Origin of the sequence: Frigoribacterium sp. VKM Ac-1396, assembly GCF_015350895.1 — a bacterium.
Taxonomy (GTDB): Bacteria; Actinomycetota; Actinomycetes; order Actinomycetales; family Microbacteriaceae; genus Frigoribacterium.
Genome location: NZ_JADKSD010000001.1, coordinates 599,816 through 686,173, shown reverse-complemented (window position 1 = coordinate 686,173; position 86,358 = coordinate 599,816). Strand labels below are relative to the sequence as shown.

At 71.7% G+C, this 86,358-nt stretch carries 74 protein-coding genes and 1 pseudogene (1 of these 75 running past the window's edge); 52 read left to right on the top strand and 23 right to left on the bottom strand.

The window, feature by feature from the left end:
- The 7 genes and pseudogenes from ITJ55_RS03190 to ITJ55_RS03160 all read left to right on the top strand — a co-directional run.
- A pseudogene (locus tag ITJ55_RS03190) lies at positions 1-547 on the top strand (serine/threonine protein kinase); the annotation flags it as partial.
- Positions 547-6,366, top strand: a complete 5,820-nt coding sequence (locus tag ITJ55_RS03185; RefSeq protein WP_194594044.1) for a fibronectin type III domain-containing protein — start codon at positions 547-549, stop codon at positions 6,364-6,366. The pseudogene ITJ55_RS03190 and the gene ITJ55_RS03185, both read left to right, overlap by 1 nt.
- Before the next feature lie 36 nt (positions 6,367-6,402).
- Positions 6,403-7,374 (top strand): MoxR family ATPase, encoded by a 972-nt coding sequence (locus tag ITJ55_RS03180; protein ID WP_194594043.1) that lies wholly within the window; start codon positions 6,403-6,405, stop codon positions 7,372-7,374.
- The gene (locus ITJ55_RS03175) at positions 7,371-8,834 is read left to right on the top strand and encodes a DUF58 domain-containing protein (protein ID WP_370543991.1); all 1,464 of its coding nucleotides are present in this window, start codon (positions 7,371-7,373) and stop codon (positions 8,832-8,834) included. The genes ITJ55_RS03180 and ITJ55_RS03175 overlap by 4 nt, the downstream gene beginning before the upstream one ends.
- Complete coding sequence (locus tag ITJ55_RS03170) at positions 8,831-11,221, top strand: transglutaminase domain-containing protein (RefSeq protein ID WP_194594042.1); 2,391 nt, start codon at positions 8,831-8,833, stop codon at positions 11,219-11,221. Before ITJ55_RS03175 ends, ITJ55_RS03170 begins: the two co-directional genes overlap by 4 nt.
- A 248-nt stretch (positions 11,222-11,469) precedes the next feature.
- Complete coding sequence (locus ITJ55_RS03165) at positions 11,470-13,299, top strand: zinc-ribbon domain-containing protein (protein ID WP_194594041.1); 1,830 nt, start codon at positions 11,470-11,472, stop codon at positions 13,297-13,299.
- A gap of 95 nt (positions 13,300-13,394) precedes the next feature.
- The gene (locus ITJ55_RS03160) at positions 13,395-14,240 is read left to right on the top strand and encodes a hypothetical protein (protein WP_228497552.1); all 846 of its coding nucleotides are present in this window, start codon (positions 13,395-13,397) and stop codon (positions 14,238-14,240) included.
- 11 nt (positions 14,241-14,251) lie between these two features.
- Here ITJ55_RS03160 and ITJ55_RS03155 read toward each other — a convergent pair whose 3' ends face one another.
- Positions 14,252-15,268 (bottom strand): asparaginase, encoded by a 1,017-nt coding sequence (locus tag ITJ55_RS03155; RefSeq protein WP_194594039.1) that lies wholly within the window; start codon positions 15,266-15,268, stop codon positions 14,252-14,254.
- A 68-nt stretch (positions 15,269-15,336) separates the two neighbouring features.
- On the opposite strand from ITJ55_RS03155, the gene ITJ55_RS03150 reads away from it, so the two are divergent.
- The 20 genes from ITJ55_RS03150 to rbfA all read left to right on the top strand — a co-directional run bounded on the left by ITJ55_RS03150 (position 15,337) and on the right by rbfA (position 36,552).
- Positions 15,337-15,828, top strand: coding sequence for an OsmC family protein (locus ITJ55_RS03150; RefSeq protein ID WP_194594038.1), 492 nt, complete (start codon positions 15,337-15,339; stop codon positions 15,826-15,828).
- Positions 15,829-15,902: 74 nt separating this feature from the next.
- Complete coding sequence (locus tag ITJ55_RS03145; protein ID WP_056256981.1) at positions 15,903-16,463, top strand: FKBP-type peptidyl-prolyl cis-trans isomerase; 561 nt, start codon at positions 15,903-15,905, stop codon at positions 16,461-16,463.
- A 34-nt stretch (positions 16,464-16,497) separates the two neighbouring features.
- A complete protein-coding gene (locus ITJ55_RS03140) occupies positions 16,498-17,520 on the top strand; it encodes an FKBP-type peptidyl-prolyl cis-trans isomerase (protein ID WP_194594037.1) in 1,023 nt (340 codons plus the stop codon).
- A gap of 44 nt (positions 17,521-17,564) precedes the next feature.
- Positions 17,565-18,641: a 1-deoxy-D-xylulose-5-phosphate reductoisomerase gene (gene dxr, locus ITJ55_RS03135; protein WP_194594036.1), complete on the top strand. Its 1,077-nt coding sequence runs from the start codon at positions 17,565-17,567 to the stop codon at positions 18,639-18,641.
- A gap of 134 nt (positions 18,642-18,775) precedes the next feature.
- Positions 18,776-20,107, top strand: a complete 1,332-nt coding sequence (locus tag ITJ55_RS03130; protein ID WP_370543990.1) for an RIP metalloprotease — start codon at positions 18,776-18,778, stop codon at positions 20,105-20,107.
- Between the two features lie 65 nt (positions 20,108-20,172).
- Positions 20,173-21,321 (top strand): flavodoxin-dependent (E)-4-hydroxy-3-methylbut-2-enyl-diphosphate synthase, encoded by a 1,149-nt coding sequence (gene ispG / locus ITJ55_RS03125; protein WP_171007237.1) that lies wholly within the window; start codon positions 20,173-20,175, stop codon positions 21,319-21,321.
- A gap of 231 nt (positions 21,322-21,552) precedes the next feature.
- Complete coding sequence (locus tag ITJ55_RS03120; protein WP_194594035.1) at positions 21,553-22,476, top strand: MetQ/NlpA family ABC transporter substrate-binding protein; 924 nt, start codon at positions 21,553-21,555, stop codon at positions 22,474-22,476.
- Between the two features lie 83 nt (positions 22,477-22,559).
- Complete coding sequence (locus ITJ55_RS03115) at positions 22,560-23,636, top strand: methionine ABC transporter ATP-binding protein (RefSeq protein WP_194594034.1); 1,077 nt, start codon at positions 22,560-22,562, stop codon at positions 23,634-23,636.
- 1 nt (position 23,637) lies between these two features.
- Positions 23,638-24,297, top strand: coding sequence for a methionine ABC transporter permease (locus tag ITJ55_RS03110; protein ID WP_194594033.1), 660 nt, complete (start codon positions 23,638-23,640; stop codon positions 24,295-24,297).
- A gap of 56 nt (positions 24,298-24,353) precedes the next feature.
- The gene (locus ITJ55_RS03105) at positions 24,354-25,385 is read left to right on the top strand and encodes a MoxR family ATPase (RefSeq protein ID WP_194594032.1); all 1,032 of its coding nucleotides are present in this window, start codon (positions 24,354-24,356) and stop codon (positions 25,383-25,385) included.
- A gap of 5 nt (positions 25,386-25,390) precedes the next feature.
- Entirely contained in the window at positions 25,391-26,278 is an 888-nt protein-coding gene (locus tag ITJ55_RS03100) for a DUF58 domain-containing protein (RefSeq protein WP_194594031.1), read from the top strand.
- The gene (locus tag ITJ55_RS03095; RefSeq protein WP_194594030.1) at positions 26,265-26,747 is read left to right on the top strand and encodes a hypothetical protein; all 483 of its coding nucleotides are present in this window, start codon (positions 26,265-26,267) and stop codon (positions 26,745-26,747) included. Before ITJ55_RS03100 ends, ITJ55_RS03095 begins: the two co-directional genes overlap by 14 nt.
- Positions 26,738-27,736 (top strand): VWA domain-containing protein, encoded by a 999-nt coding sequence (locus ITJ55_RS03090; RefSeq protein WP_194594029.1) that lies wholly within the window; start codon positions 26,738-26,740, stop codon positions 27,734-27,736. The genes ITJ55_RS03095 and ITJ55_RS03090 overlap by 10 nt, the downstream gene beginning before the upstream one ends.
- 29 nt (positions 27,737-27,765) lie before the next feature.
- On the top strand, positions 27,766-28,821 hold the full coding sequence (locus ITJ55_RS03085) for a vWA domain-containing protein (RefSeq protein ID WP_194594028.1): 1,056 nt from the start codon (positions 27,766-27,768) through the stop codon (positions 28,819-28,821).
- Entirely contained in the window at positions 28,818-29,651 is an 834-nt protein-coding gene (locus ITJ55_RS03080) for a hypothetical protein (RefSeq protein WP_194594027.1), read from the top strand. The genes ITJ55_RS03085 and ITJ55_RS03080 overlap by 4 nt, the downstream gene beginning before the upstream one ends.
- A 26-nt stretch (positions 29,652-29,677) precedes the next feature.
- Positions 29,678-31,438: a proline--tRNA ligase gene (locus ITJ55_RS03075; RefSeq protein WP_194594026.1), complete on the top strand. Its 1,761-nt coding sequence runs from the start codon at positions 29,678-29,680 to the stop codon at positions 31,436-31,438.
- Positions 31,439-31,602: 164 nt separating this feature from the next.
- Complete coding sequence (gene nusA / locus ITJ55_RS03070; RefSeq protein WP_194594025.1) at positions 31,603-32,592, top strand: transcription termination factor NusA; 990 nt, start codon at positions 31,603-31,605, stop codon at positions 32,590-32,592.
- Positions 32,593-32,596: 4 nt separating this feature from the next.
- Positions 32,597-33,001, top strand: coding sequence for a YlxR family protein (locus ITJ55_RS03065; protein ID WP_194594024.1), 405 nt, complete (start codon positions 32,597-32,599; stop codon positions 32,999-33,001).
- Between the two features lie 89 nt (positions 33,002-33,090).
- Positions 33,091-35,886: a translation initiation factor IF-2 gene (gene infB, locus ITJ55_RS03060; protein WP_194594023.1), complete on the top strand. Its 2,796-nt coding sequence runs from the start codon at positions 33,091-33,093 to the stop codon at positions 35,884-35,886.
- Between the two features lie 102 nt (positions 35,887-35,988).
- Positions 35,989-36,552, top strand: coding sequence for a 30S ribosome-binding factor RbfA (rbfA, locus tag ITJ55_RS03055; protein WP_194594022.1), 564 nt, complete (start codon positions 35,989-35,991; stop codon positions 36,550-36,552).
- A 49-nt stretch (positions 36,553-36,601) separates the two neighbouring features.
- Here rbfA and ITJ55_RS03050 read toward each other — a convergent pair whose 3' ends face one another.
- The gene (locus ITJ55_RS03050; RefSeq protein WP_370543988.1) at positions 36,602-37,471 is read right to left on the bottom strand and encodes an A/G-specific adenine glycosylase; all 870 of its coding nucleotides are present in this window, start codon (positions 37,469-37,471) and stop codon (positions 36,602-36,604) included.
- Between the two features lie 90 nt (positions 37,472-37,561).
- Between ITJ55_RS03050 and ITJ55_RS03045 the strand changes: the two genes are divergently transcribed.
- Genes ITJ55_RS03045 through ITJ55_RS03025 form a run of 5 tightly spaced genes read left to right on the top strand, consistent with a single transcriptional unit; the run spans position 37,562 to position 40,885 of the window.
- Positions 37,562-38,116: a hypothetical protein gene (locus tag ITJ55_RS03045; protein WP_056256943.1), complete on the top strand. Its 555-nt coding sequence runs from the start codon at positions 37,562-37,564 to the stop codon at positions 38,114-38,116.
- 46 nt (positions 38,117-38,162) lie between these two features.
- Positions 38,163-39,062 (top strand): tRNA pseudouridine(55) synthase TruB, encoded by a 900-nt coding sequence (gene truB / locus ITJ55_RS03040; RefSeq protein ID WP_194594021.1) that lies wholly within the window; start codon positions 38,163-38,165, stop codon positions 39,060-39,062.
- Positions 39,059-39,427 (top strand): hypothetical protein, encoded by a 369-nt coding sequence (locus tag ITJ55_RS03035; protein ID WP_194594020.1) that lies wholly within the window; start codon positions 39,059-39,061, stop codon positions 39,425-39,427. Before truB ends, ITJ55_RS03035 begins: the two co-directional genes overlap by 4 nt.
- 46 nt (positions 39,428-39,473) lie before the next feature.
- Entirely contained in the window at positions 39,474-39,938 is a 465-nt protein-coding gene (locus tag ITJ55_RS03030) for a hypothetical protein (RefSeq protein ID WP_228497551.1), read from the top strand.
- Positions 39,939-39,943: 5 nt separating this feature from the next.
- On the top strand, positions 39,944-40,885 hold the full coding sequence (locus tag ITJ55_RS03025; RefSeq protein WP_194594019.1) for a bifunctional riboflavin kinase/FAD synthetase: 942 nt from the start codon (positions 39,944-39,946) through the stop codon (positions 40,883-40,885).
- A 106-nt stretch (positions 40,886-40,991) separates the two neighbouring features.
- Here ITJ55_RS03025 and deoC read toward each other — a convergent pair whose 3' ends face one another.
- Entirely contained in the window at positions 40,992-41,720 is a 729-nt protein-coding gene (gene deoC / locus ITJ55_RS03020) for a deoxyribose-phosphate aldolase (RefSeq protein WP_194594018.1), read from the bottom strand.
- Between the two features lie 26 nt (positions 41,721-41,746).
- Here deoC and ITJ55_RS03015 point away from each other — a divergent pair, with 26 nt between their 5' ends.
- From ITJ55_RS03015 to ITJ55_RS02995, 5 genes are all read left to right on the top strand, one after another.
- The gene (locus ITJ55_RS03015) at positions 41,747-43,381 is read left to right on the top strand and encodes an SDR family oxidoreductase (protein ID WP_194594017.1); all 1,635 of its coding nucleotides are present in this window, start codon (positions 41,747-41,749) and stop codon (positions 43,379-43,381) included.
- A complete protein-coding gene (locus ITJ55_RS03010; RefSeq protein ID WP_194594016.1) occupies positions 43,378-43,584 on the top strand; it encodes a hypothetical protein in 207 nt (68 codons plus the stop codon). Before ITJ55_RS03015 ends, ITJ55_RS03010 begins: the two co-directional genes overlap by 4 nt.
- Positions 43,585-43,663: 79 nt before the next feature.
- Positions 43,664-44,248, top strand: a complete 585-nt coding sequence (locus tag ITJ55_RS03005) for a GDSL-type esterase/lipase family protein (protein ID WP_194594015.1) — start codon at positions 43,664-43,666, stop codon at positions 44,246-44,248.
- Positions 44,249-44,251: 3 nt separating this feature from the next.
- The gene (locus tag ITJ55_RS03000) at positions 44,252-44,623 is read left to right on the top strand and encodes a DUF6804 family protein (RefSeq protein ID WP_194594014.1); all 372 of its coding nucleotides are present in this window, start codon (positions 44,252-44,254) and stop codon (positions 44,621-44,623) included.
- 128 nt (positions 44,624-44,751) lie between these two features.
- On the top strand, positions 44,752-46,413 hold the full coding sequence (locus ITJ55_RS02995) for a stealth conserved region 3 domain-containing protein (RefSeq protein WP_228497710.1): 1,662 nt from the start codon (positions 44,752-44,754) through the stop codon (positions 46,411-46,413).
- 9 nt (positions 46,414-46,422) lie between these two features.
- Here the strand turns inward: ITJ55_RS02995 and ITJ55_RS02990 are convergent, their stop codons facing one another.
- Positions 46,423-46,899, bottom strand: a complete 477-nt coding sequence (locus tag ITJ55_RS02990; protein WP_194594012.1) for an NUDIX domain-containing protein — start codon at positions 46,897-46,899, stop codon at positions 46,423-46,425.
- A gap of 71 nt (positions 46,900-46,970) precedes the next feature.
- Here ITJ55_RS02990 and ITJ55_RS02985 point away from each other — a divergent pair, with 71 nt between their 5' ends.
- Positions 46,971-47,771 (top strand): oxygenase MpaB family protein, encoded by an 801-nt coding sequence (locus ITJ55_RS02985; protein ID WP_370543987.1) that lies wholly within the window; start codon positions 46,971-46,973, stop codon positions 47,769-47,771.
- A 305-nt stretch (positions 47,772-48,076) separates the two neighbouring features.
- Here ITJ55_RS02985 and ITJ55_RS02980 read toward each other — a convergent pair whose 3' ends face one another.
- The 4 genes from ITJ55_RS02980 to rplU all read right to left on the bottom strand — a co-directional run bounded on the left by ITJ55_RS02980 (position 48,077) and on the right by rplU (position 51,173).
- Positions 48,077-49,045 carry a phosphodiesterase gene (locus ITJ55_RS02980; RefSeq protein ID WP_194594010.1) on the bottom strand — a complete coding sequence of 323 codons (969 nt, stop codon included), beginning with the start codon at positions 49,043-49,045 and terminating at the stop codon, positions 48,077-48,079.
- A gap of 231 nt (positions 49,046-49,276) precedes the next feature.
- Positions 49,277-50,452 carry an alcohol dehydrogenase catalytic domain-containing protein gene (locus ITJ55_RS02975; protein ID WP_194594009.1) on the bottom strand — a complete coding sequence of 392 codons (1,176 nt, stop codon included), beginning with the start codon at positions 50,450-50,452 and terminating at the stop codon, positions 49,277-49,279.
- A 128-nt stretch (positions 50,453-50,580) separates the two neighbouring features.
- The gene (gene rpmA / locus ITJ55_RS02970; RefSeq protein ID WP_194594008.1) at positions 50,581-50,847 is read right to left on the bottom strand and encodes a 50S ribosomal protein L27; all 267 of its coding nucleotides are present in this window, start codon (positions 50,845-50,847) and stop codon (positions 50,581-50,583) included.
- Positions 50,848-50,861: 14 nt separating this feature from the next.
- Complete coding sequence (gene rplU, locus ITJ55_RS02965) at positions 50,862-51,173, bottom strand: 50S ribosomal protein L21 (RefSeq protein WP_194594007.1); 312 nt, start codon at positions 51,171-51,173, stop codon at positions 50,862-50,864.
- An 88-nt stretch (positions 51,174-51,261) separates the two neighbouring features.
- Between rplU and ITJ55_RS02960 the strand changes: the two genes are divergently transcribed.
- Complete coding sequence (locus ITJ55_RS02960) at positions 51,262-51,903, top strand: hypothetical protein (RefSeq protein WP_194594006.1); 642 nt, start codon at positions 51,262-51,264, stop codon at positions 51,901-51,903.
- A gap of 22 nt (positions 51,904-51,925) precedes the next feature.
- On the opposite strand, the gene ITJ55_RS02955 is transcribed toward ITJ55_RS02960, so the two are convergent.
- From ITJ55_RS02955 to ITJ55_RS02925, 7 genes are all read right to left on the bottom strand, one after another.
- The gene (locus ITJ55_RS02955; protein WP_194594005.1) at positions 51,926-52,336 is read right to left on the bottom strand and encodes a DUF779 domain-containing protein; all 411 of its coding nucleotides are present in this window, start codon (positions 52,334-52,336) and stop codon (positions 51,926-51,928) included.
- Positions 52,336-53,877 carry an aldehyde dehydrogenase family protein gene (locus tag ITJ55_RS02950; protein WP_194594004.1) on the bottom strand — a complete coding sequence of 514 codons (1,542 nt, stop codon included), beginning with the start codon at positions 53,875-53,877 and terminating at the stop codon, positions 52,336-52,338. The genes ITJ55_RS02955 and ITJ55_RS02950 overlap by 1 nt, the downstream gene beginning before the upstream one ends.
- Before the next feature lie 209 nt (positions 53,878-54,086).
- Positions 54,087-55,373, bottom strand: coding sequence for a GAF domain-containing protein (locus ITJ55_RS02945; protein WP_194594003.1), 1,287 nt, complete (start codon positions 55,371-55,373; stop codon positions 54,087-54,089).
- 159 nt (positions 55,374-55,532) lie between these two features.
- Positions 55,533-56,894, bottom strand: coding sequence for a hypothetical protein (locus tag ITJ55_RS02940; RefSeq protein WP_194594002.1), 1,362 nt, complete (start codon positions 56,892-56,894; stop codon positions 55,533-55,535).
- Between the two features lie 81 nt (positions 56,895-56,975).
- Positions 56,976-57,311, bottom strand: a complete 336-nt coding sequence (locus ITJ55_RS02935) for a TraR/DksA C4-type zinc finger protein (protein ID WP_056256891.1) — start codon at positions 57,309-57,311, stop codon at positions 56,976-56,978.
- Positions 57,312-57,330: 19 nt separating this feature from the next.
- Positions 57,331-58,353, bottom strand: a complete 1,023-nt coding sequence (locus ITJ55_RS02930; RefSeq protein WP_194594001.1) for a glutathione S-transferase family protein — start codon at positions 58,351-58,353, stop codon at positions 57,331-57,333.
- 93 nt (positions 58,354-58,446) lie between these two features.
- Positions 58,447-61,983 (bottom strand): DNA polymerase III subunit alpha, encoded by a 3,537-nt coding sequence (locus ITJ55_RS02925; protein ID WP_194594000.1) that lies wholly within the window; start codon positions 61,981-61,983, stop codon positions 58,447-58,449.
- 142 nt (positions 61,984-62,125) lie between these two features.
- Here ITJ55_RS02925 and ITJ55_RS02920 point away from each other — a divergent pair, with 142 nt between their 5' ends.
- Both ITJ55_RS02920 and ITJ55_RS02915 read left to right on the top strand, forming a co-directional pair.
- Positions 62,126-63,418 (top strand): aromatic acid exporter family protein, encoded by a 1,293-nt coding sequence (locus ITJ55_RS02920; protein ID WP_194593999.1) that lies wholly within the window; start codon positions 62,126-62,128, stop codon positions 63,416-63,418.
- 202 nt (positions 63,419-63,620) lie between these two features.
- Positions 63,621-64,985, top strand: coding sequence for a glucose-6-phosphate dehydrogenase (locus ITJ55_RS02915; protein WP_194593998.1), 1,365 nt, complete (start codon positions 63,621-63,623; stop codon positions 64,983-64,985).
- Positions 64,986-65,080: 95 nt separating this feature from the next.
- On the opposite strand, the gene ITJ55_RS02910 is transcribed toward ITJ55_RS02915, so the two are convergent.
- From ITJ55_RS02910 to ITJ55_RS02880, 7 genes are all read right to left on the bottom strand, one after another.
- Entirely contained in the window at positions 65,081-66,880 is a 1,800-nt protein-coding gene (locus tag ITJ55_RS02910; protein WP_370543986.1) for a glycoside hydrolase family 15 protein, read from the bottom strand.
- A gap of 12 nt (positions 66,881-66,892) precedes the next feature.
- Positions 66,893-67,576, bottom strand: coding sequence for a nicotinamide riboside transporter PnuC (gene pnuC, locus ITJ55_RS02905; protein WP_056256872.1), 684 nt, complete (start codon positions 67,574-67,576; stop codon positions 66,893-66,895).
- Between the two features lie 201 nt (positions 67,577-67,777).
- Positions 67,778-68,104 (bottom strand): DUF6504 family protein, encoded by a 327-nt coding sequence (locus tag ITJ55_RS02900; protein ID WP_194593996.1) that lies wholly within the window; start codon positions 68,102-68,104, stop codon positions 67,778-67,780.
- Between the two features lie 119 nt (positions 68,105-68,223).
- Complete coding sequence (locus ITJ55_RS02895) at positions 68,224-69,507, bottom strand: type II toxin-antitoxin system HipA family toxin (protein WP_194593995.1); 1,284 nt, start codon at positions 69,505-69,507, stop codon at positions 68,224-68,226.
- Positions 69,504-69,866: a helix-turn-helix domain-containing protein gene (locus ITJ55_RS02890; protein WP_194593994.1), complete on the bottom strand. Its 363-nt coding sequence runs from the start codon at positions 69,864-69,866 to the stop codon at positions 69,504-69,506. Before ITJ55_RS02890 ends, ITJ55_RS02895 begins: the two co-directional genes overlap by 4 nt.
- A 96-nt stretch (positions 69,867-69,962) precedes the next feature.
- Positions 69,963-71,006 (bottom strand): App1 family protein, encoded by a 1,044-nt coding sequence (locus ITJ55_RS02885; protein ID WP_194593993.1) that lies wholly within the window; start codon positions 71,004-71,006, stop codon positions 69,963-69,965.
- A 38-nt stretch (positions 71,007-71,044) separates the two neighbouring features.
- Positions 71,045-71,773, bottom strand: coding sequence for an SOS response-associated peptidase (locus tag ITJ55_RS02880; RefSeq protein WP_194593992.1), 729 nt, complete (start codon positions 71,771-71,773; stop codon positions 71,045-71,047).
- A 113-nt stretch (positions 71,774-71,886) separates the two neighbouring features.
- On the opposite strand from ITJ55_RS02880, the gene ITJ55_RS02875 reads away from it, so the two are divergent.
- From ITJ55_RS02875 to cydC, 9 genes are all read left to right on the top strand, one after another.
- Positions 71,887-72,534, top strand: coding sequence for a TetR/AcrR family transcriptional regulator (locus ITJ55_RS02875; RefSeq protein WP_228497550.1), 648 nt, complete (start codon positions 71,887-71,889; stop codon positions 72,532-72,534).
- 128 nt (positions 72,535-72,662) lie between these two features.
- Complete coding sequence (locus tag ITJ55_RS02870) at positions 72,663-73,499, top strand: ABC transporter ATP-binding protein (protein ID WP_056256855.1); 837 nt, start codon at positions 72,663-72,665, stop codon at positions 73,497-73,499.
- Positions 73,496-74,182, top strand: a complete 687-nt coding sequence (locus tag ITJ55_RS02865; protein ID WP_194593990.1) for an ABC transporter permease subunit — start codon at positions 73,496-73,498, stop codon at positions 74,180-74,182. The genes ITJ55_RS02870 and ITJ55_RS02865 overlap by 4 nt, the downstream gene beginning before the upstream one ends.
- A complete protein-coding gene (locus ITJ55_RS02860) occupies positions 74,179-74,919 on the top strand; it encodes an ABC transporter permease (protein WP_194593989.1) in 741 nt (246 codons plus the stop codon). Before ITJ55_RS02865 ends, ITJ55_RS02860 begins: the two co-directional genes overlap by 4 nt.
- Positions 74,916-75,851 (top strand): ABC transporter substrate-binding protein, encoded by a 936-nt coding sequence (locus tag ITJ55_RS02855; protein WP_194593988.1) that lies wholly within the window; start codon positions 74,916-74,918, stop codon positions 75,849-75,851. The genes ITJ55_RS02860 and ITJ55_RS02855 overlap by 4 nt, the downstream gene beginning before the upstream one ends.
- A 193-nt stretch (positions 75,852-76,044) precedes the next feature.
- Entirely contained in the window at positions 76,045-77,457 is a 1,413-nt protein-coding gene (locus ITJ55_RS02850; protein WP_194593987.1) for a cytochrome ubiquinol oxidase subunit I, read from the top strand.
- 43 nt (positions 77,458-77,500) lie between these two features.
- Positions 77,501-78,502, top strand: coding sequence for a cytochrome d ubiquinol oxidase subunit II (gene cydB / locus ITJ55_RS02845; protein WP_194593986.1), 1,002 nt, complete (start codon positions 77,501-77,503; stop codon positions 78,500-78,502).
- Positions 78,503-78,512: 10 nt separating this feature from the next.
- Positions 78,513-80,222 carry a thiol reductant ABC exporter subunit CydD gene (cydD, locus tag ITJ55_RS15880; protein WP_370543985.1) on the top strand — a complete coding sequence of 570 codons (1,710 nt, stop codon included), beginning with the start codon at positions 78,513-78,515 and terminating at the stop codon, positions 80,220-80,222.
- Complete coding sequence (gene cydC / locus ITJ55_RS15875) at positions 80,219-82,078, top strand: thiol reductant ABC exporter subunit CydC (RefSeq protein WP_370543984.1); 1,860 nt, start codon at positions 80,219-80,221, stop codon at positions 82,076-82,078. The genes cydD and cydC overlap by 4 nt, the downstream gene beginning before the upstream one ends.
- Positions 82,079-82,102: 24 nt before the next feature.
- Here cydC and ITJ55_RS02835 read toward each other — a convergent pair whose 3' ends face one another.
- On the bottom strand, positions 82,103-83,032 hold the full coding sequence (locus ITJ55_RS02835) for an aminotransferase class IV (RefSeq protein ID WP_194593985.1): 930 nt from the start codon (positions 83,030-83,032) through the stop codon (positions 82,103-82,105).
- Between the two features lie 46 nt (positions 83,033-83,078).
- On the opposite strand from ITJ55_RS02835, the gene ITJ55_RS02830 reads away from it, so the two are divergent.
- Positions 83,079-84,503 carry an anthranilate synthase component I family protein gene (locus tag ITJ55_RS02830; RefSeq protein WP_194593984.1) on the top strand — a complete coding sequence of 475 codons (1,425 nt, stop codon included), beginning with the start codon at positions 83,079-83,081 and terminating at the stop codon, positions 84,501-84,503.
- 180 nt (positions 84,504-84,683) lie between these two features.
- Positions 84,684-86,358: the 5' portion of a leucine--tRNA ligase gene (gene leuS, locus ITJ55_RS02825; protein ID WP_194594718.1), read on the top strand. 872 nt of this gene lie beyond the right edge of the window; only the first 1,675 of its 2,547 coding nucleotides appear in the window; the start codon lies at positions 84,684-84,686; its stop codon lies off the right edge, out of view.

The window sequence follows — 86,358 nt, the reverse complement described above, 5'->3', positions numbered from 1 at the left end:
CTGGGCCCTGGCCACCGTCGCCGACCTCGAGGACAAGACGCGCCTCCGAGGGGTCACGCCCGTGCAGGCCTCGCGTCGCCGTCGGCGGCGTCGTGCCACCGAGGCCCAGGTCCAGGCGCAGCAGGGCGCCTCGCTGCAGCAGAGTCGCGCGGTGCCCCGCAGCACCGGCACCCGACCGGCGCGGAGCCGCACCATGCTCGTCGTCGTCTGGTCGCTGGTCGCGGCGGCGGTCGTGGGCATCGGCCTGGCCGCCACGGCGACCCTCGTGCTGGTCCGGTCGACGTCGACCGAGATCCCGCGGGTGGCCGACGTCGCGTCGTCGAGCGACGGGTCGTCCGTCGTCTTCACCTGGAGCGATCCGGGTCTCCGCGCGGGCGACACCTACGTGATCTCGACCGGGGGGCAGACGAGCCAGCAGTCCGCCGACCGCTTCGTCGCCACGCCCGCAGATCCCCGCGACGAGGTCTGCATCACCGTCACGGTCAGCCGTGGTGGTTCGACCGGGCCGACCAGCAACGAGAACTGCGCGACGGCGGGCCAGGGTTGATGGGGCGTCTGCTCGACTGGGCCACGCGACGGCGGTCCGCGGTCGTGACCGGCGTCGGCGTGCTCGTGGTGGCCACGCTCGTGACCACGGTCGCCGTCGCCAGCTCCGGTTACGAGGCCCAGCGTCTCGACCTGTCCGACGGCACGGTGTGGGTCGCCAACGGCGAGCGGGCGGCGATCGGGCGGGCGAACACCGACGTGCTCCAGTTGAACTCGGCCGTCCGCAGCAGCGGGGCCGACATCTCGGTCGCCCAGCGGGACCAGGACGTCCTGCTCGTCGACCGAGGCAACGCCACGGTCGGCGTCGTCGACACGGCGACGGCCGAGATCGCCGAGAGCGTCCCGTTGCCGCCGGAGTCGCCCGAGGTCTCGCTCGCGGGCGACCGTGCACTGATCGTCTCGCAGGGGACGGGCGAGGTGTGGAGCCAGCCCCTGACCGACCTGTCGTCGTTCAGCAACGAGGTCGATCCCGACCTGAGCCTCGGCAAGGGCCTGGTCACCAGCGTCACGCCCGAGGGCACGGTCGCCGCCTACTCCACCGACACCGGCGAGGTCTCGGTCTTCGACGGGACGACGTCGCCCGACGTCGCCGAGACCCACGACGTTCCGGCCGCATCGTCGGCCGGCTACCAGGTCGCCACCGTCGGCGACCACTGGGCGGTCCTCGACACCGGTGCAGGGGCCCTGGTCGTCGACGGCCGTCAGGTCGACCTGTCCGATCGGCTCTCGGGCGGACTCGCCCTGCAGACCGGCTCCGACACGGGCGACGGCGTGCTGGTCGCCACGTCCACCGGTCTGTTGTCCGTCTCGTTCGACGGGGACCGGGTCACCGAGGTGGTCGACGGTCGTGACGGCAAGCCGACGCGGCCCGTCCTCGTCGACGACTGCCGCTTCGCCGCCTGGGCCGGCGGCTCGGCCTGGAGCGACTGCGCGTCGTCGCGCGGGGGAGTCCTCGCCCTCGACGACGTGCCCGGAGGGGCAGACCTCGTCTTCGACGTCAACGAGGGCCGCGTCGTGCTGAACGATCCGGCGACCGGGCGGTCGTGGGCCGTGCAACGAGCCGGCCAGCTGATCGACAACTGGTCCGACCTCTTCCAAGAAGACCGCGATCGAGAAGAGCAGCAAGAGAACGACGACGACCAGCCTCCCGAGCTCGACCCCGACCAGAAGGCCCCGGTCGCCGTCGACGACGCCTTCGGTGCCCGTCCGGGGCGCGCGAGCACCCTGCCCGTGCTGTTGAACGACTACGACCCGAACGGCGACCCGCTCGTCGTCGAGCAGACCGAGACGCTCGACGATTCGGTGGGGCGGATCGACCTCGTCAACGATCGTCAGCAGGTGCTCCTGACGCTCGCCGACACCGCCTCGGGTTCGTTCGCGTTCGACTACACGATCACCGACGGCCGGGGCGGCCAGGCGACGGCCACCGTCACCGTCACCGTCCGTCAGGCGGCCGAGAACTCGCCTCCCGGGCAGGTGCGGAACACGACGGCGGCGGTGTCGTCGTCCGGGCGCGTCACGTCGTCGGTGCTGGGTGACTGGGTCGACCCCGACGGCGACGCGTTCTACCTCACCTCCGCGGGCGGGGCCGCGGGAGTGTCGTACAAGCCGTCGGGGGACGTCGTGTACCAGGACGCCGGCGCGGGCGAGGCGGCCGTGGACGTGCCGCTCACCGTCTCGGACGGTCGCGACGAGGGGCGGGGGTCTCTCGCCATCAGCATCATGGGAACCGGGCAGGTGCCCCTCGAGGCCCTCGCGTTCTCGCAACAGGCCTACGCAGGCCAGCAGCTCACCGTGCGGCCCCTCTCGTACGCCCGGGGCGGCACGGGGACGATCAAGCTGAACAGCGTGCCGGCCAAGGCGGACGTGACCGTCACTCCCAACTACGAGCAGGGCACCTTCCGCTTCTCCAGCGACGCGCCCGGCACGCACCTCCTCGAATACACCGTGACGGACGGCGACCAGACCGCGACGGGGACGGTCCGCATCGACGTCCAGTCGCCGCCGGACGCCGGAACGCCACCGATCACCACACCGAAGACCGTCTTCGTCGAGACCCTCGGCACGCAGACCCTCGACGTCGTGGCGACGGATCGCGATCCCGCCAACAACGTGCTCATGCTCACGGCGACCGATGCCGTGCCCGTCTCGTCCGGCGTGAAGGTCGAGACACTCGACCAGCGATACGCGCGCGTGACGCTCACGGCGCCCCTCGAGGACGGGCCGGTGACCTTCGGCTACACCGTCAGCAACGGCCTCGCGTCCGCGGTCGGCACCGTGACCGTCGTCGAGATCCCTCGGCGGGCGATCACGCAGCCCCCGATCGCGACCGACGACCAGGTGACCGTCCGGGTCGGCGACTCCATCGACGTCGACGTGCTCGCCAACGACGAGCAACCCGACGGAGACGAACTCTCCCTGGTGCCCCGGCTCGAGACCGACGTGCCCGCCGGCAGCGGGCTGCTCTTCGCTTCGGGCAACCGCCTCCGGTACCTCGCCCCGTCGAGCCCCGGCAACGTGACGGCGACCTACACCGTCGAGGGCCCGGACGGGCAGCGGGCGTCGGCCCAGGTGGCCATCGCGGTCCGCGAGGTCGACGCCGGAAGCAACGCCGCCCCCGCACCCCAGGCGGTGACGGCACGCGTCGTCGCCGGCGAGACGGTCCGCGTCGGCATCCCCCTCGACGGGATCGATCCGGACGGTGACTCGGTGCAGCTGCTCGGGGTCGGGACGAACCCCGAGAAGGGCAGCGTCTCGACGGTCGGGACGGACTACGTCGAATACCAGGCCAACGCCAGTTCGGCGGGCACCGACTCGTTCACCTACACCGTGGTCGACGGCTTGGGTGCCCGGGCCACGGGCACCGTGCGGGTGGGCATCTCGACGCGCGCCGACGGCTCACGCAACCCGATCGCGGTCGCGGACGCCGTGACGATGCGTCCCGGCGGCTCGATCACCGTCCGCGTGCTCGACAACGACTCCGATCCCGACGGCGGCGCGTTGTCGGTCGACACGGTCGAGCCCAACGGCGAAGGCATCGTCGCCAAGGTGGTGTCGGGAACGATGGTGTCGGTGACACCCCCCGAGTCCCCGGGGACGTACGGCCTCGTCTACACCGTGTCGAACCAGCAAGGTGGGCAGAGCTCCACGTTCGTCACGGTCACGGTCGATCCCGACGCTCCGCTCAACTACCCGCTGGCCGACGACACGGTCCTCGGGCTGAGCGACATCGCCGGCCGCCAGACCGTCACCGTCAACCCCCTGACCAACGTCTTCTTCTCGGACGGCAGCACGTCCCGACTCGACCTCGCGCTCGAGCCGGGCTTCGGGACGACGGCCGAGGTGACGCCGAACTCGCGGGTCACCGTGAGGATCACCGACTCGAGCCAGATCATCCCGTTCTCCGTCGCCCGGAAGGACGACCCGGGCGTCCGTGCCTACGCCTTCATCGTGGTGCCCGGCTTCGACGACGCCCTGCCGCAGATCGACCGGACGGTCCGTCCTGTCTCGGTCGAGAGCGAGAAGGCCGTCACGATCGACCTCAACCGGTACGTCATCTCGGCCGGGACGAACGGGGTGCGCCTGACCGACCCGGGGACGGTCCGGGCGACGAACTCGAACGGAGACGACCTCGTCGTCGACGACACGACCCTCCGTTTCACTTCGGCCGACCTGTTCTCGGGCACGGCCTCCATCTCGTTCCAGGTCACCGACGGGCGGTCGGCGGACGACCCGGACGGTCGGACCGCGTCGCTCGTCCTGCCGATCACGGTGACTTCGCGCGAGAACCAGCCCCCGGTCTTCAACGGCGTCTCGGTCGACCTCGAGCCCGGGCAGTCCCGGACGCTCGACCTCGACCGCCTGACCACCTACCCGTACCCCGACGACCTCGACGAGTTGACCTACTCCGTCGACCAGGGCGGCGTGGCAGGCTTCGGCTTCGACCTGTCGGGCTCACGGCTCACCGTGTCGGCCGACGCGGGCACGGTCAAGGGGACGAGCCGGTCGCTCCCCGTCGCCGTCAGCGACGCACTCAACCAGGGCCGCGGGGGCACCGTGACGCTGTCCGTGGTGGGGTCGACGCGGCCTCTCGCCCAGCCGGCCGCCGATCGAGCCGTCGTGCGACGCGGTGCGTCGACGACGGTGGACGTGCTGCAGAACGACCAGGCGACCAATCCGTTCCCGGGTCAGGCGCTGCGGGTCGTGGCCATCCGGGGGCTGAACGGCGGGTCGGTGCCGGCAGGCGTGTCGATCACCCCCAGCGGAGACAACCGCAGCCTCGCCGTGTCCGTCGCCGCGTCGGCGGCCCCCGGAGACACGAACCTGCAGTACCAGGTCGCCGACGTCACGAACGACCCCGACCGGTACGTCTGGGGCACGGTGGCCATCAGCGTCCAGGACGTCCCGAACGCACCCAACGCTCCCGTGCGGACGGGCACGTTCACCGGCGGTCAACTCACGCTGAGCTACACGGCACCTGCCGCCAACAACTCGCCCTTGACGGGGTACCGCCTGACGGGCCTGGGGTCCGCCGGCGGCTCGTACACGAAGGACTGCGGCCTGGCGACGGTCTGCACCCTCACCGACCTCGACCCCGAGCAGACGTTCCGCTTCTCGGTGACCGCGGTGAACGGCATCGGAGAATCGGCCGCCAGCGCCTCGAGCGAGCCGTACAGCGCCGACTACGTGCCCGCGGCGCCAACCGGTGTCAAGGCCGTGCCGACGGCCAACGCCGGTGAACTGCAACTCTCGTGGAACCCGGTTCCGAAGCCGAGCCCGGGCACCGCCGTCGTCGGCTACACGATCGAGATGACCGGCGAGAACGCCCCGGCGCGGCGCGACACCGTGTCCACGTCCACGGTCGTCGGAGGACTCACACCGGGGCAGCAGTACACGTTCCGCGTGTTCGCACGGAACTCGGCGCAGGTCAGCAGCGACGCCGACTGGGCACGGAGCGACCTCGCCCAGGCCTCGGCCTTCGGTCCGCCCGGGCAGACGGCGCCGAGTGCCGTGGTCCAGGCCGACGGGACGATCAGGGTCTCGTGGTCCCCGGCATCCGCCGCCGGTTCCGCCCCGGTGACCTACTCGCTCTGGCGGAGCGAGGGGACGTCCACGGGCACCGACTGCTCGGCGTCGCGGACGAGAATCGCCTCGTCGGCTTCGAGCCCCACGGACGACAAGACGGCGGAGAACGGCAAGCGGTACACCTACTTCGTCCAAGCCGACAACACCGTCTTCTGCTCCGCGTCGTCGACCTCGGTGGCGAGCCTCCCGGGCAAGGCGCGCGGAACGGTCACCGTCGAGAACAACGGCCGGGACCAGTTCGACGTGAGGGTGACGGACCTCGGCGTGGACGGCGACGCCGACGGTGTCTTCTACCAGGCGAAGTTCGCCGACAAGGACTGGACCACGCCGTCGGCCGACGGGTTCGTGACCTCGCTCGCCGACTCGTCCGTCTACGGGCGCAACGCGTCGGTGATCCTCCGGGCCTGCCGCGCGTCGTCGTGTTCGAACCTGACCTCCGACGCGAGTCAGCGCGTCACGCCCCTTCAGACGGTCGGCACCATCGATTCGTGTCAGCCCGCCGGCCGTCTGACCACGAGCGACCCCCGCAACACCGGTGGGGCGACCACGACGACCTTCGTGATCCAGTACAACGTGCCCCTCGTCCTCGGCATCGCGAACTGGGTCGACGCCGATCCGCAAGACGAGAACGCGGTACCTGCCGATGCCGTAGGAGTGCGCGTGCGAGCGACGGTCGCTCCGGAGACCGGCGATCCTCAGACGGCGTCCGCCTGGGTCACGGCAAGCTGTGGCTGACGACGTGACCCTTCACCACGAGAGAGACAGCACACGATGAGCATGACCCCCGAGCAGGCGACCTGGTTCTGCGACATCTTCGGGCGCCTGGTGGCCAACGTCGACCAGGTGCTGTTGGGGAAGACCTTCGTCGTCCGGCTGTCGTTTACGGCCCTGCTGAGCGAGGGGCACCTGCTGCTCGAGGACTTCCCGGGGACGGGCAAGACGTCGCTCGCCCGCGCGATCGCGCAGAGCGTCCAGGGGACGAGCAACCGGGTCCAGTTCACGCCCGACCTGTTGCCCGGCGACATCACGGGCGTCAGCATCTACGACCAGAAGGCCGGTGAGTTCGAGTTCCACCGTGGACCGATCTTCTCCAACATCGTTCTCGCCGACGAGATCAACCGTGCCAGCCCCAAGACCCAGTCCGCCTTGCTCGAGGTCATGGAAGAGAGCCGGGTCACGGTCGACGGCGTCAGCCACCCCGTGGGGTCGCCGTTCATGGTCATCGCGACGCAGAACCCGGTCGAACAGGCCGGCACCTACCGTCTGCCCGAGGCCCAGCTCGACCGATTCATCATGAAGACGTCGATCGGTTACCCCGACCACGCGGCCACCGTGCGCATCCTCGAGGGTTCGGCCACGCGGGTGCACGAGGGCAGTCTCAACCCGATCGTCCAGGCCGGCGTCATCACCGAGATGGCGCAGCTGGCCCGGACGGTGCACGTCGAGCCCACCATCAGCGACTACGTCGCCCGTCTCGTCGACGGGACGCGGACCGCCCAGGAGGTCCGTCTCGGCGTGAGCGTCCGCGGCGCCCTGGCCCTCGTGCGGACGGCGAAGACCTACGCCGCGTCGCTCGGACGTCACTACGTCATCCCCGACGACGTCAAGTCCCTGGCCGAGCCCGTGCTCGCGCACCGCCTCGTGCTCGACCCCGAGGCCGAGTTCGACGGCGTCACGCCCTCCAGCGTCGTCAGTCAGCTCTTGATCGAGACGGCGCCACCCGCCGAACGGGTAGCCGTGTGAGCGAGCGTCCCCGCAGGGCCGACCGGGCCACCCGGTCCGCGCCTGGTTCGACCACGGACGCCGGGCGGACCGGCCGCACGCGGCCCCGAGGTGGCTCGCGCGGGGTCGACCAGCGCTTCGACTCGTCGTTCTCGACGGGAACACAAGGGCTGACCAACGCCCGGACCCGCATCGTCGGCGACCGCACCGGGGTCGGTGCCGACGTGCTCGTGCTGCTCGTGAGGGCGACCCGGGGGGCCCGCCGCAGCGTCCGCCGGGCCTTCACCAGCGCCTCCTCGGTGGTCACGCCGTTCGGTTGGACGGCCCTGGTCGCCGCGCCCGTCGCCCTGGTCGTCGGCTACCTGTTGGGCTGGGCCGAGTTCGTCGTCGTGGGGTACGCCGTCGTCGTCCTGTTGGTCGTGGCCGGTCTCGCCCTGATCGGTCGGAACGCCGTCCGCATCACGCTCGAGATCCCCCACGAGCGGGTGGCCGTCGGGGCTCCGGCCTCGGGGGTCGTGCGGGTCCGCAACGCGGGCGCGCGCCGCATCCTCGGTGTGGCCGTCGAGGTGCCGGTCGGCCCGGGGCTCGCCGAGATCGACCTGCCGAGCCTGCGGGCCGGTGACGAGGTCTCCGAGTCGTTCGACCTCCCCACGACGCGCCGGGGCGTCGTCGCGGTGGGGCCGGTGAGCACCGTCCGCGGAGACCCGGTCGGCCTCGCCCGTCGCGAGATCGAGTGGACGGGTGTCACCGAGGTCTTCGTCCACCCCCGCACCATCGGCATCCCCAGCACGAGCACCGGCCTCATCCGCGACCTCGAAGGCAATCCGACGCGCGACCTGTCGCCGAGCGACATCTCGTTCCACGCCCTGCGCGAGTACCAACCCGGCGACGAACGCCGCAACATCCACTGGAAGTCGACCGCCAAGACCGGCACCTACATGGTCCGGCAGTTCGAGGAGAGCCGTCGCAGCCACCTCGTCATCGCACTGAGCCTGGCGGACGGGGACTTCGCGAACGAGGACGAGTTCGAGCTCGCCGTCAGTGCCGCCGGATCGCTGGGCGCCCGCGCCATCCGTGACGCCCGCGAGGTCAGCGTCGTCGTGGGCGAGACCACCCCGGAGTTCGCGAAGCGCAAGAACCTCGCGATCCGCGCCCTGAGCACCCTCACGCGCAACCGGTTGCTCGACGAGCTCGCCGTTGTCGCGTCGGCCGAGTCGGCTCTCGCCATCACCGACGTCGCCCGCGTGGCCGGTGACCAGATCGGGGGCATCTCGGTCGCCTTCCTCGTGGTCGGGTCGACGACGACCGTGACCGAGATGCGTGCTGCCGCGATGCAGTTCCCGTTGGGGGTCGAGGCCGTCGCTATCGTGTGCGACCCGGAGACGGTCCCCGGCATGAGGCGCATCGCCGATCTCACCGTCCTGACCATCGGCTACCTCGAGGACCTCCAGAAGTCGCTCGCCCGGACGGCCAGCGCATGAGTCCCGACGGCGGCGTCCGTGCGCCGACCGGCGTGGCCGCGCCTGCTCCCCGGGTGCGGTCACGCGCCCGGCCGACCCGACTCCGGGCGCCGTTCGCCGCCACCGCCGTGGGGCTGTTCGCCGCCTCGCTCGGCAGCGCGACAGCCACGTTCTGGCCGGTCTACGGCAGCGGCTCCTTCGTCGTGCTCGCCCTCGTCGCCTTCGTCGTCGGCACCGGAATCGCCCTCGGTGCGGCCGTCCTGAGGTTATCCAGCGTGTGGGTCTTCGTCACCACGCTCGTGGCGTACCTCGTGCTCGGCGTCCCCCTGGCCGTGCCGTCGCAGGCCTCGAACGGGGTGCTCCCCACGGCGAGGGGTCTGCTCACGCTCGTCTCGGCCACAGCCCTCGGCTGGAAGCGCCTGGTCACCATCGCGCTGCCGGTGGGCAGCTACGAGGCCCTCCTCGTGCCGGTGTTCGCCCTGGTGTTGGTGGGCACCGTCGTCGGGCTGACGGTGGCGCTGCGCAGCCGACGCGGAGAACTCGCGTCCGTGGTCCCCGTCGTCGTCTGGATCGCGGCGATCGTGCTCGGCCCGGCCGAGGCCTGGTGGCCCCGCGTCACGGGCCTGGCCGTGCTCGTGACGGTCATCGCCTGGGTGGTCTGGTGGCGCCTCCGTCGACGACGCCTGGCCCTGGACGCGCTCACGGCCCGTGTGCCCGGCGTCTCGGCCGGCCACCGACCCGTCGTCGTCCGGGCGGTCGTCGGGACGCTCGCCACGCTGGCGGTCGCGGGCGCCGCCGGGACGGTCGCCGTCTCGGCCGCTCCTCCGGCGACCTCGCGCACGGTGGCGCGGACGGTCGTCGAACAGCCGTTCGACCCGCGGGACCGGGTCAGCCCGCTCTCCGGCTTCCGAGCCTACGAGCAAGAGCCCGCCGTCGACGGGACGCTGCTCCGGGTCACCGGGCTCCGCGACGGTCAACGCCTTCGGATCGCCACCCTCGACACCTACGACGGCGTCGTCTACAGCGTCGGCAGCGGTGAGGTCGACAGCGCGTCGGGGTTCTTCACGCGCGTCCCGTCCACCGTCGACCAGACGGCCGTCGACGGTCAGCGGAGCACGGTCGACGTCACGGTCGAGGCGTACGACGAGCTCTGGGTGCCGACCGTCGGGCAGCTCGAGTCCGTGGCGTTCGAGGGCCCCACGGCGGACGCCCGACGCGATTCGTTCTTCTACAACGACGTCACGGGTTCCGCGGTCGTCCTCGGTGGTCTGCAGCAGGGCGACTCGTACCGCTTGGAGGCCGTCGTGCCCCGTCAGCCGGGCGAGGACGACCTCGACGCGCTCACCCCGGGCACGGCCACGGTGCCGACGCCCCGGGACGTGCCCGACGAACTGGCTTCCGCTCTCGAGGACGACGTCGCCGGCCTGCAGGAGCCGGGGGAGCGGCTGCAGGCCGCGTTGGCCGCGCTGCGCGAGGACGGCTACGTCAGCCACGGGGTCTCCGCCGACGAGCCCGTCAGCCGGTCCGGGCACGGGGCGGACCGCATCGCGCAGCTCTTCACCGATCCCGTCATGATCGGCGACGCCGAACAGTACGCGACCGCGGCGGCACTGATGGCCGACCAGCTGGGGTTCCCGGCTCGGGTCGTCATGGGCTTCGCACCTGAGACCGGCGAGGGCGAGAGGGGCATGAGCGACGCCGTCGAGGTGACCGGCTCGGACATCACGGCCTGGATCGAGGTCGACACCGCCCGGTACGGCTGGGTCGCACTCGACCCGAACCCCGCCGAGCGGCCGATCCCCGAGGACCAGGTGCAGGACCCCACCCAGATCTCGCGACCCGAGTCCGTCGTGCAGCCACCGCCGCAGGACCCCCAGGTGAGAGACGACCAGACCCCGCCCCAGTCCGAGCAAGACGACCCCGAGACCCCTCCGGCCTGGTTGGCCACGGTCTTGCTGATCGCCCGCATCGCCGGTTGGAGCGCTCTCGTGGCCGGGCTGCTCGCGGCCCCGTTCGTCACCGTCGTCGCCCTCAAGGCCCGCAGGCGGCGGCGACGACGATCGGCGCACAGTCCGTCGGCCCGCATCAGCGGTGGTTGGCACGAGTTCCAGGACGCCGTGGTCGACCACGGCATCGTCACCCCGCGCGCGGCGACGCGGAGCGAGGTCGCCGCCGTGGTCGGCGGGTCGCGTCCGGCCGTGCTCGCCAGGGTGGCCGACCGGGCCGTGTTCTCGCCGAACGCTCCGGCGGAGGCCGACGCCGACCGGGTCTGGACGGCCGTCGCCGAGATGCGTCGGGCCCTCGGCGTGGGGCTCACCAGGCGGCAACGGTTCGCGGCAGCGGTCTCTCTCCGATCGTTGCGTGGTTACCATGGGCGCACACGTCCCGAGCGCCAGAGGAACAACTGATGTACTGCCCCACCTGTGCCAGCCCCCTGCCCGTCGGGGCGATGTTCTGCGGCGAGTGCGGTCGGGCGGTCTCGAGCGCAGACCTCGCCGCCGGCCGTCGGCGGGCCGCAGCGGCTGCCGAACACGTCGACGCGGCGACTCCGGCCGACCTCCCTGAGCCCGCCCCACGGGCGACGACCCATCCTCGACGCAGCGACGGGGCAGAACCCCCCTGGTGGGTGCGTGACCGACAGGCCGAGGCTGCCCCCGTGCCGACCCCCGACGAGACCGGCCGGGCGACACCCGAGAACGACCGACCGGCCGTGGACGGGCCGGGCCCCGTGCCCCCCGCCTCCGCGCCCGAGCCCCCGGCCTGGCCCGTCCAGGCCCCGACCGGCGCCGCGGAGCCGGCCTCCGACGCCCCCGAGACAGTCGTTCCCGAGACGGTCGCCCCCGAGGAGGCGCGGCTCGAGTCGACGGGTGCCTCCCGTCCCATGAGCCCCCCGGCTCCTCCGGCGACGGGCGCCCCGGCGCCCTTGAGGTCGCCGGCCCGGCACTCCGAGAACGGGCCCCGGCCGACCTCGGCTCCGCTCTGGACGGCGTCGCTGACGCCGATCGAGGCGGAGGCCCGCCCCTCGCCCGCGACCGCCGAGGACCGGGCTCCCGGATCGCCGACTGTCGAACCCGAGGCGTCGGACGAGCAGGCCCGACGCCAGACCGGGACCGAGACCGAGGGCGGGGCCCCGTCCGGCACCGGGATCGAGTCCGGCCCCGAGATCGAGACCGGCAGCGGGGAGTCCTCCGAGGTGGTCGAGACCGGCGTCGAAGGCGGGCACGACCCGTCGGAGGACCGTGGCGACGTCGGCCGCGTCGGCGAGGACGCCGACCCGGACGATGACGAGCGTGACGTTCCCACCGCCGTCCCCCCACAACTCGTGCACCCCCCGACCGACCTGCCGCAGGACGGCGACACCGCACCGGTGGCAGCCCTCGATCCGGACGTCCCCCGGCCGTCGCCGGTCGGTGGGGTCGGCGACCCCGTCGAGCGTCCCGTGCCCGCCGAGCCTGCTCGATCGACACCCGTTCCCCTCGTCGAGCCGGCCCCTCTCGTCGAACCCGGTGCGGTCTTCGTCCTCGAGCGGTGCACGCAGTGCGGCGCCTCGATCGGCGAGGACGACATCTTCTGTGGCGAATGCGGCGCCGTCGTCCAGTCGGTCGCCCTCTCGTTCACCGGGCCCATCGTCCCTCTGCCACCCGGATGGCGTCCGGACGAGGGCTCCTCCGTCCGGCGCCGCGGTCCCGTCGACGACGCAGCGCACGAGGGCACGGGTCCGCACGATCGAACCGGATCACGCGTCGAGCCCGGAACGAGCCGTCGGTCCCCGCAGTCCGACCCCGGCGCGAGAGAGCAGGCGGCCGGCGACCGGGGTACCGGTGACGACCTGGCCGGCGTGAGCCCCGCCGCGGACGACCACGCCGCGGACGACCACGCCGCGGACGACCACGCCGCTGACGGCTTCGTCTCGGGTGACCCGGGTGGGCGGCGCGACGCCGACGAGCGCGCGACGGCTCGACCTGCTCCCGATCCCGTCGACCACGTGCCCGGCTTCCGAGCCGAGCGTCCGGCCGTCACGCCCCGGGCGACCGTGGCCGACGTCCCGCCTGCTCCGTCGTCGTCGTCTGCCCCGGCGTGGCGGCCCCGGCGTCCGCTCGTCGACCTGCCCTCGGACGACGACGTGGACGAGACGCGCATCGTCCGTCGGGCCGCCCTGGGTTCCGAGTTCGTCCTGCAGTTCAGCACGGGGGAGAGCATCACGATCGACGGCACCGGTCTCGTCGGGCGCGCGCCGTCTCCCCAGCCGGGAGAGCGCTTCGACCAGCTCGTCCGCATCGTCGATCCGGGCAAGTCGGTGTCGAAGACGCATCTCGAGTTCGGGCAAGAAGGCGGCGCACTCTGGATCAGCGACCGCTGGTCCGGCAACGGCACGGTCGTCCGGCCCCGTGACCTCCCGCCACGCCGCGCCGATCCGGGCGTCCGCGTCCGGGTGACCCGAGGCACCAGGGTCGAGATCGGCGAACAGTTCTTCGTCGTCGTCTGACTCGCGCCTCGTCCCCACCCGTGCCGAGAGGCTGATCGTCCCCAGGACCGCGAGGTCCCTCCCACGGGCGGTGACGGATGCGATCCACTGGGGCCATGACGTCCCCGAAGCCGACGAGATCGTCGGCCGGGCCCTCGCGGGTCCGACTGCCACCGCCTCCGATGCGTGCCCGTCCGACCGCGATCCCGGTCGTCACCGTCACCGCGGCCGGCCTCGCCACCGCCGTGTGCGGGCTCGTCCTCGGGGTGGGGTCCACGGGGGTCCTGGCCAGCGTCGTCGTGACGGCCGTGGCCACGGCCGCGGGGTGGGCGATCGACCGTGTGGTCGGAGCGACGTTCACGACCCGTCGTGAGCGCTCACGGTTCGAAGCCGCACTGGACGAGGTCGACGAGACCGTCGCGCGCCTGAGGGCGGAGCGATCGCGCGAGCTGGCCGCGTGGTACCCGACGGCCGACCGGGTCCGGTCGTGCGACGCCGCACGACATGTGCCCCGGGCCCTGGTGCTCGGGGTGGGTCGCGCCTCCAGCGGGCTCGTGCTCGAGGGCCGTCCCGACGACCAGCTCGAGCCCGACGACCCGATCAGGGCGCGACTGGCGACACTGCGCGACGAGGCGGCCACCCTCGACGAGGCTCCGCTGTGCGTGCCCCTCGAGACGACCGTGCGGGTCGTCGGCCCGCCGGTCGTGGCCGAGGCGGTCGCGTCGGGGTTGCGACGTCAGCTCCGGTCGGCCGGGGCGCCGAGATCCGATGCGACCGAGGCCGTTCAGTGCGTCGTCGTCGGCCCGCCGGCGACCTCGTCCTCAGCCGCCGAGCAGCCACCTCGCACGGTCGACACCGTCCTGCTGATCGGACCGGACGGCGAGGCCGTGGTCACCCGCACCGGTGGGCAACCGTGCCAGCAGAGCTTGCGGGTCGCGTTCGTGTCGGTGCTCGACGGGTGAGTGCCGCGCGACTAGCGGTCGAGACCGCTGCCGAGACGGATGCGACCGACCAGGCCGTCGCCGCCGGTGACCTTCTCGAGGGTGCGCTCGACGACACGGTCGGCCGCGGCCGCGTCCACCGCGCCCTCGTCGACCAGGAGGCGCAGGGCGACCAGGGTGCCGGCCCTCACGTTCCCGTCGAGCACCTTGACCGCCACGGCCACGCCGTCCGGCGTGCCCATCACCATGACGCCTTCGGCCCCCAGCTTGGCCAGGACGCCGAGCTCGTCGATCGTCACCGTGTTGGCTCGGCCCGGGCCGTCGATCGCCCACGCGTCGCCGAGCACGGCCTCGACCAGGTGGGCGGCATGGTCGTCGCGCGCGACGCCCGTCGCGCGGACCGACCCCGTGACCCGGGCGACGGCCCGAGCCAGACCGACGACGGTGGTCGCGATCACGGGGGCGCCGCACCCGTCGACGCCCGAGTGGTCCACGGTCTCACCCGTGAGCTCGGCGACCGTGTCGCGGACGGCGGCCTGCAGGGGGTGGTCGGTCGCCACGTAGTTCGACGGGTCCCAGCCGTTCTCGGCGCAGGCCAGCAAGAACGCGGCGTGCTTGCCCGAGCAGTTCATGGCGAGGCGTCGCTTCGCCGTGGCCTGGCGGGCGCTGGCACGGTCGCCCGGCCAGTCGGGCGGGCAGAGCAGGTCGGCCTCGGTGCTGCCGGACCGGGCGAGCAGCGCCTCGACGACCTCGAGGTGGGCCGGCGTGCCGGCGTGGCTCGCCGTCGCGAGCACGGCCTGCGGGCCGTCGAGGGAAACCCCGGCACGCAGCACCGTGAGCGCCTGCAGCGGCTTGAGGCACGAACGCGGGTAGATGGTGGCGTCGGCGTCACCGACGCGCCGCAGCTCTCGGCCGGCGGCATCGACGACGACGCCCGCGCCGAGGTGTCGGCTCTCGTCCCAGCCCGAGCGCTCGAGCACGGCCAGTTCGACGCTGCCCGAGGCGTTCAGGGGGTGGCGGGTGGTCCTGGCGGGGCGGGGGTCGGTCATGATGGGGAGTGTACCGAGGCCTGACGGGCGAGCACGTCGCACCGACCGGGGCCCGAGAAGGAGTCAGCATGCTCGACCACGACTACGCCGTCGACGTCCGGTGGACGGGCGACCGGGGCGAGGGCACCACCTCGTACCGCTCGTACGGACGCGACTCCACCATCGTCGCGACGGGCAAGCAGCACGACGTCCTGGCCTCGGCCGACCGCACCTTCCACGGCGACGCCGACCGCTGGAACCCCGAAGAACTCCTCCTGGCCGCCCTGGCCCAGTGTCACCTCCTCAGCTACCTCCACGTGGCCGCGACTGCCGGCGTGACCGTCGTCGCCTACCAGGACGCCGCGGTGGGGCGCATGACCCAGACACACGACGGCGGCGGGCGCTTCACGTCGGTGACCCTCCGACCGACCGTCACGGTCGCCGACGAGGGCATGGTCGAGCGTGCCCTCGAGCTGCACGCCGAGGCGAGCCGGAAGTGCTTCATCGCGGCATCCGTCGCCTTCCCCGTCGGCCACGAGCCCACCGTGGTGGCGGCGTCCAGAGAAGCCGACCGGGCGTGAGGCACAATGGCACGGCACGTCCGCCGTGCCGATCCCCACGGCACGACCCCCTCCACCCCGACCGAGAGACCACCATGCGCCGCTCCCTCGCCCTCCTGGCCGTCCCTGCCCTCCTCCTGTCCCTGGCCGCCTGCGCCGGCGACGCGGGCGGATCGACCGACGCCTCGACGCCGAGCAGTTCGGCGTCGGCGACCTCCGACGTCCCGCTGCGCGCCACCGGTGAACCCCAGGCCCCGCAGGCCGGGTTCCCGACCGTCGAGCTCGACGCCGACGGTCGTCCCACGGTGACCGTGCCCGACGCCGACGCTCCCACCGAGCTCGGCGTCGAGACGCTGATCAAGGGCGACGGCGCCACGGTCCAGGCCGGTGACACCGTCACGGTCCAGTACCAGGGCGTCATCTGGAACACCGGTGAGATCTTCGACGAGAGCTGGTCACGCGGGGCACCCGCGACGTTCTCGACCGACCAGGTCATCACGGGCTTCGCCGACGGCATGATCGGCCAGACCGTCGGGTCGCAGACCGTCGTCGTCATCCCGCCGGCCGACGGCTACGGCGAGTCCGGGCAGCCCCAGGCCGGCATCTCGGGCACCGACACGCTCGTCTTCGTCATCGACATCCTCGCCGTCTCCTGAGCCGGCCGACGACGACCGGCGAGACCGTCCTCCGATGACCCGCACCGCGCCTCCTTCGTCCTCGGCTGCCCTCCGGCGGGGCCGACCGGGCCGGTGGGTCGCGCTCGTGAGCGTCCCGCTCGTCGCACTGGTGCTCAGCGGCTGCACGGCTGGCCCCGACGAGCCGGCGCCGACGGCGAGCACCGCGTCCGGCGACTGCCAGGCGCCAAACTCCGGTGCCCTGTCGGACGGCGTCGACGTCACCGGCGACGTCGGGTCCAAGCCCCAGGTGGCCTTCGACTCGCCGCTCGAGGTCACCTCGACGCAACGCACCACGCTCGTCGAGGGCGACGGCGAGGTCGCCGAGCAAGGCTCGGTCGCCAACGTGCGCATCGCCGTCTACGACGCCGCGACCGGGGCCGAGGTCACGTCCGCCGGGTTCGACGACGGTCAGCAGCCGACGCAGCTGACGGTCAGCACCGACTACTACGTCCCGGGCATCGTCGACGCGATCGCCTGCGTCGCCTCGGGCAGTCGCACGGTGACCATCGCCTCGGCCGCCGACATGACGACGGCCACCGCCACCGAGCAGGACGCCGCGCCGACCCCCGTCGTCATCGTGGCCGACGTCGTGTCGATCGTGCCGACGAAGGCGACGGGCGAAGCGCAGCCCCCGACGGACGGGTTCCCGACCGTCGAGCTCGCCGACGACGGCCAGCCGACCGTCACGATCCCCGCCGGCACCGACCCGCCGTCCGACCTCCGCATCGAGGTGCTGAAGAAGGGTGACGGCGCCGCCGTGCCCGACCCGGCGAACGTCACCGTGCAGTACCAGGGCGTCAACTGGACCACGGGCGAGGTCTTCGACCAGAGCTGGGGCAAGGGCACCCCGACGCCGTTCTCGACCGACCAGGTCGTACCCGGGTTCGCGAAGGCCATGATCGGTCAGACCGTGGGGTCGCAGGTCGTCGTGATCATCCCGCCGAGCGAGGGGTACGGCGAGGCGGGGCAGCCGTCGGCCGGCATCGGCGGCACCGACACCCTCGTCTTCGTGATCGACATCCTCGCCGTCGCCTGACCGCAGGGCGGGCCGGGCCGGTGCGACCGCCCTAGGCTGACCCCATGCGCCGCATCACCATCCTCGGTTCCACCGGTTCGATCGGGGTGCAGGCCCTCGACGTCGTCCGGGCCCACCCCGACCTGTTCGAGGTCGTCGGCCTCTCGGCCGGCTCCGACCGCGAGGGCGTCGCCGCGCAGGCGGCCGAGTTCGGCGTCGAGCACACGGCCCTCGGCACGGACGAATCGGTCCAGCTCGTCAGGGACGTCCGGGCCGACGTCGTGCTGAACGGCATCACCGGATCGGTCGGGCTCGCCCCGACGCTCGCCGCCCTCGACTCGGGCGCGTCGCTCGCCCTCGCCAACAAGGAGAGCCTGATCGTCGGCGGCGACCTCGTGAAGCAGCGGGCTGCCCCCGGTCAGATCGTGCCCGTCGACTCCGAGCACTCCGCGATCGCCCAGGCCCTGCGCTCCGGGGCCGAGCGTGAGGTGCGTCGGCTGGTGCTGACCGCGTCGGGCGGGCCGTTCCGTGGCCGCAGCCGAGACTCGCTCGCCGACGTCACGCCTCGGGAGGCCTTGGCGCACCCGACATGGGACATGGGCCTCGTCGTCACGACGAACTCGTCGACCCTGGTCAACAAGGGGCTCGAGGTGATCGAGGCGCACCTCCTCTTCGACGTCGACTACGACCAGATCGACGTCACCGTGCACCCACAGTCGATCGTGCACTCGATGGTCGAGTTCGTCGACGGCTCGACCATCGCGCAGGCCTCGCCGCCCGACATGCGCCTGCCGATCTCGCTGGGGCTCGCGTGGCCGGACCGCGTCGAGGGCGTGGGCGCCCCGCTCGATTGGACCCGCGCCTCCTCGTGGACCTTCGAGCCGCTCGACGACGAGGCCTTCCCGGCCGTCCGGCTCGCGAAGCAGGTCGGACGGGCAGGTGGCACGTACCCGGCCGTGTTCAACGCCGCGAACGAGCAGGCCGTCCTGGCGTTCCACGCCGGCCGGGTGGGCTACCTCGACATCCTCGACGTGGTCGACGCCGTCGTCGACCGGCACGCCGCGGGCGAGAGCAGCCTCGAGGGCGTGCTCGACGCCGAGCGCTGGGCCCGCGCCGAGGCGGACGCGCTGCTGGCTCGCTGAGGCGGCCGCGCTGCCGGCCCGCTGAGGCGGCCGCGCCGTACGGCCCCGCGTGGGACCGCCCCAGTTCGGGGCTCCCAGCGTCGTCATGGCGTCGACGCGGTGGACGTCCGGCCGGGGGCGGTTACCCTTGCCCGGTGCAGACGATCCTCCTCTTCGTGCTCGGCGTCCTGGTCCTGGTCGTCGGGTTGGCCGTGTCGATCGCCCTGCACGAGGTGGGCCACCTCGTGCCGGCGAAGAAGTTCGGCGTGAAGGTCGGTCAGTACATGATCGGCTTCGGGCCGACCGTCTTCTCGCGGAAGAAGGGCGAGACCGAGTACGGCGTCAAGGCGCTGCCGCTCGGTGGCTACATCTCGATGTCGGGCATGTTCCCCCCGGGCAAGGCCGGAGGAGGCGCGCGACAGTCGAGCACCGGCTTCTTCAACACCCTCGTGCAAGACGCCCGCACGGCCAGCGCCGAGACGATCGACGAGGGCGACGAGTCGCGCACGTTCTACCGACTCCCCGTGCACAAGCGCGTGATCATCATGCTCGGCGGGCCGTTCATGAACCTGCTGATCGCGATCGCCCTCTTCGCCGTGCTGCTCTGCGGCTTCGGGGTCCAGCAGGCGAGCACGACCGTCGGAAGCGTCAGCACCTGCGTGCTGCCCGCCGGGTCGACCGAGACGAGTTGCCCCGCGGACGCGGCCGAGGCCCCCGCCTACGCCGCCGGCATGCTGAACGGCGACCGGATCGTCTCGATCGACGGGACGACCGTCACCGACGGCGACCAGATCACGAGCATCCTGCAGCGATCGCCCGGCGAGACCCTCGACGTCGTGGTCGACCGCGACGGCGCCGAGCGCACGCTGCAGGTGACGCCGGCGTTGTCCGAGCGGTATGTGACGACCTCGAGCGGCGCCGTCGCGACGAACCCCGACGGCAGTTCGCAGACCCAGGAGGTCGGCTTCGTCGGCATCGGCTTCGCCTACGAGAAGGTGCGCCAGCCGGTCACGGCCGTGCTGCCGGCCGTGGGCGACAACGTCGCTCACGTGGCCGGGGTCATCGTCAGCCTGCCGCAGCGCCTCGTCGGGGTGGCGCAGGCGGCGTTCGGCGGTGCCGAACGCGACCCGAACGGTCCGGTCAGCGTCGTCGGTGTCGGCCGCATGGCGGGCGAGATCGCGAGCCTCGACACCATCCCGGTGGTCGACCGCATCAGCACGCTCGTCGGCCTGCTCGCGAGCCTCAACGTCGCGCTGTTCGTCTTCAACCTCGTGCCGCTCATGCCGCTCGACGGGGGTCACGTGGCCGGCGCGCTGATCGAGGCCGTCCGCCGCGGCTTCGCGAAGCTGTTCCGTCGACCCGACCCGGGGCCCGTCGACACGGCCAAGGCCATCCCCGTGACCTTCGCGGTCGTCATCCTGCTCGGCGGCATGACCGTGCTGCTCACCTACGCCGACATCGTCAACCCGATCAACATCTTCGGCTGACGCCGCCTGCGACTCGTCGACGGCCGGTCACCCGCCGTCCAGCGCCGAGGTTTACGATGACACCCGTGCCAGCAGTCAATCTCGGAATGCCGAAGGTCCCCGAAGTCCTCGCCCCGCGCCGCAAGACGCGGCAGATCAAGGTGGGCAAGGTGCTCGTGGGTGGCGACGCCCCCGTCAGCGTCCAGTCGATGACCACGACGCCGACGCCCAACATCAACGCGACCCTGCAGCAGATCGCCGAGCTCACGGCCAGCGGGTGCGACATCGTGCGCGTGGCCGTGCCGAGTCGCGACGACGCCGAGGCCCTTCCGATCATCGCGAAGAAGAGCCAGATCCCGGTCATCGCCGACATCCACTTCCAGCCCAACTACGTCTATCAGGCGATCGACGCCGGTTGCGCGGCCGTGCGGGTCAACCCGGGCAACATCCGCAAGTTCGACGACCAGGTGGGCAAGATCGCCGCGGCAGCGAAGGCGGCCGGCGTGTCCATCCGCATCGGCGTCAACGCTGGGTCGCTCGAGCCGAGCATCTTGCAGAAGTACGGCAAGGCCACGCCCGAGGCGCTCGTCGAGTCCGCCGTGTGGGAGGCATCGCTCTTCGAAGAGCACGACTTCCACGACTTCAAGATCTCGGTCAAGCACAACGACCCGATCGTCATGGTCAAGGCCTACCGCCAGCTCGCCGAGCGCGGCGACTGGCCCCTGCACCTCGGCGTGACCGAGGCCGGCCCCGAGTTCCAGGGCACGATCAAGTCGGCGACGGCCTTCGGCATCCTGCTGAGCGAGGGCATCGGCGACACGATCCGGGTGAGCCTCAGCGCGCCTCCCGCCCAAGAGGTCAAGGTCGGCCTGCAGATCCTGCAGTCGCTCAACCTGCGTGAGCGCAAGCTCGAGATCGTCAGCTGCCCCAGCTGCGGTCGTGCCCAGGTCGACGTCTACAAGCTGGCCAACGACGTCACCGACGGGCTCGAGGGCATGACCGTGCCGCTGCGCGTCGCCGTCATGGGCTGCGTCGTCAACGGTCCGGGCGAGGCCCGCGAGGCCGACCTCGGCGTCGCCTCGGGCAACGGCAAGGGGCAGATCTTCGTCAAGGGCGAGGTCATCAAGACCGTCCCCGAGTCCGAGATCGTCCAGACCCTCATCGACGAAGCCAACCGCCTCGCGGCCGAGATGCCCCCCGGCGAGCTCGGCTCGCCCGAGGTCGTCACCGTCTGACCCGGGCCACCCCGGGGGTGAGGCGACCCCCTTCAGGAGGCGCGGTGCGAGATCTCTCGCACCGCGCCTCCCGTGCGTGGTCGTGTCCGTGCCCGGGGCGGGTCGGAGCGTGTGTCGTCGTGTGACGCGCCGATGTGACGCGGCCCGGGGCGTCGGCCACCATGGACGACGCACCGCGACAGCCTCGGCCCACCACCGAGCGGTGCCCCCGCAGCGCCCCGAGAGGACCCCATGACCAGCAGCGCCCCCCTGATCGACGCCCCCAAGAAGGGCCCCGGTCGACTCATCGCGATCATCGTCGCCATCGTCGTCGTGCTCGCCGCCGTCGGCATCGCCATCGGCGTCACCCGTGGCGGTGGCGACGACGAGACCGTGCGCATCGGAGTCGTCGGCGCGAGCGACCCGTACTGGGCCGACTTCGTCCAGGCCGCGGCCGACGAGGGCATCACCGTCGACCTGGTCGACTACTCGGACTACGAGCAGCCGAACCCCGCCCTCGCCGACGGCGAGATCGACCTGAACCAGTTCCAGCACATCGTCTACCTCGCGCAGTACGACGTGGCCTCGGGCAACGACATCGTGCCGATCGGTTCGACGGCCATCTACCCCCTGCCGCTGTACTCGTCGGAGTACACCGAGCTGAGCGAGTTCCAGAAGGGCGACACCGTCGCGATCCCCGACGACTCGAGCAACCTGGCTCGCGCCCTGCTCGTGCTGCAGTCGAACGGCCTGGTCTCGTTGAAGGACGGCGGCAGCATCTTCTCGGGCGTCAACGACATCGACGAGTCGAAATCGAAGGTGAAGGTCGCCACGGTGAGCGCCGACCTCGCCGCCACGTCGCTGCCCGACTACGCCGGCGCCATCATCAACAACGACTTCGCGACGAAGGCCGGCCTGTCGACCGACGACGTCATCGCCCAGGACGACCCGAACGACCCGTCGTCGGTGCCCTACGCCAACGTCTTCGCCGCCCGCGCAGAGGACAAGGACGACGCCACGTACGCGAAGCTCGTCCAGATCTACCAGGACACCAAGGCCGTCACCGACGGCGTCGTCGACAACTCGGGCGGAACGGCGATCATCACGAAGATCCCCGTGAGCGACCTCGAGGAGTCGCTGACCGAGACCGAGAAGCTCGTCGAACAGAACGGCTGACCCACGAGGTCGCCCACCCCGGCCCGGATCGCGCGCAGAACGACGCTCGTGGTCCGGGCCTCCGCCCGTGCTGAGGAGAACGCGTGCCCGCCATCACCCTTACCGACGTCGTCAAGACGTACCCGCCCCGAGAGAAGGGCGCCGCACCGCTGACCGCGGTCGACGGCGTGAGCCTAGAGATCGCCGAGGGCGAGATCTTCGGCATCATCGGTTACTCGGGCGCGGGCAAGAGCACCCTCGTGCGTCTCGTCAACGCGCTCGAGCCCACGACGAGCGGCCGCATCGAGATCGACGGCCGCGAGATCACCGGTCTGCGCGAACGCGAGCTGCGCGGCGTGCGGGCCGGCATCGGCATGATCTTCCAGCAGTTCAACCTCTTCTCGTCGAAGACGGTCTGGGGCAACGTCGAGTTCCCCCTCAAGGCGGCCGGCGTGCCCAAGGCCGAACACCAGCGACGCATCAGCGACCTGCTGCATTTCGTCGGTCTCGGCGACAAGGCCCACGCCCGCCCCGACCAGCTCTCGGGCGGTCAGAAGCAGCGCGTCGGCATCGCCCGCGCCCTCGCCACCAACCCGCGCATCCTGCTGGCCGACGAGGCCACGAGCGCGCTCGACCCCGAGACGACGAGCGAGGTGCTGGCCCTGCTCAAGCGCGTCAACGCCGAGCTGGGCATCACGATCGTCGTGATCACCCACGAGATGGACGTCATCAAGTCGATCGCCGACCGGGTGGCCGTGATGGACTCCGGCCGGGTCGTCGAGACCGGCCCCACGTTCGAGGTCTTCTCCGACCCGCAACAGGCGTCGACCAAGCGCTTCGTCTCGACCGTCATCGCGGGCACGCCCCACGGCGACGAGCTCGAGGCGTTGCGGGCCCGTCACGAGGGCACCCTCGTGTCGGTGCGCATCGCCGAGGGCGGCGTGGACCAGCGCGACGTCTTCGCCCTGCTCGCCCGTCACGGCCTGTCGTTCGAGATCGTCTTCGGGGGAGTCAACGACATCCAGGGGCGCACCTTCGGCACCCTCACCCTCGCGGTCACGGGCGACGCCGCGGCGGTGCGATCCGCGGTCGCCGAACTCGGCGCCACCGCGACCGAGCTGCCCGCGTCGGGTGCGGCCGCGTCCGCGCCCACCTCGACCTCCACGACGGAAGGACGCTGACATGGACTCCCTGATCGAACTGCAACCCATGCTCTGGCAGGCGGCCGTCGAGACCGTGTACATCGTCGCCCTGACGCTGCTCTTCGGTGGCATCGGCGGGCTCGTGCTCGGCCTGGCGCTCTACCTGACCCGAGGCGGGGCCCTCTTCGAGAACCGCGCCGTCTACGGCGTCCTCAACGTGGTCGTGAACGTGTTCCGTCCCATCCCGTTCATCATCTTCCTGGCCGCGGCCCAACCGCTGGCGAGGTTCGTGATCGGCTCGGGCAGCGGCAACCCGGCGATCATCTTCACCCTCTCGCTCGCGGCGTCGTTCGCCATCTCGCGAATCGTCGAGCAGAACCTGCTCACCGTCCAGCCGGGCGTCATCGAGGCTGCACGAGCCGCCGGAGCCGGCCCCGCCCGCATCATCGGCACCGTGCTGCTGCCCGAGGCCCTCGGCCCGCTGGTGCTCGGCTACACGTTCATCTTCGTCGCGCTGGTCGACATGTCGGCGGTGGCCGGCTACATCGGTGGTGGCGGTCTCGGAAACTTCGCCCTGCTGTACGGCTACCGGCAGTTCGACCCGGTGGTGACCTGGGCGGCCGTGCTGCTGATCATCGTCCTGGTGCAGCTCGTGCAGTTCCTCGGCAACTGGCTCGCGAGGCGGGCGCTGCGGCGCTGACGGCCCCGCGGTCACGCGGGCCGACGCTGTCGGGGGACTGGTTTACAGTGGGGCGCGTGACCGACACCGCCACCGCCAGCCAGACCCCGCCGCCGGCTCCGGCCCCCGTGACACCCGCCGAGCTCGAACGGGCACGGCAGATCGTCGGGGCGGTCTCGCAGGCGTTCGCCCGCAAGGTCGTCGGTCAGACCGCCCTCCGCGACACCCTGCTGGTCGCCTTGATCACCGGCGGGCACGTCCTCCTCGAGAGCGTCCCCGGTCTGGCGAAGACGACGGCCGCGCAGACCATCGCGCAGTCGATCGACGCGAGCTTCCGGCGCATCCAGTGCACCCCCGACCTGCTGCCGAGCGACATCACGGGCACCCAGATCTACGACGCCCAGAAGTCGACCTTCGTCACCCAGCTCGGTCCGGTCCACTCGAACTTCGTCCTGCTCGACGAGATCAACCGGTCGAGCGCCAAGACGCAGAGCGCCATGCTCGAGGCGATGCAAGAGCGGCAGACGACGATCGGTGGCACGGTCTACCAGCTCCCCTCACCGTTCCTCGTGCTCGCGACGCAGAACCCGATCGAACAAGAGGGCACCTACCAGCTGCCCGAGGCGCAGCTCGACCGGTTCCTGCTCAAAGAGATCCTCGACTACCCGTCGCCGGCCGAAGAGGCCGAGATCATCCGCCGCATCGAGAGCGGCGTCTACGACGAGGCCACCGCGCCGTCGACCGGTGTCGGGCTGGGCGACGTCGTCTACCTGCAAGACCTGGCCAAGCGCGTCTACGTCGACGCGTCGATCGTGAACTACATCGTCCAGCTCATCTACGTCACCCGGCACCCGCAGCAGTACATCCCGGCGACCCTCGCCGACTACGTCGAGTTCGGGGCCAGTCCTCGGGCCAGCATCGCCTTCATGCAGGCAGCGCGGGCCCTCGCCCTGTTGCACGGCCGCGACTACGTCATCCCCGAAGACGTGAAACACCTGCGGCACTCCGTGTTGCGCCACCGCCTGATCCTGAACTACGAGGCGACCGCCGACGAGGTGGCACCCGAGACGATCATCGACGCCGTCTTCGGCGCCGTCCAGACCCCCTGACGCCGGTGGCCAGCCTGCTGTTGCGCGTGCGGACCAAGATGGGCCTCTTCGCCCACCGACGCACCATCGACCTGCTCGAGGGGGGCTACGCCTCGGTGCACCACGGCCGCAGCCACGACTTCGACGACCTCCGGGCCTACGTGCCCGGCGACGAGGTCAAAGACATCGACTGGAAGGCCACGGCACGACACGGCGAGCCCCTCGTCAAGCGCTACATCGCCAGTCGGCGGCAGAACCTCGTCCTCGTGATGGACACCGGGCGCAACATGGCGGCGACGGCCACGAGTGGTGAGTCCAAGAAAGACATCGCCCTGATGGCCGCCGGTGCGCTGGCCTACATCGCAGCGAAGCACGGCGACGTCGTGTCGCTCGTGGCCGGCGACTCGTCCGGCACGCGCGCCCACCCCGCCGGTGCGACCGAAGCGCACCTCGAGACCCTCTTGCGTCAGGTCGACCGGCGGGTCGACCTCGACGCTCCCACGAGCGACCTGGCCCAGGTCCTCGAGTGGGTCGCGCGGGGCATCCGCCGTCGATCGATGCTGTTGGTGGTGACCGACGACGTGGCGATCGACGAGCGCATCACCCGTCTGCTGCGTCGCCTGCGGGCCCAACACGAGGTGGTCTGGCTGACCGTCGGCGACGCCGACCTCATGACGCGAGCGGGTCGTGCCGGCGAGGTCTTCGACGTGAGCGAGATGTCCGGCCTGCCGGCGTACCTCCGCGAGAACGCCGAACTGAGGCGCGAGTTCGACGACACGTCCGTCCGACGCGTCGGCGACACCGAGCGAGAGCTGCAGGCCCTCGGCATCAGCAGTCAGCGACTCGGCAGCCAGGCCGAGGTCGTGCCGGGCCTGTTCGCCCTGATCGAGAAGCACCGCCGTGTCGGGCGCTGACGACTTCTTCGGGCCCTACCAGTACCCGCTCTGGGTGCTCTGGCTCGTCCTCGGCCTCGTGGGACTCGCCCTCGTGGTCGCCTGGTACGTCTTCGTCTTCCGGTTCTCGGCCCGGCGGCTGCCGCCCGCCCAGCGGGCGGCCCTCGCGGCGTCGCGACCGGCGGACCTCGCCGACACCAAGGCCAAGTACCTGGCCCTGATCGACGAGGTCGAGACCGCGGCGACGGCGGGTCGGCTCAACGACCGCGGGGTGCACTCTCGGCTCAGCCTGTTGCTGCGGTTCTTCGCCCACGAGACCAACGGAGTCGACACCCACGTGATGACCCTGGCCGACCTCCGCGAGTCGAACCTGCCCCGGCTCGCCGGGGCCGTCGAGCAGTACTACCCGCCGGCCTTCCGGCTCGAAGAACCGGGCGACACGGCTCGTGCCGTCGCCACCGCGAGAGACCTGGTGTCGTCATGGGGCTGATCTTCTGGTGGCTGCCGCTGGCCGCACTGGCGGTCGTGGCACTGGCGGCCTGGCTCTACGTGCGGTGGAGGCGCCGAGACCTGGCGCGCCTCCGTCGGCTCGGCGTCCCCGTCGCACATGGCGAGCGACTGACGGCCCTGCCCGCCTACCAGCGCATCGTCCGGCGGTACCGTGCGGCCCTCGGCGTCGTGCTCGTCGCGATGGTGGCGCTGACCGGCATCAGCGTGCTGCTCGCCGCCCGGGTGTCGAGCACCGACGTCGTCGAGCCGCAGTCGTACAAGCGCGACATCATGCTCTGCCTCGACGTCTCGGGCTCGATGACCGAGGTCGACTCGCAGATCGTCGACACGTTCTCGACGCTCGCCCAGGGCCTCGACGGCGAACGCATCGGGCTCTACCTCTTCGACAGTTCGGCCGTCCAGGCCTTCCCGCTCACCGACGACTACGACTTCGTCCGCACCCAGCTCGAGCAGTACCGCGACTCGTTCGACACGATGGGCGAGAACGGCACCCGCTACTGGACGGGCACCGACCGCGGCGACGGGGCGTCCCTCATCGGCGACGGCCTGGCCTCGTGCGTGCTCGGCTTCGGCGACGACGACGGCACGCGACCCAAGTCGGTCGTGCTCGCGACCGACAACTACGTCAACGGCAAGGCCCTGCTGACCCTGACCGAGGCGGCCGACCTGGCGGCCGAGCGCGACGTCCGGGTCTACGCCGTCAACCCCGCCGACCACGGCACCGACGCCGTGGCCGACCAGGTCGCCGCCGAGCTCCGCGCAGCGGCCGAGTCGACGGACGGCGGCTACTACGCCCTCGCCGACTCGACGACGGTGCCCCAGATCGTCGACGAGATCGACGCCCGCGAGGCCGGGCTGTTCACCGGAGCCCGCCGCCTCGTGGTGACCGACCACCCCCAGGCGCTCGCGATCGCCGCGTTGATCGTGGCGATGGGTGGGCTCGTCCTGCTCTGGCGGGTGCGACTGTGATCGCGGGGGCGCTGGTGTTCCAGCCGGTCATGCCCTGGTGGCTGGTGATCGTGGCCGCCGCCGCGTTGCTCGGCTTCACCGGCTGGCGCGTCGTCGCCGAACGGCGCCGTCGTCGTGCCCTGCTCACCTGGGTGCGCCGCCTGGTGATCGTCGCACTGCTGCTGGTCGTGGCCGTCCGACCCAGCCTGCCCGGCGGTTCCGCCCAGGCGTCGGTCGCACAGCTCAACGTCTTCTTCGTCGTCGACACCACCTCGAGCATCGCGGCAGAAGACTGGGGCGACGGCCAGCGGCGCCTCGACGGCGTCCGGGCGGACGTCGCCGAGGTCACCTCCCAGCTGGCCGGTGCCCGCTTCTCGTTGCTCTCGTTCGACAGCACCGCCGTGCTGCGGACGCCTCTGACCGACGACGCCTCGGCCGTGGTGGCCGCGGCGGACGCCATGAACCAAGAGGTCACCTACTATTCGAGCGGCAGCTCGATCAGCGAGGCGAACGACTTGTTGGCAGAACGGCTCACCGAGGCCCGCCAGAACGCACCGGAGCGCGCGAACGTCGTGTACTACCTCGGCGACGGCGAGCAGACCAGCGGTACCGAGCCCGAGAGCTTCGCGGCCTCGGCAGGCGACGTCGACGGTGGGGCGGTGTTCGGGTACGGCACCGAGCAAGGGGGCAAGATGCGCGTGTTCGACGGTTACGGCGACGAGTACTCGACCGAGGAGTACATCCAGGACCGCACGCAGCCCGGTGACCCCGACGCGGTATCGGTCATCGACGAGGACGCCCTGCGGCGCATCGCCGACCAGCTCGGCGTGCCGTACGTCCACCGCACGGCCGACACCTCCGTCGACGCGGCGGTGGCGGACGCCCGTGACGGTGCCGTCGCCTCCGACGACGGTCGCGCGGACAGCCTGATCGACCTCTACTGGATCGCGGCGATCCCGGCCTTCCTGCTGCTGCTGCTCGACGTCGCCCTCGTCGCGCGGGCCCTCGGCGAGGTCCGGCCGTCCCGGCCGACGCGCCCCGGACGCGGGCACGGGGCCACGCCCGCGGGTGGCGGCCACCGGCCCGAGAGAGGAGCGCAGTCGTGACCGACACCCTCGTGCCCCCGCCCGTCGACGAGGTCCGCCGGGCCCACGAGGCCGAGGCCGGGCCGAACGTCGAGCAGTACCGCAAGCACCTCCGGCGCCGGCTGCTGCTCTGGTCGGCTCCGGCCGTCCTGGTCGTGCTGCTCGTCGCGCTCAAGCTGCTCAGCCTGCCCGCCTTCGCCGCCCTGACGCAGTGGTCGTACGGTGACCGTGAGTTCGAGCGCAGCGCGTCCCTCAGCGAGCCGCTGGGCGTCGCCAACGTGGTCGAACCGTGGGTGCACCACTTCGACCGTGGCACCGCGTACGCGCAGATCGGCGTGCTCGACGTGGCGCGTGGCGAGTTCGTCACGGCCCTCGACCTGGCCCCCGACGACGCCACGATCTCGTGCGTCATCCGGGTCAACCTCGTGCTCACGATCGAGGCCCAGGGCGACGCCGCGCTGCTCGAGCTCAGGTACGCCGACGCCGAGGCCCTCTACGAACTCGGTCAGAAGACCATCGACGGGGCACCGGAGGGTTGCTTCCAGCCGCCGGAGGACCCCCAGCAGCCCGACACCTCGCAGCCACTCGACGACGCCCAGCAGCGGCTCGACGAGAAGGGCGACCAGGCCCAGGGCGGTCAGGGCGACGAGCAACAGCCGGGCGGCGACGGCAGCGACCCCGGTGCCGGGGGAGACGAGCCCGGCGAGGGCCAGGGGCAGGCCCCGTCCGACGACCCCCTCGACCAGTTGCAGCAGCAGGGCGAGCAGAGCCAGCAGCAGCAACAGCAAGACACCGACCGCGACCGGTACTACGAGCAGAACCCGGGCGACTACGACGGCAAGCCGTGGTGAGTCGGGCGCGCCCCTAAGCTGGACGGGTGTCCACACGTCTCTCCCAGCTCTTCGTCCGCACCCTCCGAGAAGACCCCTCCGACGCCGAGGTGACCAGCCACCGGCTGCTCGTCCGCGCCGGGTACATCCGTCGTCAGGCACCGGGCGTCTTCGCCTGGCTGCCCCTCGGCCTGCGCGTCAAGGCCAAGATCGAGGCCGTCATCCGTGACGAGATGCAGGCCGCGGGCGCTCAAGAGGTGCACTTCCCGGCGCTGCTGCCGCGTGAGCCCTACGAGGCCACCGGTCGTTGGACCGAGTACGGCGAGGGCATGTTCCGCCTGAAGGACCGCAAGGACGCCGACTACCTCCTGGCTCCCACGCACGAAGAAGCCTTCACCCTCCTGGTGAAAGACCTCTACTCGTCCTACAAAGACCTGCCCTTGACGCTCTTCCAGATCCAGGACAAGTACCGCGACGAGGCCCGTCCCCGCGCCGGCCTGCTGCGCGGTCGCGAGTTCACCATGAAGGACGCCTACTCGTTCGACGCGTCCGACGCCGGCCTCGACGACAGCTACCAGAAGCAGCGCGACGCCTACGAGCGCATCTTCACCCGCCTCGGCCTCGAGTACGTCATCGTCAAGGCCGACGCCGGGGCGATGGGCGGCTCGCGCAGCGAGGAGTTCCTGCACCCCACCGCCATCGGCGAGGACACCTTCGTCCGGTCGGCCGGCGGCTACACGGCCAACGTCGAGGCCTTCACGACGATCGTGCCCGACGCCGTGCCGATCGAGGGCCTCGCCCCCGCGCGTCGCCTGGCTCCTGCCGACACCCCGACGATCGACTCGTTGGTGGCGCAGCTCGAGGCGCACGAGCCCCGCGACGGCGCCGCGTGGACGGCCGCCGACACGCTGAAGAACGTCGTGGTGGCGCTCAGCCACCTCGACGGCACCCGCGAGCTCGTGGTCGTGGGGCTGCCCGGCGACCGCGAGGTCGACATGAAGCGGCTCGAGGTCGCCTTCGCCCCGGCAGGGGTCGAGGCCGCGGGTGACGCCGACTTCGCGAAGAACCCGGTCCTCGTGCGCGGCTACCTCGGCCCGCAGGTGCTCGGCAGCGAGTCCGACTCGGGCATCCGCTACTTCGTCGACCCGCGCGTGGTCGAGGGTTCGGCCTGGGTCACCGGGGCGAACGAGAAGGGCGTGCACGTCGCCGACCTCGTCATGGGTCGCGACTTCACCGCCGACGGCACCATCGAGGCCGCCCAGGTCCGCGAGGGCGACCCCGCGCCCGACGGGTCCGGCCCGATCGAGACGGCCCGCGGCATGGAGATCGGCCACGTCTTCCAGCTCGGTCGCAAGTACGCCGAGGCCCTCGGGCTCAAGGTGCTCGACGAGAACGGCAAGCAGGTCACGGTGACGATGGGCTCGTACGGCATCGGCGTGACCCGCATCCTCGCGGTCATCGCCGAGGCGAACAACGACGAAAAGGGCCTGGTCTGGCCCGCCAACGTCGCCCCGTTCGACGTCCACGTGGTCGCCACCGGCAAGGACCCCGTCGTCTACGAGGTCGCCGAGAAGCTCACGGCCGACCTCGAGGCCCACCGTCTCGACGTGCTCTACGACGACCGTCCCAAGGTCTCGCCGGGCGTCAAGTTCGGCGACGCCGAACTGCTCGGCGTGCCGCAGATCGTCGTCGTCGGGCGTTCGGCCGGCGAGGGCGTCGTCGAGCTCTGGGACCGCCGCACCGGCGAACGCACCCCGGTCCCCGTGGCCGAGGCCGTCGCGACCCTCACGGCTCCGCGGGCGTCCTGACCACCGGCACCGCGCCTCCTCGGCTCGACCTCGTCGAACCCGCAGGAGGCGCGGTGCCGACCCCACGGACGGTCCGCCGGGCACCCCGCTCTCGGGTACCGTAGAGGGATGCTGTGCGCGCCATCGTGCGTGCAGCCTGCAGATCTGAACAGTGGAGGCCCTCAGTGGACATCGACCTGAGCGTGCTGCGTCTCATGGAGCGCGAGCGCGAGATCCCCTTCGACGAACTCGTGCGCATCATCGAGCAGGCCATCTTGACGGCCTACCTCAAGCACACGAACCAGCCCGAGAGCCGCATCCCGGCTGCTCGCGTCGAACTCGACCGCAAGACCGGCCACGTCTCCGTGTTCGCCATCGAGCGTGACGACGAGGGCGAGGTCGTCGGCGAGTCCGTCGACAGCCCGAGCGACTTCGGCCGCATCGCGGCCTTCGCGGCCAAGCAGGTCATCAACCAGCGCCTCCGCGACATCGGCGACGACAAGGTGCTCGGCCAGTTCAAGGGCCGAGAGGGCGACATTGTCGCGGGCGTCATCCAGCAGGGGCCGAACCCTCGCATGATCCACGTCGACCTCGGAACGGTCGAGGCGATCCTGCCTCCCGAAGAACAGGTGCCGGGCGAGAAGTACGACCACGGCTCGCGCATCCGCGTGTACGTGACCGGTGTCAGCAAGGGCACCAAGGGGCCGCAGATCACCGTCTCGCGCACCCACCCCTCGCTCGTGCGCAAGCTGTTCGCGCTCGAGGTGCCCGAGATCGCCAGCGGCGTCGTCGAGATCGTCTCGCTGGCTCGCGAGGCCGGCCACCGCACCAAGATGGCCGTCCGCGCCACCGAGCCCGGCGTCAACGCCAAGGGCGCCTGCATCGGTGAGATGGGGCAGCGGGTGCGTGCCGTCACCACTGAGCTGAACGACGAGAAGATCGACATCGTCGACTACTCGAGCGACCTCCCGACCTTCGTGGCCAGCGCCCTGTCGCCCGCCAAGGTCTCGTCGGCCTTCGTGATCGACGCGTCGACCAAGGCCGTCCGGGCCCTCGTGCCCGACTACCAGCTGTCGCTCGCGATCGGCAAAGAGGGGCAGAACGCCCGCCTCGCCGCGAAGCTCACGGGCGCGCGGATCGACATCCAGCCGGACAGCATCCTCGAAGACGATTGACCGGATGTCGATCCGCGCGCCGGGTCGACGTCGAGACGCTCGAGGCGATCGACGCACCGCGCCGTTCGCCCCGAGCGTCTCCCGTCCCGCGACCCGAGGGGGTAAGGTGGAACCCGTAAGAACGTGCATCGGTACTCGAACGCGCGCTCCACGATCCGCACTCGTGCGGGTCGTCGCCCAGAACGGACGTCTCGTGGTCGATCAGACCGCGACCCTTCCCGGGCGGGGTGCGTGGTTGACGCCGTCGATCGACGCGTTCGAGTCGGCAGTGAAGCGCAGGGCTTTCCGCCGTGCACTCCGCCTCGACTCCGAACCCGACGTCGACGAGCTCCGCGCCTACCTCACGCGGATCGTCCCGGCACGACCCATCGCCATGACAGAACAGGCTGAACGGCACATGGACAACTGATGAGCAACCACCAATGAGCGGCTCGAAATGAGACCCGTCCAGAACTGAAGGCTCTTCCCGTCTCGGGGAGGGCCCGAGACAGGAGAACTGTGGCTAAACCACGCGTACACGAGATCGCCAGCGAGCTGGGGATCGACAGCAAGACCGCACTAGAGAAGCTCAAAGAGATGGGCGAGTTCGTCAAGGGCCCGTCGTCCAGCGTCGAGCCTCCCGTCGCGCGCAAGCTCCGCCAGGCCTTCGCCGGCGCCGCCAAGCCCGCCGCGTCACCCGCAGCGAAGGCCCCGTCGGCCGGCACCGCCACGCAGCCCGCGACTTCTGCACCCAAGCCCGGAGGCCCGCGTCCTGCGGCCCCCAAGCCCCCCGTCGCCGAGCCCGCGCCGGCACCGGTGGCCGACGTCGAGCCCGACGTCGACGCCGCCCCCGCACCCGTCGCGCCCCTGACGGTCGCCGAGCGCCAGGCCCAGGCCGAGGCGCAGCGCGCCGCCGCGGCCGCCGCGGCGAAAGAGGGCGCGTCGGCTCCGGCCGACGACGCCGCCAAGCCCGGTGCCGCCGGGCCCAAGCCCGGTGGCCCCCGCCCCGGCGCCCCGCGTCCCGGCAACAACCCCTTCGCCAGCAACCAGGGCATGGGTCGCCCGAGCGCGCCCCGTCCCGGTGGTTCGGGCGCAGCCAGCAGCATGCCGCGTCCCGGTGGCGCCGCGGGCCCGCGTCCGCAGGCCCCGCGTCCCGGTGCTCCCCGTCCGGGCGCTCCGCGCCCCGGCGTCGGTGCCGGTCCCCGCCCCAACGGCTTCGGTCAGCGTCCCGCCGGTGGCGGCGCCGCTCGTCCCGGTGGTGCCGGTGGCGGGTTCCAACGTCCCGGTGGCGGTGCTCCCGGTGCGGCCGGCGGCTTCCGTCCCGGCTTCAGCGGCCCTCGCCCCTCCGGTGGTGGCGGTCGTGGCCGTGGTCCCGGTGGCGGTACCGCCGGTGCGTTCGGTCGCGGTGGCGGCAAGAGCAAGGCACGCAAGTCGAAGCGGACGAAGAGGGCCGAGTTCGAGATGCGGTCGGCCCCGTCGCTGGGTGGCGTCAGCGTCCCCCGTGGCGACGGCAACACGGTCGTCCGCCTGCGTCGCGGCGCGTCCATCAGCGACTTCGCCGACAAGATCGACGCCAGCCCCGGCAACCTGGTGACCGTGCTGTTCCACCTCGGTGAGATGGCGACGGCGACCGAGTCCCTCGACGACGCCACCTTCCAGGTGCTCGGAGAAGAGCTCGGCTACAACATCCAGGTCGTCTCGCCCGAAGACGAAGACAAAGAGCTGCTCGAGGGCTTCGACATCGATCTCGAGCAAGAGCTCGAAGACGAGGACGAGTCCGTCCTGCAGGTCCGTCCTCCCGTCGTCACGGTCATGGGCCACGTCGACCACGGAAAGACCCGACTGCTCGACGCGATCCGCAACGCCAACGTGGTGGCCGGCGAGGCCGGTGGCATCACGCAGCACATCGGTGCCTACCAGGTGTGGGCTCCGCACGAGGGCGTCGAGCGCGCCATCACCTTCATCGACACCCCCGGTCACGAGGCGTTCACCGCAATGCGTGCCCGTGGTGCCCAGGTGACCGACATCGCGATCCTCGTGGTCGCGGCGGACGACGGCATCATGCCGCAGACGGTCGAGGCGCTGAACCACGCCCAGGCGGCGAACGTGCCGATCGTGGTCGCGGTCAACAAGATCGACAAAGAGGGTGCGAACCCGGCCAAGGTGCGTCAGCAGCTCACCGAGTACGGCCTCGTCGCCGAAGAGTACGGCGGAGACGTCATGTTCGTCGACGTGTCGGCCCGCGACAACAAGAACATCGACGCGTTGCTCGAAGCCGTGTTGCTCACGGCGGACGCCGGGCTCGACCTGCGGGCGAACCCCGACAAGAGCGCTCGTGGTGTCGCGATCGAGGCCCGTCTCGACAAGGGTCGCGGTGCCGTCGCCACGGTGCTGATCCAGTCGGGCACCCTGCACGTCGGTGACGCCATCGTCGCCGGCACGGCGTACGGCCGTGTGCGGGCGATGGTCGACGAGAACGGTGACGCGGTCGAGGTGGCCTACCCGAGCCGTCCGGTGCTGGTGCAGGGTCTGTCGAGCGTCCCCCGCGCCGGCGACACCTTCCTCGTCACCGAAGAAGACCGCACCGCTCGTCAGATCGCCGAGAAGCGCGAAGCCGTCGAGCGCAACGCCTCGCTGGCCAAGGCCCGCAAGCGCATCTCGCTCGAGGACTTCACCCGTGCACTCGAAGAGGGCAAGGTCGAAGCGCTCAACCTCATCATCAAGGGTGACGTCTCGGGTGCCGTCGAGGCCCTCGAAGAGTCGTTGCTCAAGATCGAGGTGGACGACAGCGTGCAGCTGCGCATCATCCACCGCGGCGTGGGTGCGGTCACCGAGAGCGACGTCAACCTGGCGACGGTCGACAACGCGATCATCATCGGGTTCAACGTCCGTCCCGACACGAAGGCGCGCGAACGCGCGGCTCGTGAAGGCGTCGACATCCGCTTCTACTCGGTCATCTACGCGGCCCTCGAAGACATCGAGAACTCGCTCACGGGCATGCTCAAGCCCGAGTTCGAAGAGAAGCAGTCCGGTGTCGCCGAGATCCGCGAGATCTTCCGCTCGTCGAAGGTCGGCAACATCGCCGGTGTCATCGTCCGGTCCGGCACGATCACGCGCAACGCGCGTGCTCGGGTCATCCGCGACGGCGTCGTGGTCGGCGACAACCTGGCGATCGACTCGCTGCGTCGTTTCAAGGACGACGTCACCGAGGTGCGGACGGACTTCGAGGCCGGCATCGGCCTGGGCAAGTTCAACGACATCCAGATCGGCGACGAGATCGAGACCATCGAGATGGTCGAGAAGCCGCGGGGCTGACCCCGGCGTCATCGCAGCACACGAGGCCCCGCTCCGACTACGGTCGGGGCGGGGCCTCACCCCTCTCGCCACGACGGCGAGCAGCACGAACAGGAGTGAACAATGGTTGACGCGCAACGCGCCCGCAAGATGGCCGACCGCATCCACGAGATCGTCGCCCGACGCCTCGAACGCGGCATCAAGGACCCTCGTCTCGGTTTCGTGACGATCACCGACGTCAAGGTGACCGGCGACCTGCAGCACGCCTCGATCTTCTACACGGTGTACGGCACCGACGACGAGCGACGCGACACCGGCGCGGCCCTCAAGTCGGCCACCGGCATGCTGCGCAGCGAGGTCGGCAAGAACATCACGGCCCGGCTCACCCCGAGCCTCGAGTTCATCCTCGACGCGCTCCCCGAGAACGCCGCGTCGATCGACCGCCTGCTGCAAGAGGCCCGCCAGCGCGACCACGAGAGCCAGACCATGGCGTCGTCGGCCGAGTACGCGGGCGACGCCGACCCGTACGTCAAGCCCCGTGACCTCGACGCGGACGACGACCTCGACGACGACCTCGACGAACGCGAAGGCGACCAGCTCGACGACGACCTGACCCTCGACGACGAGCTCGGGGCCCCGGCCGCGAGTGCGGACGACACGACCGAGCCCGACGGCGCGACCCGCTAGGGGCGCCGCCCGCCTCGGTGCCGCCCAGCTCGGTGCCGCACAGCTCGCGTCAGTCGGGCAGTCGATAGCCCTCGTCGGGCGACCCGGTGACCAGACCGTCCCGGATCAACCCGGCGAGGGCTCTCTCGCGTTGCACGTCGTCGGCCCAGACCTGCGCCACCTCGGCCGCGGTGACGGGCACGTCGCTCGCCCGCAGCTCGGCCATCACCAGGCCGCGCACCTGACGGTCCGACCCCTCGAACCGGGCCTGGGTCCGGAGGCGCGGGCCGGTGTGGGCAGGACGGCCCGCCAGCACCCACGCACACTGCGTGACCAGCGGGCACGCATTGCACGACGGTGACCGCGCCGTGCAGACCAGCGCACCCAACTCCATGACGCCGGCGTTGGTGACCCGCGCCTCCTCGTCGTCGGCGGGCAGCTGGGACTCCATCAGCGGCAGGTCCCGTGAGGCCTTGGGGGCCCACGGCTCGGCGAGCCCCTCGACGGCGCGCGCGAGGACGCGACGGACGTTGGTGTCGACGACCGGGTGGCGGTGGCCGTAGGCGAAGACGGCGACCGCCCGGGAGGTGTAGTCGCCGATGCCGGGCAGCGCCAGCAGCGAGGGGACGTCGTCGGGGACGACGCCGCCGTGCCGTTCGGTGATGGCCACGGCCGCGGCGTGCAGGGCGAGGGCGCGGCGTGGGTACCCGAGGCGGTCCCAGGCCCGCACCGCCTCGGACGCCGGTGACGCGGCGAGGTCGCTCGGCGTGGGCCAGCGCTCGAGCCAGCGTTCGAGGCGCGGCACGACGCGAGCCACGGGCGTCTGCTGCAGCATGATCTCGCTGACGAGGGTGCCCCAGGCCGTGAAGCCGGGGCGTCGCCACGGCAGGTCTCGACCGTTCTCGCGGAACCAGGCGTTCACGGCGGGGGAGATGCTCACCGTCCGAGCCTACGGCGCGTCGATGCCGCGTCGGCGCCGCGTCGACGCCGTGCCCGGCGTCGCGACGGCGGTCGGGCGTACGGTGTCGGCATGACCACCCGATGGGCCCCTGCCAAGAAAGACACGCTGCGCGAGCTGGCGACCGAGATCGTCCACAACTACGGTCGCGGTCGCGTGCTCGTCGCGATCGACAGCGACGGAGGCGCGGGTGCGGCCGGTCTCGCCGACGACCTCGTCGAGGCCTTCCGTGAGCAAGGCCACGCGGCGTTCCGTGCCTCGCTCGAAGGCTTCGAGAAGCGGCCCGACGGGGCACCCCGCGACTCGGCCCCCGTCCTCGACGAGAGCCTGTTCCGGCGCGTGCTGGTCGAGCCGTTCCGGCTCGGTGGCAGCACGGGCTGGGTCGACCGGGCGTGGGACGCCGACGCCGACCGGGCGGTCGAGTCCGCCTGGGTCACCGGCCCGGCCGACGCCGTCCTGCTCGTCGACGGCACCGACCTGGCGCGTCCCGGCCTGGCCGGGCTCTGGCACTACCGCGTGTGGGTGACGGCCGACGACTCGCGCCTCGACGCGCGGGCGAAGGCGTCGGCCGTCGTCGACAACTCCGACGCCGACCACCCGCGCCGACGCTTCGACGACGCGTGCTGAGCGCGTCCCCGGCGTCGTCGCGGCCCGGCTGCGCTAACGTCGTCGGGTGAACAGCGGCATCCTCCTCGTCGACAAGCCGCAGGGCATCACCAGCCACGACGTCGTCTCGCGGGTGCGCAAGGCCGCCGGCACGCGCAAGGTCGGCCACGCCGGCACGCTCGACCCGCTCGCCACGGGGCTGCTCGTGCTCGGCCTGAACTCGTCGACGCGCCTCCTGACCTTCCTCGTCGGCCTCGACAAGGGCTACGACGCGACCATCCGGCTGGGCGTCTCGACGACCAGCGACGACAGCGACGGCGAGGTCGTCTCGACGACCTCGGCGGCCGGCGTCGGCGACGACGCGGTCGACTCGGGCGTCCGGCGGCTGACCGGCCCCATCAGCCAGGTGCCGACCACGGTCAGTGCCATCAAGGTCGACGGCCGCCGTGCCTACGACCTCGCCCGGGCCGGGGTCGACGTCGAGCTGAAGGCCCGCGACGTGACCGTCTCCGAGTTCACCGTGCTCGACCGACGGGACGCCGTCGTCGACGGGGTCGCCGTTCGCGACCTCGACGTGCGCGTCTCGTGCTCGTCGGGCACCTACGTCCGGGCGCTCGCCCGCGACCTCGGGGCCGACCTCGGCGTCGGCGGGCACCTCATCGCGCTGCGACGGACGCGGGTGGGGCCGTTCGACGTGACCCGCGCCTCCGTCCTCGAGGGCATCGACGTCGCCCCGGCGCTGCTGCCGCCGGTCGACGTGGCCCGGACGCTCTTCCCCGCGTGGACGATGACGGCCGCCGAGGCCGTCGACCTGGGGCACGGCAAGCGGGTCGCCGTCGAGCTCGCCGACACCGCGGGGCCGGTCGCGGCCGTCACCCCGTCGGGGTTGCTGGCCGGGCTCGTCTCGGTCCGCGGCGGCGCGGCCAAGCCCATCGTGAACTTCCCGACCGACGAGGTGCAGGCATGATCGAGTGGTTCACCTGGGTGCAGGTCGTCGTGGCCGTCGTGGCCGGTCTCGTCTGCGTCGTCGCCTGCTTCGCGAAGCGGCAGCCCGACGACATCACCGTCGGCACCGGGGCCGTCGTCCTGCTGCTGTTGCTCGCCCAGCTCGTCGTCGCCATCGCCGCGCCGTTCGTCGGCAACGCCCCCACGGGCAACCTCGTCGAGTTCTACATCTACCTCGTCTCGGCGATCCTGCTGCCGCCGCTCGCCACCGTCTGGGCGCTCGTCGACCGCACTCGCTGGAGCAACCTCGTGCTGGCGACGTCGTCGTTCGCCGTCGCGGTCATGGTCTACCGGATGTTCCAGATCTGGACCGTCCAGGGCCTCTGACGCACCCGGTCGGCGGCGGGCCCGGCGGAGTCCTATCCTTGACGAGATGGTCACTCAGAAGTCAACGCGCGCGGTCGGCCTCGGCCGGGTCCTCATCGCCGTGTACGCCCTCCTCGCCCTCGCCGCCACCGGCCGGTCGGTCTTCCAGATCTCGACGCAGTTCGGCGAGGCGCCCCTGGCCTACACGTTGAGTGCCTTGTCGGCCGTGGTCTACATCGTGGCCACGGTCGCGCTCATCGGCCGCGGTCAGGGCTGGTACGCGGTGGCCTGGGCGACCATCAGCTTCGAACTCGCGGGCGTGCTGATCATCGGCCTCGTCACCGTGCTCGACCCCGAGCTGTTCCCGCACGACACCGTCTGGTCGTTCTTCGGCCGCGGCTACGGCTTCGTCCCGCTCGTGCTGCCCGTGCTCGGCATCCTGTGGCTGCGGCGGCAGGGCCGCCTCACCGGGGCGAGCCGTGGCGAGACGGGCGCGGGCGAGACCGCGACCGACGCGGGCACGACGAGGTAGCGCGCGTGCAGTTCTACGACCGGGTCGCCGACGTGCCGCCCGACTTCGGCCCGAGCGCCGTCACCATCGGCAAGTTCGACGGGGTCCACGTCGGGCACCGTGCCGTCATCGACATGCTCGAGGGGGTCGCCCGCGACGAGGGGCTCGTCTCGACCGTCGTCACCTTCGACCGGCACCCGCTCGCCGTGCTGCGACCGGACTCGGTGCCGGCCGCCCTGGTCAGCAACCGGCAGAAGCGCGAACTGCTCGACGCGGCCGGCGTGGCGGCCACCCTGATGCTCACCTTCGACGCCGAGCTGCGGGCACTCACCCCCGACGAGTTCGTCGACCGCATCCTGGTCGGGGCCCTGCACGCGCGCGTGGTCTTCGTCGGTGACGACTTCCGGTTCGGCGTCCGCGGCAGCGGCACGGTCGACACGCTCCGCGAGCTCGGCGCCTCACGGGGGTTCCGGGTCGTCTCGATCGACGACGTGCGCCCGAGCGGCGGACGCCGGGCGTCCTCGACCTGGATCCGCGAGTTGATGGACGCCGGCGACGTCCGCGAGGCCGGCGTGCTGCTCGGCCGCGAGCCGTCGGTGCGCGGCATCGTGGTGCACGGCGAGCAGCGCGGCCGTGAACTGGGGTTCCCGACGGCGAACCTGGCGCCGCACAGCGAGGGCTTCGTCCCGGCCGACGGCGTCTACGCCGCGCGCGTGCTGGTGGGCGACACGCGGTACCCGGCGGCCGTCTCGGTGGGCAACAACCCGACCTTCGAAGGGGTGCCGGCCAAGCAGGTCGAAGCGCACCTGCTCGACGTCTCGATCGACCTCTACGGTCGCGAGGTCACCGTCGACTTCGTCGCCTGGGTGCGGGGCAACGTGCGCTTCGACGGGCTCGACGCGCTGATCGCGCACATCCGGGCGGACGTCGTCCGCACCCGCGAGATCTTGGGCCTGCCGACCGCCTGAGCGGTGGTGCGGCTCCCCGCCGGCCGCGACGGCGTGCCGGTGCCCGACAAGGCCGCCTCGAGGAGGCGCGGGTCGCGTCGTGGACGCGCCGCGCCTCCTCGGGTCGTCAGTACGACGTCGCGTCGTCGCCGGCGCCCGAGGCGCGGCCGGTCTCGAGGCGGTGCGCCAGGTCGGCGAGGATGGTGCCGCTGGCGCTCGTGCCGAAGCGCGTGACGCCGAGGTCGAGCATCTCGAGCACCGTGTCGAGGCCGCGGACGCCGCCGGACGCCTTGACCTGGACGGCGTCCGAGACGGCATCGCGCATCAGGCGGAGGTGGGGGAGCGTGGCGCCGCCGCCCGCGAAGCCGGTGGAGGTCTTGACGAAGGCGGCGCCGGCGCGCTCGGCGGCCTTCGAGCCCGCGACGATCTGCTCGTCGTCGAGGTACGCCGTCTCGAGGATGACCTTGACGAGGGTGTCGCCCGCGGCGTCGACGACGCCGTGGACGTCGGCCTCGACCTCGTCGAGCATGCCGCTGCGCAGCCAGCCGACGTTGACGACCATGTCGAGCTCGGCGGCGCCGTCGGTGATCGCCTGGCGCGACTCGGCCGCCTTGGCGACGGTCGAGGTCGTGCCGTGGGGGAACCCGATCACGGTGCCGACGAGCACGCCGGTGCCCTCGAGGCGCTCGACGGCGTGCGCGACGTCGGAGGGACGGACGCACACGCTGAAGACGTGGTTGGCGGCGGCGTCGTCGAGGGCGGCGTCGACCTCGGCCCGCGTGAGTTCGGGCTTGAGGATCGCGTGGTCGATCATGCCGGCGACGGCGGAGACGGTGGGGAGCTGCTGGGTAGTCATGATGGGGTCCAGCGTAGCTTGGGCCCATGTCAGCGAACACTCCCGACGACCTGCCGTCGAGCACCTCGGCCACGAGCGACACCGACCACGCCGTGGCCTCTCGCCGGGTGCTCGTGACCGGGGCCACCGGGTACATCGGTGGTCGGCTCACGCCACGCCTGGTCGCCGCGGGCGCCGACGTCCGGGTGCTGGTCCGGTCGCCCGAGAAGCTGCGCGACGTGCCGTGGTCCGGCGACGTCGAGGTCGTGCAGGGCGACCTGACCGACCCCGCGACCGTCCGCCCCGCGATGGAGGGCGTCGACGTCGTCTACTACCTCGCCCACGCGATGGGCGGCAAGGGCGACTTCGGTCGCGCCGAGGCCGACGCGGCCCACACCGTCGCCGACGCCGCACGCGAGGCCGGCGTGCGTCGCATCGTCTACCTCGGCGGGTTGCACCCCGAGGGCGAGCTGTCGAAGCACCTCCAGTCGCGCAAGGACGTCGGCGACGTGCTGCTCGCGAGCGGCGTGCCGACCGTGGCCCTGCAGGCCGGAGTGGTGATCGGCTCGGGCAGCGCCTCGTTCGAGATGGTGCGCCACCTCACGGACGTGCTGCCCTACATGCCCGCGCCGAAGTGGGTCCGCAACTTCATCCAGCCCATCGCCGTGCGTGACGTGCTGCACTACCTGCTGGGTGCCGCCGACGTGCCCGACGACGTCAACCGCACCTTCGACATCGGCGGACCGGACGTGCTGCGCTACGGCCAGATGATGAACGGCTACGCCCTCGAGGCCGGCCTCAAGCAGCGGCCGATCGCCTCGCTGCCCGTCTTCACGCCCTGGCTGGCCTCTCAGTGGGTCAACCTCGTGACCCCCGTGCCGCGGGCCCTCGCGGTGCCGATCATCGCGTCGCTGCAGTACGACTGCGTCGTGCACGAACACGACATCGACGCCGTCGTGCCACCGCCCGCCGAGGGGCTGCTGCCGTACCGACGCGCCGTGCGCCTCGCCCTGCAGAAAGAACAGGACGGAGACGTCGAGACCAGCTGGCAGGACTCCTCGGTCTCGGGCGCCCCGAGCGACCTGCTGCCGAGCGACCCCGACTGGTCGGGCCACACGGTCTACACCGACGACCGTCAGACCGACACGAGCGCGCCTCCCGCCGAACTCTGGAAGGTCCTCGAGGGCATCGGCGGCGAGAACGGCTGGTACTCGTTCCCGCTGGCCTGGTCCGCCCGCGGCTGGATGGACCGGCTCGTCGGGGGAGTCGGCCTCCGACGCGGCCGTCGCAGCGCGACGAGCCTCCGCGTCGGCGACGCGCTCGACTGGTGGCGCGTCGAGAAGCTCGAACGTGGCCACCTGCTGCGGCTGCGCGCCGAGATGAAGGTCCCGGGAGGCGCGTGGCTCGAACTGACGGTCGACCCGCGTCCCGAGGGCGGCTCGCACTACCGCCAGCGCGCCGTGTTCTTCCCCCAGGGACTCGGCGGGCGGCTGTACTGGTTCGCGATCCTGCCGTTCCACGGCGTGATCTTCTCGGGCATGCTGCGGCGCATCACCGCGACCGCCGAGCGGGAGGCCGCCCGGGCCGGGGCGCGGAGGGCCGCCGACGGCCGTTCGGCCGGCGTCGAGGCCGACGCCGGTGCCGGGACCGGGTCGACGACCGACGCGACGGCCGCGGCGTGACCGACCCGCGCCTCCTCGTCTTGTCGGCGACGTCGACGCCGCTCTACCCGGCGGGCGACGGGGCGATGTCGCCCGTGCCGCTCTGGCTCGGGGTGCTGTTCGGGGTGCTCGTGGTCGTATCGTCGTTCGTCGTGCTGCTGCCGCGGGTCCGACGGGCCCTCGACCGGGTGTGGTCGAAGCGCCCGCGGCGGTTCCGGCAGTGAGCCCTCGCGTGCCGGTTCGCCGCTTCCCAGCGGGTGATGGCACGATGGACGCACTTCAGCAGACCACCAGGAGGTCGTGATGACACATCGAGAGACCGTCGCGTTCGTCGGCGACAGCTTGACCGAGAGCGGCGACTGGGCGGCCTGGCTGCCCGACGAGCAGGTCGTCAACCTCGGCGTGGGCGGCGACACGGTCGCCGGCCTGACCGAGAGGCTCCACGACGTCGTGGACGCGAACCCCGACTCGGTGGTGCTGATGATCGGCACGAACGACTTCACCGCCCGTCGATCTGTCGAGCAGGTGGTCCGCGGAATCGAGAACCTGATGGTCGCCATGCGACGCGAGTTGCCCGGCACCCGGTTGCTGCTGCAGTCGATCGCCCCGCGGGGTGCGGAGTTCGCCCCGCGCCTCCGCGACGCCAACCGCCACCTGCGGCAGTTCTCGTCGACGGTCAGGGCGCAGTGGCTCGACCTGTGGCCCGCCCTGTCCGACGAGTCGGGCGACGCGCTCCGGCCCGAGTTCGCGGCCGACCACGTCCACCTCACCGAGGCCGGCTACGAGGCCTGGCTCGCCGAGTTGCGTCCCGCCCTCGAGCGCCTCCGCGACGAGCCGCCCATGAGCCGGCCGATCAGCGTGCTCGACGTCGCCTACGACATCGAGTAGGCGGTGCCCACCCCCACCGCCCCCGCGTTCACCCGCCCGGCCCTGGCGCCCGGCCTGCTCGCGGCGATCGCGCTGCTGGCCGGCACGGCGTTGCTCGACTCCGACGTGTTCACCGTGTTCCGGTACGTGGTGTCGATCTTCGCGCTCATCGTGCTCGTCTTCGCCTACCGCGGCAAGGCCTGGTGGGCGTTGCCGTTGCTCGCCGCCGTGGCCGTGCTCTGGAACCCGGTCTTCGTCGTGCCCGTCCAGGCCGAGCTCTGGCAGGGACTGCAGTTCGTCGCGGCCGCGCTGATGATCGCCGTCGGGGTCCTCGTCAAGGTGCCGACCGAGGGGTCGAGCGCGTCCCGGAGCGTCGCTGCGCGGGGTCGCCGCTGAGGCCGAGGGGGCCCGTGCTCGGCGGAGGTCCGTGGGACCCCGTAAAATGCCGAGGGTGCGCCTGCCCGCCCGAGGCCCGCACGGAAGGTTGAGTCTGCATGGCCCCCGAGATCCCCGGAACCTCAGCGATGGTCGGCACGTCCGAGAGCCCGTTGCTGACCCCTCGTCACCGAGCCGGTGGTCTCGACCGAGAGGACATGGTCGTCCGCAAGGGCCAGTTCACGCTGCTCAACGGTCACCTCACACCCCAGCAGTCGATGATCGAAGACCTCCTGTACATCCGACGGGTGCTCGACGCGGCCCAGGTGCCGTTCTTGTTGGTGCGCGGCAACGACGTCCGTCCCGTGATCGCCGTCGACACGGTGCACCGCGAGCGCTTCACGGCCGCCATGGTCGCCGCCTCGGCGAGTGAGCCCTTCTACGCGAAGCCGCGCAAGGGTCAGGCCTCGCTCGTCGTCGAGGGCGGTCTCGACGTCGAGAACGAGCGGGTCTTCCGGGTCTACCGGCCGCGCGTCGAGCCCATCGGCCGCCTCCGCTACGGCGCCGGCACCGCCATCCAGGTCGAGTTCTGGATCATCACCGACGACGAGATCCTGGCCCCGACCGAGAACGCGCTCATGCGCACGACCCTGCCCCGCGACGAGGCGGTCGAAGAGACGGTCGAACGGTACGGCATCGAGTGGCCCACCCTCGAGCACATGTTCGACGACCACGCCACCGACATCACCTTCGACATCGACATCGTCTTCTCGTGGGTCGACGGCAACTCGGTCGAGTACCAGCGCGCCCGGGCGGCTCAGGCCAGGCGCCACGTCGTGGGCGAGGGCGACGACTCGGCCGCTCGCTTCCGTCAGATCGACGAGCTCAAGTACGCCCTGCGGTCGGTCTACATGTTCGCCCCGTGGGTGCGCAACATCTACATCGCCACGGACTCGCCCGTGCCCGAGTGGCTGGGTGAGCACCCCCGCGTGCGCGTGGTGCGCAGCGAGGAGTTCTTCAGCGACCTCTCGATGCTGCCGACGCACAACTCGCAGGCCGTCGAGGCGCAGCTGCACCACATCGAGGGGCTCAGCGAGCACTTCCTGTACTCGAACGACGACATGTTCTTCGGACGCCCCGTCGCGCCGAGCATGTTCTTCTCGCCCGGGTCCGTCACGAAGTTCATCGAGGCCGACACGCGCATCGGGCTCGGCCACAACAACATCGAACGCAGCGGGTTCGAGAACGCCGCCCGGGTCAACCGGCGCCTCCTGCAGCAGCGGTTCGGCCGCGTCACCACCCGCCACCTCGAGCACACCGCGGCACCGTTGCGCCGCAGCGTGCTGTTCGAGATGGAGCACGAGTTCGCCGACGAGTTCGCCGCGACCGCGGGCAGCCCCTTCCGGGCGAAGGAGAACATCTCGGTCACGAACTCGCTGTACCACTACTACTCGTTGATGACCGGCCGGGCGATCGTGCAAGAGAACGCGAAGGTCAGCTACGTCGACACGACGATGGTCTCGGGTCTCGCGTCGTTGTCCGAGGTGCTGAAGAAGCGGTCGTTCGACTTCTTCTGCCTGAACGACGGCAGCTTCCCCGAGGTGACCGACGACGAGCGCATGGCCACGGTCACGGACTTCCTCGAGCGGTACTACCCGTTCGCCGCTCCGTGGGAGAAGGACGAGATGCAGCGCGTCGCCCTCGAGAACGCCGAACAGGACCGCCGCTCGCTCGGAGCCGAGGCCGCCCAGGCCGGGCGTGCGGACGATGCTGCCGGCTCGTCGGTGCGCGGCGTCGAGGGCTCGGACTGAAGGCTCGACTCAGCGGGTGGGCTTGCCGAAGCGGGCTGCCTGCTCGTCCGAGAGCGCGGCGTCGAGACGTCTGAGCATGTCGTCGCTCATCGGCGGCAGCTCGTCGAGGCGGAACCACCGGGCCTCGGTGTTCTCGCCGTCGGCCGGGGCGGGGGCGCCCGAGACGTGTCGCATGACGAAGGTGTGGTCGAGGTACTGCGCGCGGTCGCCGTTCGGGTAGACCACCTCGCGGGTCACCCCGATCGAGGCGAGACGCTCGGCGACGACCTCGAGGTCGGCCTCTTCGAGGGTCTCGCGGACGGCGGCGTCGGACGGGTCCTCACCCGGGTCGACGATGCCGGTCACCGGCGTCCACGCGCCAGTGTCCGCCCGCTTGACGAGCAGGACCTCGTCGCCACGGACCACCACCGCCGTCACGCCAGCCAACCACAGGGGCGCCGTCCCGATCTTCTCGCGCAGCGACAGGACGAAATCCGGGGTGGCCATGTCAGCACCCTACCGAGGCGCGGCCGTAGGCTGACCGGATGCGAGCGCCTTGGACCCTTCACGGCTCGGACGTGCGGCGCATCTCCGACATGGCGGGCGAGGCGGTGCTGCTCGCAGGTGGTGGACGGGCCATCCTGCTGCAGCTCGCGAACCCCGGGGTCGGGCACGGCGTCGCCGAGCACAGCGACTTCGTCGATCGGCCGCTGTCGCGCCTCCACGGCACGATGACGTACCTCTACGCCATCGTGTTCGGCACGCCCGCCGAGGTCGCCCAGGTGCGGCGCGTCGTGGGCCGCGCGCACCGGCCGGTGCACGACGGCCGGGCCTCGAGCGTGCGGTACGACGCGTTCGACCCCGAGCTGCAGCTCTGGGTCGCGGCGACGCTCTACGACTCGGCCGTCCAGCTCTTCGAACGGGTGCACGGACCGATCGACCCGGCGCACGCCGAGGCGGTCTACCAGGACTACGCGCTCGTCGGCGCCTCGCTGCAGATGCCACGCGAGCTCTGGCCGCCCGACCTCGAGTCGTTCCGCCGCTACTGGGACGAGGCCGTGGCCGGCCTGGAGGTCGACGACGTCACACGGCGGGTCGCGCACGAGCTGCTGCACCCGACGACGGGCCCGTGGTGGTTGCGACTCGTCATGCCACTGGCCCGGCTGGTGACCGCGGGGTCCTTGCCGAGGAGCGTCCGCGACGACTTCGGGCTGTCGTGGTCGCCGTCGTCGCAGCGTCGGTACGACCGGGTGATGCGGGTGACGGCGGCAGTCGTCCCGCACCTGCCACCGCGCCTCCGTCACGTGCTACGCGACGCCTACCTGCGGCGGCTGCGGGCGGCGATGGCCGCCGAGGCCCGCACCCCCGGGCGCGGCTGACCCCGGGCGTGGCTGACCCCGCGCGTGGCTGACCCCGGGCGTGGCTGACCCCGGGCGCGGCTGGCCCCGTCCGTGTCGCCCACCGTCTCGTCCCGCCCGCCGTCGCCGCGCAGCATCGGCTCCGCCCCGGTGGGCAATTCCTGGCTCCTGCCGCGGCTGGTGGACGTCAGCGGGTCGTGCACGCACGATGCGCGTCACCAGCCAGGAATTGCCCACGGTGGCGGCGACGCGCCGACCAGACCCAGGCCGAGACCGAGACCCAGACCCAGACCGGCCCGGCGGTCGGGGCAGCCCGGCTGCGGGCGTCAGAGGGTGTCGATCGGCCCCGTCAGCGCGAGGTCGCGGGGCACGACGGGCACGGGCGCCGTGTCGGTCGCCCGGTGTCGGGGCGCGGCCGGGGCGATGCGGACCCCGGCGACGGCGAGTCGCTCGGCCACCACGTCGGCCGGCACGTGCTCGCCGACGGTCTCGTAGGTGCCGATCGGGACGACCGAGTGCACCACGGTGCCCTCGTAGACGTGCACCAGGTTGAACGCCTGGGCGCCGTCCCGGCCTCGGGTGCCGCCACCGGCGACGTTGAGGTCCTGCGTGTAGCAGGTTGCCGACGCGACCGAGACGGGGACGCCCGCGAAGGTGGCGTTGGTCGAGTAGTGCAGGTGCCCGGCGATGATCGATCGGACGTCGCTGCCCTCGACGACCTCCGCCAGCGCGGCCTGGTCGCGCAGCTCGACGAGGGTCGACAGGTCTTGCACGCTCGGCACGGGCGGGTGGTGCATGGCGATGATCGTGCCGTCGGGGGCGTCGGTCGAGAGCTCTTCGGCCAGCCAGTCGAGCTGGTCGCCCGAGAGGCGGCCGTAGTGGTGACCTGGGACGCTCGTGTCGAGCGTGATGACCCGCAGGCCGTTCACGTCGTAGACGAGGTCGACCGGGCGCTGCGAGGGCAGCTGCCCGAAGAGTTCGGAGCGGAAGGCGCCCCGCTCGTCGTGGTTGCCCATCGCCCAGATGACCTGGGCGCCGAGCCGCTCGGCGACGGGCTCGATGAGCGCGCGCAGCTTGCGGTAGGCGTCGGGCTCGCCCTTGTCGGCGAGGTCACCGGTGAAGACGATCGCCTCGGGCCGACCGGCGGAGGCCTCGATCTCGTCCATGATCTGACGCAGTCGGGCCTCGCTGTCGACCGCGCCGTAGAGGTCGCGATCGCCGCCGACGAGGTGCGTGTCGCTGAGGTGCAGGATGAAGTGGTTCGGCCTGGGGTGTTCGGCCGTCCGGAGATCCATGGTTCTCTCATTCGATGTCGCCGACGGGGGCCCGGGATGAGACCCTCGTTGCTGGTTCGTCACCAGTCCATCACCCGGTTGCCATGAAGGTGGTGAACGTGCGTGCGCGTTTCGGTGAACGGTCGACGAACGGACCGCGTCCACGATCGACGAAGGTAGCTCGGCTCACGGCACGACGCGACCCCCAGGAGGCGGGGGTCGCGTCGTCGGGACCGCTGGCGGGTCGAGCCGTCAGGGCTTGAGGACGACCTTGATGCAGCCGTCCTCCTTGTTCTTGAAGACGTCGTACATGGCGGCGGCCTCGGAGAGCGGCACCGGGTGGGTGACGAGGTCCTCGGTGCCGAGCGGGTCGGCCGGGTCCTCGACGAGGGGCATCAACGTGTCCATCCACTTCTGCACGTTGCACTGGCCCATCTTGAGGGTGATCTGCTTGTCGAACAGCGTCAGGAAGGGCGTCGGGTCGGCCGTGCCGCCGTACACGCCGCTGAGCGAGACGGTGCCGCCGCGTCGGACGATCTCGAACGCCAGGTGCATGGCGCCGAGGCTGTCGATGCCGGCTTTCTGCATGACGGCCTGACCGATCGAGTCGGGCAGGGCGGCCGCGAACTTCTGCACGAGGCCGATGCCCGCGTGCTCGTGGGCCTCCATGCCGACGGCGTCGACGACCGAGTCGGGGCCGCGGTCGTCGGTCATGCCCTTGACGACGCTCGCGACGTCCTTCGTGAGGTCGAGGGTCTCGACTCCGTGGCGTTCGGCCATGGCGCGACGCTCGGGCACCGGGTCGATGCCGATGACGCGGTAGCCGCGGTACCTGCCGATGCGCGACGCGAACTGACCGACCGGGCCGAGGCCCAGCACGACGAGGGTGCCGCCCTCGGGCACCTGCGCGTACTCGACGCCCTGCCACGCGGTGGGCAGGATGTCGCTGAGGAAGAGATAGCGCTCGTCGGGCAGGTCGGCGCCGACCTTCACGAGGTTGGCGTCGGCCCGGGCGATGCGCAGCTGCTCGGCCTGACCGCCGGGCACCTGGCCGTAGAGCTTGCTGAAGCCGTAGAGGGTCGCACCCGAGTCGTACTCGGTGACCTGGGTGGTCTCGCACTGCGAGAACAGCCCCCGGTCGCACATGAAGCAGTGACCGCAGGCGATGACGAACGGGACGACGACGCGGTCGCCGACCTGGATGCGGCTGACCGCGGAACCGACCTGGGTGACGACGCCCATGGTCTCGTGGCCGAGCACGTCGCCCTTGTCGAGGAACGCGCCGAGCGCGTCGTAGAGGTGCAGGTCGCTGCCGCAGATCGCCGCCGAGGTGACCTTGATGACCGCGTCGGTGGGGTCGATGATCGTGGGGTCGGGGACGTCCTCGACCGAGACGTTGGTGACGGACTGGTAGGTGAGTGCCTTCATCCGTCCCGTCTACGCGTCCGCACGCCGTGCCTCCTGAACGAGGGGTACAGCGGGTGCGGAAAAGCCTCGGGGCGGCCGGGCGGGTGCCCGACCGCCCCGAGGCGGATGCTGCGTGTGGTCGACGTCGACTAGACGGCGGCCGTCTCGGCGGCGACGATGTTGACGACCTTGCGGCCGCCCTTGGCGCCGAACTGGACCGAGCCGGGTGCGAGGGCGAAGAGGGTGTCGTCGCCGCCGCGGCCGACGTTGACGCCGGGGTGGAAGTGGGTGCCGCGCTGGCGGACGATGATCTCGCCGGCGAGGACGACCTGGCCGCCGAAGCGCTTCACGCCGAGGCGCTGTGCGTTCGAGTCACGACCGTTGCGGGTGGACGATGCGCCCTTTTTGTGTGCCATGTGGTGTCAGCCCCTTAGTTGGTGGTGATCGAGGTGATCTTGACGCGGGTCAGGTCGGCACGGAACCCCATGCGACGCTTGTAACCGGTCTTGTTCTTGTAGTTCTGGATGACGATCTTCGGGCCGCGCAGGTCGTTCAGGACCTCGCCCTCGACCGTGACCTTCGCCAGGTCGTCGCCCGACAGGATGGTGTCGCCGTCGACGTGCAGGACGGGGACGAACGAGACGGTCTCGGCGGTCGCGGCCTTGAGGCGATCGACGGTCAGGATGGTGCCGACCTCGACCTTCTCCTGCCGGCCACCGGCGCGCACGATTGCGAAAGCCATGGGAACTCCAAAAAAGTGGGGGGTGTGACGCCCGGACTGCCGGGCGACGTCGTGGTGCCGCGAGGGCAACTTGGATAGTCTTTCACAAATGTCACGACCGATCAAACTTCGCCGCCCGCCGCAGTTCACGGCCGAGATCGTCGACGACGCCCGCGAACGCCTGCTCGACCTGCTCGACGACCTGAAGACCCTGACGACCGAGCACGCCGACGACGTCGAGGTGTGGGGCTCGGCCGTCACGACCGCCGGGTGGGAGATCGCGAGCCTCGGCCAGTGGCTCGGGGTCGAGGGCGAGGCCGTGCTGCTGCTCGGCGGTGCCTCGTACCCCGAGATCGCCGAGCACCAGGGCACGAGCGCGTCCGCCGTCTACGCCCGGGTCGGACGGTCGCTGACGCTCGGGCCCTACGCCCACGCGTCGGGTGCCGACGGGTCGACCACGCGCGTCTCGGCCGAGGGCCTCGACCAGGCCCGTGCCGAGTACGCCGAGGAGGCGCGGGTCGGCGACCCGATGGACGTCGCCACGGCCACGCCCCCCGTCGGCGACTCGCTGGCCGACCGGGTGCCCGAGGTGCTGCGCGGCGGTGCGCGCCGCACCACCGAGATCGTCGCCGCCCTGCCGGACTACCGCCGCAGCAGCGTGCTCTCGACGCTCAGCGTGCTGGCCCGGCAGGGAGTGATCGACCGGGTGGGGCACGGCACCTACGCCCTGCCCCACCCGTCGACCGACTGACCGTCGGACCGTCTCGGCACGATCAGCCCGGCGTGCTCGCCACGGCCTCGTCGAGCCCGAACGCCCGCAGCTCGTCGTCGTCGAGCATCCGCGACCTGATGAGGAAGCGCTTGCCCTCCGGGCTCTCCACCGAGAACCCGGCCCCGCGGCCGGGCACCACGTCGATGGTGAGGTGCGTGTACTTCCAGTAATCGAACTGGCTGCGCGACATGTAGACCTCGATCGGGTCGATGCCGTCGACGTGCAGGTCGCCGAGGTGGACGTCGACGGCACCCACCCGGAAGAACCCGACGGGGTAGCACATCGGCGACGAGCCGTCGCAGCAGCCGCCCGACTGGTGGAACATCAGCGGGCCGTGCTGAGCCGTGAGCTCGACGAGGAACGCCGCGGCCTCGGGCGAGACGTCGACCCTCGAGGGGGTGGGCCGCGTCATCAGAAGAAGCCCATCGGACCGTCCGCGTAGCTGACGAGCAGGTTCTTCGTCTGCTGGTAGTGGTCGAGCATCATCTTGTGGTTCTCGCGACCGATGCCGGACTGCTTGTAGCCGCCGAAGGCCGCACCCGCCGGGTACTGGTGGTACGTGTTCGACCAGACGCGTCCGGCCTGGATGTCGCGTCCGGCCCGGTAGAGCTGCGCGCCGTTGCGGCTCCACACGCCGGCACCCAGGCCGTACAGCGTGTCGTTGGCGATCTTGATGGCGTCGTCGTAGTCGCTGAAGCTGGTGAGCGAGAGGACGGGGCCGAAGATCTCCTCCTGGAAGATCCGCATCGAGTTGCGGCCCTCGAAGATCGTCGGGTTGACGTAGTAGCCCTCGGTCAGGTCACCGCCCAGGTCGGCACGGTCGCCGCCGAGCAGGAGCTTCGCGCCCTCCTGCTTGCCGATGTCCATGTAGCTGAGGATCTTCTCGAGCTGGTCGTTGGAGGCCTGTGCACCGATCATCGTGTCCATCGAGAGCGGGTTGCCCTGCTTGATCTTCTTCACGCGCTCGACGCCGTCGGCGGTGAACTGGTCGTAGATCGACTGCTGCACGAGCGCACGGCTCGGGCAGGTGCAGACCTCGCCCGAGTTCAGGTTGAAGAACGAGAAGCCCTCGAGCGCCTTGTCGTAGAACTCGTCGTGCTCGTCGGCGACGTCGGCGAAGAAGACGTTCGGGCTCTTGCCGCCGAGCTCGAGCGTCACCGGGATGAGGTTCTCGCTCGCCATCTGCATGATGAGGCGACCGGTCGTGGTCTCGCCCGTGAACGCGATCTTGCGGATGTTCGGGTGGCTCGCCAGCGGCGCTCCGGCCTCGACGCCGAAGCCGTTGACGATGTTGAGCACCCCGGCGGGCAGCAGGTCCTTGATCAGGTCCATGAACACGTGGATCGACGCGGGGGTCTGCTCGGCCGGCTTGAGGACGACGCAGTTGCCTGCGGCGAGGGCCGGCGCGAGCTTCCACACGGCCATCAGCAGCGGGAAGTTCCAGGGGATGATCTGGCCGACCACGCCGAGCGGTTCGTGGAAGTGGTAGGCGACCGTGTCGTTGTCGATCTCACCGGTGGAGCCCTCTTGCGCACGGATCGCGCCGGCGAAGTACCGGAAGTGGTCGATCGCGAGCGGCACGTCGGCGGCGAGGGCCTCGCGGATGGGCTTGCCGTTGTCCCAGGTCTCGGCGACGGCGAGCATCTCGAGGTTCGCCTCCATCACGTCGGCGATCCGGTTGAGGATCAGCGCGCGCTGCGCGATCGTGGTCTTCTTCCACGAGTCGAACGCCCGCCAGGCGGCCTCGACCGCCTTGTCGACGTCGGCGGCGTTGCCGCGGGCGACCTCGGTGAAGACCTTGCCGTTCACCGGGCTGGGGTTCTCGAAGTACCGACCGCTCGCCGGCGCGACGTACTCGCCGCCGATGAAGTGGTCGTAGCGGGGCTTGAAGGCCACCTTCGCGTCGGGCTGTCCCGGTGCGGCGTAGGTGTTCGGAGGAGTGGTGACGGTCATGACGGTCCCTTTCGACGACGGTGTCGGGCGGACGGCGGGGATCGCCCGCCGCTGGCCGCAGACTACGGCGGGCGGGGTTGCATCGGGTTGCGTGGGCGGAACCGGCCGGGAGGCGCGCGGAACCGGCCGGGAGGCGCGCGGATCAGGACGGGAGGCGCGCGCGGCGGATCGGGACGGGAGGCGCGCGCGGCGGATCGGGTCGGGCTCGGTCAGGCCCGGTCGTCGAGGGCCTCGAGGTGCGCGACGAGGTGGGGCCGGCGAGGCGAGCCAGGGGGCAGGCGACGCAGCAGCTCGAACAGGACGCCCGCGTCGTCACGGCCCGCGGCCGACTCGGCGAACGCCTGGAGGGTCTCGAGCGATCCGTCGGTGAGGACGGCGTCCCGCACGGTGGCGGCCACCTCGGCGCGCAGGGCGACGACGCCGGGGGCGGTGGACGCCGGCAGCGCGGGGCCCGTGTCGGCCCGCACGGCGGCACGACGAGCCCCCCGGTCGACGAGCCCGACGAGCACGTCGAGGTCGAGCGCCACGGGTCGCGGCAGCCGGTACGGGCGCGACAGGGGGACCAGCGTGGGGTCGAGGGCCTCGACCACGTGCCGCAGTCGCACGAGCTCGGGGCGGAGGGTGGTCACGGCGTTGACGTCGCCGTAGACCGCGTCGGCCAGCTCGTGCGCCGTGTAGCCGGCCGCGCGATGGGCGAGCAGGGTCATGATCTCGGAGTGTCGGGCGCCCAGGGTGATGCGGCCGTCGCCGACCGAGAGGACCGCCTCGTCGCGGCCGAGGGTCGTCAGGGTCGTGGCGGTTCGGCCGGTGGCGGCGGCCCGCGCCGAGGCGTGGTCGGCGGGGCGGGGCGTCGCCGTGCGCACGGGGTGGTGCGAGGGACGAGCCGGGGCGCGACCGGCCGCGGCGTACCGCAGGAGCGCGAGGTGCGCCTCCACGGCGGCGACGGTCGCGGTGACGAGCGGCAGGGTCATCGAGCCGGCCGCCCGGTCGTCGCCCGTGATGTCGACGACGCCGATCAGGTGCCCGTCGACCGGGTCGTGGACCGGCACGGCCGTGCAGCTCCAGGCCTGGACGCGGTGGTTCCAGTGCTCGTCACCCCGGATCTGCACGCCCCGGTCGAGCACGAGCGCGGTGCCCGGCGCCGAGGTGCCGACCCGCGCCTCCGACCATCCGGCCCCCGCGACGAACAGCATGTCCTCGGCCCGGCGGCGGGCCGTGGGGTCGCCCTCGACCCAGAGCAGGCGGCCGTGCTCGTCGCCGATCGCCACGAGCAGGCCCGACCCCGCGACGTCGTCGACCAAGAGGCGGCGCACGACGGGGAGCGCGAGGGCCAACGGGTGGTCGCGGCGCCAGTCGTCGAGGTCGTCCTCCGGCAGCTCGAGCCGGGGCAGGCCGTCGGGGTCGAGCCGGCGACGCGAGGCGCGGTCCCACGAGTCGCGCACCACCCGGCGCACCGGCCCGGCGTCGCGGGGCGGACGGCTCGCGGTGAGGGACATCGGGCACCCGTCGTCGTCGATCGGGGCGAGACGGCCGTGGTGCGGCGTCGTCGCCGTGGTGCTGTCAGCGTACGGCGGGCCGGGGCCGTGGGGAAGGGCGTCGGGTGGGGGTCTGCTGTGACCCCGGCGGGGAAGGGCCGGGGACGCCGGAGCCTGCCCTCAGCGCCCGAGCGGCGCCGTGGCGTTCCAGGCGTCCGCGACGAGCGTGCGGAGGGCGGAGTCGTCGTCGGTGTCCGTCGCCCGGGCGGGGAGATCGAGCTCACCGGGCTCGGCGACGAAGTCGGCGTCCGCACGGCCGCTCCGCACCGTCACCGACGACCCGGGTTCGAGGTGCGGTGCGGCGGCGGTGAAGACGGCACGGAGCGAGTCGATCGTGGCCCCGGGCACGCTCACCGAGAGTTCGCCGTCGACGAGTGACGCGGCCTCGACCTCGTCGACGCCGACGAGGGCGGCGACGAGGTCGACGCCGTCGCCGAGGTCGGCGGAGTCGGAGCCGACGGCCGCGTACTTCCCGACGGATGCCGCTCCGGACTCCGGCAGCGACCGCACGTCGATGCCGGCGCCGGCGTCCGACGCGGACATGGCCGTGGCGGCGGCCAAGGCGTCGGTGCCGTCGGCCGTACGGACCTCGAGGGCGGACGCCGAGAGCTCCGCCGCGACGACGCCGACCGAGGACGTCGCGGCGGCGAGCAGGCCCTCGACGCGGTCCAGCGGCCCGTCCACCGTGCGGACGATGCCACCGGCGGTCACCGTGACGTCGCGCGTGGCCGCCTCGTCCGAGAGCAGATCGGCGACGGCGCGGCCGTCGTCCCGGTCGGCCAGGGTGACGTCCAGTCGGTCCGGCCCGACGTCGGCGGCCGTGACCGTCGCGACGGAGACCACCGAGTCGTAGGCCGCCCGGGTCTCGGGATCGATGCTGCCCGCATCACTCCGCACCGTCACGTCGCCCGCGGTGGCACTGACCGAACCCCGGGCGAAGCGTGGGTCGTCCGCGCGCGCGGCCTCCAGCACCCCGACGGCGGCGAAGGGGTCGCCCTCCGCCTGCTGGGCGGTGAGACCGAGTTGGTCGCCGTCCCCGTGGTCGACCACCTCGATCGCCGTGAATCCCGTCAGGGGCCGCACCAGCGCCACGAGGTCGAGCGTGGTCTCGTTGTCGACACGCGACGGGAGCACGGGGAAGGACACCGACCCGACCACGCCGTCCATCGAGGTGATGTCGAGCGAGGCGGACGCGTTGTCCACCCACCAGGCGCCCATCTCGTCGGTGATGGTCCGGAGGGCGGTCGCGTCGACGTCCGCCGCGATCTCGACGCGGCCCGACATCGAGCCCGAGAACGGCAACGTGTTCTGCCCACCGCCCGTCGCGTCGACGACGCCCGGGAGCGCCTCCATGTGCTGCTCGAACCGGCTGCCGTACCCGCTGCCGGCGTTCACGGGGCCGCAGCCGACGAGGGTCGTGCCCACGAGCATGCCGACGAGCGCGGCCACGGCCGACCGCCGGGTGATCTGCGTCCACGGCACCGTTCGAGCCTAGGGCAGGCGCCGGCCGCCACGTCGATGGTCGATCGGAGGCGGAGAAACGGAGAGGCGGGGAGGCGCGGGTCAGCTCGCGCAGTCGATGCAGAGCCGGGCGGTGGGTCGCGCCTCGAGCCGCGCCTCGCCGATGCGGGCCGAGCAGCGCTCGCAGCGGCCGAACGTGCCGTCGGCGAGCCGGGCCAGGGCGGCCTCCGCGTCGGCCGCCCGCTCGAGCGCCGACCGGCGGACGGCGTCGAGCTGCGACCGCTCGTAGGCGATGGTCGAGCCCTCGGGGTCGTGCTCGTCGTCGACGTTGGCTCCCTCGCGGGCCGCAGCCACCGCCTCCATGTCGACGAGCAGCCGCCCCGCCAGCGTCAGGGCCTCGTCGCGCGTCGTGCGCAGCCGGTCGGAGGGGTCGATCACGCGATCACCGTGCCGGTGGTCAGGCCGACACGAGCGGCGGCACCTCTTCGCCCGCGCGGGGCGGGGCCGGGGGAGTCCCGTCGCCGAACGGCCGACCGCCGAGCTGCTCGCGACCGTGCTCGGTGAGCCACCCCGACGGGTCGGGCCCGAGCGGGACGATGCCGGTCGGGTTGATGTCGGAGTGGACGACGTAGTAGTGCGCCTTGATCTGGTCGAAGTCGATCGTGTCGCCGAACCCGGGGGTCTGGAACAGGTCGCGGGCGTAGGCCCAGAGCACCGGCATCTCGGTGAGCTTGTCGCGGTTGCACTTGAAGTGCCCGTGGTAGACCGCGTCGAACCGGGCGAGGGTCGTGAACAGTCGGATGTCGGCCTCGGTGATCGTGTCGCCGACGAGGTAGCGCTGCCCGGCCAGTCGCTCGGACAACCAGTCGAGGCGCTCGAAGAGGGTGCGGTAGGCGCGCTCGTAGCTCTTCTGCGAGCCCGCGAAGCCGGCCCGGTAGACGCCGTTGTTGACGTCGCGGAACACCACGGCGTTCACGTCGTCGATCTCACCGCGCAGGGCTTCGGGGTAGAGGTCGGGCGCGCCCTCTCGGTGGAACTCGGTCCATTCGGTGGCGAAGTCGAGCGTGATCCGAGGGAAGTCGTTCGTCACGACCTTGCCGCTCGGCACGTCGACGACGGCGGGCACGGTGATGCCGCGCGGGTAGTCGGGCGTGCGGGCGAAGAAGGCCTCCTGCAGGCGCTCGATGCCGAGCACCGGGTCACGACCGTCGGGGTCGAGGTCGAAGGTCCAGCTGCGGGCGTCGTGCGTGGGGCCGGGCAGGCCGAGCGAGATCGCGTCCTCGAGCCCGAGCAGGCGGCGCGAGATGACGCTGCGGTTGGCCCACGGGCAGGCCCGGGCGGCGACGAGGCGGTAACGACCGGCCTCGACCGGCCAGCCGTCGACGGCGTCGCGCGTGATGCGGTCCTCGATGTAGTTGGTGTCGCGGGTGTACTCCTGGCCCGGCTCGACGTAGCTGCCCTTGACCTGCTGATCGCTCATGGCGCCACCCTACGCACGGGGCGTCGGTGATTCCTGGTCGGTGCGTCGGCCGACCCGTGACGGCGGCCCCTCAGCGGGTGTCCGCAGCAGGGGTCAGGAGTTCTCGACGGCCAGGGACGTGGAGGCGCGGGTCGAGGAGGCGCGGGTCGAGGAGGCGCGGGTCGAGGAGGCGCGGGTCGCGTTCCAGTCTCGCCACATCGCCTTGAGGTCCCACGCGTTCTCGGCCTCGAGCGAGATGCCGCGTTCGCCGGTGCGACGGGTTCGCCCCTGGATCAGCATGAGCTGGGTGCCGAACAGCAGGGAGCCGGCACGGGCCTGGGCCTCTTCGAAGAACGTCGAGTCCGAGCAGCCGCTGCCGTCGTCGAGGCTGATGAAGACGACGCGCTTGCCGCTGCGCATAGGCGGGGTCTGGGTGGCGATGCGGATGCCCGCGACGAGGACGGTCGTGCCGTTCCAGTGGTCGCGGAGGTCGGCGGCACGCACGACGCCGAGGTCGTCGAGCATCGGCCGGTAGCTCTCGATCACGTGTTCGCTGACCTCCATCGACAGGATGTCGAGCTCGTCGCTGACGCGCTGGCGGGCACCGACGTCGGGCGTCCCGGTCGGCACCGTGTCGGAGTCGTCGATCGAGAAGTCGAGCTGGTTCTCGACGTCGGCGGCCCGTGGGCGCGACGACCGGCCGGTGAGGGCCCGCACCCGGGCGAGGACGTCGCCGCGGGTGCGGCCGGGCCCCGCGACCGAGTCGAGGGCGCCGACCTGGGCCAGGCGTTCGAACAGCGACCGTGACGGCGTCGCCCGCTGCCAGAAGTCGGTGATCGAGTCGTAGGGGCGGTTCACGACCACCCGGGCCAGCTCGGCGTCGCTGATGCCGTGCACGTCGGCCAGCGAGAGCCTCAGCCCGAGGTCACCGACCCGGGTCGGGGCGATCGGGGTCGCCGGCGGACGGAGGCGCTCGACCCGGTAGACGTCGGTCGAGGCGTTGACGTCGAGCGGCAGCACGGGCACGCCCATGCGTCGGGCCTCGGTCAGCAGCAGCCGCTTCGGGTACATGCCCGGGTCGTGGGTGAGGATGCCGGCCAGGAACTCGGCCGGGTAGTGGGTCTTCAGCCAGGCGCTCTGGTAGGTGGGCAGGGCGAACGCGGCACCGTGGGCCTTGCAGAAGCCGAACGACCCGAACCCCTTGAGTGCGGCCCAGATGCGGTCGACCGCGGCGTCGTCGAAGCGGCGGCGCCCGGTCGCGGGGTCGAGGTTGCCCCGGGTGCGCTCGCGGAAGGTGGCCTCGAGGGCGTCGTCGTCGCCCTTGCCCATGTGACGCCGGATCTCGTCGGCCTCGGCGAGCGACACCTGCATGGTGGCCTCGAGGATGCGCAGCACGTGCTCGTGGTAGATGACCACGCCGTAGCTGTCGTCGAGGAACGCGGCGAAGCTCGGGTGCAGGTAGTCGGGCTGCTGGAACCCGTGCTTGGTGTCGAGGAAGGGAGCGATCATGTTGCCCTTCATCGGGCCGGGCCGGAACAGCGAGATGTCGGCGATGAGGTCTTCGTAGCGGTCGGGCTGCATCTTGCCGATCAGCTCGCGCTGCCCCGGGCTCTCGATCTGGAACATGCCGAGGGTGTGCGTGGTGCGGATCGCCTCGAAGGTGGGCTCGTCGTCGTGGGGGATCTCGTCGAGCTCGATGCGCCCCTGACGGTTCACGTACGGCACGTCGACCGGCAGGGCGCCGGCGAGGGCGGCGCGCGGGCCGTTCACCCGTTCGATCTCGTCGAGGGCGTAGGCCAGCGAGCTCTGCATGCGGACCCCGAGGACGTCGAGCTTCAGCAGGCCGGCGTCGTTCATGTCGTGCTTGTCGAACTGGCTCATCGGCAGGCCGATGCCGCTCGGCTGCACGGGCGTGGTGCTGAGCAGGTCGGAGTCGCCGAGGATCACCCCGCACGGGTGCATCGAGATGTGTCGGGGCAGGCGGTCGAGCCGTTCGCTGAGGTCGACGAGCAGGTCGATCTGGTCGTTGCTGCGGGCCAGCTCGGCGATCTCGCGCAGCTCGGGCTTCTCGGCCATCGCGGTGCGCAGGTCGCGGGCGTTCGAGCGCCAGACGTTCTTCGCCACGAGGTCGATCTGCTCGTCGTCGAGCCCCAGGGCGAGACCGGCGTCGCGCACCGCACCGCGACCCCGGTAGGTGGACTGCATCGACATGAGCGTGACCCGGTTGCTGCCGTACCGGTCGAAGATCGCCCGGTAGACCTCGTGCCGCCTGGCCGCCTCGACGTCGATGTCGATGTCGGGCAGGGTCTCGCGCTTGTTGCCGAGGAACCGCTCGAACAGCAGGTCGTGCTCGATCGGGTCGACGTTCGAGATGCGCAGCAGGTAGGTGACCAGGCTGCCGGCACCCGACCCCCGCGCCGCGTTGCGCACCCGCAGGTCTCGCATCAGCGCCGAGACGTCGGCCACGGTGAGGAAGTACCCCGCGAAGCCGAAGCCGCTGATGATGCCGAGCTCGTAGCGCATGCGGCCTTCGACCTTGTCGCGCAGGGCACGGTCGGCGTCGCCGAAACGTTCGGTGACGCCCGCCTCGGCCCGACGGAACAGGGCCTGGTCGGGGTCGCCGTCGACGCCGATCGCGCTGAGCTCGGGCACCTTCGGCCGGCCCCAGCCGAGGTCGGCGACGGGGTCGAGCCGGCACCGGTCGGCCAGTCGCTCGGTCGCGGCGAGCATCTCGTCGCCGGCGCTTCGCGGCAACGACGACGCGTCGCCCACCAGACGGGCCAGCCGGCGCATGTCGGCGTGGCCCTTGAGGTACGCCTGCGCGTTGGGCTGTGGGCGGAACGACCCGAGGGCCGCCAGGTGACCTGCCGAGTCGAGCACGTCGGCCGTGACCGCCTCGTCGGGGTCGAGGTAGCGCACCGCGTTCGTCAGCACGGCCGGCACCCCGACGTGGTCGGCGAGCTCGAGCATGCGCGCCGCGTGCCGGATGCTGCGGCTCTCGCCCGGCTCGGTCAGGTGGCAGACCACCTCGACCACGACCCCGCCCGGCAGGGCCGCCGCCCAGTCCGCGAGGGACGCCGCGGCCTCGCTGTGCCGTCCGGCCTGCACCAGCCGACCGACGTCGGAGTCGGGCCCCAGCAGCACGGTCGCCGCGGGCTCGGTCTCGCCCTGCACGAACCCTCGCACCCGCGAGCGGGCGATCGTCGCGACGCTGTTGGCGCTGCCGCTGGCCTTGCGGGTGGCCCGGCCGTGCGAGGCGCTGATCAGGCGGCACAGCGCCGCCCAGCCGGCCCTCGCGGGGCCACCGCCCCGCGCCCCGTGCGCCAGCACCACGATGCGGTCGACGGCGCCAGGCCCGCCCGAGCCGTCAGACCCGCCCTGCCCGCCCTGCCCGTCGGCCCCACCGGCGGACGCGCCCGCCACGCCCCCCTCGCGGTCGTCACGGCAGCCCAGCTCGACCCCGACGATCGGGTCGACGCCCGCCGTCCGGCACGCCCCGATGTGGCGGATCGCCCCGTACAGCCCGTCTCGATCGGTGATCGCCGCGGCGTCAGCGCCCGCCGCGACGGCGGCGTCGACGAGCGCCTTCGGGTGTGCGGTGCCGTGGTGGGCGCTGAACGCCGACGCGACGCGCAGGTGGGTGAAGCTCATGGTCGGTACCTCGGGCTGCTGAACCCCCGGCCGGGTCGTTCGAACAGGTGTTCGACCAGTGTACGTCGCCGCGAGCGGCCCGTCGCGCCCGTCTCGGCGTCCGACCCGCCCGTCCCGTCCCGCGGCCTGTCATCATCGGGGCATGCCCGATCGACGCCCCGCCCCGCCCCGTCGCGGGGGCGCCCTGCGTCGCGAGGCCCGCACCGCGACCCACTGGACCCGCGTCCTGCTGGCCCAGCCGCGCCTCCTGCTCGCCGTGAAGACCGCGCTCGCCGCGGCGCTCGCCTACTGGATCGCCCCGCACGTGCCGGGCGTCGCGGCCGAGTACCCCTACTACGCCCCGCTCGGTGCCGTCATCGCCATGTACCCGACCATCAAGAGTTCGGTGCGGCAGGGGTTCCAGGTGCTGCTCGGCCTCGTCGTCGGCATCGTCCTCGCCACCACGGTCTTCGCCCTGCAAGAAGGCCAGCCCGGCGTGCTCGCCGTCGCGCTCGTCGTCGGGGTGGGCGTGCTCGTGGCCGGCATCCGCTGGCTCGGTGCCGGCCGGGACTGGGTGCTGACGGCCGGACTGTTCGTCCTGCTGCTCGGCGGGGCGAACGCCGAGGCCTACTCGTTGGGTTACGTCGTGCAGGTGGGCGTCGGCGTCGTCGTCGGCGTCGTGGTCAACCTGGTGCTCGTGCCCCCGCTCTACTCCTCGCGTGCCGACGGGCGCCTCGCCCGCGTCCGGGACTCGCTCGCCGACCGGGCCGACGAGATCGCGGGGGTGTTCGAGACCACCTGGCCGCTCGAGGACGACGAGTGGGAACGCCGCGTCGGCGTCCTGCCGAGCACGCTGCGGCGGGTGCGCGAGGCCGTCCGGTTCGCCGACGAGTCCCGACACCTGAACCCCCGTCGGCTGCTGCGGCGCCGGGACCTCTCGCAGGAGTACGCCGACCTCGCCGTCTACGAGCGCGTGTCGTTCCACCTGCAGGACGTCGCCGAGGTCTCGGGCATCCTCGGCCGTCGCATCGGCCGCCAGATCGGCATGCCCGACGACCTCGCGCCCGACGTCGCCCGCGCCGTGCACGGCGTCGCCACCGTCATCCGTCGCCACGGCACCGCCGACGCGGACGCGTTCACCGACGCCCGCCGACGCGTCGCCGACCTCTGGGACGCCGTCGACCGCCACCGCGACCGCCCCACCACCGCCACGAGCGGTGGCGTGTCGATCGCGGTCTCGCTCGGGCGCGTCATCGCCGCACTCGACCCGGACGACACCACCGCGCCCCGCCCCGAGGACGACGCCGCCGAGGAGGCGCGCGCGACGGCCGACGACGGCACCGGCGGCCGCGTGGGCGGCACCGACAGCACGGGGCCGGTCGACGACGACAGCGCACCCCGCGACACCGCCCCGCACGACACGGTGCAGGACGGGGACGCCGACGCCGGTCGCTGACCTCGATACGGCGCTCGCCGCCCGGGAGCAGTACGGTTGACCGGGCACCGGCGCCGAGACGCGACCCGTGCCCCCACCCGGCCGGGGCGGTCGACGGGAATGCCCGTCCCCCCTGTGCGTTGACACCCGTGGCCCCGAGAACCCCCGCCGCCCGATCGACCAGCGACGACACGATCGCCGCCCTCCCCACGAAAGCTGCACTGTGACAGACACCACCACCCTCATCATCCTCGGAGCCAGCGGAGACCTCACCGAGCGTCTGCTGCTCCCCGGCCTCGCGAGCCTGCTGAAGAGCGACCGCGGCGTCGACGTCCAGCTGATCGGCACCGGCCGCAGCGAGCGCAGCCCCGAAGAATGGGACGACGTCGTGAAGACCGCCTTCAACGGCGACGCCGGCAGCGACCTGGCCAAGAAGACCCTCGCGTCGAGCCGCTACATCCAGGGCGACCCCACCACGGTCGAGCACCTCGAGGCCCTCTTCGAGGCCAGCGAGGGCACCCCGGTGATGTACTTCGCCCTGCCGCCCGCCATCAGCACCAAGGTGATCCAGGCGCTCGCCGAGATCGACCTGCCCGACGGCCTCCGCCTCGCCCTCGAGAAGCCGTTCGGCTCCGACGAAGAGAGCGCTCGCGAGCTGAACGCCGAGCTGCTCAAGATCGTCCCCGAAGAGCGCATCCACCGCACCGACCACTTCCTGGGTCGCGCGACCGTCCTGAACATGATCGGCCTGCGCTTCGCGAACCGCCTGTTCGAGCCGGTCTGGAACGGCGACAACATCGAGAAGGTCGAGATCTTCTACGACGAGGTCCTCGGCCTCGAGGGTCGCGCCCAGTACTACGACAAGGCTGGTGCCCTGATCGACATGATCCAGAGCCACCTCCTGCAGGTGCTGGCCGTCATCGCGATGGACGCTCCGTCGAGCATCGACTCGGTCGAGCTGCGCAGCGAGATCGCCCGCGTGCTGCGGGCCACCTGGGTCAAGGGCGCCGACCCGATCGCCTCGAGCCGGCGCGCGCAGTACTCGGCCGGCACCATCGACGGCAAGGACGTCCCCGCCTACGCCGACGAGGACGGCGTCGACAACGACCGTCAGACCGAGACCCTGGCCGAGGTCGAGTTCGAGGTCAAGACGCGTCGCTGGGCGGGCGTGCCGTTCATCCTGCGGTCGGGCAAGGGCATGACGAAGATCCGCAAAGAGGTGCTCATCACCTTCAAGCCGGTGCCGGCGCTGCCCGAGGGCCTCAACGGGTCGTCGACGCCCGACACGTTGCGCATCGAGATCAGCCCCGAGACGATGGAGCTCGGCGTGACGACCAACGGCAAGGGCAACCCGTTCGACCTCGAGAAGTCGACGTTCCAGGTGACGCTCGGCAAGCCCGAGCTGACCCCCTACGGCGAGGTGCTCAGCGGCATCTTCCACGACGACCCGACGCTGTCGATCCGTGGCGACGTCGCCGAGCGCTGCTGGGCGATCGTCGCCCCCGTGATCGAGGCCTGGAAGGCCGACCGCGTGCCGCTCGACACCTACGCCGCCGGCTCGACCGGTCCGAAGGACTGGCCCGCCTGATCCCTCGCGTCACCCGTCACGGCCGCCCCGCTCGTCAGAGCAGGGCGGCCGTCGTCGTCGTGGGCGTCGTCGCACGGGTCGCGACGTCGCGGGCCCTACCGCGCCTTCGCCTTCGAGATCGCGTCCGCGGCGCGCACCAGTGCCAGGTGCGAGAGGGCCTGCGGGGTGTTGCCGACGTGGCGGCCCGTGGCGACCTCGATCTCTTCGGAGAGCATGCCGACGTCGTTGCAGTAGCTCACCAGACGGTCCATCAGGGTGACGGCGTCGTCGACCCGCCCCGAGGCGGCGTACTGCTCGGCCAGCCAGAACGAGCAGGTCAAGAAGGGGTTCTCGGCGCCGTCGAGCCCGTCGACGCCGCTCTCGGTGCGGTAGCGCATCAAGAGGCCGTCCTGCAGCAGGTCGTGCTCGATCGCGGCGACCGTGCCGAGCATGCGCGGGTCGTCGGCGGCGACGAAGCCGACCTGGGCCAGCTGCAGCAGCGACGCGTCGACCTCGGTCGTGCCGTAGTGCTGGGTGAAGGAGGCGCGGTCGGCGTTCCAGCCGTGGGTCTCGATCTCGGCGCGCACCTCGTCGCGCAGCCCACGCCACCGGTCGAGGGGGCCGTCCAGGCCGAACTGCTCGACGCCCTGGATGGCCCGGTCGAGGGCGGCCCAGATCATCACGCGCGAGTGGGTGAAGTGCTGCAGCTCGCCCCGGATCTCCCAGATGCCGTTGTCGGGGCGGGTCCAGTTGTCCTCGACGTACTGCATCAATGCGCGTTGCAGCGGCCACGAGTACTCGCTCTCCTCGACGCCGAGCAGGCGGGCCTCGTGCAGGGCGACCATCACCTCGCCGAAGATGTCGCCCTGGTACTGCTCGTAGGCGGCGTTGCCGACGCGCACGGGTGACGCCCCGTCGTAGCCGGGCAGTTCGTCGACCTCGCGCTCGTCGAGGTACCGTTCGCCGGCCAGGCCGTACATGATCTGGACGTCGGCGGGGTCACCGGCGATGGCACGCAGCAGCCAGCCGCGCCATCGGTCGGCTTCTTCGGCGTAGCCGTGCAGGATGAGTGCCTGGAGCGTCATCGACGCGTCGCGCAGCCACACGTAGCGGTAGTCCCAGTTGCGCGAGCCGCCGAACTGCTCGGGCAGGCTCGTGGTCGCGGCGGCGACGATGCCGCCGGTGTCCTCGTTGGTCAGGGCCCGCAGGATGAGCAGGGAGCGGTGCACCTCGCGGCCGTAGACCTCGGGTGCCGAGCAGCGTGAGGCCCACTCCTGCCACCAGGCGACGGTCTCGTCGATGCGGGCCGACACGTCGAACGGAGCGGGCGGTTCGCGGTGCGAGGGGTACCAGGTGAGGCTGAGGTCGACTGTCTCGCCCGGTGCGACGTCGAAGGTCGCCTCGTGGGTGTGGTCGGTGGCCTTCAGCCGAGGCCCCCGGACGACGACGGCGTCGGGCCCCGCGGTGGCGACGAGCACGGTGTCGTCGCCCTCGGGGACCTGCCGCACCCAGGGCACGGCCGTGCCGTACCCGAACCGGATGGCGATGTCGACGTGCATCGAGACCGTGCCCGAGACGCCGGTGACGCGGCGGACGACGTCGGCCCGTCGGTCGCCGTAGGGCATCAGGTCGGTGACCTCGACGACGCCGGTGGGGGTCGTCCAGCGCGTGACGAGCACGAAGGTGTCGTCGACGTAGCGGCGGCTCGAGGTGGCGTCGGAGTCGGTCGGGGCGACGAGCCAGCGGCCGGACTCGTGGTCGCCGAGCAGGGCGCCGAAGGTCGAGGCGGAGTCGAAGCGGGGCAGGCAGAGCCAGTCGATGCTGCCGTCGGTGCCGACGAGGCCTCCGGTGTGCAGGTCGCCGATCAGTGCGTAGTTCTCGATGGGCAGGGGCATGCGCTCATCAAACCAGCGCACCCTCGGCCGGGGTCAGCGTTGCAGCGTCGGGTCGGGCCAGAGCGTCTCGACCTTGGGCTTCTCTCGGCGGGTGCGGGCCCACACGACGAAACCGGCGAGGGTGAAAGCTCCGTAGAAGACGTACATGAACGCGGACGCGTAGTAGCCGGCGCTGAAGAGCAGGGGAGTGCCGACCAGGTCGACCGCGACCCAGATCAGCCAGAACTCGACCCAGCCCTTGGCCATCCCGTAGGTCGCCAGCAGCGACCCGGTGAAGATCCAGGCGTCGGCCCAGACGGGCTCGTACGACCCGAGGAGGCGGAAGACGGGCGTGAGGACGGCGGTGCCACCCACCAGTGCGACGACGAGCAGGACGCGGTTCTTCCACCCGGCCCAGCGGGGCTCGACGGCCGCACCGCCGCTGTCGCCCGCGTGCTTCCAGCGGTACCAGCCGTAGATCGACACGACGACGAACATCACCTGTCGAGCGGCCTGGCCCAGCAGGTTGACCGGGTTCGGGGTGTCGAACACCGCACCGAGGAAGACGGTGAACAGCAGGGCGTTGCCGACGATGCCGACCGGCCAGGCCCAGACCTTGCGTCGCATGCCACCGAGGGCGCTGAGCAGGCCGAAGACGTTGCCGACCACCTCACGCCAGAGGATGGTCTGGTCGCCGATGTGCAACTGGGCGTCGAACAACCACAGCAACGGGTTCATCGGAGGCTCTCTTCGGTCGGGGTGGCGGATGGTTCGGGACCACGGCGTCCCCCGGGGCGCAGGGCGCCTGGTGGTGCAACGAGTGTGGCACGGAGGCCATTCCCCCCGGGGGCACGGCCCCCGGGGGCACGGCCCCCTGGGGCACGGCCCCCGCGGGCACGGCCCGGCGGGCCGTGCCCCGACGTGTGCCGTTCTCGTCCGTCAGGCGAAGAGCTGCTGTTCGATCCGGTCGTCGAAGACCCCGAGCAGCAGCCACGAGTCGCCCCGCCCGTCGAGTGCCAGGTCGAAGGTGCCGTCGACCCGGTGGGCCCCGTCGGTGAGCGGCACCGCGTCGACCCGCCAGACCGTCATCTCGAGCAGGTGTGCGCTCGCCCCACGCGGTGCCCGGGTCGCCGACCGCCACCAGTCGGTGCGCGTCACCCAGAGCTCGGGCGAGCTGACGACGCCGTACACGACCCCACGCCACTCGAAGCGCAGGGGCGCCCCGTCGGCGGTCGTCTCGACCGGGACCTTCTCGTCCACCCTCATCTGCCGACCTCTCGTTCGAATGTGTGTTCGAACGGAGTCTACGAATCCCCACCGACATCGGCCACCCCCGGGGGCGACGTCGGGGTCGGTGACCGAGGGGCGCCGGGGCGGGAGCCGCCTCACCAGCGGGGCAGCGCCTCCTCGACGTGGTCGACCGCCTCGCGGGGCAGGCCGGCCTCGTCGGCGAACGAGCGCCACCGCCCCACCGCGTCGCGCACCTCGTCGACGATGCCGGACGCGTCCCGCACCAGGAACCGGTCGGCCAGGCGCATCACGTCCGCCCGCGAGACGTCTCGGAAGACCCCGTCCACCCCCATCAGGTGCTGGTACGTCCACCGCCCCGTCGGGTTGTGCGCGAAGGTCACGTCGTACGCGGGGGACAGGGCCCACGACGCCCCCGGCCCGGCCAGCAGGAACGACGAGTTCTTGGTGTGGTCGTCGTTGTTGGCGGCCAGCACGTTGAAGACCATCCGTCGGAACGCCTGGGCCATCGCCTCGTCACCCAGCCCCAGCCGGCGGACGGCGTCGAACAGCTGACCGTAGTCGTGGGCCTGCCGCTGCCGGAAGTCGAGATGGGCCGCCCCGCAGAGCGTCAGGACGTGTGCCTTGCCCCCGGCCCGACGATCGAACCGCCGGGTCATGAAGTGCGACCGCCCGTTCTCGTCGAGCAGCCGGCACTCGGCCATGTCGATGCCCGCCGCCCCCGCCATCGACGAGTACGCGTACTCGACCCGCCCGGCGACGCCGCCCGACCCCAACTCGGAGTCCGGGCCCAGGCCGTCGAGCTTGATCAGCCAGTGCTCGAACCCCTCGGGCGCCGCCACCTGACCCGACCGGATCTCTCCCGTCGCACGGTTCCACGCGACCACCGCCTTGGCCCGCGCCCCACCCGCTGACGTCCCGACCTGGATCAACGACCTGATGGCCGACTCCGTCTCGCGGTCGTCGCTGAAGCGGGCGTCCAGCACGCTCCTGGCCCCGTCGACCAGGTCGCTGAGCTCGAGCGCACTGGCCGTCCGCTGACGGGGGCCCCGCGACGGGCGGAACTCGAGGGCGCCCATCGCCCGGTCCGCCATGTACGCCAACCGGTCCAACGGGCTCACGAGCTGTCGTGACACGCCCTGCCGCGCCAGCCAGGCGTCGATCACGGCGTTGCCGAAGTCGTCCGGCATCGCGTCCGCCAGCACGGCCGGCAGCCGGTGGAACGTCGCCTCGGGCAGCTGCGGGAACACGTGCCGACGAACGCTGGTCGGCATGGTCAACGGGGCCAGCTCGATGCCCCGGGCCACCCAGTCCGGGTAGTACTCGAACACGTACGCGCCGAGGCCGGGATCGGGCGCCACCGCCCCCACCCGCAGCCCCCACGCCGTCACCTCGACCGCGCGGACCGGCACCCAGCTCACGAGTCGGCCCCCGGCGACCGGACGCCCCGTGGCCGGTACACCCGGCGTCGTGGCTCGTCGGCCGACGACCTCAGCACGTCGAGGGGGCTGACGGCGCTCGCGGGAGCCAGGCGGGCGAGGGCGTCGTCGGCACCCAACGCCCTCAGGACGCGGACGAGGCTGCGCAGGGTGCTGCCCCGCCCGGCCTCGAGCGACTGCACGGTGCTCGGCGAGAGGTCCGCCCGTCGGGCGAGCTCGACCTGGTCGAGGCCCCGATCGAGCCTCAGGCGGCGGATCTGTTCGCCCACCTGGCGTTCGCGCTCGTCGGTGGACACGATCGGACTCGCCGTGTCGTCGGATCTCTGGTCGTCGCCGAACATGGGTCTCCAATCACGGGATAACCCAGCATAACAGCCAGAACGGGCCCGTAAAAAGGATGATCCCACTATTGCACGATGATCGAGATCGAACAGGGTTCAGTCGATGACGCCGTTGTCGAGCAGCTGCTCCCACAGGCCGGCGCCGTCGGGCGCCGACACCCAGGTCACGTCGCTGCCCCCGGCGTGCTCGGACCGCGACGACCGCCCCCCGGCCAGCACGGCCTCGCTGGGCGACAACTGACGGATGGCCACGGCGGCCACGTTCTCGGGGTGGTCGTGCAAGAAGGTGCCGTACAGCTCTTCGTCGTGCTGGCCGTCGTCGCCGACCAGCAGCCACTTGAGCTCGGGGAACTCCTCGGCCAGGCGACGCAGCGACTCCTGCTTGTGCAGGCGGCCGCTCCGGAAGATCCGGTCGTGCGTCGGACCCCAGTCGGTGAGCAGCAGGGGGCCGCTCGGGTACAGGTTGCGCGACAGGAACCGCGACAACGTCGGCGCCACGTTCCACGCGCCCGTCGACAGGTAGACGACGGGGCACCCGGGGTTCGCCGCGTTGAGCCGCTCGTACAGGACCGCCATGCCGGGCACGGGCCGCCGGGCGTGCTCGTTCAGCACGAAGGTGTTCCAGGCGGCGAGCAGCGGCCGGGGCAGCGAGGTGACCATCACGGTGTCGTCGATGTCCGAGACGATGCCGAACCGCGCCTCCGGGTCGATCACGAAGATCGGCGCCTCGACCGGGGTCGAGCCCTCGGTGGTCAGGGTCGCCACGTGCCAGCCCGGCTCGAGGTCGACCGGGATGCGCGCGTCGAGCACGCCACCGCGGTCGGTCTGGACCCGCTGGACGCGACCCCCGAGCGAGATCTCGACGAGCGCCTTCTCGACGGGCACGCTCGTGAAGCTGCGCCAGCCCCTGACGTTGAGACGGTCGATGCCCGACAGGGTGCCCGTACGGGTCAGCAGCACGCGGGACAGCACGCGTGCCCACCCCGGAGCCCCGTACCCGGTGTACGGCACGACGGTCGGCAGGAGGCCGCGACGCCGAGCACGCTTCTCGCGGAAGCGGTGGACCGAGTTCTCGATGCGTGCCGCGCGGTGCAGGAACGGCTCGACGGCGGCGGGCGGTGCCTTGCGGGTGTCGGGCATCCGGTCAGTCTCGCATGACGGGCCGCCGGGCGGGCGGCTCAGTGCACGGGATCGAGCAGCCCGGGGTGGTCGACGGTCGTCGTGCCGACCTCGGGGCCGACCTCGTGGTGCAGCAGGCGGTCGGCGATCTCGGTGCCGAGACCGGCGATGCCCTGCACCAGGTCGTCGTCGCCCTCGGTCTCGGGGTCGAGCCAGTCGTCCATGACGTCGGTCCCGACGAGCACCGGCATGCGGTCGTGCACCTCGGACACGGGACCCGAGGAGGCGCGGGTCAGGACGGTCGTCGACAGCAGCCACCGAGACGGGGCGCCCACCTCGGCGGACGGGTCGCGCCACCACTCGTAGAGCGCGCCGAACAGGATCACCTCGTCGTCGGGCAGGCGGACGAGGACCGGGCGCTTCCGGCCGTCGGGCAGCGTCTGCCACTCGTACCAGCCCGTGGCCGGCACCAGCCCCCGTCGAGAGACGACGGCGTCGCGGAACGACGGCTTCTCGGCGGCCGACTCGGAGCGCGCGTTGAACAGCGGGGGACCGGCGTCGGGGCCCGTCGACCCGCCGGGCACGAGGCCCCAGCGGGCGGCGGCGAGTCGCCGCACCGGCGGGCCCCCCGCGTCGTCGCCCCGCGGCGCGGCGTCGACCAGCAGACTCACCGGCCGAGTCGGAGCGATATTCCAGGAAGGCTCTGGGAGACTTTCTCCTGATACATCGACGTCGAACAGGGCCACCAGGTCGCTCGAGGCGCGTGCCATCACGAATCGTCCGCACATGCGATCCATTCTGGTGGCAGCCGCCGACAACCGGTGACCGACACCACGGTCACCCCCGACGTCGTCGCACCATGCCCGACCCCGTCGAGGCATCGCCACGAAACGGAGAAACGTTGCTCGTCACCGACGTCAATGACGCACTGCCCGGGGGTTCACCACTGCTCAGGAACGAGCCCGTCCAGGCCCGCAGCTCGGCGCGGCTCACCGGCCTGCTCGACGCGGCCGCGGCCATCATCGACGAGATCGGCTACGAGCGTCTGACGACGGCCATGGTGGCCGAGCGTGCGGGCGCCTCGATCGGCACCGTCTACCGGTACTTCCCCGACCGCATCGCCGTCGTCGACGCCCTGGCCCTCCGCTGCGTCCAGCGGCTGACCGGCCGGGTGACCGAGGCCGTGTCCGACGACGACGTCACCGACTGGCGCCGTGCCGTCGAGCTGTTCGTCGACGCCAAGGCCGAGATGTACCGCAGCGAGCCCGGGTTCCGCGCCATCCGCTTCGGTGACGCGCCCGACGTGCGCACGCCCGAGTCGCGCCAGTACACGAGCCCGCTGGCCGACCAGCTGTCGGCCGTCTTCGTCGACCACTGCTCGGTCGCCCGCACCGACGAGCTCGAGCTGGGCCTGCAGGTCGCGGTCGAGATCGCCAACGCCCTGCTGGCACGCGCGTTCATCGACGACATCACGGGCGACGAGCGCTTCGTCGGCCAGTGCCGGTCGGTGCTGACGGGCTATCTCGAGCCCCTCGTCACCCTGAACTGACCTCGCGGGCCGTGTGACGGCGTGTGTCCCGCGCCTCGGCGAGGTCGATGACACATCGTCGAGAACTGTGGTTGGGTGAACGCCCTGGCAAGTGTCGATTCGTGCTGCCCACGAGGAATGAGCCACCCATGATCGAGTTCCGCTCCGTGACGAAGCAGTACCCCGACGGCACCCTGGCGGTCGACGACTTCAGCCTCGTGATCCCGTCCCGCAAGACCACGGTCTTCGTCGGCTCGAGTGGGTGTGGCAAGACGACCATCCTCCGCATGATCAACCGGATGGTCGACCCGACCTCCGGCGTCATCGAGATCGACGGCAAGTCGATCGGCGACCTCGAGCCCGTGGGGCTCCGCCGCAGCATCGGCTACGTCATGCAGAACTCCGGGCTGCTGCCGCACCGCAAGGTCGTCGACAACATCGCGACCGTGCCCGTCCTCAAGGGCACCTCCAAGAAGGAGGCGCGCGACCGGGCCCTCGAGCTGATGGACACCGTCGGCCTCGACCGCGGCCTCGCCCAGCGCTACCCGAGCCAGCTGTCCGGTGGGCAGCAGCAGCGCGTCGGCGTCGCCCGCGGGCTCGCCGTCGACCCGAACATCCTGCTGATGGACGAGCCGTTCGGAGCCGTCGACCCGCTCGTCCGCTCCGACCTCCAGCAAGAGCTCATCCGCCTGCAGCGCGAGCTCGACAAGACGGTCGTCTTCGTGACCCACGACATCGACGAGGCCTTCTACCTCGGCGACCAGGTCGTCATCCTCGAGAAGGGTGGGCACATCGCCCAGCAGGGCACCCCGGCCGAGATCCTGTCGGCCCCGGCGACCGACTTCGTCGCCGAGTTCGTCGGGGCCAACCGGGGCAAGCGCGCCCTGCACGTCGAGCAGACCCCGACCGGGCAGGTGGTGGTCGACGGTGACGGACGGACCGCCGGGGTGCTGACCGAGTCGGTCCGAGGTGGGCAGGCGTCGTGAACTGGATCGTGTCGAACAGCGACTACATCCTCGACAAGACGATCGTGCACCTCGGCCTCAGCGTGCCGCCGGTCGTCCTGGCCTTCGTCATCTCGCTGCCGATCGGGTGGTTCGCGAACCGCTACCGGGTCTCCCGGGGCATCCTCACGGTCGCCGGCCTCTTCTACGCCATCCCGTCGCTGCCCCTGCTGATCGCCCTGCCCGTCGTGTTCGGCACCTCGCTCCGCAGTCCGATCAACATCGTCATCGGCCTCACCCTCTACGGCGTCGCCCTCATGGTGAGATCGGTGGCCGACGCCCTCGCGGCGGTCGAGGCGGACGTCAAGCAATCGGCGACGGCCGTGGGGTACTCGTCGTGGCAACGGTTCTGGCGGGTGGAGTTCCCCCTGGCCGGTCCGGTCATGCTCGCCGGCCTCCGGGTCGTCGTCGTGAGCACGGTGAGCCTCGCCACCGTCGGGGGAGTGCTCGGCGTGAACGGTCTCGGCCTGCTGTTCATCGACGGCTTCCAGCGCGACATCACCGCCGAGATCGTGACGGGCATCGTCCTGACGATCGTCATGGCCCTCGTGCTGGACTTCGTGCTGGTGCTCGTCGGGCGGGTGCTGATGCCCTGGAGTCGCAAGGATTCCGCGCAGAAGCCCGTGGCGCCGGTCCAGGCTCGCCAGAAGGTCGTGTTCCCGTGAACTTCTTCGTCGAGGCCTTCGCCTGGCTGGCCGACCCGATCCACTGGACCGGCGTCGACGGCATCCCCACGAGGCTGGGGCAGCACCTCTGGTACAGCGCGCTGTCGGTCGTGATCGCCTCGGTCATCGCGATCCCCGTCGGGTTCTTGATCGGGCACACCGGTCGTGGTCGCTCGATCGCCGTCTCGGTCTCGGGTGGCGCCCGGGCCCTTCCCTCGTTCGGCGTCATCACCTTGATCGCCCTCGCCGTCGGCATCGGTCTCACCGCACCGATCGTCTCGTTCGTCATCCTGGCGATCCCGTCCGTCCTGGCCGGCGCCTACTCGGGTTTCGAGGCCGTCGACCGCAAGACCGTCGACGCCGCACGGGCCGTCGGCATGACCGAGTGGCAGATCATGACGAAGGTCGAGATGCCCCTCGGCCTGCCCCTCCTGATCGGTGGCATCCGGTCGGCCGTCCTCCAGGTCGTCGCGACGGCGACCTTGGCCACCTTCGTCGGTGCGGGCGGTCTCGGCAGCTACATCATCACGGGCCTCCGGGCGAACGACTACCCGAAGATGCTGGCGGGCTCCATCCTCGTCATCGCCCTCGCGGTCGTCCTCGAGATCGTGTTCTCGATCGTCCAGCGTCTCGTCGTCCCCGCCGGGGTCACGGCCGGACGCCCCTCCGACACCCGCTCCAAGGCCGTCCGGCCCGGGGCGGTCACGGCAACACCCCTCACGAAAGGCACACAGTGATCACAGCGAACAAGAAGGGCCGGCTCACCGTTCTCGGCGCAGTCGCGATCGGGGCCGTGGTGGCCCTGGCAGGGTGCTCGTCGAGCGACCCGCTGAGCTCGGGCGACTCGTCCGCGTCGAGCGACGGTGACACGCTCGTCATCGGATCGCAGCAGTACTACTCGAACGAGATCATCGCCGAGCTCTACGCCCAGGCCCTCGAGGCCAAGGGCTACACGGTCGACCGTCAGTACCAGATCGGCCAGCGCGAGGTGTACCTGCCCGAGCTCGAGTCCGGCAAGATCGACGTCTTCCCCGAGTACACCGGCAACCTGCTCCAGTACTACGACAAAGAAGAGACCGCGAAGTCGCCCGAAGAGGTCGAGGCCGCCCTGGCCGAGGCCCTTCCCGACGGGCTGACCGCCCTGAAGGCCGCCGAGGCGTCCGACCAGGACAGCTACAACGTGACGAAGGAGTTCTCGGAAGAGAACGACATCACGAGCCTCGCCGACCTGAAGAACTACTCCGGCACACTGACGCTCGGCGCCCCGCCCGAGAACGCCGAACGTCCGTACGGCCCTCCCGGCCTGAAGAGCGTCTACGGCGTCGACGTGACCTCGACCCCGATCGACGACGGCGGTGGCCCGCTGACGGTCAAGGCCCTCACCGACGGCAGCGTCCAGCTGGCCGACATCTACACGGCCAGCCCGCTGATCGCCGAGAACGACCTCGTCACCCTGGACGACCCCGAGAACATGATCCTGCCGCAGAACGTGGTCCCGATCGTGTCCGACAAGGTCGACTCCGACGCGCAGGACGTCATCGACAGCGTCGACGCGATCCTGAGCCCCTCCGACCTGCAGGAGCTCAACTCGAAGAGCCAGACCGACAAGGAGTCCTCGGCCACGATCGCCAAGGACTACCTGACCGATAAGGGCCTGCTCGACAACTAGGCAGACCTCCTCAGAGAGCCCCGTTCCGTCCGCGGAACGGGGCTCTTCGTCTTGCCGGAGCGCTTTCACAGCGAGTGCACGGCGTCCGACAGCCCAAAGCGACAGGTGTCGGTTATCTCTGGATCTAGGCTCGACACGTCCCGACGGTGCGACGCACGACCACCACCACATCCGAGGGAGAAGGCGCATCCCGATGAACGAGCTGCTCGACCCGCTGCTGTTGTCCCGTTGGCAGTTCGGGCTCACCACGATCTACCACTTCCTCTTCGTGCCGCTCACGATCGGCATGGCGTTCACGGTGGCGGTGTTCCAGACGGCCTGGGTGCGCACCGGCCGCATCCACTACCTGCAGCTGACCCGGTTCTTCGGCAAGATCTTCTTGATCAATTTCGCCATGGGCGTCGTCACCGGCATCGTCCAGGAGTTCCAGTTCGGCATGAACTGGTCCGACTACTCACGCTTCGTCGGAGACGTGTTCGGTGCCCCGCTCGCGCTCGAGGGCCTGCTCGCGTTCTTCCTCGAGGCCACCTTCATCGGCATCTGGATCTTCGGCTGGGACAAGGTGCCGCCCAAGCTGCACCTGCTGAGCATCTGGGGCGCGACCGTCGGCAGCGTCCTCTCGGCGTACTTCATCATCGCGGCGAACGCCTTCATGCAGAACCCGGTCGGCTACGACATCAACGAGGAGAAGGGCCGGGCCGAGCTCACCAGCATCTGGGAGGTGCTCACCAACAAGGTGGCCCTCGCCGCGTTCCCGCACACCATCTTCGCCTGCTTCATGGTCTCGGCCGCGGTCATCGTCGCGGTGGCCGCCTGGCACCTCTCGCGCAACCAGCACCTCGAGACGATGCGACCGGCCTTGCGGTTCGGCCTCTGGACGATGGTCGTCGCCGGCGGACTGACCTTCCTGACGGGCGACCAGCTAGGTCTCGCCATGGTCGAGACGCAGCCCATGAAGATGGCGGCCGCCGAAGCGCTCTACAAGACCAGCACCGGCGCCGACGCCTCGTTCTCGATCTTCACCCTGGGCACGCCCGACGGGGTGCACGAGCTCTTCAGCATCCGGGTGCCGTACCTGCTGTCGTTCCTCTCGACGCACACGTTCGACGGCACGGTCGAGGGCATCGACGACCTGCAGGCTCAGTACGTGCAGCTCTACGGGCCAGGTGACTACACCCCGATGATCTGGGTCACCTACTGGTCGTTCCGCTGGATGATGGGCCTCGGCATGGTCAGCGTCCTCGTCTCGCTCGTCGGCCTCTGGATCACCCGCGGTGGGCGTCTGCCGCAGAACCGGTGGGTGTGGCGGGCCGCGGTCTTCAGCTACCCGATGCCCCTCCTCGCCATGATCGTCGGCTGGGTCTTCACCGAGATGGGACGGCAGCCCTGGCTCGTCTTCGGGCTGCTCAAGACCGAGGACGGCGTCTCGCCCGGGGTCACCGGCCTGACGGTGCTCATCTCCCTCGTCGCCTTCACCCTCGTCTACGGCACGCTCGCCGTCGTCGAGTTCAGGCTCATCGTCAAGGCCGCCCAGCAGGGGCCGGCCGACGCCCCCGAGCCCGACCCCGTCTCGGGCGAGATCCGCCACGAGGCCACGGTCTACTGATGCGCCCGACCCCCTCCGCCACGTCGCGAGAAAGGCTCTGACCATGGACCTCCCCACCCTCTGGTTCGTCGTCCTCGGCTTCTTCTTCGTCGGCTACTTCGTGCTCGACGGCTTCGACTTCGGGGTCGGCATGTCGTTGCCCTTCCTCGGGCGCGACGACACCGACCGTCGCGTCCTGATCAACACGATCGGTCCCGTCTGGGACCTCAACGAGACCTGGGTCATCGTGGCGGGCGCCTTCATGTTCGCGGCGTTCCCCGAGTGGTACGCCACGCTGTTCAGCGGCTTCTACCTGCTGATGCTGCTCATCCTCCTGGCCCTGATCGCCCGCGGCGTCTCGTTCGAGTACCGGCACCAGCGCCCCGAGGCCTCGTGGAGGCGCCGGTTCGACCTGATGATCGTCGTCGGCTCGGCGGTTCCCGCGTTCGTCTGGGGCCTCGTCTTCGCCAACGTCGTCCAGGGCGTCCCGCTCGACGCGGGGCACGACTACACCGGGACGCTGCTCGACCTGCTGGGCCCCTACGCCCTGCTGGGCGGCCTCACGACCCTGCTGCTCTTCTTCACGCACGGTGTGGTCTTCGTCACGCTCAAGACCGAGGGCGCGATCCGCGAGCGCGCCCGCCGCCTGGGCGTCCGAGCCGGGGCCGTCACGATCGTCGTCGCGGCGAGCTTCCTGGCCCTCACCACGCTGATGCACGGCACCCTCGCGTCGACGGCGCTCTCGGTCGTGGCGGCCGTCAGCCTGATCGCGTCGTTCGTCGCGAACCTGCGCGGTCGCGAGGGACGGTCCTTCGGCCTCATGGCCGTCACGATCGCGCTGGCGGTGGCGAGCTTGTTCGCCGCGCTCTTCCCCGCCGTGATGCCCGCGAGCAACGATCCGGCGAACAGCCTGACGATCGCCAACGCGTCGAGCTCGACGTACACCCTGACGATCATGAGCTGGGTCGCCCTCGTCTTCGTCCCGCTCATCCTCGGCTACCAGGGGTTCACCTACTGGATCTTCCGCAAACGGATCAGCCGTGCGGCGATCCCGGCCGCGCACTGAGCCGGCGTCCGTGAAACCGCTCGACCCGCGCCTCCTGCGCCACGCCTCCGCCGCCCGGGTGTTCCTCGGGCTGGGCGCCGTGCTCGGTCTCGCCCAGACGATCGCGATCGTCGCCGTGGCATGGTTCACGACGTCGGCCGTCGTGCAGGTCGTCGACGGGCGGTCCGTCGACGGGCTCGCGACCACCCTGCTCGGGCTCGGCGTCTCGGTGGCGGTGCGGTCCCTGGTGGCCTGGGCCCTCGAGGTGGCCGCCGCGCGGGCCGCGGCCGAGGTCAAGAGCCAGCTGCGGGCCCGGGTCGTCCGGGCGGTCGTCGAGCGGGGCCGCGCCTGGGTCGACCGACACTCGTCGGCGCGCGTCGCCACCCTCGTCGGCCCCGGGCTCGACGCGCTCGACGACTACTTCGCCCGCTACCTGCCGCAGCTCGTGCTGACCGCCGTGGCGACGCCGCTGCTGATCGTCGTCATGGGCCTGCACGACTGGTTGTCGGCCCTGATCGTCGTGCTGACGCTGCCCCTGATCCCGGTCTTCATGGTGCTGATCGGTTGGACGACCCGTGCCGCCCACTCTCGACAGTGGGACCGCCTCACCCGTCTCGCCTCGTCGTTCGCCGACGCCGTGGGCGGCGTGTCGACGCTCAAGGCCTTCGGCCGCGAGCAGCGGCAGGTCGCGCGCATCGGTCGCCTGACCGACGAGCACCGGGTCGAGACGATGGCCGTGCTGCGCGTGTCGTTCCTCAGCGGGTTCGTGCTCGAGCTCGCGGCGTCGCTGTCGGTCGCGCTCGTCGCCGTGTCGATCGGCATCCGACTCGTCGAGGGGTCGATGGGCCTGACCGCCGGCCTCTTCGTGCTGCTGCTCACCCCCGAGGCCTACCTGCCCCTGCGTCAGGTCGGAGCCCAGTACCACGCCGCCGCCGACGGGGTCGCCGCCGCCGCGGAGGTCTTCGAGTTGCTCGCCGACGACCACGACGACGCGCGTGCGGCGACCACGATCGCCGCCGTCCCGTCGGCCGCCGGGGAGGCGCTCGTCGCCGCGGACGCGCCCGCGGACCCGGGCACGCCCGTCGCGGAGGGCCGTGGGGCACCCGGCGTCGTGGCCGACGCCCTCGTCGTCGACCGGCTCACGGTCCGCCGAGGAGGCGCGGTGCGGCTGTCCGAGACCTCGTTCGTCGCCGAGACCGGTCGCGTCACCGCGGTCGTCGGCCCGAGTGGCGCCGGCAAGTCGACGCTGCTCGACGCCGTGCTCGGGCTCGAACCGTCCGAGGGGCGCGTGGTCTGGCGCAGCTCGGGCGAGCGGCCCGCCCGCACCGAGATCGCCTGGTCCGGCCAGTCGCCCATGCTCTCGTCCGGCACGGTGGCCGAGAACGTCGCCCTCGGCGATCGGGGCGAGCCCGACGCGGCGGCGGTGGTCCGGGCACTCGACCTCGCGGGGGCGGCCGGTCTCGACCCGGCCCTCGAGCTCGGCGCCGGCGGCCAGGGGCTGTCCGGCGGGCAGGCGCAGCGGGTGTCGGTGGCCCGGGCCCTGTACCGGCTCGACCGGGTGGGGTCGCGCCTCCTGCTGGTCGACGAGCCGTCGTCGGCGCTCGACCGGGTCACCGAGGCCCGGGTCGTGTCGGGCCTGCGACGCATCGCGGCCACGGGAGTCGCCGTGGTCGTCGTCACGCACCGCCCGGCCGTCAGCGACGCGGCCGACGTCGTCGTCCCGATCGGAGGCCCCTCGTGACCCGCTCGCTGCTCCGCACCGCCCAGCCCGACGCACGGCGGGCGGCACCCGGCATCGTCGCCGGGTCGCTCAGCGCCCTCTCGGCCGTCGCCCTGCTCGCCGCGTCGGCCTACCTCATCACGCGCGCCGCCGAGCAGCCGCCGATCCTCTACCTCTCGCTCGCCGTGGTCGGCGTCCGCGCCTTCGCACTGACCCGGGCGGTGTTCCGCTACCTCGAACGTCTCGCGAGCCACGACGCGGCCTTCCGCCAGCTGGCGGTCGTCCGCACCGAGCTCTACCGGCGGCTCGTCCGCGTCGCACCGGCGGGCCTCGGCCGCACCGATCGCGGCGACCTCCTGGCGCGCGTCGTGGGTGACGTCGACGCCCTGCAAGACCTGCCCCTGCGGGTCGTCCAACCGCTCGTGGTGTCGGGCCTCACCTCGGTCGTCGCGGTGGTCGGCGTGGCCCTCGTCTCGCCGGCCGCGGCGGCCGTCCTGGGCGGCGCGCTGATCATGGCCCTCGTGGTCGGCTGCGTCGCCGCCGACCGGCTCGCCCGGCGGAGCGAGCGCACCCTGGCCGCTCGACGGGGTGCGCTCTCGGCGGCCGTGGTCGACCTCGTGCAGAACCTCGACGTGCTCGTGGCGTTCGAGGCGGTCGAGGCGCGACTCGGCCGGGTGGCGACGCTCGACGCCGACCTGCGCCGCGCCTCCTCGCGTCGGGCGCTGACGGCCGGTGTGGTCGCCGCGGTCCTGTCGGCACTCTCGGGCGCGGCGGTGCTCGTGACGATCCCGGTCGTGGCACCCGCCGTCGCCTCGGGAGGCCTCTCGGGGCCGGCCTTCGCCCTGGTCACGCTCGTGCCGCTCGCGGTCTTCGAGGTCGTCGGCGCCGTGCCGACGGCCGTGCTCGCCTGGCGACGGGTGCGGGCGAGCGGGCAGCGCGTGGACTCGGCCGTGCCGAGCGAGGTGCCGGACGGCGTCGTGGACGACGAGGCCGTGCCCTCGGGGTCCGTCGACGCCCTCGAGCCCGATCCGGCTGCCGCAGCCGGTACCACGACGCCCGCGACGCGACCCGCGCTGCCGCCCGTCACGCAGCCGGCGCTGCGCCTCCGTGACGTCTCGGCGACCTGGCCGGGGGCCGCGGGCCCGGCCCTGCGCGGCGTCGACCTCGACGTGGCCGTGGGCGACCGGATCGTCGTCGAGGGCCCGAGCGGTGCCGGCAAGACCACGCTCGCCTCGGTGCTCGCGCGCTTCGTCGAGCACACCGGACGCTACGAGGTCGGGGGAGTCGACACCGCGACGCTGGCGCCGGCCACCGTGCGCGCGACGGTGGGCCTCATCGAGCAGGCGCCCTACCTCTTCGACGAGTCGCTGCGGCAGAACCTGCTCTTCGCCCGCGACACCGCCACCGACGACGAGTTGCTCGCGGTGCTCGACCGCGTGGGCCTCGGCGGCTGGGCCGACGCGCGGGGAGGGCTCGACGCCCCGGTGGGCGAGCGGGGCGTCCTCGTCTCGGGTGGTCAGGCCCAGCGCGTCTCGCTGGCCCGTGCCCTGCTGCGCGGGTTCCCGGTGCTCGTGCTCGACGAGCCCACGGCCGGCCTCGACCCCGAGACCGCCCGGCGGCTCGTGCGCGACGTCCTCACGACCGCGCGGGACGACGGCTCCACGGTCGTCGTCGTCTCGCACGTCGAGGTGCCGCTCGAGCTGGTGACGCGTCGCGTGCGCGTCGAGGCGGGGCGGCTGCGCGAGGTGTCGGTCGGGGTCGAGGCCGGTGTCGGGGTCGGGGTCGAGGCCGAAGTCGGGGTCGGGGTCGGTGTCGGGGTCGCAGCGTCGGCAGCGTCCCCTGCCGGGACAAACGCCGAGCCAGGGCTCCACGGCTGACCCCCTCTGCGAGCGCCGCCCCGGTCACCCGTCGATCGGCCGGCGCAGTCGATCGAGTCGGCCCCGCCAGAGGGCGAGGCGCCCGGGCTCCTCGGCGGGCGAGGGGCCCCCGACCCACCCGGTGACGATGCGGAGGCCGTGCAACGCGCTAAGGCTCCACACCTCGAACCCGTCGAGCTCGTCGGGCCGGGTGCGGTCGTGCAGCACGTCGACGCCGAGGACGGCGGCGAGCGTCGTCAGGGTCCGCAGCGTCACGCCGGGCAGGCGCGGCAGGTCGTCGGCAGGCAGGCAGAGGGCGTCGCCGCGCCACCAGACGATCGAGCTCCAGGCGCCCTCGACGACGTGCCCCTCGGGCGAGAGCAGCACGGCTTCGTCGGCTCCGCGGGCCCGCGCGTCGGCGACGAGGCCGCCGAGTGCCGCGAGGTCGGGTCCCTTGACGGTGGGGTGCGTGCGGGGGTCGTGGTCGGCGGTCGCGAGGACCACCGAGCGGCGCCGAGGGGGAGCAGGCCGGAGGCGCAGCTGCAACCGCACACGACCCGCGTCGTCGGGGCGCTCGTCCGCCCGCTCGTCCGCGACGAGTTCGACGCGGGGGAACCACGCGCCCGTCCGGGGCAGGGCCGCGACGGCCGCCGACCAGAACGCCGTCACCTCGTCGGCGTCGGGGCCCGTCGCGGCGTCGGCCACCGAGCCGGCGAACCGGTCGCGGTGCACGTCGAGGGCGAGCACGCGGCCGTCGTCGACGAGCCACGAGTCCGCGACCAGGAGGCGCGGGTCGGCCTCGTCGTCCCGCCCGCCGTCGACCGGCCGCAGCTCGGCGCCCTGCCAGACGTGCAGCACCTCGCCGGCCCGCGGGCCCGCATCCGGCCCGCCCGCATCCGGCCCGCCCGCATCCGGCCCGCCCGCATCCGGCCCGCCCGCGGCCGGCGCGCCCGCGCTCGGCGCGCCCGCGCTCATCGGTCCACACTCATCGGGTCGGGGTTCCGCTCATAGGATCGAGGGTATGCGCCCCGCGGTCGTCCGATCCTCCCTGCCGTGGCGCGACCCCGAGTCCGTCGTGCGGCACCTGGGCGGGGTCGGCGACCTCGTCTGGCGGGACGCGGGCGTCGACGCCCCCCGGGGCCGGTCGGTCGTCGGCTGGGGTCGCCCCGCGACCGGCGACGTGCGCGACGGCAGCGCGGACCGGCTCTGGCAGGCGGTGCGCGACGACCTGGCCGAGGTCGAACCCGGCAGCGACCCGCTCGGCTGGGCCGGCTGGCTCGGCTACGGCTTCGGCTGCCGCCTGATCGACCTCGACGCCACCGAGGGGCACCGACCGGCGGCCACCTCCGCCACGGCGGCCGCCGAGGGGGACGCGCCCGACCTCGCCCTGCTCGACGTCGACCGGGCCCTCGTGTTCGACCACGCCGCGCGCTCGGTCGAGGCCGTGGCGCGTGGAGGCGACCCGTGGCCCGGCCGGGTCGCCGAGACCTGGGGCGACGTGCCGGTCGCGCCGCCGGTGCCCTGGCCGACCCGCGCCTCCTCTGGTGGGGTCGGCACGCCGGCGGTGCGCTGGCGGCACCGTCCCGACGAGTACCTCGACCTGATCGACCGCTGTCGCCGCGCCATCGCGGCGGGTGAGGCGTACCAGCTCTGCCTGACGACGGCCGTCGACGTCGTGGGGGAGGTCGACGCCCTCGACGCCTTCGCGCGCCTCCGTCGGTCGTCGCCGGCGCCACACGCGTCGTTCGTCCGCGTCGGCGACGTGGCCGTCGTGGGGGCGTCACCCGAGTCGTTCGTCGAGGTGTCGGCCGACGGCCTCGTCTCGTCGTCGCCGATCAAGGGCACGCGCCGACGCGGAGCGGGGGCCGACGACGACTCGCTCGCCCGTGAGCTGCTCGAGAGCGAGAAGGAGCGCGCCGAGAACGTCATGATCGTCGACCTCGTGCGCAACGACCTGGCCCGCGTGGCCCGTCTCGGCTCGGTCGAGGTCACCGAACTGCTCGCGGTGCACTCGTACCGGCACGTCCACCAGCTGGTCAGCACGGTGAGGGCGCGACTTGCGCCGGGGCGCACGGCGACCGACGTGGTCGAGGCGGCCTTCCCGGCGGGGTCGATGACCGGGGCACCCAAGCGTCGTGCCGTCGAGCTGCTGGCCGGGTTCGAGGGCGCGCCCCGGGGCGTCTACTCGGGAGCGACGGGGTGGCTCGGTCGCGACGGGTCGGCGCACCTGGCGATGGTCATCCGATCGATCGAGGTGCGCGGGGCCCTGACCGCGGCCCCGGGACGGCCCGCGCGGCCGGCCGGGGCGCGCATCGGCGTGGGCGGCGGCATCACGATCTCGTCGGTGCCGGCCGACGAACGCGACGAGGTCGAGCTGAAGGCCGCGGCCCTGCTCGCCGTGCTCGGCGTCCGCGCGGCCGACGGGGGCCCGGTGCGCATGTCGTGACGCGGCGCGGCGTTCGATAGCCTTGTCGCGGATCGCTGCGCTCAGCGCACGTCGTCGTGCCCACGCACGGGCGGTCCGCCCCCACCGCACCGACTGCCAGCAGTGAATGAGAGCCCCGTGGCACACGAGCACGACACGACCGCGACCGACGCCTCCCCGGCCCGCACGCCCCACGACGGCGTGCCCGAGCGCGAGTACGACGTCGCCCGCCTGCAAGAGAAGTGGCAGGCCCGGTGGGACGCCGAGCAGCCCTTCGTCGTCGACCCCGACGACAAGCGCCCGCGCAAGTACATCCTCGACATGTTCCCGTACCCCTCGGGCGACCTGCACATGGGGCACGCCGAGCAGTACGCGCTCGGCGACATGGTCACGCGCTACTGGCGGCAGCAGGGCTTCAACGTCCTCCACCCGATCGGCTGGGACAGCTTCGGGCTGCCCGCCGAGAACGCGGCCATCAAGCGCGGGGTCGACCCCCGCGAGTGGACGTACGCCAACATCGCGCAGCAGAAGCAGAGCATGAAGCTGTACGCCCCGTCGTTCGACTGGAGCCGCGTGCTGCACACGAGCGACCCCGAGTACTACAAGTGGAACCAGTGGCTGTTCCTCCAGATGTTCGAGAAGGGCCTCGCCTACCGGAAGGACAGCTGGGTCAACTGGGACCCGGTCGACCAGACCGTACTGGCCAACGAGCAGGTGCTGCCCGACGGCACGAGCGACCGGTCGGGTGCCGTCGTCGTCAAGAAGAAGCTGACGCAGTGGTACTTCAAGATCACCGACTACGCCGACCGCCTGCTCGACGACCTCAACCAGCTCGAGGGCCGCTGGCCGACCAAGGTGCTGAACATGCAGCGCAACTGGATCGGCCGGTCGATCGGTGCCGACGTGCACTTCACGATCGAGGGCCGCGACGAGAAGGTCACGGTCTTCACCACGCGCCCCGACACCCTGTACGGCGCGACCTTCATGGTCGTCGCCCCCGACTCCGACCTGGCGGCCGAGCTCGTCGCCGACGCGACCGACGACGTCAAGGCGACCTTCGCCGAGTACCTCGTCGAGGTGCAGAAGGCCACCGAGATCGAGCGTCAGTCCAGTGAGCGCCCCAAGACGGGCGTGCCGCTCGGCCGGGTGGCCGTCAACCCGCTCACCGGCGACCCCATGCCGGTCTGGGCGGCCGACTACGTGCTGGCGGACTACGGCCACGGTGCGGTCATGGCCGTGCCCGCGCACGACCAGCGCGACCTCGACTTCGCCCGCAAGTACGACCTGCCGGTGCGCGTCGTGGTCGACACGAACGCTCCCGTCACGGGGGTCATCCCCAAGCTCGAACTCGACGACGACGGCCAGGCGATCCTGCCCGACGACCTGCCCGACCTGAACCCGCGCGAGACGGGCGTGGCGCTGACCGGCGACGGCCGCCTGATGAACTCGGGCGCCCTGACCGGCCTGAGCAAGTCGAACGCGATCAAGCGCGTCGTCGAGCTGCTCGAGGCCTCCGGCGACGGCAAGGCGGCCAAGACGTACCGCCTGCGCGACTGGCTGATCTCGCGCCAGCGCTTCTGGGGCACGCCCATCCCGATCGTGCACGGCGCCGACGGCGTCGAGGTGCCCGTGCCCTACGACGAGCTGCCCGTCCGGTTGCCGTCGACCGAGGGCCTCGACCTGAAGCCCAAGGGCAGCTCGCCGCTCGGCGCGGCCACCGACTGGGTGACCGTGCCCGACCCGCGCGACGGCTCGCCGGCGCGTCGCGACGCCGACACGATGGACACCTTCGTCGACAGCTCGTGGTACTTCCTGCGGTTCCTCGACCCGACCGACGCCGACCGCGCCTTCGACCCGGCCCAGGCCAGCAAGTGGG

What these genes read in the sequence shown, in the direction of transcription:
- ITJ55_RS03185 (WP_194594044.1), top strand. Translation starts at nt 547, where the DNA reads ATGGGGCGTCTGCTCGACTGGGCCACGCGACGGCGGTCCGCGGTCGTG.
- ITJ55_RS03180 (WP_194594043.1), top strand. Translation starts at nt 6,403, where the DNA reads ATGAGCATGACCCCCGAGCAGGCGACCTGGTTCTGCGACATCTTCGGG.
- ITJ55_RS03170 (WP_194594042.1), top strand. Translation starts at nt 8,831, where the DNA reads ATGAGTCCCGACGGCGGCGTCCGTGCGCCGACCGGCGTGGCCGCGCCT.
- ITJ55_RS03160 (WP_228497552.1), top strand. Translation starts at nt 13,395, where the DNA reads ATGACGTCCCCGAAGCCGACGAGATCGTCGGCCGGGCCCTCGCGGGTC.
- ITJ55_RS03155 (WP_194594039.1), bottom strand. Translation starts at nt 15,268, where the DNA reads ATGACCGACCCCCGCCCCGCCAGGACCACCCGCCACCCCCTGAACGCC.
- ITJ55_RS03150 (WP_194594038.1), top strand. Translation starts at nt 15,337, where the DNA reads ATGCTCGACCACGACTACGCCGTCGACGTCCGGTGGACGGGCGACCGG.
- ITJ55_RS03145 (WP_056256981.1), top strand. Translation starts at nt 15,903, where the DNA reads ATGCGCCGCTCCCTCGCCCTCCTGGCCGTCCCTGCCCTCCTCCTGTCC.
- ITJ55_RS03140 (WP_194594037.1), top strand. Translation starts at nt 16,498, where the DNA reads ATGACCCGCACCGCGCCTCCTTCGTCCTCGGCTGCCCTCCGGCGGGGC.
- dxr (WP_194594036.1), top strand. Translation starts at nt 17,565, where the DNA reads ATGCGCCGCATCACCATCCTCGGTTCCACCGGTTCGATCGGGGTGCAG.
- ITJ55_RS03120 (WP_194594035.1), top strand. Translation starts at nt 21,553, where the DNA reads ATGACCAGCAGCGCCCCCCTGATCGACGCCCCCAAGAAGGGCCCCGGT.
- ITJ55_RS03110 (WP_194594033.1), top strand. Translation starts at nt 23,638, where the DNA reads ATGGACTCCCTGATCGAACTGCAACCCATGCTCTGGCAGGCGGCCGTC.
- ITJ55_RS03090 (WP_194594029.1), top strand. Translation starts at nt 26,738, where the DNA reads ATGGGGCTGATCTTCTGGTGGCTGCCGCTGGCCGCACTGGCGGTCGTG.
- ITJ55_RS03085 (WP_194594028.1), top strand. Translation starts at nt 27,766, where the DNA reads ATGCCCTGGTGGCTGGTGATCGTGGCCGCCGCCGCGTTGCTCGGCTTC.
- ITJ55_RS03065 (WP_194594024.1), top strand. Translation starts at nt 32,597, where the DNA reads ATGTCGATCCGCGCGCCGGGTCGACGTCGAGACGCTCGAGGCGATCGA.
- rbfA (WP_194594022.1), top strand. Translation starts at nt 35,989, where the DNA reads ATGGTTGACGCGCAACGCGCCCGCAAGATGGCCGACCGCATCCACGAG.
- ITJ55_RS03045 (WP_056256943.1), top strand. Translation starts at nt 37,562, where the DNA reads ATGACCACCCGATGGGCCCCTGCCAAGAAAGACACGCTGCGCGAGCTG.
- ITJ55_RS03035 (WP_194594020.1), top strand. Translation starts at nt 39,059, where the DNA reads ATGATCGAGTGGTTCACCTGGGTGCAGGTCGTCGTGGCCGTCGTGGCC.
- ITJ55_RS03030 (WP_228497551.1), top strand. Translation starts at nt 39,474, where the DNA reads ATGGTCACTCAGAAGTCAACGCGCGCGGTCGGCCTCGGCCGGGTCCTC.
- deoC (WP_194594018.1), bottom strand. Translation starts at nt 41,720, where the DNA reads ATGACTACCCAGCAGCTCCCCACCGTCTCCGCCGTCGCCGGCATGATC.
- ITJ55_RS03015 (WP_194594017.1), top strand. Translation starts at nt 41,747, where the DNA reads ATGTCAGCGAACACTCCCGACGACCTGCCGTCGAGCACCTCGGCCACG.
- ITJ55_RS03005 (WP_194594015.1), top strand. Translation starts at nt 43,664, where the DNA reads ATGACACATCGAGAGACCGTCGCGTTCGTCGGCGACAGCTTGACCGAG.
- ITJ55_RS02995 (WP_228497710.1), top strand. Translation starts at nt 44,752, where the DNA reads ATGGTCGGCACGTCCGAGAGCCCGTTGCTGACCCCTCGTCACCGAGCC.
- ITJ55_RS02990 (WP_194594012.1), bottom strand. Translation starts at nt 46,899, where the DNA reads ATGGCCACCCCGGATTTCGTCCTGTCGCTGCGCGAGAAGATCGGGACG.
- ITJ55_RS02980 (WP_194594010.1), bottom strand. Translation starts at nt 49,045, where the DNA reads ATGGATCTCCGGACGGCCGAACACCCCAGGCCGAACCACTTCATCCTG.
- ITJ55_RS02975 (WP_194594009.1), bottom strand. Translation starts at nt 50,452, where the DNA reads ATGAAGGCACTCACCTACCAGTCCGTCACCAACGTCTCGGTCGAGGAC.
- rpmA (WP_194594008.1), bottom strand. Translation starts at nt 50,847, where the DNA reads ATGGCACACAAAAAGGGCGCATCGTCCACCCGCAACGGTCGTGACTCG.
- rplU (WP_194594007.1), bottom strand. Translation starts at nt 51,173, where the DNA reads ATGGCTTTCGCAATCGTGCGCGCCGGTGGCCGGCAGGAGAAGGTCGAG.
- ITJ55_RS02960 (WP_194594006.1), top strand. Translation starts at nt 51,262, where the DNA reads ATGTCACGACCGATCAAACTTCGCCGCCCGCCGCAGTTCACGGCCGAG.
- ITJ55_RS02955 (WP_194594005.1), bottom strand. Translation starts at nt 52,336, where the DNA reads ATGACGCGGCCCACCCCCTCGAGGGTCGACGTCTCGCCCGAGGCCGCG.
- ITJ55_RS02950 (WP_194594004.1), bottom strand. Translation starts at nt 53,877, where the DNA reads ATGACCGTCACCACTCCTCCGAACACCTACGCCGCACCGGGACAGCCC.
- ITJ55_RS02945 (WP_194594003.1), bottom strand. Translation starts at nt 55,373, where the DNA reads ATGTCCCTCACCGCGAGCCGTCCGCCCCGCGACGCCGGGCCGGTGCGC.
- ITJ55_RS02930 (WP_194594001.1), bottom strand. Translation starts at nt 58,353, where the DNA reads ATGAGCGATCAGCAGGTCAAGGGCAGCTACGTCGAGCCGGGCCAGGAG.
- ITJ55_RS02925 (WP_194594000.1), bottom strand. Translation starts at nt 61,983, where the DNA reads ATGAGCTTCACCCACCTGCGCGTCGCGTCGGCGTTCAGCGCCCACCAC.
- ITJ55_RS02920 (WP_194593999.1), top strand. Translation starts at nt 62,126, where the DNA reads ATGCCCGATCGACGCCCCGCCCCGCCCCGTCGCGGGGGCGCCCTGCGT.
- pnuC (WP_056256872.1), bottom strand. Translation starts at nt 67,576, where the DNA reads ATGAACCCGTTGCTGTGGTTGTTCGACGCCCAGTTGCACATCGGCGAC.
- ITJ55_RS02900 (WP_194593996.1), bottom strand. Translation starts at nt 68,104, where the DNA reads ATGAGGGTGGACGAGAAGGTCCCGGTCGAGACGACCGCCGACGGGGCG.
- ITJ55_RS02890 (WP_194593994.1), bottom strand. Translation starts at nt 69,866, where the DNA reads ATGTTCGGCGACGACCAGAGATCCGACGACACGGCGAGTCCGATCGTG.
- ITJ55_RS02885 (WP_194593993.1), bottom strand. Translation starts at nt 71,006, where the DNA reads ATGCCCGACACCCGCAAGGCACCGCCCGCCGCCGTCGAGCCGTTCCTG.
- ITJ55_RS02880 (WP_194593992.1), bottom strand. Translation starts at nt 71,773, where the DNA reads ATGTGCGGACGATTCGTGATGGCACGCGCCTCGAGCGACCTGGTGGCC.
- ITJ55_RS02870 (WP_056256855.1), top strand. Translation starts at nt 72,663, where the DNA reads ATGATCGAGTTCCGCTCCGTGACGAAGCAGTACCCCGACGGCACCCTG.
- ITJ55_RS02850 (WP_194593987.1), top strand. Translation starts at nt 76,045, where the DNA reads ATGAACGAGCTGCTCGACCCGCTGCTGTTGTCCCGTTGGCAGTTCGGG.
- cydB (WP_194593986.1), top strand. Translation starts at nt 77,501, where the DNA reads ATGGACCTCCCCACCCTCTGGTTCGTCGTCCTCGGCTTCTTCTTCGTC.
- ITJ55_RS02835 (WP_194593985.1), bottom strand. Translation starts at nt 83,032, where the DNA reads ATGAGCGCGGGCGCGCCGAGCGCGGGCGCGCCGGCCGCGGGCGGGCCG.
- ITJ55_RS02830 (WP_194593984.1), top strand. Translation starts at nt 83,079, where the DNA reads ATGCGCCCCGCGGTCGTCCGATCCTCCCTGCCGTGGCGCGACCCCGAG.